We start from the raw sequence: 107,888 nt of genomic DNA, 5'->3' as shown, positions 1-107,888 counted from the left end.
TCAATCTGAAACGCCTTTCCGGGGCAAGCCCCTGGCCCCCTGCAAGGAGAGGTATCTCCTTACGATCCTCTCTTTTCGGCGCGTCCGGCTTCATCCAGACAACTGTAATGATTATGCGGCACGCAAAACAATTCGCCCCGGATCGACTTTTTAAAACCTGAATAAATTTGCATCGCTCCGGGGCAGGGTTTTGCTCTGACGGCCGCAGAATCATCTGATTGTCTGGCGCCGCACGATCGCCGGTTCAAGCAATCCGATCAGCCGTATTCCAATCATAGGAACAGAAGCTTAATTCAACTTATTCTTACCTAAATTACAATTTCATAACTAACTATTCTCTCCGGATTTATAGCAACACCATTCGAGTTAAAACATGTATTTGCTAACTCCGCCGCTTCAATTGAGCTATCACCATCAGCCATAGAGTGAAGATACCAAAGAGCTCGAGCTAACTCATCACGACCAGCTTCCATCCGAAATGCTATGATATAAGGCTTAGTAGCTGAGTAATAGCGATCAACAATTTCCTTATAGTTCTCTCCCACTACACTTCCTGCCAGATCCTCAACTATTTCAGGACATGTTATGTAACTATGTGAAGACCCTGGAGAATAGAGTGCAACCTCTTTAAATAATACGGCATAAGGGCCTTCATCCAGAGTACTATCTTTAGATTGAATGGATGTACTAAATGGATTATTACCTTTCGGAAAAACGCCTACAGCCAAAGATTTAACTTTTGACTCAATATTATTTTTAACATAACTTTTTGAAAGGATGCCTCTCGTTTTAAAAGATTCTATGCTGTCTGTTCTTGTTCCATGAAACCAAATAGTTTCTATTTCGAGATCAGGCTCCCCGAAAACTTCACACACCTTACCATATATAAATTCATATTCTGGAATTATCCGATACAAGTATGGATCGATATTCACCAGCAACTCATATAAGTTTTTCTTGCTTGTCCCGAATATTTGACATACCGACAACCAAATTGTGTTTTCGTCAGAACAATCTAATATTTTTCCCATTGTAGCGTTGACTCTTAATATAAAAACCACTTACGTCTTTGGCATTCTCAGCGAATCTTTGAGCCCGATGCAGATCTAATAAACTCCAGCTCCGGGCTTAAACGCACAATGGTATTGAATTGTGCGCTGGTGATACTGTCCATCGCGCCGCAATCGCAGGCCCAGACCCAGGCCTGCTGGTAAACCTCATCTTCCAGCAGTGGCAGCAAGCCACGCTCGGCACGGGCCTGATCCAGCGGGTAAGGTCCACTGAACTGAAAACGGTAGGCCGCACGGGCAAAGGCCAGCGGCATATAATCGGCCCAGCATTCTGCGCTCTGTGAATTTAAGCCGGTTTTTGCCAGTAATTGCAGGCAGTGATCACGATCATTTGCTTCGGCAAGAATCGCGGCCAGCTCAATCAGGGTTGGATGAGGTAAGTCAGTCATCACGTTCTCCGTTTACTGCTGTTTATTCGGACTCTCTTATGCTCTTTTACGGCTTTTTATTTTGCCGCGCTGAGCTCACCACAGAGTGGCACTTCCATTAAACGCCGGGCTTTGCTGATTACATGACTGCGTTCTCCGGGAGCGCTTAATAATACGTGCAGCTTGGTCAGCGTTGCTTCCAGTGTCATATCAGCGGCCGATACAAAACCGGCTTCGCGCAGGGCATGCCCCCCGGCATAGCTGCCCATATCCACCCGCCCGCTTAAACACTGACTGTGATTAACCAGCACCACGCCACGCTCGCTGGTCTGTTTAAACGCTGCCATTAAGGCTGGATTTTGCGGTGCATTACCGCTGCCAAAGGTCTGCAGAATAACGCCATCCAGTGGTTGTTCCAGCAGGCGTTGCAACAGCGAAAAATCGATCCCCGGATACAGGGTCACCACCGCCACCGCCGCACTTTTCAGGGCGTTAAATTGTGGCAGTTTATTATGCAGCGGACGCAATTCCGGCAGGCCGGCTTCGATACTGATTCCGGCATGCAGCAACGCATTGCAGTTGGGTGAATCAAAGGCATCAAAGCCCTGGCTGTTTATTTTGGTCGCCCGGTTACCACGCAATAACCGGTGATGAAAAAACAGGCCCACTTCGGCACGCGGATAATGCGCGGCAATATAGAGCGCGTTGAGTAAATTATCGTGGCCGTCGGAGCGTGGCTCGCACAGCGGAATCTGTGAGCCGGTCACAATCACCGGCTTGCCCAGATCGGGCAACATAAACGACAGGGCTGAGGCGGTATAGGCCATGGTGTCGGTGCCGTGCAGCACAACAAAGCCATCGAAACGGTCGTAATGGGCAAGAATATCGGCGGCAATCTGCATCCATTGCGCCGGCGTCATATCCGATGAGTCGAGCAGCGGCTGGTATTCATGCAGCTCAAATTCCGGCATTTCGTCACGGCTGAATTCTGCCAGACTGCGGATTTTATCTTCCAGAAAGCCGGCCAGCGGCTGAAAACCACGCTCAGTACGGGCCATGCCAATAGTGCCGCCGGTGTAGGCGATGTAAATGCGTTTGCGTGCTGACGTCATACAGAACTTTTATCCGCGCTGATATGCCTGCATGATGGCACAAACATAATGAATTGAGGAATGACCATGACGTTATTACTGGCCGGACTACTGCTGTTTATCGGCGGACACTGTACCAATCTGATCGCGCCGCAATGGCGTAACGCCATGATCAGCCGTCTGGGGCTGCTGCCGTGGAAGGGTCTGTATTCCGTGGTCGCCATCGGCGGCTTTATTCTGCTGGTGATCGGTTACGGCGAAGCCCGTATGAACCCGACCTGGCTGTGGACACCACCAGTATGGACACGCCATCTGGCGGCACTGATCACTCTGCCCGCCTTTATTCTGCTGTTTGCCAGCCAGATTCCCGGCAACCGTTTGCAGGTTAAGCTCGGCCATCCGATGTATCTGGGCATCAAGCTCTGGGCCTTTGCCCATTTAATTGCCAATGGCGGTCTGCACGATCTGGTGCTGTTCGGTGCCTTCTTAACCTGGGCTATTGCCGGGTTTGCGCTATCCCGTCGCCGTGACCGTATCGCCGGGGTGAAGAAAGAGTATAAAGGAGCGGTACGCGACGTACTGACGCTGGTCGTGGGTATCGGCGCCTGGGTTGCCTTTGCCCTGTGGCTGCATGGCATGCTGATTGGCGTGAAGCCGTTCGGTTAAATAATCTTTCTCCGTTTTACTGCACATCACCTGACAGCGGTTATTGATTCTGAACAGCAGTCAGGTGCTGCATCCCCCAGCCACGTAATGCCTGTATGACCGGCTCCAGAGTCCGGCCGTACTCTGTCAGGCTGTACTCCACCCGTGGCGGCACTTCGGCATAAACTGTGCGCGAAATCAGCTGGCAAGCTTCCAGTTCCCGTAACTGCCGGGTCAGCATTCGTTGGGTAATGTCCGGCATAATCCGGCGTAATTCATTGAAACGATGTGTTCCATCCAGCAGGTGATAAAGAATTACGCCTTTCCATTTGCCACCAATCAGTTCAAGAGTCGCTTCTACCGGGCAACCGAGGTTGCAATCATAGTCTGAGTGGTTCATTTCATATCGTCCAAGGGTATACAAAAGGGTACTGAGTATCAGAAATGTGCATTCTTATGTGCGCGATTTTCATCGTCTAAGATCGCCGGACATTAACAAAGAGACACATAATGAAAACCTTAATGATCCTGGCACATTCCAATATTCAGAACTCGCTTGCCAATAAAATAATTGCTGACCAGATCGGCCAGCTGGCGGATACCGAAGTGCGTAACCTCGGCCAGCTTTATCCGGATTTTCAGATCGATATTGCTGCAGAACAGCAGGCATTACTGCAGGCCGATCTGATTATCTTCCAGTATCCGTTTCATTGGTACAGCGTACCGGGAATTTTAAAGGAATGGATGGACCGCGTATTTCTTTTTGGCTTTGCCTATGGCCCGGACAGTCAGTTGCGTGGCAAAAACTTACTGGTATCAACCACCATCGGCGGTCCACTGAACAGCTATGCAGCCGGTGGCCATAACCACTTCACCACTCAGGAGCTGCTGCGTCCGCTGGAACAAAGCGCGAACTTTACCGGCATGGTCTTCCTGCCGCCGCTGATTTCCCACGATATGGTGTATAAAACCGGTGGCGATAACAGCCGTGAAGATATTACACAAAGAGCTCATGAACATGCAGAGCAGTTGTGCAGACTGATTCAACAAAAGTCAGCCAGCTTTATGCAACAGGGCGCACCTTCTGCGGCCTGAAGCGCTGGCAAGACAGTCGCTGCCGGAATATCCTAGGGCCTGTCGACACTAAGTGAATCGGGCCTACTGAGAGCCAGTTTTTCTCAGAACAAGGAGAGAGGATTGATATTAGCGGGCTAAATGAATGACGAGCGACGAAGTTAATGGGGAAAACTGGCCTCAGCCCGAAGGGTTATGGCTAAAAATCCCTCATCCTGCGTTGCTGTTCGCTCGCTTAACCCGTTAGGCCACACTCTCAGCGCCTTGTCTGAGGAATTTTTATCCGATAACAGGCCTGTTTAATTAGTGTCGACAGGCCCTAGGGTCTGAACAGCCCCTAACACACTTATTTATTCCGGAAGCGCCGTGTCTCTTTCCCTGCAAATACCGTTCAGCAATGCCTACGCCGCTCTGCCCGAGCGTTTTTACGCACGGGTGCTGCCAACGCCGGTAAAAAATCCGGCGTTAATCCGTTTTAACAGCACTCTCGCGCAGGAATTAGGCATAGAGCTTAATACCGCCAGCTCCAGCGCCTGCTCCAGCGACAACAACAGTGACAACGAACTGGCACAGATATTTTCCGGCAATCAAATTCCCGACAACGCCGCCCCTCTGGCGATGGCTTACAGTGGCCATCAGTTTGGGCAGTTAAATCCGCAATTAGGGGATGGCCGCGCTATTCTGCTCGGCGACCTGCTCGATATTCAGGGTCTGCGCCGTGATATTCAGTTAAAAGGCAGTGGCCGCACGCCATTTTCGCGCAGCGGCGATGGCCGCTCTCCGCTGGGGCCTGTGCTGCGTGAATATATTCTGTGCGAAGCCATGCACGCATTAGGTGTACCCACAACCCGTGCACTGGCTGCGGTCAGCAGTGGCGAATGGGTGATACGCGACGGGCGCGAACCCGGAGCGGTATTTACCCGCGTCGCCGCCAGCCATATCCGTGTCGGCACCTTTCAGTATTTTGCCCTGCGCCGCGACGGCGAAGCCGTTAAACAATTAGCCGACCATGTACTGGCCCGTCATTATCCGCACATTAACAGCAACGATGACGATGCTTATCTGCAATTATTCGAAGCCATTTGCCGCAAGCAAGCCGAATTAATTGCCCAGTGGATGCAGCTCGGTTTTATTCACGGCGTTATGAATACCGACAATATGACCGTCAGTGGTGAAGCTATCGATTATGGCCCCTGCGCCTTTATGGATGCTTATCACCCGAAAACGGTATTCAGCTCCATCGACCGCCATGGCCGTTACGCTTATCAGAATCAGCCAGCCATCGGCCAGTGGAATTTAGCGCGGCTGGCAGAAACGCTGCTGCCGTTATTTAACGACGACGAGAAAGCTGCGGTCGAAAAAGCCACCGCCATTCTGCAGGATTTTGCCTTATGGCAACAACAGGCCTGGCTTGAACATATGCGCGAAAAACTGGGTTTTTCCGCACTGAAAAACAGTGATCAGGCGCTGATTGAAAACCTGCTGGCACTGCTGGCCGAAGGACGTATCGACTATACGCTGTTTTTCCGCCGTTTAAGCGACTGCAGTCAGCCAGACAGTGAACGCCAGGCGTTACTGGAACTGCTGAATCCGCCGGAATGCCGCAGCAGCGCAGCACTGGTACAGAATATTAATGACTGGCTGGACGACTGGCAGCAGCAATTAATTCAGCGTGGCGACAGCGATAGCGCCGAACAACGTATGCTGAATAAAAATCCGGCCTATATTGCGCGCAACCACCGCGTTGCCGAAGCCATTACCGCTGCTGAAAAAGGTGATTTTTCCGTCTTTGAACAACTGTTGCAGATACTGGCCGAGCCATACCGCAGCAAGGCAGAATATGCCGACTATGAACAACCGCCAAAGCCGGATGAAAAAGTGTTACGCACCTTCTGCGGCACCTGAGGAAAACTGACATGGATTTATCGGTATTTGTGAATGGCCACGCCCAAACAGCATTTCAGTTATTCATTGCTTTATCTCTGGGTGCGTTAATCGGGCTGCAACGTGGCTGGGTATCACGCGAACAGGAAGCCGGCGCACGGGTTGCCGGTATCCGTACCCATACGCTGACCGCTCTGACCGGCTGTATCAGCGTGCTGTTGTCAGAAAGTATTTCGCCCTGGTTTTTACCGGCAATGCTGCTGGTAATGGCAGCCCTGGCCATCAGCGGTTACCGTACTTATGCCGCCAATCATCAGAACGTCAGCATTACCGGTGTGGTGGGTTTATTACTGACCTTCTGTTTTGGTGCCATGGTGGCCGCTGGTCAAACCGTGATCGCAGCTATGGCGGCCGTGGTCACTACCATTATTCTCGATAACAAAAGCGAAATTCACAGTGCCCTGCGCAAATTGCGCGAAAACGAACTGGATGCCGCGCTGCAATTATTGCTGATTTCTGTGGTTATGCTGCCACTGCTGCCGGATAAAGGCTTTGGTCCCGGTGGTGTGATCAATCCCTATGAAATCTGGTGGATGGTAGTACTGATCGCCTCGATTTCTTTTGTTGGCTATTTTTCGGTACGTATTCTTGGTGAGCGCCGGGGCCTGCTGTTTACCAGTCTGTTCGCCGGTTTAAGCTCATCAACCGCACTCACACTGCATTTCTCCCGCCTTGCCCGCTCATCACCGGCCAATGCACCGTTATTAGCGGCCGGTATTCTGCTGGCCTGCGGCACCATGTTTCCGCGCATTTTACTTTACTGTCTGGTGATTAACCGTGAGCTAATCACCCTGCTCTGGCTGCCGGTATTACTGATGACCCTGTCTTTATATCTGCCCGCCATCGTGATGAATCTGCGTCATACAAAAACCGACGTCAGCCATCCGGATCTGGCCAAAAATCCGCTGGAATTAAGATCGGCTTTAATTCTGGGTGGCCTGCTGGTCATTATTTTATTACTGACCGAATGGCTGCAGCAGGAAATGGGCAGCACCGGGGTTTATCTGCTGGCGGCGATTTCCGGCATTACCGATGTTGATGCCATCAGCCTGAGTTTATCGCGCATGTCACTCGGCGACAGCCTGACCCTGACCGTCGCAGCCACCGGTATTCTGATTGCGGTCACTGTAAATAATTTATTTAAGGCAGGCCTTGCTATGGTTATCGGCAAACCGGCGCTGGGTATCCGCGTCAGCCTGGCGATGCTTTTATCTCTGATTATTGGCGCTCTGAGCCTGTGGATTGTGGCGCTCTGAGTCTTTGGCTTATGGCGCCCTGGGAGAGCAGAAGATACCGCACTGTAAAATAATGCGCCGTGATTTCTGATCCGGCGCATTCGCGATCATCATCACGCCGTATCAACCGAATAAAGCCGCAACGCCCTTGACCCTGAGGCCTCCTCTGGCATCCTGACCACCTATTGATAAGGAGCGTCTGAGCGGTTTATGCGTATTTTTCTTTTATTAATCACCTCTCTGTTTTTTATTGGCGGCTGTCAGTCTTTTACCAGCCTGCCCTTTACCAACCAGAACAACAGTGAACCTGATATTCCATCTCACCCCATGCAGGGCCAGCGTTATACGACTCCGGAATTATTTTTAATACTGGATAACGGCAGCGGCGAGCACAGCCTGCAACCCATATCAGTGCGCGCACGAACGCAGAGCCATCGGCAACCGGATATACAGGTTAGAGGAGTGATCGCCAAAGGGACTGCTCTGCAGATTCTCGGGGCCAGCGCAGACGGAGAAAAGCACAGGGTATGGCTTGGTTATCAGCAGCAGCGTTTTATGTTCACCATGGCATCAGTAACAGAAACCGATATTCAGTGGTTTGTTACCGCTGACGATTGCCAGCACTTACGCCAATGCCGTATATGGCAGAACGAAATCCAGCGTTGCATGAGCGCCCAGACCTGTAAAACCTTTCTGCAATTTGACCTGACCAATGAACAGGGACAGCACCTGCGTAATCTTCGTCCGCCCTTTCCGCCGGCCCTGCTGAGCAATACCCTGAACCCGATCCGGCAGTACAGTCAGCAACAAGGGTTGTTGTTTGAGCCAGACCCGGTTCTGGCAGAAGGTGTGCTGAACGCTGATGTAACTGCACTGGCGCATCTGTTTTTCCACCAGACAGCCTTTAATATCCGGCGCAACGGTATTTATGCTGCGGACTGATTCTCATAATCCATAAAAAAACCGGCCTGACAGGCCGGTTTCTCTTTTATCAGCAAAACACAATTACAACGGCCAGACCGCTGCACCATCAATAGCTACCGGCGTTTTATCCAGTCCTTTACAAAATTCGGCGCCGCCGGAAGCATAAAAGGTTTTGCTCATCGCCGGTAATGCCAGCGCAGCAACCTGAGCGCTGGCAGCAGAACCTGCCGGGAAGCCCCACATGGTCAGATAATCGCGCATATCCAACCCGGTGACTTTAGACAGCGCAATGTTCAGCCAGTCATTATTATTCAGGGCGCTGGCGTCACTGCGGTTAAAGTCAGCAAAACCCAGTGCCGCTTTTTTCGCTGCCCAGTTGTCATCGTTGCGCGTCGCACTCCAGAATTCGCGTTCCAGAATATGCAGACGTGGCAGCAGCATCCAGCCATCGGTTAACGTGCCCTGCGCCTGGGCAGCCATCATCATCTGAATATAAATAGCTGCACCATTGCTCCAGCCATTCAGTGCCTGTTCCTGCATATAGGCAACCGGATCAGCCTGATTACGGCTGGTCTGCAGGGTATTAAACAGACTTTCAAAAGGTAATGACTGGCACTGAGGATCTTTACCGGTATCGAGGAAATAATGATATTTGCTGTGGTAAGAATAGAAGTTAGTCGATGCATGACCTTCCCAGCCGGCAAAGCGGAATTTACCTTTTTCCAGCCCATGGCCCAGCTCATGAATATCACCATGACCGGTCGGTGAGAAGCTCCAGCCGGCATCGTAAGGATTACCGGAGCAACCCCAGCCACAGGTTGGCTGGTCGGCGTTCATGTGTTTCACGATATCGATATTCTGCACGGTAAAATTATTGGCACTGGCAAAATCATGTATCTCGGCCACTACATCAATTCCCGGCCCTTCAAATCCGGCCAGTACATGAGGCAGGTTGGAAACATAACGCTCAGTTGCCACGGCCATATCGGCCGCTGTACCGCCCCATTCATTCATGGAAGTACGCATTTTTTCCAGCTGTGAATGCACCTCAAAACCGGCGGTGGATAATTCCGCCCAGTCAAACTCACCGGCACTCAGACGGGCTTCAAAATCGGCATTATCTTCGGCGCCATTCCAGTATGGGTGCAGGCCAATATTCTCGACTTTAAAGCTGACGTTCTGATCATTGGCATCAAAGAAAATCTGCAGCGGCCCGCCATAAGGTGAGGTGAATTCAATGCTCTCGCCACTGGCCAGAGGAATCTGGGTGCTCTGCAGATATTTAGGGCGGTTATAACTATTGTTGGTGGCAAACCAGTGCGTCGATGCAGCACGCTGGGTATTCACCGCTACGCTGGTATTTACCGGGCTATTATCGAGACGGGTTACGCGCACCGTTTTTCCGGGCAACACATACACACCGGCTGCGCGGAAATAATTTTTACTCACCAGATTAATGGTTTTACTGACCGGCGTAATATGGGAAAAATCAGTGCGGCTGAAATTACCCAGATCGGCCTGTACCGGATTCAGGCTGCGATAGTTATACACCGACATGTCAGCGTAGATGGAATGCACCAGAGCAGTCGCGTCTGTTTTATCGCGGCTCATCGGAAACACAACCTGCTGACGGTAGCTGTCACCCAGCAGGGCCAGTAATTTTTCCAGGCGGTATTCATCGCCGCTGGCAGCAGCAAAAATATTACGTTTTTCCCGGTCGAAGTCCGCCATCAGATTGCGTACACGGGTAGCACCGTTCATAAAATTCTGGTTAAAACCCGTTACTGTGCTGCAATCTTCTTCATCGCACTGGTTAAAATCGAAGGTTATTGGCGCAGCCAGCGTGCTCAGCATTTGCTGGATGTCAGCAACATATTCTGGCAACTGATTAAAATACGGGCGCATATCCTGCGCATTCATATAATATTTTGACCAGTAGTTATCACCGCTGTACGTCACATGAAAATGCTCCAGCAGGGTTTTGCCCAGAGCATCCAGCCCGCCGTCATAGTGCATATACAGCACACCGGTACCACGCGCCTGCGCCGCTTTTACCGCCGCCAGAATCTGTGGATTTAATTCTGTGCTGCCACCTACCTGAGAAATCATCAGCACATCGGTATCCGCCGTTAAGCAACCTGCCAATGCCGCGCCATCACAGCTTGCAGCCGCGTTATAACTGACAGAGCTCTGGTAATGCGCATCCAGCCAGCTGCGGGTAGCGTTACGGTCGGGGAAGTAATAGCTCTGATCCATCTGCGCAATCACCACCTTTAAAGGTGTGACCGAAAAATCACTGCGCCCGGCCAGCCAGCCGATGCTGTTTTCCAGCAGCTGATCCATGTGTGCGTTTACCGAGGCCGCATCACGCTGCTGAGTACGCATCGGATTACTGCCCAGAACCAGATAACGCTGGCCCTGCTGCTCTTCGCCAACAACAGCAAAAGCGGCACTGCCTGCTGTTGAAGAATTACTGGCATTACTGATCAGCAGGCTGTCGTTATAACCAAATTGCGGACTTAGCTTGCCAGCGTCGTGGGTTACATCCCAATGCACCGCGGTCAGGCTTTTGCCATCGCTGCGCGCACTGCCATTGGCATTCAGCTGCAGCAGCTGCGCCTTAACCGGCTGATAGGCCGTACGTTGTGCATTAATAGTGGCTAATGCCGCATCACGCAGCTCAGCGGCACTGACCAGCGAAGCATCGCCTTTGCTCAAAGCCTGGGTCAGCTCCGGAGTCTGATTGCTGCTCCCGCCATCATTTTCGTTACCGGAAGGGAAGCTGCCACCGGAGCCTCCACCGCAAGCGCTCAGTAGCAGAGAAAGGGAAAGCGCCAGAGTGTGTTTGTGCCGTACCTGATTCATCATCAGCCTTTATTGTTTTATGTTGCCTGACAGGAATAATACTTTGGCATGAAATCCAATGCCGTGCGCGCTTCACAACCTGATCATATGGCCGGATAAGAGGAATCCCCGCCAGGTACTGATCCGCCGCAAATTACGCCAGCATTTTGTAATCGAATGTAGCGTTTGGTTACGGGAGTTTTCTGAGCAATATGACCTGACAGGACAACTAATGCATAAGATTCAGTAATCATGTCAAACGTGTGCTTTTCTCTCACAGAAGAAAGGTTATAGAGGAATATTCGCGCCAGACTGTCAGATGCATCAATAGCAAACCTACACCAAAGTACCAGTCCATAATTTTTCAATCAGGCCGCCTTGCTCTAACGTGTCCGGCACAATAAAAACAACCGGAACACTCTGATGAAAGTCTGGATACCTCTGATTGCCCTTGTTCTGTTAGTGGGCCTGTTACTGGGTCTGCGCCAACAGCCTGTGGCCATGATCAGCCAGGAATCCTTACCTGCCGTTGCCGACAGCGTCAGCAGCGAGCCTGTGAACGCCCCCGTGATTCAGGCTCCGCAACCTCTGCCAGCCGCCATGCAACAAGCCATGACGCAGGTCGCCGCCGCCTATCAGGTCAGCAGCCAGTATCCGTCTTATTCCATTCCGCTGGGCAGCCAGCAAACCGAGTTGCTGCAGCCAAACGCCGGCGCTCACAGCGTACGCGACCTGAATACGGTCGGCCTGCCCGGCCAGCTGAGCATTCAGTTGTCGGCCTACCGCTACCGTCAGGAAGAACCGATAGAAGCCGACATTGTGCTGTCCGGAGACGATGCGCTGTTCAGCCAGCTGAGCGGCCTGACCCTGAGCGTGCGCGATAACAACAATGCCGTGCTGCTGATGCCACAGACCGACGTACAAAACAGCCAGGCACAGAACACCCAAGCGGGGAACAACAGCAACGAACAACGCCTGCAAACCCGCTTCAGCAGCAGCGACAACTGGCCGGCCGAACTTAATCTGGTGGCGGAGCTGCAGCTGAGCGATGGCTCAACCCTGCACCAGAGCGCGCCGTTTCAGGTCTTTACCGCCGTCGCCGAAATTATCGGTACCGGCACGCCCTATGTCGACGACAACGAACTGGTAATTCCGGTCAATATTGAAAAAGCCGCCGCCGGTTACTACAAGCTCGCCGCCAGCCTGCACTATGCCGATAAAAAGCCACTGGCCTATTTACAGGGCAAAGGGCGGATAGGTAGCAGCGGTACGCTGGAACTGCGCGTACACGGCTCGCTGCTGTACAACTTAGACGGCATTCAGAATTTATGGATCGGCAATCTGCAACTGCGCAAGATGCCGGAAAAACCCGGCCCTGAGGTGCAGTGGGGCTTCAGCCGGGATGATTTTTACGCGGTTAAAAACGTCGATCCCTCGCGCTTTTCACCTATTCCTTTTCAGGATGAGCAGACCTTATCGCGTCTGCAATTTCTGCAATCGCTGGGCTCGCCCCAGTAATTAAAACCACAGGAGAGACTGAATGCTGACGATAAAAATAAAGATGGCAATCACCGCTGTATGTTTAACCGCAGCCACCTTGCTGAGCGCCCAGGCGCAGGCACAGATGGCTGGTAAAAATGTGATTCTGGTACACGGCTTACAGCCGGCCCAGCTGATGCGCGACAGCGTAACCCCACAGGAAGTTACCAGCGACGGTGCCAATTACTGGTCAGCGTTCTGGGGCCAGTATGCCGATGACCGCCTCGACTGGAGTTCGAAAAGCCGCCTTAACGCCGACACCGCACAACGTGCCTACAACAAGGTAATGCAGTGGGCGCGCACGGGTTTCTGCAATAACGGTTGTGTGCTGGCCACCCATTCCACCGGCGATCTGGTAACGCGCTATATGCTGGATCAGCAGGATGTCTGGACCGAAGCCGCTGGCCTGCAGCCGCTGAATATTCTCGCGGTGTTCGACTTTGCCGGTGCCGGCGGTGGTTCTGAACTGGCCGATCTGGCGCTGGATGTGGCGGGCAGCAGCAGCTGGCTGACCGCCCCTATCCGTGCCGCGGTTAACGCCTGGCTGGGCTTTACCGTAACCCCGGAAAAACTCGGCGTGTTGCGTGACCTGCGCCCGGCGGTTGCCCGTCAGACCGCGATGGCACCGAACAGCGTACCGCGTCTGCGTTTTGTTGGCGGTGGCAGTGAATATCTGGGTGCTACCGGTGGCTTCCTGCCGGGTACCGATGATGGCGTTGTGTCCCTGCATTCTTCCTGTGGTGGTAATGCCATTAAAGCGGTCGACAGCTGTGTGGGCTACCGCGCCCTCGACGGTGAGCAGACCAGCGTCAGCGCTCCTGACTCTCTCTGGTACAACCACTATCCGGTACTGATGGGCAGCGACACCCACCACGGCGGTACCATCGGCAATCAGAGCGGCGTGCTGCTGAGCTATGTAAACAACAACCTGAATCCGGGCGTGAATGTGTCTTTTGCTACCCAGACCACCACCAGCGGTTGGTGGCTGTGGAAGAGCACCTACAACACCGTACCGGGTTCGGATAACCAGACCATGTCGAATCTGGTATTCAACTCCGTTAACTGATGGTTTGCAGACAGGCTTTGCGGCCTGTCTGCTTTTTATTTCAGGATTTCGCTGCAGACAGCCTTCAGGCGATGATGGCCGGATCAATATTCAGCACCGACTTACCCACCACCTTCTGACTTTCCAGATGACGATGCGCAGCCTGCGCCTCGGCTAACGGAAATACCGAATCCAGCACTACCTTAAGTTTTCCCTCATCGGCCAGGCGGCCAAGTTCCTGCAGCTGCGCACCATCGGGGTGAACCCACATGCGCTGGTAATGCACACCAGCGGCCTGTGCCTGAGCTTCGTCCATTTCATCGAAGGTGGAAATCAGATGACCACCACGCTTAATCAGCGCTAAAGAACGCGGCAGTACGTCATTACCGCCGGTGGCAGCAAACACCAGATCAAAGGCTTCCTCTGCGGCTAACTGTTGCTCGAACGGCGCCTGGGTGTAATCAACAAAACGGTCAGCGCCCAGCGCCAGCACCAGATCACGTTTGCGTCCGGAGGCCGTGGCCGTCACATGGGCACCCGCGGCTTTCGCCAGCTGTACGGCAAAGCTGCCGACCCCGCCGCTGGCATTGTGAATCAGCACACGCTGACCGGCCTGCAGCTGGCCATCAACCATCATCCCCTGCCAGGCAGTAAGTCCGGCCAGAGGCAGCGCCGCCGCCTGCAGCAGAGTCAGACTGGCCGGCTTAGCAGCCAGCAGGCTGGCATCGGCCACAATGTATTCACTGTAAGTGCCCTGCAGGCTGATCGGCGTGTGTACCATCACCGCATCACCCACCTGCCAGTTCTGTACACCACTGCCCAGGGTTTCAATCACTCCGGAGGCATCCCAGCCCAGCACCAGCGGCAGCTGATGGGTATCAGTACCGGCCAGCATGCCGTTGCGGACGTGGAAATCGACCGGGTTCAGGCCTGCGGCGGCGACGCGGATCAGCACCTGACCAGCGGCCGGGGTTGGTTTGTCCAGCACAGCAGGCTGCAGGTTGGTGGCGTTTCCGTATTGGTTGATCACGATGGCTTGCATAGTCGTTCCTCATTTCTGATGTCGTTGGGCAGACACTGTTGTCTGTTTGATGAGGTCATTATGCAAAGCCACTTTCATAGCGAATAATTTATTAATAACATACGAATCATTGATATTTATGATGAATTAAAGCGCAGCACAGGACCCGCTATGGCCCGTACCGATCTTAATCTGCTGGTGATTTTTGACTGCATCATGCAGGAGCAATCTGTCTCAGCGGCGGCCCGTCAGCTGGCGATGACCCAGCCTGCGGTATCCAATGCCGTCTCACGTATGCGCCACCAGTGGCGTGATCCGTTATTTATCAAAGATGGCCGCGGTATCCGTCCGACGCCGGCCGCCGAGCGCCTGTGGGCGCAGATCCACCAGCCGCTGGAAGTCATCAGTAGCGCGCTGAATGAACAGGATTTCGACCCGGCGAGCGCCAGCGATACCCTCCGCATCGCCATGACCGACGGCACCGCCGCTTTTCTCTGGCCACGCCTGCGCGCCCGCACCGAACAGCTGGCGCCCCTGCTTAACCTGCACGCCGTGCCTTTCCGCGGTGATGGTATGACCCAGCTGCTGGAGGCCGATGCCGATCTGGTATTCGATTACTTTGCCGGCTCACACCGTCAGGTTCACCAGCAGCGGATGTTTCACAATCATTTTGTCTGTGTGATGAGCGCCAGCCATGCACTGGCACAGCAGCCGCTAACGGAAGAAGCTTTTCTGCAGGCTGAACACCTGCTGGTATCACTGTCAGGCGACGCCCGTGGTCAGGTCGATACGCAGCTGGCGGCCCGTGGTCAGAACCGGCGTATCGCCATGACCGTCAACAGCTTCGCCAGCGCCTTAATGCTGCTGCCCACGACCCAATTGCTCTGCACCCTGCCCTGGCCGGTGGTTGCCGCCACTGTACGCAGCGGCCAACTGGTGGCTAAACAACCGCCGCTGGCCATACCGCCGGTACCGATCAGTATGGCCTGGCATCAGCGTAATCATCAGCGGCCCTTACAGCGCTGGCTGCGCGCCCAGTTGCAGGAGATTGTTGATTTACATCCCGAGCAGTTTATACCGCCACAAAACTTCAGCTGAGCGGCGGCCTAATTAACGGCTGGCGGAAAACTGCACGTACAGCAGGAAACAGGCGGTCAGGATTAACAGACCGCCCATCAGACGATTAAACAGCCGTAAACGGGCTTCGCTGTTAAGCAGCTGCGCCGCCCGGTCGCCAAGCAATGACCAGCTGAACAGCGAGGCATAACACACCAGAAAATACAGCAGCAGAAAGCTCAGAAACTGCTGATATCCCTCTGGCGCTGAGAATAACGACACCCCCGACATGCAGGCCATCCAGGCTTTTGGGTTAAGCCACTGCAATAAAAAGCCCTGAATAAAGGTTGGCCGCTTCTGCTTTTCGATGCTGAGCTTTGGTGCCGCTGACGCAATCAGATAACCGAGATAAACAATGAAGGCCGCCCCGGCAAGTGCCAGATAGCGCAGAAAATCCGGGAACAGCTGTACGACCTCATACAGCCCAAGACCGATACAGAGCAACAGCAGCGTGAAGCCCAGAGTGGCACCGGAGACAAAAGAAAAGGTCTGGCGGACGCCGTAACTGGCACCGGAAGAGAGAATCACCATATTCACCGGCCCCGGTGATATCGACATCACGAACGAGAAAGATAACATCGCCAACAACAGAGACATGGTATTCCTGAATAAACCGCGAAAGAGGCGCAATATGCCTGTGCTGATCTGCGAATATCAATAATTACTTTATCAACAGTCTGTTCGCCAGATTTCCGGATCGCTGCGCGTCATCCATAAATGCTCACTTTGCCCGCTGCCAAGTCGCCGGGTTTAGCGCTAAACTCAGCTGACTAATCAGTCAGCTTTTCAGGTGTTTCATGACCTACCCCCGCGACATGATCGGTTACGGCGCCGATATCCCCAGCGTAAAGTGGCCACACAAGGCCCGTATCGCCGTGCAGTTTGTGATTAATTACGAGGAAGGCGGCGAGAACTGCATCCTCCATGGCGACAAAGCCTCAGAAGCCTTTTTATCTGAAATTGTCGGCGCTCAGGCGCTGGAAGGCGTGCGCCATATGAATATGGAATCCATCTACGAATACGGCTCCCGCGCCGGCTTCTGGCGTCTGCACCGCATGTTTACCGAGCGTGAACTGCCGGTAACCGTATTCGGTGTAGCCACCGCCATGGAGCGCAATCCGCAGGTGGTGGATGCCATGCTGAAAGCCGACTGGGAAATCGCCTCCCACGGTCTGAAGTGGATCGACTATCAATACGTGCCGGAAGAGGTTGAACGCGCCCATATCCGCGAAGCGCTGGATATTCATAAACGCCTGACCGGCAGCTTCCCGGAAGGCTGGTATACCGGCCGCATGAGCCCCAATACCCGCCGCCTCGCCTGCGAAGAGGCCGACCTGTTATACGACGCCGACAGCTACGCCGACGATCTGCCCTACTGGGTGGAAGAAGGCGGCAAGCCGCATTTAATTGTGCCCTACACACTGGATGCCAACGATATGCGCTTTGCCACCAGCCAGGGCTTTAACAGCGGTAAGCAGTTTTATCAGTATTTAAAAGACAGCTTCGACGTGCTCTACGCCGAAGGCAAAGACAGCCCGAAAATGCTCAGCATTGGTCTGCACTGCCGCTTAGCCGGTCGGCCGGGACGCGCGGCCGCACTGGCGGATTTTCTCGATTATATTCAGCGCCACGATAAGGTCTGGGTATGCCGCCGCGCGGATATTGCCCGGCACTGGAGAAAGCATCATCCGTATGGCGCTGAGGAATAAAAAGTCAGACGTCCGATATTACTTCAACGACCTCAACCCGACTGGCGCAGGGACTCCAGCTTCTGCGTCAGCGTCTGGCTGAGCGCGGCATTCAACTGCGCCAGCTCGTCCAGCAACATCTGACGAGCCTGTCGGGTGGTATCGGCTTCCTCGCCTTCGCTTGCCACAGCATCCAGCGCCTGTAACTGGCGCTGCACTTCGGCAATACGTTCCTGTAAGTCTTTAATAATACGGTCGAGCGGATGCTCTTCACTGGCCTGGGTATCACTCTGTTCGGCACGCAGCTGATTCAGCGCAGCAGCCGATAAGTGCACAGCTTCACCCTGCGCATCAGTACTGGCAGACGCGGTTTTCGCCGGTTTTTCCGCCGCAACCTGTTCGCTGCTCACGGGCTTATTGACCGAACCGGCAGCGGATATACGAATATCTGACATAGACACAACCCTAAGCATCAGGGACTGTTAACAGGCCACTACGAACAGGTAGCAGATAACAAACCACAACCGTGCTTTTTATGAAGGTAATATTAATATCGGCCGTCAACGGCAAAACTGAAGGGCGGTGACATTTCCTGACGCCTGCGCAGTAGACGCCGGTTAAACACCGCTCTACTATGCGCAGTATCTACTGATAAATCTGCTGTTTATTTATGCGCAATAACCGCCTGTTAAATATCGCCTTATTACTGCTGACCCTGTTTCAGTCGGTTGCGGCGTTGGCGGATGTGCATGAAACCTTCGAGCGTTCGGCTGCCGCTCATCTGAGCGAACACCAGCCTGCGCACCATGACGATCTGGCCAATACCCTCGCCAATGACTCCCATAGCCTGAACAGCGACAATCAGGCCCAGCACGACTGCAGCCACTGCTGTCATTGTCATGCCCACACGCCGTTATCCCTGCCGGTTAACGATGCGCTGGCGGCCGCCAACCAGACTGGCAGCCTGCACAACGATTACACCCGCACTATGATTGTACGTGCCCTCAGCCCACACCTGCGCCCTCCGATTGTTTCCTGAATAACCGCGTTTAACCGCTGCCGCGAACCAACAGTGCCGATGTTTGTACTGCCGGTGGCTTATCGTATTTTTTATTCAGGAATAACCCATGAATATTATCCCGGTAATGGCGTTTTTTATCGCCAGCACCCTGACCATACCCGCGTATGCGTCAGACAGCATAAATCCGCCCAAAGCGGTAAACAGCAGCAGTCCGGATAACGATGCTGCACGTCTCTGGCTGCAAAGCAGCATCATGCAGACACCGCAGGTAAAAGCAGCTTCCGCACAAAAAAACAGCCGCGCATTATGGAGCCAGGCCGCCACTCAGCCGCTGTATAACCCGGAATTACAAACCCGGCTGGAGCAGGAAGGCAGTAATAATAATTATGCGCTGGAAATCAGCCAGAAAATCGACTGGTGGAATCAGCGTGCAGCGCGCAGCCAGCAACAGCAATTTCTGCAACAGCAGGCGGAGCAGCAGTATCAGCAAAGCCTGCAGCAAACCACCGCCGACGCCTTGGCGGCCATTGTGCGTTACCAGAGTGCGCAGCAGCGCGATCAGTTAATGCAGCGTTTACAGCAGCAACGGCAGACGCTGACGCAACTGATTCAGCAGCGTCGCCGCCTCGGTGATTTAAGTGCACTGGATGCCGAACTGGCGCTGCTGGCGCAAAGCTCACTGTTGGCCGATATTGCCGCCAGCCAGGCGGAATTAAGCGCCGCGGCCGCGCAATTATCCAGCCTCTTACCCGACTGGCAGCAACAGCCGCAATACCTCAGTGCACTCATTCAGCAGCTGGATAACAGTGCGCAACAATTACCGGCGCAGCCATTAAATAATGCGCAGCTTAAGCAACTGGCGCTGTCGCATCCGCAGAGTGAAAGCGCACGACTGTTCTGGCTGGCCGAGCAGCAGCGCGCGCAACTGAGCCGCGACAGCCTGCGCGCCGAACCAACGATTGGCATCAGTGCCGGGCGCAGTGGCGAGGAAGATGTATTAGGGCTGGCCCTGTCTTTACCGCTCAATGTACGCAGCTCTTACCGCCAGGCCGCGGCCGCAGCCGATGGCGAAACCCTGCAGGCCGAAGCGGAGTTCTATGCCAGCCTGCAACAACAGCAGCAACAGCTGCGCGCCAGCTACAGCCGGGTTCTGGCGTACCGCCGTCAGGTTGAACAATGGCATGCGCTGATGTCCGATGGCGGCCAGCGCAGTGCGCAACTGCTGCAACAGCAATGGACCAACGGCGACCTCAGCACCAGTGCTTATATTCAGGCCTCCGCACAATGGGCCGCCAGCCTGCAGGCCGGTATTGAATTAACCGGTGATTATCGTCAGGCACAGATCCAATGGCTGAGCGACAGCCAGACTATCCGCAGTTTTAGCGCTGCCAACACCAACAGCCAGAATGCTGCCACAGGCAGCAATAGCCGGATTTCAGAGTGAGAAACATTATGCTGCCACTGTATTCAGTTAATAAATTATTTTCAGATAATCAATCAGACAACAAACCAGCCATGGCACAGCGCCTGATGCTGACGCCAATTCTGTTATTAGCCCTGGTTTTACCGCTGCCCGGTTATGCCGGTGACGGCCATGACCACGAACATGCCTCCAGCCAAAACCAAACGCTCAGCGAACCGGGCAAAGAGTATGAACATGAACAGGACGAACATAACGACAACGAAAACAGCGTGCATTTAAGCGCAGAACAGATACAGCAGGCCGGCATTATCAGCAGGATAATTCCTGCCGAAAAAACCGATATTCCGCTGCGTGCACCGGCCGAAATCCGCGCCAACGGTTACCGCAGTTTTGTTGTCTCGCCACGGGTCGATTCGGTGGTAATCACCCGCCATGTCGCACTGGGTGATCACGTACAACCCGGACAACCATTGCTGACCTTATTCAGCGAAGGTGTTGCCAGTGCCCAGGCGGAATTACGCAGCGCCCGCTCTGAATGGCAGCGGGTAAAAAATCTCGGTAAAAATGCTGCCGGGGCCGCCCGTTATAATCAAGCCGAAAATACCCTCGCCGCAGCGCGCGCACGCCTCACCGCTTATGGCCTGAATGCCGATGCAGAATTAACCCCGGCCAGCTTCGGCGAATATCAGTTAACCGCACAGACTGCGGGGCTGGTATTAAGCGATGATTTTCAGCAGGGTCAGCGTGTAACCGCCGGCAGTGCCTTAATGCAGATCACCGACGAAACCACCCTCTGGGCTGAAGCGCGTTTACCGGCAGAATCTGAGCTGCATTTAACCCGTGATACCCGCGTTATGCTTAATGTCGCCGGACTGAATATCAGCGCACAGATAAGCCATGAATCCCATACCATTGATCCGTTAACCCGCACCCGTATCGTGCGCTTAACCGTCGAAAATCCCGATCACCGTCTGCACCCCGGATTATTTGCCAGCGCCGATTTTTATACCCGCTCAGAAAATCCCATCACCCTGGTGCCAGAAACCGCACTGGTGCGTGGCAGCGATGGTGACTGGCAGATTTTTATTGAAAGCACACCCGGCGAATTCAGCGCACTGGAAGTGGAACGCGGGCGGACTATCCGGACAATCCAGACGACCGAACGCACCACCAGTAACGCAGGAGAAATCCTGATAGAAATCAGCAGCAAAGATTCTGCTGCACTTTCTGAATACTCTGTATCTCAGTACCCCATCGTCGTCGCCGGCGCTTTCTTTATTGCTTCCGAGCAAGCGAAAGGCGGCTTTGATCCGCATAATCACTAAGGGTTGGGGATAAAACTATGTTTACGTTACTGACCCGCTGGGCGGTCGCTAACCGCCTGCTGGTGCTGATTGCCATCACCAGTTTATGTATTGCTGCCGCTTTCGCTTTGCCGAAGCTGAACCTCGATGCCTTTCCCGACGTTACCAACGTGCAGGTAGCCATTAATACCGAGGCGCCGGGACTGGCCGCCGAAGAAGTGGAAAAACTCATTACCTACCCGATTGAGGCGGTAATGTACGCCCTGCCCGGCGTGGCCGAAGTGCGCTCCATTTCCAAAACCGGGCTGTCCGGAATTACCGTGGTGTTTAACGAAGGTACTGATATTTATTTTGCCCGCCAGCTGGTGTTCGAGCGCTTGCAGGCCGCGCGCGAATTTATTCCGCAGGGCGCTGGTATTCCGGAAATGGGGCCGAATACCTCCGGTCTGGGGCAGATATTCCAGTATGTACTGCAGGCCGAACCCGGCTCAGGTTACGACCTGATGCAACTGCGCAGCCTGAATGACTGGCTGGTAAAACTGCTGTTAATGCCGGTTGATGGTGTGACCGATGTGTTGTCCTTTGGTGGCGATGTGCGCCAGTATCAGGTGAATTTAAATCCTGACCGTTTGCTGGCGTTTCAGTTATCGCAGCAGGATGTGATCGATGCACTGGAAGCCAATAACCGCAATGTCGGCGGCTGGTATTTAAACCGTGGTCAGGAACAACTGGTGATCCGTGGCACCGGCTGGCTCGACAGTGGTGAACAGGGTTTAAAACAATTAGCGCAGATTCCATTGCGGGTAATTGATGGCGTCGCCGTTACCGTAGCTGATGTGGCCGAGGTCAGCTTCGGCAGTGAAATCCGTCAGGGTGCTGTCACCTTCAGCCGCAGCTATGATCAAAATAACAGCGCCCCAAATAACAGTGAGCGGAATAACGGCGGCGAGGTTGTGTCCGGTATCGTACTTAAGCGTATGGGCGCTAATACCAAAGCCACCATCGACGGTATTCACCAACGGATTGCCCTGATTAATCGGGCATTGCCCACAGGCGTCAGCTTTGAGGTTATTTACGATCAGGCCGGATTAATCGAACAGGCCGTCAGTACGGTAGTCAATGCACTGGCACTGGCCTTTGTGTTTATTCTGATTGTACTGGCGCTGTTTATGATGAATCTGCGCGCCACGGTACTGGTATTAATCTCGATTCCAATATCGGTCGCCATCGCCTTGATGCTGATGTCCTGGTATGGCTTATCGGCCAACCTGATGTCACTCGGCGGAATTGCCGTTGCCATTGGTATGCTGGTCGATGGTTCAGTGGTGATGGTGGAAAATATGTTCCGCCATCTGCAACACAACCCCGATGCCGACAAGGGCAGCATCAGCCTGCGTATTCAGGAAGCCGCTGCCGAAGTGGCGCGCCCGGTATTTTTTGCCACCGGTATTATTCTGCTGGTGTTTTTACCGCTGTTTGGTTTTGAGGGAGTTGAGGCCAAGCTGTTCCAGCCTATGGCCATTTCCATCATGCTCGCCATGCTGGTCGCCGTTCTGGTCGCCCTTATTGTTGTTCCGGCACTGGCGACCTTTATGTTCCGCACAGCGGTAACCGCCAAACCCAGCCCCTTACTGCAGCCACTGGAAAAGCTGTATCGCCACCTGCTCACTCAGGCTTTGCGTTTTCCACGCCGGGTGATGTTGCTGGCCGGAGTATTATTGCTGGCCGCCGTGATTATTGCTCCGCGCCTTGGCACCGAGTTTGTTCCGGAACTGGAAGAAGGCACCATTAACCTGCGCGTTACTCTGGCACCCTCTGCCAGCTTAGAAACCGCACTGAGTGTTGCGCCGAAACTGGAAGCCTTATTACTGCAGTTTCCGGAAGTAAATTACGCTATGAGCCGTATCGGCCGGCCGGAGTTGGGCGGCGATCCGGAGCCGGTCAGTAATATCGAAATTTATATCGGCTTAAAACCCCGCAGCGAATGGCAGTCAGCCGATAACCGTCTGGCGCTGCAGCGTTTAATGGAAGAAAAACTCGAAGTTTTCCCCGGTCTGTTATTTAACTTTTCCCAACCAATCGGCACCCGCGTCGATGAATTGCTGTCTGGTGTTCGCGCCCAGCTGGCCATAAAATTATTCGGCCCGGATCTGGACGTTCTGGCACAGCAGGGGCAGCAGATCGAAACGCTGGTAAAAACCATTGCCGGTACCCGCGATGTCGCCATGGAACAGATTGCCGGAGAGTCGCAACTGGTCATTACCCCAAAACGCGATGCCTTATCGCGCTATGGCCTGTCGGTGGATAACGTACTGACTCTGGTACGCGATGGCTTGGGTGGCACCAGTGCCGGACAGATTATTAACGGTAACGAACGTTACGATATTTATGTGCGCCTGCAGCAGGAGTTCCGCGACAACGCTGCCGCTATTGCTGATTTACGCCTGCGTTCACCCTCCGGTGCCATCGTCCGCCTCGGTGATGTTGCCACGGTGGAATTTGCCTCCGGGCCGCCACAGGTACGGCGTGATGACGTGCAGCGGCGACTGGTAATTCAGGCCAACGTAGAAGGCCGCGATATGGGCAGTGTGGTGGCCGATATCCGTAACGCCATCGACACTCAGCTGCAATTACCGCCGGGTTACGCCGTCAGTATTGGCGGCCAGTTTGAAAATCAGCAACGCGCGCAGCAACGCTTAATGATGATTGTACCGCTGTCATTAGGATTAATTGCCCTGTTGCTGTATTTCGCCTTTGGCTCGGTCGGCCAGGCGCTGCTGATTCTGCTGAATGTGCCGCTGGCGGTTATTGGCGGAATTTTCTCGCTGTGGTTATCCGGCCAGTATTTATCGGTGCCCGGCTCGGTCGGATTTATCACCCTGTTTGGCGTGGCAGTGTTAAATGGTGTGGTGATGGTCGAGAGTATTAACCAGCGCTTTGCCGCCGGACATACCTTGCAGGATGCCGTATTTAACGGTGCCCTATCACGCCTGCGTCCGGTATTAATGACCGCACTGACCTCAGCGCTGGGATTAATTCCGATGCTGATGTCAAACGGACTGGGAGCTGAAATTCAGAAGCCGCTGGCCAGTGTGATTGTCGGCGGACTGGTAACGGCGACCTTCCTGACGCTGTTTGTATTGCCGCTGTTGTATCCGTTTTTCTCGCAGTGGAAACTGCGCGAAGATTAATAACCTCTGATCCTGCATCCCGGTTTACCGGGATGCATTGCTTTATATTCTGCTTTCACCTGGCTCCCACGCTCTGCGTGGTAGCCCTTGTTGGCACAGTTGCATTCCCACGCAGAGCGTAGGAACGAGAAATTACTTTATATTCTGCTTCCGCACCTACCACTCTGAAACCGCCACTCAAAACCTGCCCGGATATTCTGATCAGAATGATTCTTATCCCGCGAGGATAATTAAACAGAATCATTAACAACTCTGACGCTGCTTTACATGAAAAGCGGCCTTTTTCAGTTTCGTTTCAGCTTGTGCCGCTATGTTGCCTCCGGTATTCAGCGGAGAACACTTTATGGAGCAGAAGAATATTCAGCCGCAGCGCTTTCTCGCTGCCCTGCTTTTATTGCCATTAGCAATCGGGGTTCAGGCGGGCGGTAACTTTCAGCAAAGCCTCGAAGCGGCCTGGCAACAGCTGCCGGAACAACAGTATCTGCCGGCAGAAAACGATATTAACAACCGGCGCCTGCCCGGCTGGCTGGCTGCAGCCCCGTCCATTGCCGTCGATTATCAGCAGGGCAATGATGCCAGCGGCAGTGCCGAAGAATGGCAAACCCGGCTGGAGCTTCCCCTCGCTCGTCCGGGCTTAATGCAGAGTCAGCGCGATTATCAGCAAGCAGCAGGCAATGAAAGCCTGGCTTATCAACAATTGCTGCGCTGGCAGCTGGCGGGAAAATTACAGACCTGGTGGTGGGACTGGCAGAGCCTCAACCTGAGTCAGCAACGAATTCAGGGCCGCCTGGCAGCAATGCAGCAACAATTGCAGTGGCTGGATTTATTAATCCGTCAGGGCGAACGTCCGGCTGCCGATCGCCTTACCCTGCAGGAGCAATATCAGCAGCTTAAAAATCAGCAGCTGCTGAACCAGCGCCAGCAACAGACCCTGCAGCAGCAGTGGCAACAGTGGACAGCGCTGACGGAATTACCTGGCGATTGGTCTTTCACTCTCCTGCCGGAACAACCGCTGGATAACCATCCGTTACTGCAGTTATTGCAGATACAAAAACAACTATCCGATGCGCAATTACGCAGCCAGCAGAAAAATACGCTCAATCCGCGTTTAAGTCTGGGCGTAAAACATCAGCAGGCGGTGAATGCTCAGCCAGCCAGCGATGCCCTGCAAGTCGGAATAAGCTTTGATTTTGGCGGCAGCAATTACAGCGAACGCCGCAACGCAGTACGCGAACTGGGTAATCGCCACAGCGAATGGCTGCGTACACGCCAACAGCTTGAGAACGAGCGCAATGTTCTGGCGACAACCCTGCCGCAGCAACAACAACGTATGAACGAATTAAAAGACATGAGCCAGCAGGCCAGCGCGCAATATCAGAGCCAGTATCAGGCTTACCAACGCGGCAGCCTGTCAGGTTTTCAGTGGTTGCAGATTCAGGCCAGCATCTGGCGCCTGCAACAACAGGCCGATGAAGCGCGGATTGAATATCTGCGCAATATCAGCCAGTGGAATCTGTTACAGGGATATTCGCTATGAACCTGTTCAGCACAACCGTTGTTAATTTTTCTGCTCAGTTACAGGAGCCCCTGTTATGAAATTCTGCTGTCTGTACATTAATCCGTTACTGGCCGTCAGTCTGTTACTGGCCAGCACTCAGACCAGCCTTGCTGAAAATATGCCCGTTACCACACAGCTGACCATCAGCAACGAGCAGCTGGACAATCTGGGAGTACGCTTTCAGACACTGGGAAAACAGGATCAGGTGGTGCTGGCATCCCTGCCGGCAATCAGTACTGTTGCTCCCGGTCAGGCGGAAAACATCAGCCTGCCCTTCGAAGGACGACTGGAAGAATGGCAAGCCACAACGGGTAATTTTATTACTGAAAAAGAACCTCTGGCATTACTGCACAGCCACGATGTACTGGATTTTTTTCAGAGCAACCAGCGTTTACAGCAACAGGCCAGCCTGTGTAATCAGCGTCTCAGTGATATGCGGGAGCGGAATAAAAGTGGCCTGACCTCTCGTCTGGATTTACAGGAACAACAACTGCAATGCCAGCAGCTGAATGATCAGAAAAAACTTAACGCACAGATTCTGAAGCATCTTCCTGCGCAATGGCAAAACGCCAGCGATGCCGATTATGCTCTGCAAGCGCCGGAAAGTGGCTGGCTGATTACCATAAAACATCAGCCCGGCGAGCATTTTATGGCCGGTGACTCCCTGGCAGAATTCTGGCCGGAAAATGCGCTGCGCTTACGCCTTTCGGTGCCTCAGCATCTGTTGCATAACCTGAGTATTGGCCAACACCTTAATATTTCTGCCACACAGCAGCAGGCGACGGTTCAGAGTATCGGCAGCGTACAGAATGCAGCCGCACAGACTGAAGTATGGCTCAAGGCAGATAATCTGATACCGGGCAGTAGTCTGATTATTGATATTCCATCAAAGGTTTCCGGCTGGCCAACAGAAGCTGCCGCCCGGGTACGCCATAACGATAAATCCTGGGTATTTATCCGCACACCTGATGGACTGAAGGTAACCGAACTGCAGCAGTTCATTGCCGGTAACCGTGGTTTATTACTGCAGGACATGGCACTGGAAAACCGTGAAATTGCCATCAGTGGTACGGCGGCGCTGAAAGCTCTCTGGCAAAGTATGGAGAGCGAATAAATGTTATCCGCATTATTACAGGGCGTATTAAAACAGCGCATTCTGATTATTGTTATCAGCGTTGCGGTTTTTCTGGCCGGACTGAATACCTTTCAGAATCTGCGTATTGATGCCTACCCGGAGATTTCTCCGACTCAGGTAAAAATTATTATTAAAGCACCGGGGCTGGCACCGGAAGAGCTTGAAACCCGCGTCACACGGAAAATCGAAGTCGAACTGCTGGGTATTCCCAACCAGAGTATTCTGCGCTCGGTGGTAAAATACGGCATCACCGATATTACCGTCGACTTTACCGGTGGCACCGATATTTACTGGGCCAGACAGCAGGTTGCCGAGCGCCTGGCGGCAATATGGCCGGATTTACCTCAGGGTATCAGCGGTGGCATTGCCGCCATGAGTACGCCACTGGGCGAATTATTTATGTTTACTCTGGACGGCCCGTTATCGCTTGCCGAAAAACGCCGTATCCTCGACTGGCAGATCAGACCGTTGCTGCGCACGGTGCCCGGTGTGGCCGATATTAATGCCCTCGGCGGCCGGGTCGAAGCCTATCAGGTGGCACCGGATACACTGGCACTGGCGCGCGCCGGAATGACATTACAGGATCTGCACAATTTTCTGCAAAGCAATAACCGTAACGACGGCGCCGGACGCATCGACAGCGGTGAAGAATCTATTATCGTTTCCAGTGGTGGCCGCATTCAGAGCCTGCAGGATCTGGAAAACCGCATTATCCGCTGGCATAACGGCAGCGCCATTCGTCTTGCCGATGTTGCCACCGTTTCGCTGTCATCCATGACCCGTTATGGCGCGGTTACCGAAGACGGAAAGGGTGAAACAGTTCAGGCCTTAGTCGTCGCACTGAAAAACGCTGACGCCCAGAAAGTAATCAGCGGTGTACGTGAAGCCCTCGATACACTGCGCCCCAGCCTGCCAGCAGAACTCAGCATTAATGTGTTTTACGACCGCAGCAACTTAATTGAACGTGCCGTTAATACCGTATCAGAAGCCTTATGGATTGCCGTTGCTTTGGTAATTATTCTGCTCGGTTTATTTATTGGTAACGTGCGGGTCGCCATGGTGGTGGCGGTTAACCTGCCGATGTCTGCCCTGATGACCTTTATTATCATGGATTACTTCGGTATGAGCGCTAACCTGATGAGTCTGGGCGGCCTGGCAATTGCCATTGGTATGCTGGTCGACGGTGCTGTTGTAGTGGTTGAAAATACGGTCACGCAATTACAGCAGGGCTCGCGCTCGTTGCCGCGTATGCATGTTATTTTCCGCGCTATTAAAGAGGTGATGGTGCCTATTATTTCCGGCACCCTGATTATTCTTCTGGTATTTTCGCCATTGGTGACCCTGCAGGGGCTGGAAGGTAAATTATTCGCGCCGGTAGCGATGACCATTATGTTTGCCATGGCCAGCAGTCTGCTGGTATCGCTGACACTGATCCCGGTGTTATGCACCCTTGCCATCAACGAAAACAAGGTAAGCACCCCAGGCTGGATCGTGCATCTGCAAAGCCGTTATGAATCCAGCCTGTCGGCTGCCTTACAGAATCCTAAACCTATTATGTTGGGACTGGCGGTTGCCATTGTACTGGCCATACTGGCTTACCTGCAGACCGGCAAAGCCTTTATGCCGGAGATGGATGAAGGCGATTTAATTGTACAGCTGGAAAAAACACCCACCATTAACTTACAGGCGTCCGCCGCCATCGACCTGAAAGTTCAGAGTGCCATGCTGGCAGCAGTCAGCGATATCGAGCGGATTATTGCCCGCAGTGGTTCCGACGATCTGGGTATGGACCCGATGGGGTTGAATGAAACCGATATGTTCCTGCAACTGAAACCACGCGATCAGTGGCAGGCAGAAAATAAAGACGCCATCAAAGACCAGATCCGCACCGTGATGGAACAGTTTCCCGGTGTTGATTACGGCTTTACCCAGCCCATTGATATGCGCGTATCAGAAATGATTTCCGGTTCCCGTGGTGACGTTGCCATTAAAGTGTTTGGCAGCGATCTGGCCGAACTGCAGCGTCTGGCCGACCAGATCGGTAATGAAATGAAAAATCTGACCGGCGTCAGCGAGGTTATGGTTTCACAGGCCGATGGTATGCACTATCTGCAGCTGGAAAATAATTACCCGCGTATTGCTCATTTTGGCTTTAACGTTGAAGACGTACAGCAAACCCTGCGCAGCTATCTGGAAGGTATTAACAGCGGCGACGTGGTCTTCAGCGACCGCCAGGTTCCGTTACTGCTGCGTCAGCCAACCCGGCTGCAGGTTGAGCAGTTACTGAATGAGCTGACGATGGCCAGCGCCGATGGTCAGGCCGTCCCCTTATCGGCACTGGTCAGCGCACGAGAGGTGCAGGGGCCGGTATTAATTAAGCGCGAGCAGGGTCAGCGATTTGCACTGGTTAACGTTAATGTCAGCGGCGTGGCCTTGAGTGATTTTGTTGCCAGCGCACAACAGCGGGTTGCGGAAAACATCAGGCTGCCGGCAGGTTATGTGTTGTCCTGGGGTGGCGAATTTGAAAATCAGCAACGGGCCAATGCCCGCCTCGGGTTAATGGTGCCGGTCGCCATTGCTCTGGTATTACTGGTGTTATTCACCACCTTTGGCCGGCTGGATGAAGCGCTGCTGATTCTCGCCAATATTCCTTTCGCATTAATCGGCGGCATTATTGCCCTGTGGTTAAGCGGTGAATATTTATCGGTTCCGGCATCGGTTGGCTTTATTGCCCTGCTGGGCGTCGCCGTGATGAATGGCGTGGTGCTGGTTGATCAGTTCCGCCATTTACTGAACCTTGGGCAACAGGGATTACAGGTAGTACGGGATGGCGCGGTGCGCCGCCTGCGTCCGGTATTAATGACCGCAACCACCGGTGCCGTTGGTCTGCTGCCATTATTATTCGCCACCGGCCCCGGCAGTGAAATTCAGAAGCCGCTGGCCATTGTGGTGATCGGCGGTTTATTTACCTCAACCCTGCTGACCCTCTATGTGCTGCCGGTGTTATACCGCCGCTTTATTCTGGAGCAGAAATAAGATGACTGATGTATTGCTGACCCTTTCTACCCGGCCACAGCAGGCAGAAGCGATTGCTGACTGGTTACTGGAACAGAACCTGCCCGGCTTTACCTCGTGGCAGGCTTTTGGTCACAGTAACCGCAACGAGCAGTTAAGCCTGAGTGAGCAGATTCAGGGAAAACAGAAACGCACAGTAATCAGCCTGCATCTGCCGCCGCAACGGGCAGATACTCTGCTGCAACAGCTGGCCGGAGCTTTCCCACAGTACGATATTCATTACTGGCTGCAGCCACTGCTGGCCTGCGGCGCATTAAACCCGTATGTCAGTACGGCAGAGTAACAGTTACCTGCAAACCTCCGCGGCCGTTATTTAACGGCCGGTTTTTTAACTGCAGCCTGCCCTGATACTGCGCCACGATATCGCTGACAATGGCCAGACCAAGACCATAGCCTTTAACCGATTCGTCCAGCCTTTCGCCCGGATTAATCAGTCCGGGAATTTTTTCTTCTGCAATTCCCGGCCCGTCATCGCTGATACAGACCAGCAGCTGCCCCTCAGCCACACGGATATCCACGTCGACAGCGGTCTGCGCCCATTTACAGGCGTTATCCAGTAAATTACCGAAGAGTTCGATGATATCTTCACGGTCGCCGGGATAACGGATTGCGGCTGCCATATGACACTGTAACTGAATATGCGGATAGAGCTTTTTCAGGGTCAGCAGCAACTGATCAAACATTTCATTCAGCTCAATTTTCGGTGCCCGGCTCATCAGCCCGGCGATACGCGCGCGCTTCATTTCGTTATCAATCTGTTGCCCCATGCGTTCGACCAGCTCCCGCGCCTCAGTCAGGTCCTGCTGTTCCGTATCGCCGTTCTGTTCCTGCATATTGCTCAGGCGGTTAGCCAGAATTGCCAGCGGGGTTTTTAATGAATGGGATAAATTGCCCGATGCCAGACGGGCACGGTTAAGCCGTTCACGGGTGCGCTCACCCAGCGCATTAATTTCATTTACCAGCCCGGTCAGCTCCTGCATATCCGGTGGTGGCAGCTGATCAATATCCTGCTGTGCCAGCTGTTTAAGCTGATTACTGATCTGACTGAAAGGCTTAAGCGTACGCATCAGCAAACGCCGCTGCCACAGGAATAGCCCCGTCAGCAGCAATGAGAATAAACCGGCAAGCCAGAAAAACGCATGCAGAAAAGCATTAATAATTGGCTGAAAATCCTCACCCACCTGCACATGCAGGTGGCGCTCACCCTGCTTCAGGGTCTGGCTCAGAACATATAAATACTGGCCCTGCTCAAACGGCTGCCAGTGCCATTGCGGCTCGCCTTCTTTCACATCGTGAATATGTTCATCGCGCAACCTGATGCCCTGCAGCGAAACCGACAGCAGTAAATCATCGTCACTGTTGATCTGAAAATAATGACCGGAAAAGGGCTGATTAAAGACCGGAGTTAAATGCTCATGCTCAATTTCGGGTACCGGGCCGGTCCAGCTCAGCTCATTCAGCAATAAATCACGGTCATGTTCGAGGCGGCTTTTAAAGTAATCCTGTGCGGCAATATTCAGTGCAATACCGGCGGCCAGCAACATAAACAACAGCACCAGCATCTGACCGCTGACCATATAGCGCAACAGACGCGCCGACAGAGACCACATCAGTTATCCCCCTGCTGTAATACATAACCCTGACCACGCAGGGTGCGGATACGCTGCTCGCCGATTTTACGCCGCAGACGGCGGATATAAACCTCCACCAGATTGTCATCTTTTTCTTCCTGCCAGCCATAGTGGCTGTCGAGCAACTGCTGTTTGGAAACCGGTTTTCCGGCTTTTTGCATTAACAGGCGCAGCATACTGAATTCGGTAGCGGTCAGCTCCTGCTCCTGCCGCTGTTCGTTCAGCATAACTTTTTGCCGCTCTTCATCCAGTGTCAGACCATAAACGGTTAAGCGTAACTGGCCATCCTGCTGCAGACGGCGGCGCATGGCTTCCAGGCGGGCCAGCAGTTCTTCTTTACGGAAGGGTTTACCCAGATAATCATCGGCACCGGCATTCAGGCCATCGACCCGCTCCTGCCAGCTGTTGCGCGCAGTCAGAATTAATACCGGCAATAAAATTCCGTGGGCGCGCCAGTGCTGCAAAACCTGTAACCCCGGCGCGCCCGGCAGACCAAGATCCAGCACGGCCAGATCAAAACGGCCGTTATGCACATCCGGATGGCTCATCGCCCAGTCGCCACGGTCAATGGCTTCAACCTGATAACCGGCCTGGGTTAAATAAAAAGCCACATCGCGGCTTAATTGCGGGTCATCTTCTACCAGTAAAACCTGTGTCATATGAGCGCCATCTGTTGCTGATACCTGCCTGCTGCTGTTTTTATCCACGGCCACGTTTATTTTCTGCCATAAGCGTCCTGCAGCCGTTCGATATCATCTTCAGCAAGATAATCTCCGGACTGCACTTCAATCATTTCCAGAAGAATATCGCCGTTATTTTCCAGCGAGTGAATATCGCCCAGCGCAATAAACGTAGATTCGTTAGCGTGCAGAACTTCGCTTGTGCGCACACCGGCGCACTCGCGGATAACCGTTGCTTCACCGCGCACCACTACCCAGTGCTCGGCGCGAAAACGGTGACGCTGCAGCGATAAACGCCCACCGGCTTTTACCCGCAGACGCTTGATTTTATAACCGTCGCCCGGATGCAGTACTTCATAACTGCCCCAGGGGCGATACACCAGCCGTGGTTCTGTTTTACCCGCGCTGGCGGCAGGTGCCAGTGAACCCACCTGTTGGGCCTGATCTTTATGCGCAATCAGCAGTGCATCGGCGGTATCCACTACTAATAAATCCTGCACACCCAATAACGCAATATCGCGTCCGCTGCTGCTGTGCAGATAATTATTGCGGCTGTGTTGAAAACGTCCGTGAGCGGCTGCGCTGTTGTGCACAACATTTCCCTGTGCATCGGCCTCGCCCAGTTCGCCCAGTTCGCTGAGAACCTGCCAGTTACCAATATCATTCCAGCCGCTGTTAACCAGTGGTGCCGCAACCACCGCCTGCGCAATCGCACTGAGCGGTTCAAGCAGAGCAATATCCACGGGTAAATGCGGGCATTGTTGCAAAGGCCTGATAGCCGGGCGGATAAAATCGAGATCCTGCTGCGCCTGTGCCATCGCTTCCTGCGTTGCAGCAAACAGCGCTGGCTGATATTCGCTCAGGCGCTGTAAAAAAGCCTGAACCTGCCAGAAAAAAATGCCGCTGTTCCATAACCAGCCTGCCTGTTGCCGGGTATTAGCCGCCAGCCATTGTGCAGCGGTGTCTGCATCGGGTTTTTCGCGGAATTCCACAACCTGCCCGCCCGCATCTTTACGTAAATAGCCAAACCCCGTTGCGGCATATTCAGGCTCAATACCAAAAATACCGGCGGCGCCCTGACTAACCTGTGCCTGCAACGACACAATCGCCTGCGCCAGTACCGCGTTATCGCTCAGCGTCTGATCAGCGGGCATCGCCAGCATCAGCGTCTGTTCACGATATTCCCTGGGCTGCTGTGAATTATGCGCCAGGTGCTGTGAATGGTGCGCCAGATGCTGCGCCGCCAGCGCCAGCGCCTGTGCGGTATTGCGCCCTTCATCTTCCAGCACAATCTGCGCACGGATATTCAGCGCCCGGCATTGTTCGGCGGCGAGAAAACGCTGCGCCTCATGGCAGACAATAATGGGCTCAACCGCTGGCTGGCCGAGCCGCTGTAACAGATCCAGCGCGCGCAGCAGGGTTTGCTGCAGCAGCGACCGTTCAGGATCGAGCAGCGGCAGAAACTGCTTGGGGCAATCACGGGTAGACAGCGGCCACAGGCGCGTGCCTGTACCACCGGCAAGAATGACAGGAATGATCATGGCGGAATCCGGGTCATCGTCTTTTGCATTCTGAAGCCGGCATTGTATGCTGCGCACCCGGTCTTTACGACCCGGAGAGCAGGAACGGCCTGTCGGCTCCTGCTATTCCTTTTATTATCGGTTCCGCTTTCTGTCATGCTGATTCAGCCACGCCTGCTTCGTTTAGGTAAAAATGCCAAAGGCCGCGACTTTGTTGTCGGCGACCTGCACGGTTGTGTGCCTGCGCTTCACGCCCAGCTGCAACGTATGGGGTTTGATAAAAATCACGACCGCCTGATCTGCACCGGCGATCTGGTCGACCGTGGGCCGCAATCACCCGAAGCACTGGCACTGCTTGATGAACCCTGGTTTTTTGCGGTCATCGGCAACCATGAGCAACTGCTGTACGAAGCCTTCCGCGAAGATAATGCCACCTCACGCGAGCTGATTTTACAGCACGGTGGTGACTGGATTCTGCAACATGACAAAAGCCTGTGGGACGACTGGTTCCGGCAGATAGAACAACTGCCGCTGGCGATTGAATTAATCAACCGCCACGATGAGCATGTCGCCGTTATTCATGCCGACTTTCCCCTCGCTGACTGGCAGGACTTCGACCAGCTGGATAATTATCTGGCTGAGCGTGCCATCTGGGCACGCGAGCCGTTTAAGCAGCAAACGGCTGGCGATATTGCCGGAATCGACTGGATTATTTACGGCCATAACGTAACCGAGCACGAGCTGCGTATCGGCAACCGTCTGTATATTGATTCCGGGGCGTTTTTACACCGCGATTTTATAATTAAAGATATTGATCAGCTCTGATCCGCTTAAGGCCAGAGCGTTTTTAACGAGAAGTGCGGTTTTAAAGAGAAGACCTTCAAAAAGAAGCGCCTTGCAGATAAGGCAACCAGGCCCTGGGATAGTCTTTATCATAAATCACCACCTCATCGCGGTGATCGCCCGTCGCGGTATTCAGCTGTAATTCAAAGGCATGCAGTAAATGATGCTCAGCTCCAAGCTGGGCATAATCGTCTGCGCTTAAATCCTGCTGAAGACGTTTTAAATAAAAGCGGCCATTATAGCTGTAGATTTTATCGCCAATAATCGGATAACCCAGATAGGCCAACTGGGCACGGATCTGATGCTTACGCCCGCTCAGCAGTTCACATTCAATCAGGCTGTAGCCATTAAAGGTTTTTAATACACGGAACCGGGTGGTTGCCAGCTTCGGGCTTTTGACTGTATCGGCTTCATCTTCTGCCACCACATGCATCTGCGAGCGGATAGCACTGTCGGTTTTTTCTGCCAGAAAGGTCTGGCACTCATAATGCTGCCAATCCCTCCCTTCCCATTTAGGAGTGCCCCAAACCAGCGCGTGGTAAACCTTGCGCTCAATTAAGCGCTCCAGTTTTTTCTTCCACTTTTTATCGGCATGGGCATAGTTGGCGAGCAGAATAATACCCGAGGTTTCGGCATCCAGGCGGTGCAATAAATGCGCGTCTTTATGCACTGTAGCCCGGCGGAACAGGCTGATCAGGGTATTAAATAAATTACGCGTAGTACGCGATACCGGCAGGGGTGCCGGTTTATGCACGGCCGTTAATTCCTGATTTTGCCAGAGTATTTTCCAGCCAGTATCAACCGCCTCTTCCTGATGATCGGGCAACAACAGGCTGATGTTATCGCCTGGCTGTAATTCAATATCGCCGTACTCAGCCACGCCATTAACACGCACAGCCCCCAGCGCCTGAGCTGCCGCCACCTGCTCCTCTGACCAGTGGTGATAGGCCAGCAGCACCGAGGCACGCAGGCTGATCGCCTGAGACTCGTGCCAGCACAGCTCAAAGCCTTTGTCGGGGGCGGTTTTACTCACCGGTGTGTCCTCGTTAATACAGGGGGTGATTAAAGCATGAAATGGCTAACCGACGCAGCGGACTGAGTAGCCGCTGCGTGGACTGAGTAGCCGCTGCGCGGGCTGGCTTTTTGGGCTGCCGCCCGGCCCGTTGACCTCTCGCTCCCACGCTCTGCGTGGTAGTGCCTGCTGCTTTGCTGGTTCTGGAAACGACTCGCTCCCACGCTCTGCGTGGTAGTGTGCTGGAGGTGGTTGTGTTCTGAGTTGTAGCCGCAGCGCGGACTGGCTTTTGGGCTGCCGCCCGGCCCTATGACCTATTTGAGGGGTCTTACCCCTCACGCCGGTCGGGCGCTTACTCCTGACCGCCATGGATGGCGGAAATGCAGATTGTGCAGGAGCACACAATCGGCCCGCTTCGCGCTTTGTGGCCCGTAACCCCTTACTCACTCGGTTTTTCTGACCACGCGCCCGTGCGACATCCCTGTCGCTGCGCGCTCGCCGGGCATCCATGCCCGGCAGATCAGAAAAATCATCGTTCGCTGCGGCGGCCCACTTGCGCATAAAAACCATAACGCCAAGCCAAACTTCAAAGCTGGCGGAGTTTTTTTTGAAAAGCCGCGTTGCGTCTGAATAAACGCGGCATTTGTGCGGTGCCAGTCAACCAGGCAGGCAATCCGGTGGAAAGCACAGTACGGCCCGGAGCCCATTCATTTAAATTATCAAACGGTATAAGGCTCCGGGCGAATTGCTGTGCGGGCCGGATTGGCCACGCAGTTGACTGAATAGCACCGGACAGCCGCCAGAGAGGATCGGAAGGAGATACCTCTCCTTGCACGGGGCGCAGGGGCTTGCCCCGCATTGGCTCAGAGGCGACTACAAAAGCCAGACCGCGTAGCGGCTAAAGCACCACCACTGTCGCCCTTTGCCACTTGTAACCATTTTTATCAATTATTGAACCCATCCCAGAACTTCAGTACTCTTCAGACCAGCAGGGAAGCCGTATCCGCACGATATAACAACACCAGAACTCAGACCGTCAGGTCGGTTTATCTGACTCAGCACCGATACCCTCCCCGCCCGAAATCCGAAAGCTTTACCCACGCGATTCCTGACCTGCGCTTATAAGGACGGGCGGCAGCGTGTCTGAAAGCAGTACAACTGCAGTCTGTGACCGGAAAGGTGTAAAGATCGCTTCAGGATAAAGGCACGCATGCGCGTTTTTCTGGAAGGGATTTCTGAATTTTGAGAGATTTCTCAGCTTGGTCAATGAGTTAAGTGGAGTTTCTCGAAAGAGTCACCCGGAATAAATGCGCACGCACACTAATATACTGTTAATTTGACAACCACTGTGCAAGGAGCCAAAGAGATATGACTAAGAAAGACCCCAGTAGTAATAAATTTGGAGCAGCCTTCACTATAAGAATACTGAGTAAGATTTCTTTCTCGACATCTTCTTTGGTCTTTTCGGTATTACTTTTTCTTTTCCACATTTTTATGTACCTCAAATGTAATAATGCAAATTGGATTGGCGCGTTTGGAGCACTATTAACCGTTCTATCAGTGCTCGCTGCTTTTCGTTACTCTGCCTTTCCTCAATTCCTAGAGGATATGAAACCTCCAGTCCGTCCCGCTCCGAATGGAGTCTGGTACGACCACGGAACAGGTGGTATGGCTAACGTCTCAAACGAGAAAGAAGCTAGAGTTAAAAACCCTGAACACTTCAGAAAGGTGAATGAGAAATATAAACCTGTAGCCTGTGCCAGTATTTTGGCAATAATAGGTACTTTGATATGGGCTTATGCTTTTCTACTACCGTCAAATTAACAAGGCCAGCCAGAAGGACGCTACGCGCCTCTACTGGTGGCGTTACGATTTTAGGAGAAATTATTGAATATCGAAGGTAGCTTTAAGAATCTGTATAAAAAAATGGATGCCACTTCTAAGACTCGATTTTATGCATCCAGACGATTAAAACTTCATGCCAAGGCCTCAACATACACAGTGGTCTTTATTTCACTGGCGCTAATCTTCGTCTCTCTACTCCAAGCATATGATCTTGGGGTAAATATTCACTCAAAATATACCAGCCTAGTCCAGGTTTTTGCAGCCATAGCTGTTCTCGTATACTCGCTATTGATCGATAAGAATGAATATGCAGCACTTTCTGAAAAAATGTATAGCTGTGCTTCAAAGCTGGGGGAGCTTAAGCAAAGAATGCATCCTTACAAAGAGTCAGGCGATGCCACCGAAGAAAAATACAATGAGTTTCAAAAAGAATATTGGAGTGTTTTAGAGCTTTATGAAACGCATTCCAGCAACGATTTTAGCGCAGACAATCTTAGGGCACGATTAGATATGCCTGAAGACTATGGAATAACTGGCAGGAAAAAAATTGAGACAATATTAGATATTTATAGAATGCATGTATTAAACTTTATTTCTTATCCATTAGCTATTATTCCACTGTTATGGTCAATTAAATGGCTTTGGTTAGGTTAATCATAAAAAGTGCATATTGGCCGCCCCTGCGGAGCTGGGACCTCCGTTCGACTGCGCTTCACTACGGCCCAAAATGCGGGCGTTATAAGGCAAAAGATAGATTGATGCTGGCGTCGAGAAACATATTTACCACCTTTCTTGGTATATCACTGCTGGTAGGGTGTGGCGATGGTTACGAAACACCAACTATTAGAACCGCAGAGATGGAAGCCCAGGCCAGGAGTAGCGTTGTTTCATATCTTGCGAAGCAGGGTTTAACGTATGATGAACTTTCTTCCTTTAAATCTTCTGTACAGCCGATGCCTGGATTCAGCTATTTGTATACTGGCAATAATCATTGCATAGAAATAATAGTTCTGTGCTATGACCAAAACTGTAGTGAGGTTCGATCGTATCCATATGATAGGCATGGAGAGAAATGTCCTCTATAACAAAGGCCTATAGACCTTGGCCCGCTACGCTCGCGTTTGTTGTGGACGTTAGAGCTCTGGATACAAAAATATCAGATCACTATATTTGCTTTATTCCTGCTGAACCTGATTTTATTCCCGGCAAGGAGTCTCAGGCAGCCGCTGCTGCACTGATTCAAAAAGCATGGAATCTGAAAAAATCTGAGATCACGCCCGAAACCGATATACACATTGCTTTCAGGGACTGTGGCGAAAACTTTGAGTCTATCCATTGTCCGCACTGCAGTGCTGAAATGGAGATTGGGCATTGGCAAGCCCTTATGGATCAAAGCTACTCAGATGAGAATGGGTTCACGATCAGCACAATACAAACTCCCTGCTGCGGAAAATCCACCACGCTGAACGATCTTTGTTATAAGTGGCCTATGGGTTTTAGTCGGTTCGTTCTGCGTACTGTCGACCCCGGATATGAGATTTCCGATCACCTGCTTATCGAGCTGGAATCCGCTATAGGCTCCAAATTGCGCGTTATTCATCAGATGTACTGAGTGCACAGAAAGAGTATCTATATAGCCTCAACAGCTCGACGATTTTTTTGTTTTACGCCCAAGTAAGACTTTGCGTTTTATATCTGACACCTGCTTTAAACCGTTCGCGACATCACAGGGTCGGTCTCTCCCTTTAACCAGCGTTATAAATTTTCATGAGTAAAATATGAATACAGTCACGTGTTACCGTCCTCTCGGAGAAAAGGAGTTAGAGCTGGTAAAAGAGAGTGGTTTTAAAAAATGGCCACCCAGATTACCAGAGCAGCCTATATTCTATCCTGTTACAAGTGAGGAATATGCTGTCGAATTGACCCAGTGGAATATTACAGACTTCGGTAAAGGATACGTTTCGAAATTCGAAGTAAAGAAGGATTTCATGGATAAATATCCCATTAAGACTGTTGGCGCTAAGCGCCACACAGAATGGTGGGTACCTGCTGAAGAACTGGAAGAGCTGAATGACAATATCGTTGGTGAAATATTAATAATCGGTGAGTATGGCAATTCATAACAATAAGCCGTTAAATTCACTGAAATCTTGGCGGTACGATATACAGCAAGATTCGGGTCGAGCATCAGAGAAAGAGCCTTTAGAGTATTTATAGCATTTCGCTATCAAATATCTTAAGAGATCGGTATGAATATTTTACAAGACAAAGTTGCACTGGTTACTGGTGCCAGCTCTGGAATTGGCCGGGCTACGGCAAAGCTGTTTGCTAAAGAAGGGGCAAAGGTTATCGTTGCCGCCAGACGACAAAAAGAGCTTGATACGCTTGTCGCTGAAATTATAAAAGAAGGCGGAAGTGCCAAGGCATTAGCAGGTGATGTACAAGATGAATCCTATGCTAAAGCATTGGTGGATCTTGCCATTAAAGAATATGGTGGTCTTGATATTGCTTTTAATAATGCAGGAACGCTGGGTGCTTCTGGCGCAACATCTGAGATTACGCTGGAAGGGTGGAATGATACTATCAACACAAATTTAACCAGTGCTTTTCTGGGTGCAAAGTATCAACTGCCAGCAATGGTAAATACAGGTGGCGGTTCCATTATATTCACTTCTTCTTTTGTGGGTTATACGATTGGTCTGCCTCAAATGTCAGCTTACTCTGCAAGCAAGGCTAGGATTATTGGCTTAACGAAGGCATTAGCATCTGAATATGGATCAGAAGGAATCAGGGTTAATGCTTTATTGCCCGGAGGCACTGATACGCCAATGGGCCGTGAATCGTCAAACACGCCAGAAGCTATAGAATTTGTAAAAAGCATACACGCATTAAAGCGTTTAGCCTCACCAGAAGAAATTGCAAAATCTGCATTATACCTTGCATCTGATGCATCCAGCTTTACAACGGGTACAGCCTTGCTAGCCGATGGTGGCGTTTCTGTTTGTAAAACATAGTTTAATTGCGGCTATAAAAATAAAGGCATGGACGCGAAAATCCGCGTCCATGCTTTAAGCGCCAGATAAATTTGAGCCTGTGCAGTCGTGACTGACAAGACTGAAACCCTACTCTGCAAGCTACCACTGTTTATAATCAATTTTCATAAAATCAGCCACCTGCTGCGCAGTTGAATCCGGCGTCAAGACTTACTAATGAATATTTACAAGGATAATTAAATGCTGGGGTTTTATCTGGTGCTTACATTGTTAGGAATTTTACTTCCCTACGGAGCGTTTATTCCCTGGTTGCTGGCTAATGGTTTAGACATTACCCTCTTATTTAGTGAAGCGGCGGCTAATCCTATCAGTCTGTTTGCCTGGCTTGATGTTTTGGTAGCGGCTGTTGCGTTATCAGGCTTTATCGTTGCAGACGGTCAGAAGCATCAGGTGCAATATCGGTATTTCGCTGTGTTGGGAACTTTGTCAGTTGGAGTCTCATTTGGTCTTCCGCTGTATCTTTACTTTAAAGAAAAGCAGTCTCTAAAGCCAAAGCCCTGACAAACACATGCTGCCTGGCTAGTATCCACGCCGTTTCAGCAGAAAGAGTAGTGCCTGTTCAAAAGGCTGTAATATCAACAAAAACCGGGAGATAGATATGTTATCTTTATTGAATATAGGTCTGGCGTTCTTTGTAATTGCGGTATCACCCGGGCCTGCAAATATATCGAATGCAACAATTGCAATGAGTCTGGGAAGAAAGATCAGTTTAATCTATGTCGCAGGGCTGTCGGTTGGTCTGGTATTCTGGGGGTTGGTTGCTGCAAGCGGCTTTGGGGTGATTCTGCAAAGCTCTGTTTATTTATTGATGACACTTAAAGTTTTTGGCGGGTTATACCTTTTATGGCTGGCTTTTTTGTCTGCTAAAGCCGCTGTTAGCCCGGATAGCCAATCAGTTCAGGCAGAAAGCAGCTCAACGTCGTATGCCGGCTGGTTTGTCAAAGGGGTCGTGCTTAATATTTCTAATCCCAAAACGGTCGTCGCGTGGATGGCAGCTCTTTCTGTCGGACTTGGGTCAAACGACAGTACGGCTTTTCTGATGTCAGGTGTGCTTGTTTGTATAGGCGTTGGTTTTGCTACCAACGCGCTGTACTCCGTAATCTTCTCTTTTAATGGCGTGATGGCGTGGTATCAGCATGCCAGTCGTTGGATTAACGGCGCGGTTTCTGGTCTGTTCGCAGTGGCCGGTGCCGGGCTGATTCGTTCAGCGTTCAGCCGGGAGAGCGCATCATAAAAGGGGTTAACCTTTTTCAGAGCGTTAAGTTTTCTCCGCTTTAGCAATCCTCCTCACCCCACCATATAATCAAACCCCGCTACTAACACCGCGTAGCGGGCGGCCTTACCGATGGCGACCAGCAGTAAAAATAATGGGAAGTTAGCACGCAATACGCCTGCAACCAGCGTCAGTAAATCACCCACTGCTGGCAGCCAGGCCAACAGCATGCTCCAGATACCGTAGCGACCAAACCAGCGTTCGGCCTGTTGCCAGCGGCTGATATTCGATTGCGATTGTTGCCTGGCTATAACCCGGTCGGCTGCATAGTAGCCAATGGCATAGTTCAGCACGCTGCCGAGGGTATTACCGGTACTGGCGACCAGCCACAATGCCAGCGGGTCCAGTTGCTGGCTGAGCAATACCAGCAGCAACCACTCAGAGCCAAGCGGTAGCAGACTGGCAGCCAGTAAGGCGAGAATAAATAAACCACCGTAGCTGTACAGCCAGGGCCATTCACTGAGTATCATCCAATCGGGCATAGGGGCTTTTGAGGGCTTAATAAAAACCGGATTAAAGCATGAACGGCCGGGGCTATACATGCTATTCAACAGTAACCCAATAAGCAGCAGCCAGACCAGCAGCGATCTGGCTCTATGCAACCGGTCCGGCGCCATCTGATCCAGCAGAAATCGGGCCGACAGAGACCAAACCAGTATGAACAGGGCATTGCAGAATAAACGCTCAGCCTTTTATGCTGACGGTCAATTAATACAACTCAAAGTGAACCAGCAATGAAAAGTACTGTAAGCATAGGAAAAATTGAAGACGTAGACATTCCCACAGACCTGCCTTATGCCGGTGCGCTGAAGCAACTGGTAAAAGATGCCACCGGAACCGGCGTTACTGTTAATATTGATTCTTTCTATACCAACGAACCGATAGAGCTTCACAACTTCGTTGACACCATCACTTATCGCTTTGTTAACGATGGCGATGGCGATGAAGAGTTTCTGGCTTATTGTGTCTGTTCCAGACCGGTGGAAATTTACCGCGAAGTAACGTTTGATGGCACGATCTGTGTTTCCAATGCAACAGACATCGAAGTATCAAATACAGCCATCAGTACAGAGAAAATTTCTGTCAGAATGAAAAAGTTTCTCAGCATCGGTTAGCACAATCTTTTATGATCCTGAAGACTAAAATCATCAGACACATGCCGTACAATTAAAAACCAATAATTGACCGTGTTTACCGATAATTAATTACAATCTGGATGTAACATGAATACAGACTATTTGCTTAACATCATTACTGCTCCGGTAGCGGATGACTACTTTCCTGAACAATTTATCGAAGAATGCAATAATTTAAAAAACATTAACTATTTTAAATACTCAATACCAGAGAGCGAGTCATTACTTCGGTTCAAACACGTTATTCCTAAGCAATGGCACCGCTGGTTTGAAACTTACATCCAATTGAATAAGGACGGTCAGTTTCCATCCCTTTGGCCCTTTACCCAGGAAGCCATTGCTTTTGATTTCAGACAACAGCTGGATGACTTCAACAGCGATACAGAACTCTTCGCTCTGGGATCAGACCCTTCAGGCGATTGGTTTGTCATGACCCAGAACAGTGGCTCAATGGTTTACCTATGCGACCAGTATGCCCACAATCTGCATGATGGCTGGAAAGATCCAAACCACTTACTGGCATGGGCATGCCGCTCGGCGTTAGCCGATGAAAACAATCTGACAAAAGAAGCCGTTCTTAATTACTGGACGACCAGAAATGAGAAGGCGGACCAGGCAACCATCGAACGTATCGCCGACAATCTGAATTAAGCACAGAGAAATATCACCGGAACAGATAACGCCCTGTTCCCACCATTAGGGCCTGTCGACACTAATTGAATAGGTCCTGCTGAGAGCTAGTTTTTCTCAGAACAAGGAGAGAGGAGTGATATTAGCGGGCTAAATGAATGACGAACGACGAAGTTAATGAGAAAAACTGGCCTCAGCCCGAAGGGTTATGGCTAAACATCCCTCATCCTGCGTTGCTGTTCGTTCGCTTAACCCGTTAGGCCACACTCTCAGCGCCTTGTTTGAGATATCTTTAGCCAATAACAGGCCTGTTTAATTAGTGTCGACAGGCCCTAAGACACTGACAGAGAATATTGTATGCAAGAGCAATGGGAAAAGATTACAGCCATCTTCAATTCGCGCGGCGGTTTTAATCTGCTTGAGTTAAACAACGGCGCAACAGCCGAAGAGATCGCCCAGCTTGAACAGCATACCGGGCTTGAATTGCCGCAGGCGTTCAGAAACTTTCTGTCTGTACACAATGGCCAGGAGCCGGGGAATGGCCGTGGTTTCTTCTTTGGTATCCGCTTGTTGTCGGTAAAGGAAATTATGCGCCAGTGGGATACCTGGGTCGCGCTTGAGAATGACGGCCTGAATGAAGATCTGGCCGATTCTATGGAGTCTTCTCCGGAGGGGGTTATCAAACCCCTCTACCTGAACAGAAAATGGCTGCCGATTACCCATGACCATGGTGGTAATCATATTGGTATCGATTTTGACCCTGATGTTAAAGGCAAGATGCATCAGATCATTTCATTCGGGCGTGATGAAGATACCAAGAAACTGAAGGCCGATTCGTTTGAAGAATTTATCGGTAAATTTATCGGCCATCTCGAAAGCGTCGACTGGGAATTAAACGCCGAGCGCTGGGATATTAAAGACAAAGAATACGACATGCATTTCCACGACTGGAATGCGTTCTGAGATGAGTGCCTGGCTGCCAGTAACCGGAGATAGTAAGCAGATGACTATGAAAAATTATCTGAGCTGTTTCGTGCTGTTATTGATCAGCGGCTATGCCAGCGCTGACAGATCGTTAAACCAGGCACAGATTGAAGCCATAAGCCCATATTTACTCAGTGCCGTTGCAGAAACGCCCTACTCAGCTGTTATCAGGCACACAGATGCAAAGGTAATAGAGGGCACGGATGGCAGCCAGCATATTTATTATGCCAAGGTTGTCGACACCATTCGCGGGGAGCACAGGGAGCGCATTCATTATGTAATGTCGGCAGAGCCTGACGAGGCGGTCAGCCTGGACGATGCAGAGGTTCTGATAACGCTTTGCATAAATAACGACGGCTATTACTGGCCGGGAACAGGCGCACAGTTCCCGGCAGATAAGCAGCTGATTCAACGGGCGAAAAACCACGTATTGAGTGCCAGCACCAATCAATCCCATTTTTCTCAGTGTGACGATTGAGTTGGCCTCCTGCGTCTGGTTGAAACCACATGATGGCAGAATATGAAAGTCCTGCGGAATATAGCCTCAATTGTTGTTATCGTCAGCCAATTAACCGGCTGTGTGGGTCTGGATATCGTCCATAGCCAGAAAACTTACTCGGGTGATCCGGCAAAGACAGAGGGTGCAACAAAGACCACCTATTATCGCAGTGAATATAAATGGGTTGGCCTATACCTGTCCTTTATCATTCCCATACCCCTGATTATTCCATACGGTAAAGAGTCACAAACCCTGTGGATTAAAAATCAGGAGCTGATTTATCAGGAAGATATAAAAACGACCACAACGGGTTATGGCTGCTCCATCTGGATGGAGTGCGGTGAGTTAATGACCTGGGGGAGTGTTTTGCTGGAGCCCGAGTCGTACCATTAATACCTGCTCCAGGCTTAAGCCTTATTTTATTCGGAATAATCGGAGCCTTATTATCAGGGCCTGACCTCAGAGTATCGATAACACAATGATCAGACTTGTACCCAAAGACAAATTTGACGATGAAGCCTGTGCCAATCTGCAGGCCGCCTCCGACGAAGATCTGCTTCCTTATATTGCTGATCTGCTTGAATGTCTGCAGGACCTTAACTGGCCTATCGCCGGGCCGGTTGCTGAGCGCTTATCGTTACTGGGCAACGAGCTGGTACAGCCGGTATCAGATATTCTGAACAGCGACGACGAGATGTGGAAATACTGGATCATTTCCCATTTTCTGTATCTGGTAAGTGATGAGGTATTTCAGGCACTGCGTTTTAAACTGAACAGTATCCGCCGGCATCCAACCGCCAGCGAAACCGCAGAAGAAGTCCAGAGTGCTGCCTGTGAACTTTTAATTTCGCGGCGTAACGCCTGACGAAACTTTATTCCTGCGGTAAAGCCATACTCCGGTGCAATTTAGGGCCTGTTAACACTAATTAAACAGGCCCCAGAAACCTGCGCCGGATAGTGCACTGATTCGTCGGACGTAACCTTTTACAGTAAATAACCACCATCAACTTCCAGCACCGCACTGCGCATCGCCAGCGACTGATCAGAGAGCAGAAACTCGATTGCACCAATCTGATCCTGCGCCGTCATCACCCGTCCCAGCACTGTATCCTTCATCGATTCAAACAGAGCATCCTGTTGCTCCGCATTCATCCCCGCCTTGCCCTGAATGGCCGTTGCAGTTACACCCGGGCGAACCGAATTAATACGGATACCCAAATCTGAAAATTCCAGATTAGCCACCCGCGCAATGGCTTCAAAAGCCGCTTTGCTGGCAGCATATACCGCCGCTTGCGGGAAGGCTTTGGTCACCACAATGCTGGATACAAACACCACACTGGAAGGGTTTTTCAGCAGCGGTTGTAACTGCTGAAGGGTAATAAAAGGGCCTTTGGTATTAATGGCGATGGTCTGGTCAAAGTCTTCTTCGCTGCTGGTTGCAATAGCCTGCGGATAAAACACACCGGCATTCAGCACTAAACCATCCAGTTGAATATTGTCTTTTTGCAGGGCTGCGGTCAGTTGTTTCAGCGCCGCGCCGTCAGCACTGTCAGCAACAAAACCGCTGCAGCCAATCGCAGCAGTTACCTGATTTACTTTGTGCTGATCACGCCCGGTAATAATCACATGATTGCCGTCGGCTGCCAGTTTCTCTGCCAGCGCCAGGCCGATGCCTGCGGTGCCACCCGTAATCAGAATTGTTTTACCATTCATATCCGTTCTCCTCGTTGTTTGTTGTACGGCAGATTAGCAACTTGTCAGGTCACCCATAAGGCATCAATATACGTACTTACTGGTTCTTATCTGGCAACAAAGTACTTTCTGCAGGCCCTCTCCGGCCATTGTTCATCAGAGGTTTTATGTCTTATCTCAATCTGCCACTGCTGCATGTTTTTCATCTGGTTGCGGAACTTGGCAGCTTTCAGGCGGCGGCCAGCGAGCTGAACCTGCCGCGCTCGTCGGTCAGTAAGAAGATTCGTCAGCTTGAGGAGTTTGTCGGCCAGCCGTTATTACAGCGCTCAACCCGGCAGCTGCAGTTAACCGATGTCGGCCGTAATTTATTGCTGGGAACCGGTGAGCTGAACAAGGTACTGAGCAATCTGAGTGGCCTGCTGGATGATATGCAGACCTCTCCGAAAGGCCGGGTAAAAATCAGTGCCAGTGTACTGATGGGTCAGGCCCGGCTGGTGCCAGTACTGAAGAAACTTCGCGGACAATTTCCCGATATTGAACTGGAATTAAATCTCGATGACCGCAATGTAGATTTGCTGGCAGAAAACGTGGACATTGCCATCCGTATTGGCCAGCTGCCCGATTCTTCTTTAATTGCGCGCAAAATTGGCGAAAAACACTGGGGCTGGTTTGCCTCGCCACAGTATCTGGCCGAACGCGGTCAGCCGGACACTCCTGCCGATCTCGCCCGGCACGATTGTCTGGTGTTCGGCTCCCTGAACTTCTGGCCTTTCCGCAACCGCGCGGGGCAGACGGAGAATATCGAAGTCAGCCCCGCCATAAAAACCAATAACAGCCGTGCTCTGGTGGATATGGCCAGCGCCGGGCTGGGCATTATTATGCTCGATCCGGAATTTATCAGAGCGGAGCGGGAAAGCGGCCGTTTAGTACCGGTACTCAGCGACTGGCAGCACCCGGAAAACAGTCCGATTAATCTGGTGTGTGTCGGTGAACGGACCAAAGCCGCCCAGGCGGTATGGCAGTTTTTGCTGGATGAATTGCAATAACAATCAGGGCCTGTCGTTAAATTATGGAAAATGCATACGGAAAACTGGCTGCCTGGGTTTATCACCTGGACAAACCCATCGGTCATTCATTTGGTGATCTGGAGTATTACCGTGAGCGTCTCGCAGGCTGCACGGGGGCGATACTGGAGCCCGCCACCGGCAATGGCCGCATATTAGTTCCTTTGCTGGAATCCGGTCTGGATATAGAAGGTTTTGATGCTTCAGAAGAGATGCTGCATTACTGCCGTCAGGAATGTCTGCAGCGGAACCTTAACCCCAGACTTACACGCCAGAAATTTCAGGATTTTACCGGCCCACGGCGCTATGAAGCCATTATTATGCCTGCCGGATCTTTCCAGTTGATTACCAACACGGCATCGGCACTGGCACTGCTGCAGCGCTGTTATGATAACCTCCTGCCCGGCGGACGTTTGATTCTGGATACAGATAACAGCAAAGAGATTATCCAGAGCAAGGGCGCTCTGCGCAGCTGGAAAGTGTCTGATAACGAACGGCTGACACTCTCCAGCTCAGATCCTGACATTAATTATGTGCAGCAAACAACGCTCACCTACCTGCGCTATGAGCACTGGCAAGATGGGCTGTTAACCCACAGCGAACTTGATCTGTTTTGCCTGCGTTGGTGGGGAATATATGAACTGACATTCGCTCTGCGGGCAGCCGGTTTTACCGACGTTATCGTATCCGGCGGCTATCAGCATGGCAGAGCAGCCGGTAACGACGATGCAATTATCAGCTTTGAAGCACGACGGCCATAATTCAGATTCTGAAACGAAAGCGCAGAAGCCTCTTTGAGACTTCTGCGCTGGCTTATTTTCTTCCCGGAGATTCAGCGCTTCAGCAAAAAATTACGCGGGCTTAAAGCGTAGTGACCATCACCGAGCAGGATATGCACAACGGATGCAACCAGCAGAAACAACGGATATTCCCAGCCTCCTCCGGCACTGGTATGTACCCAGCCATTACCGGCATGGGTCCAGGTTGCGACCAGTAATACCGGCACTAACACGGCTGATGCATAGCGGCCATAAAAGCCGGTTAAAATCATCAATCCGCCGCACAGCTCAAGCAGAAATACCGGCCATGCCATAAATGCCGGCATTCCCTGGCTGGACAGCCAGGCAGCAAAGCCCGGAATGGTAAACACATACCATTTCAGTAACGCGTGAGAAATCCACATACTGCCCAATGCCAGCCGCAATAAAGTGGCACCAGAGCTACCGAAGCGTTCATCAATAAAATTCATACTTCGGCTCCTGTGTTGGCCAGTTCCAGCGGATAACCAGCCTCTTCCCAACCCTGCTTTCCTTCGACAAATTCCCGCACATTAACGTAACCCATTTGCGCGAGAATCTGTGCCGCCATTTTTGAGTTCTGACAGCTACTGCTGGCGCAGTACACAACAATCAGCGCCTCTTTATCCGGCAGCTGTTCAGCGGCGCGTGCTCTGATTTCGTCATGGGGAATATTCAGCGCACCGGGTAAATGTCCCGCTGCAAAGTAGCGTTCGGGCAAAGCTTCAACCAGTGTCATAGGTATTCCCTGGTCGAGGTTTTGTTTTATCTGTTCAGGCTTAATGGTGTTGTTCATATGCTTTCTCCTTTGCACCTAGTTGCAATTGCAACTAAAACAACATTAAGCACAACTGGTTGCAATTGCAACAACTTGCTTCTAATATTCTCGCCATGAACAAAACACCATCACCACAAGCGATTCAGGCCTGGATACAGCTGCATCGTACCCAGCGTCAGTTACTGAGCACCGTAGAGACTGCGCTGAAGAGCCAGGACCTGCCCGCTCTGGACTGGTACGACGTTCTTCTGGAGCTGCATAAAGCCAAAGGCGATGGCCTGCGCCAGTTTGAAATTGGCGAAAAAATACTGCTGAACAAGCATAATCTGTCACGACTGATCGACCGGCTGGAAAAGAACCTGCTGGTAGAACGTCATCAGTGTTCAGAAGACGGGCGTGGCAACCGTATTAAAATCACGAGCGAAGGCAGCTGCATGGTGAAGGCGATGTGGCCGGTATACAGCCAGGCTATTCAGCAGAATTTTGCCGCTAAGCTGACGGAAGAAGAAGCGCAGACACTGTCAGAACTGCTGGCAAAAGTACTGCCCGCAGCACAATAAACAGCCGGCTGCTAATACAAGGATCAGAGAAACATGAACACGGATTTCAGAAAGACCGTACTGGGCTGTATAAAAATATGCGACAACCCTTTTGTGCGCAGTAATCCGTCATCCACCGATCTGACGCTGAGCGCAGTGGATACGCTGTGCGAAATGTATGCAGTGGATGATATTTTAGCGATTCTGCAGGCAGAGTTTGAACGACTGGAAATCGTTATTAAGGGTCGGGTCGGCAGCGGTACCGCCTATGAATTTATGCTGCTGAATCAGGATGCGCATTACAACTGCAAGGCAGCCATTGCTCATTTGCGTCAACGACAAGCAGCGGATTCATAAACTCCGCCCATAAAAAAAGCCTCCGCAGAGGCTTTTTTATTTTCCGGAAATCACTGTCAGTCGGCATTTTCCAGTGGTTTTACCCACAGCACACCAACATCCACTTTAATCACTTCTACCATGGTGCCTTTGGCAATAGGTTCAAAGCTTTTCAGTTTCCAGCGAATACCGGAATAGGCGTACTCGGTTTTCCCGGCACCATCGACATCCTCTTCCAGCATAAATGGCTGGCGGGCAAAGTCGCTTCTGATGCTGTCCTTCTGTACTTTGTTCTGCATCCGTTGCAAGGGTTTCCACAGCGCCAGAGCCAGTACCGCTGTCAGAACAGTATTACTCCACAGCGCTGCGGTTGCGGTTGCAGGCAACAGATCCAGACTCATTGCAAAACCGGTAATCAGCAGCGATGCGCCGAAAAACAGCAGAATAAAGGTAGCAAACCCGAGTACGGCCACTTCAATAATCAGTGCGGCAATACCAGCGACCATCAGCGTCTGGGGAAGATTCTGTTGCAGCAATTCCATAATTTATTCCTTTTTATTATTCAGAGAATTGATGATTGCCATCGACTGGGCCACCAGCGAGCTGGCATCTGTACCTGCATCCGGCAGCAGCACAACGGAGGATTCTTTGGCGATGGCTGCTTTGGCTTCAATCGCTTTGGTTGCCAGATCCAGCTGAATGGCTTTCTGACCTTCGGCGGTATTAGCCGCTTCACCAATTTTACGCAGCGCTTCGGCTTTTGCTTCAGCAACGGCCAGAATAGCCTGGGCCTCACCTTCGGCGTTTAATACCTGTTCGGCTTTATCGGCCTCTGCCGCCAGAACCTGAGCCTGTTTACGGCCTTCGGCAACGTTAATGGCTGCCTGACGGTCACCTTCAGATTCAAGAATCTGGGCACGCTTAACCCGTTCGGCTTTCATCTGCGCTTCCATCGATTCCATCACCGATTTAGGCGGCACAATATCTTTAATTTCGTAACGCAGTACCTGAATACCCCATGGCTCGGAGGCTTCGTTAATTGACGATACGATATTGGTGTTCAGCACACTGCGCTCTTCGAAGGTGCGGTCGAGTTCCATTTTACCCAGTTCAGAACGCATAGTAGTCTGTGCCAGCTGGGTAACCGCAAATACGTAATCGTCCACACCGTAGGTGGCTTTATACGGATCGAGCACACGGAAATAGAGCACACCGTCGACCGACAGGGTGATGTTGTCTTTGGTAATGGCTGACTGGCTTGGTACATCCACGGCCTGTTCTTTCAGGCTGCGGTCGGAGGCAACGCGGTCAACAAAAGGAATTACAAAGTTCAGACCGGCTTCTTTGGTGCCCTGATATTTGCCGAAACGTTCGACCAGCCAGGCACGGTTTTGCGGAACAAAGATGATGCTTTTTTTCAGCACCACCAGAATAAAAATCAGCGCAAAGGCTTCGACAGAAAAGAGCTTACTCAGCAGATATTCCATGAATAGTGTTTCCTTGTTGAATTAAAGGCCAGTTTAACACCAGCCTCTGGCATGGCGCAGCAGCCATTGGCCTGATTTTACAATTCCATGCATAGGCTGCGACAGGGTTCGCATAAGTGCCTGTGCATATTCCTGATAAAGAACATTCTTTGATCATATCGGCAAATGCGGTCGGATTACGGCACCTCAGCACCCGTTTGTGCCTGAAATCTGGCGTAATGTTCCCTTACCAAATACAAAACCTGCCCGCACAATGGCTGCCAGCCTGTCCCTTGTACCCATTACTCAGGAATACCCCATGCTGATGAATTTCTGGCAGACCATGCAAGACGGTTTTAAAAGTGAAGTTGGCGCGGTTTCGCTGGAGGAAATGCTGGCACGCCATACCACAGCCGAATCTCAGTTTATTGAGCTGCAGGGGATGAACGTACATTACCGTGATGTCTGTCGCTGTGCCGAACCGGAAAAAGCACCGGTGCTGATTCTGCTGCACGGTATTTTTTCGTCGCTGCATACCTGGAATGACTGGACCGATATTCTCAGCAAAGATTTCCGCGTTATCAGTATCGACAGCCCAAACTTTGGCCTTACCGGCGCACATCCACGCGGCATGTTTAAATACATCTACAGTGATTTTCTCAACGAATTTACCGACGCATTAGGTATTAAGCAGTGCTCGCTGGCCGGTAATTCTCTGGGCGGCTGGATGAGCTGGGAGTTTGCCGGCCGTTATCCGCACAAGGTTAATAAGGTTATTCTGCTCGACAGTGCCGGTTTCTTTTTTGTACCACCACCGGTATTGCTGAGTATGGGGCTGCCGTTAAGTGGCTGGATGGCGTCGATGATGCCGGTGCCGCGCAAAGCCATGTATGCCACCATCCGCACCACTTACAGCCGCAAAGAACGGCTGAGCAAAGAGGTAATGGACCGCTATTACGATTTATTTATGCGTTCCGGCAACCGGGGCGCCGGGGCGGCGGTGTTACGCTTTATCCGTAATCGCGCCGGCTTTGACACCGCTCCACTTAAGAAGGTGACGCAGCCGGTATTGATTATGTGGGGCCGCAACGATGCCTGGATTCCGCTTTCCCATGCAGAGAAATTTGCCAGGGCCCTGCCTCAGGCGCGCACCATTATTTATGATGATTGCGGCCATATGCCGATGGAAGAGTTACCGGCCGAAAGTGCCGCCGATGCGCTGGCTTTTTTAAAGCAATAAATAATGATCCGGGGCACCTCTGAGTAATTCAGAGGTACCCCGTATAACGGGAGCAACGCGTTCAGCGCCCGTTACCTTTCATAAATAAGCGCAAATTTTTCATCGCCATCGTCTGTACTTTATTCTTAAGCAGCGGCGTCCAGCCCAGTAATAAGCCCGGCAGTCCCAGCGCCTGGCGGCTCCAGCTCCAGAAGTTAAAGCGATCGTCGTGGCGGATTATTTTGCCGTCGCGAAATTCAAAGCTGGCATCGATTTTATTGTGCACCCGCCGGCCGGTCTGGCTGAAGGTGTACAGCGCCTCCCAGTGTGCAGTTATCCGGCCGTTGTCTTCTCTGACGGAAAAGCTCAGCTGCATATCTTTGCCGCGCTCGCACAGCATCTGCCACATGGCGCCGATTTCTTCTGCGCCATTCAGCCCGAAAGCTTCATCGCGGAAGGTCGCCTGCGGGTGATAGCACTGCGCCATGGTCTGATAATCCTTTTGCTGAAAGGCGCGATAGAAGCGTTCGATCAATGCTTTGTTGCCGGACTCAGTCATGTCCTGCTCCTGTTCTGATAATTAGCCTGATCATTCTGGCGCAATATCTGGCGCGTCAGAAGGTGGCACATATGACCAACATAGTAGACAATCGGGCCATAACATCCGGAGATGCCCCATGCCACGCTGCGTTATTCTCGCCCTTGATCACAGCCCCCTGTCATCCGTTTCCGGGCCGCTGGAAATTCTGCTGCTGGGCGCACGCCTGGCTGCCGCCCACGACTGGCAGATTGAGGTCGCAGCAGAAAACACAACGCAAATCCGTGGTCAGGGGGGTATCTGCCTGAGTGCCCATACCCGTCTGGCCGATGTCAGTCAGGCCGATTTACTGATCGTCGCCGCCATCGGCGATCCGCGTCTGCGCAGCGACGCCCTGCAGGCCAATACCCTGCAACAGATACACACTCTTCATCAGCGTGGCACCCGCATGGTGAGTATCTGCACCGGAGCTTTTGTGCTGGCGGCGGCGGGCATACTGGAAGGCAGACAGGCCACCAGCCACTGGGCGGTTACCGACTGGCTGCAGCAGCAGTTTCCCGCTGTTTTATGGCAGAGGAACGCCATGCTGACCCACGATGGCAATATCAGCTGCTCCGGTGGAGCCAGCGCCTATCAGGATATGAGTCTGCAACTGGTGCGCGATTATTTTGGTGAAAGTGTCGCCCTGCAGGTGGCGCGTACGGTGCTGATTGATTCCGACCGCCACAGCCAGTTGCAGTACAGCGGTTTTATGCCTGAGCGTCAGCATCAGGATGAACGTATTCTGGAAATTCAGGACTGGCTCGATCAGCATGGCTGTGAGCCTTTTAACCTCGCCGATCTGGCCGCGCAGATTCACCTCAGCGAGCGCCAGTTCAAACGCCGTTTTACCCAGGCCGTGCGGCAATCGCCGCTGGCCTATATTCAGGCTTTGCGTATGGAAAAAGCCCGGCAGGCGCTGAGCGGCAGCCGCCGTCAGGTTGAACAGATTGCACGAGCGTGTGGTTACGACGATGTGCGTTTTTTCCGCGAACTGTTCCGCCGCAGCACAGGTCTGACACCACAGGCTTACCGGCAGAAATTTGCTCGTTGGCAGCCGTAATAACACCGGTCAGAATAGAAACAATCAACACGCGAAGGATCACCATGAATAACACCACCACAGCCACAACCCTGCGCCAGCAATTTATAGAGGAAGCCAAACAACGGCTGCTGACGATGTTTAACAACAGCAAACAGCGCATTAAAGCCACCGATGCTGAGCGCTTCCGTTTGCAGGGTTTTATGCAGGCCGGTGTTTTTCTCGGATTAAGCAGCAACAGCGAGTTGAAGCAGTTAATGGAAGAGATGCACCAGCAGGTATTTTCTATGAGTATCCGCGAGCGTCGTCTGCAGCAGGAAGCCGGCCGGATAGCCGAAGGCATTGATTACAGCCTGTACGACCAGCCGACCTACAGCCGCTGAGTGCTTCGCCGCTCAGTAGTGCAACGTAACCCCTTCCTGCGGTAAATCCAGCTGGTAGTCTTCACCAGCACTGGCCTCCGCCAACACACTGATTGGCTCCAGATACAGCGCATAATTGGAATGATGAATGGGTAACAGGTGCTCAGGCTGCAGCGCCCGCGCCATATCCACCACATCAGAAGCCCCCATGCTGATCTGTCCCAGCGGGCCGGGAGTCCCTACCCGGCCAAGATGCGGAACAAGAATATCCAGCATCCCACGGCTATCAGCCAGCGTCTGCACCTGAGTCAGCACAGCACCAACCGGCATAGTGTCACCCGTCCAGTACAAACGCTTGCTCCAGCTTCCCTGAGAAAATTCCAGCCAGTAACCATTGCCTGCACCCAATAAGGTATCAATAACGGGATCTGCCGAATGGTGTGCCGCAACCGCAGTAATGCGTATATGGCCGGCACCGGCCTGATATTCCAGGCTCTGCTGCCAGGCCAGACTCTGCGCGGCCGTAAAGCCTTTCGCCTGCAGTGCGCCAAGATCATGTTCCGGAACAAGCAGCGGCAGACCTTTATCCAGCTGGCTTTGTGCCTGCTGATCAAAATGATCTTCGTGAGCATGGCTGAGCAACAGCAGATCCAGCTGGCTGAGATCGGTCTCAGGCAGCGCCGTTAAACGGGCATGTTCTTTAATGTTCGGCCCGCGCTTCAGGTCAAAGGGCTCGTTCGGATCGCCCATAATAAAGGCATGCTGACCACTGCCCAGCATGGGGTCAGTCAGCAGACGAAAGCCGTTAAATTCCAGCAGCATGGTCGGGCCGCCCAGCCAGGTAATACTGAGCTGAGGAGGAAGGCTGACCGCACCCGCTTCCGTGGTCGCGGGCTCTGCGGCCAGCAGATCATCCGAGCCCAGAAAGAGGCTCAGACACAACGCACTAAGGTAATGATGCATAACGATTTCCCCGGTTGTTTATGAGTCCGGCGGAGAATATCATCGCGTTTTATCCACATAATCAGGCTCATAATGGATAGTCTGTCCGGGATTTTGGGATAGTGAAAAACTTAGAGCACATTCAGACCTTTATTGAGGTCGCCAGCAGCGGTAGTTTTGCCGAAGCCAGCCGGCGTCTGGCGGTATCGACGTCCGCGGTCAGCGCCCGGGTTCAGGCACTGGAAAAGCACCTCGGCGTACGGCTGCTGAACCGCACCACCCGCTCCGTCGGCCTGACCGATGAAGGCCGCCTGTACTTCAGTCGCTGCAAAGAAGTTCTGGATCAACTGCTGGATCTGGAAGACAGTCTGATTCGCCCGCAGGATCTGACCGGCCGCATCAGAATCAGTGTTCCCCTTGATCTGCCCATGGCCCCGCTTGCCGCTCTGCTGCAGGCGTTCAGTGCCCGCTATCCCAAACTCAGTGTTGAGGTGCACAGTACCGATGAAACCGTCGACTTTATTAACAGCCAGGCAGACGTTGCTATTCGCGGACGGGCGCCGGGCTCACTGAGCCTGATTGCGCGTAAACTGGGCGATGTACAGCTGGGCTTTTTCTGCGCGGCCAGCCACCCCGCCCGGAACGAAACTCCTGTTAACTGGCCGCATTACCCAATCGCAGACCCGCTGAATATCCGCCCACTGTTAACCACTGACCTTAACTGGCGCGAAAGCCAGCTGCTGACCCACAACCTGACGCTGGCCAAACAGCTCTGCCAGCAGGGTCAGAATCTGGCCATACTGCCGGTTGGCTTTTGCGCAGCGGAAGTGGCCGCCGGAACCTTGCAGGCTCTGCCCGACCCGGCCGGATTGCCACTGCTGCCACTCTTTCTTGTTTATCCCGCACGTAAACACATGCCCAACCGGGTGCGCGTATTTATCGACTTTTTTCTGCAACACCAGCAGGAATATCCACTGATCTGATGCCGCTCTCTATCCTGCCCTGATTAACCCTGGACAAGCCGTATAAGACAGGGCATACAAAGTGGCTGCACGCAGAGAAGACACCTTCCGGCGACAAGAGTCTGGCCGCCGCACGGTGCCCAACAGCAACAATAAACATAACAACAGGTCGCAACGGGAGTCTTTATGCCAGTCGTCCATTTATCCGGTGGAGCCCTTCATTATTCCGAGCATGGTCAGGGAGAACCGCTGTTACTGCTGCACGCTAACCCGGGTGACAGTGAGGATTTTTCCGCCGTTATTCCTGCACTGGCTGAACATTACCGGGTGCTCGCCATCGACTGGCCCGGCTATGGCCAGTCTGATTTACCAGCCCGGCCAGGCAGCGTTGATGTGACATTTTTTTATGCCGCACTGCGCGATTTTTTAACGGCGCTGGCTCTGCCGCCGGTACTGATTATCGGCAATTCCATCGGCGGCTATGCGGCAGCACGGTTAGCCAGTGAGGAACCTGAACGGGTTCGCGGGCTGATACTCGTCTCGCCCGGTGGTTTTACCCCACACAATATCCTGACCCGCGCTTTCTGCCGTTTGCAGGGCAGCCGCCTGTCGCTGTCCCCCTCGCGCTTTGCCAGCCTGTATCTGAAACACCGCAGTGTTACCGCTCAGGCCATGTTGCAGCGTGCCAGCGGCCTGCAGGCAACGCCGGAGCGTATTACGCTGAACCGTGCCATGTGGCGCAGCTTCGCCCGTCCGGAAAGCGACCTGCGCCAGTCTGCCAGACGAATCACAGCACCGACTCTGCTGCTGTTCGGCCAATACGATCCGGCAATTCCGGCAAACAAAGACGGCAAAGCCGCCGCCCGCTCTATACCAGCAGCGCAGATGGTCACTCTGCCCTGCGGCCATGCTTCTTTTGCGGAAATTCCGGAGCAGTTTCTGGCACAGGTTCAGCTATTTCTGGCCGCGATTAAGCGCTGATGACAGCAGGCTGAGAACCTTAGCCTTTTTTCAGCTGTTTCATAAAATCCATAAAATGCGGTTTAAATTCGCTGAACAGCGGATGGTCTTTATTTTCCAGCATCACTTCACTGAAGAGTTTCAGGCCAACGGCAAAGGCTTCTTCGTAGCCCTGCAGATCACCACGGGATTTAATCCGGTCAATAATTTTGAATATATCGTCGTGATTTCCCACGTTAAAAACCAGAGCTTGCGGATAAACGGAAGGCTGCCCCTGAGCATCACTCAGGTGTTTTATCTGAATTTCGTATTGATGTTGTTTCATAATATTTCCCGCTGATTTCTTTTGCTTTGTGTGGCGTTCGTCTGTTTCTGACAGCGTTATTGTCAGCGCAAACGACCACTGCCGGTAATCACAATTAACGGAACAGTTTAGTGCAGGAAACGAGTTACCCCAGCCCGGTAATATGAAAACACAGCCTTGTCAGGCGCCGTTAATAATGTACAGCCTGGCGCTCAGCCATTGGCATGAAAGCTTGCTCCAATGCCATAAAAAACAGCATAAAAAAACGGGAGCCTGAGCTCCCGTTTGTTCTAACCCGGTTAAATTACTGACCGTTGGCCGTCGCATGCCAGCGCTGATTCGCACCGCCATGTACACCATACATAATCAGCGTCGACGAACTGCCACCGGAAACGTCCAGCACCTGATTACTGTCGATGCGTGAACGCAGCAGTTTGCCGGCATAGTTAAACTGCTGAGCCGGATTACCGGCATCGCAGTCGGCCAGCTGCAGTAAGGTATGGTCGTAAATCAGACCATCCGGCACTTCCAGACACTTGGCTCCGGCGACACCGTTAATCATCAGACCGGTAGCCGTATCAAAACGCCACAGCTGGTTGGCACTGGTATTACAGGCCTCCATCGCCACCAGCGCACCGGTATGACTGCCACCGGTTGCGCTGATGCACTGGCCGGTGGATTCGCTGCGGTATTGTGCATAACGGTTTTCCGCCGACATTAAGCGCAGCTCCCACTGCTGGTTGGCACCACCGTGGTAAGTCCACTGGCCAACGTTAGCGTCATTACCGTTACCATAAGCATCCGCCACGATATTGCTGTTGTGTTTGCTGGCCAGTTTATTGCCGCTGTAAGTCCAGCGCAGGTTGTCAGAATCCACACAATCCCAGATCACCACACCACCGTTGTTATAAGCCTGACCGCGGTTATCCAGACATTTTTCCGGATTCGCCTTGTTGCGGAACATCTGGTTGGCGGCATCGTAACGCCACTTCTGATCCTGAGAGGTCAACTGACAATCCCACAGCTGCACATTGCTGCCGTTGTTCAGATTATTGTCGTTACCGGGAATATCCATACAACGGCCACTGGCACGGTTAACGATGGAGAACCAGTTTTCATCCGAGCTGGAATACTTCGGCGAATCATTGGCAATCGCCCGCTCCCACATCTGCAGATAGGCTTCCGCCGAGTTCATCACCGACTCATAAATGCGTGAGTTGGAATGGGTGCGGATATCCTGAATATGGTCAGCCACCAGACCGTAATGAGCCAGGCCTTCGTTATTCAGGTCAAAGATGCGGTTACCGGTTTTCTGTTTATCGATCACCACACCGGCTTCGGTTTCAAACGGATAAATCAGCGGATCGGTGTCGGTGTTATCGCGCGGATAAGCCTGCGAGCCAATACCACCCATATCGGTAGCAAACGGCACACCGACCAGATAACCGGTTGGCTCAATCAGGTCAATAAACTCACCGATGCTCCAGTTCAGGCTGTTGGCGCTGCTGTTATACGGCGACATCATACCGCCGGCGCGGGCAATACGCTGGTGCACTTCGTGCGCTGAACCATCCGGTTTGCGGTGCATATGGCTGTGACCGGAAATTACACCGGAATAGTTACGCGACTCGACGATATCCATAATGGCGCGTGCGCTCTTCACCGAGGTGTGATCAATTTCGATGATCATGCCTTTATCGATCATACGCTGAATCAGGTAGGCGCCATTGTCGCTCAGACCATGCTGGTTGCAGTGACGGCGGCTTTCATCGTATTGCGGATTCAGGCCAATACCGGCAAGAATATCCTTGATCACCGGCACGGTGCCCAGCAGCGGGAAGCCACTGGTCATACGGGAGCCATCGGTTCCGGCATCACAGACTTCGGTTTCAAAGAAACGGCCACTCGACAGCCACTGGCCGACGTTAATAAAGCCATCTTCCATACGTGTACCACCGAGCTGGTTGTCAAAGCGGTGAACCGGGAACAGCGCACGCACGCCGGCGTCGTACACTTCCTGCAGCTGACGTTCGATGCTTTCTTTGCTGCAACCGTCTTTCAGACCACAGTTAAACAACTCTGACGCTTCGATGCCCATCAGCACCGCCAGCTTGCCATCGGCAATAACCTTGCGGGCTTCCTGCGGTGTTTTCACCAGACGGAAGAAGCCTTTGCCCGGCCCGCCCTGCTGCGCGTCGATATAATCCTGCATCTGCTGCAGGCGACGGATCTGCAGATGAATACTGGCCATGGTGTTGCAGTTATTCGGGTTGATCCAGCTGGCCGGGTTGACGGTTTTCTGCACATTACACAGAACCTCGTTTTCCACCAGATGGCTGACCATCATCTGCATACCACCTTTGTGCGCACGTTCGATCCACTTGTAGTAGTACTGCATATGCGACACCTGCTTACGGTTCGGCCAGAACGGGAAGTCCGGCCAGCCGCGGGTATCGTAGCGGTGGTTTACATCGTCATAACCCATCAGGTTACCGATGATATCGAGCGAGCCCCAGGGGCCATGAATATCCGAGCTGTCGCGCAGCGCGGTTTCAACACCCCAGCGGTGGAAAGGCTCGCCATGCAGGAACTTACCGCCCATAAACTCATAGGAGGTGATATGAGTGTGCGGGTCGATGGCACCACGAACCGGTGTGTTCACATCGCTTTTCGGTACCTCACCCACCGTGTTCAGCTCGGCTTCCGGGAACGGCTTACAGTCGCTCTTCGGCACCAGATTGAACTCGGTTTCCGAACCGGCATTGGTCGGGTTGAGGATATCAATCACGTACAGGCCACCATCGGCGTAATAACCGGTGCCACCGTAGTTATGGCGCAGAATTTTGGCCAGCTTAGGGCCATAAAAGCTGAAGCGGTAGGCACCGTTATCCTGGCTGTGAGCGGTGATCTTGAATTCGGCAAACTCACCGGCATAACGCCCGGCCGAAATTTCATTCGGCAAATGGGTTGCCAGATAGCGGCCGTCTTTATCCGTCAGCATATAGTGGAAAAACGATGTCGGCTTAAAGTAGAAGCTGGCTGCCGAATCCAGATCGGTCGCCTTTAGCTGCCAGCCAAGACCATTATCAATAGCACCGCCTTTGGTATAGCGGTTCATATATTTGCCGTTGGTCGGCGACTGAATGGCATAACAACCCTGGGCCAGTTCATGTACCGCCATTTCGGCATTCTGCCGCTGCTCTACCGGAGCAGGTGCAGGGGGTGGTTGCGAGAAAGCAGCAGCCTGCTGTGCGCAAAACAGCGTGCTGCCAAATAATGCTGCGCCACCGACCATGGAGGTCAGCAGCCAGCGCTGCGTATGTGCTGAGTTTTTCATTATTATGTGTCCATGCGAACCGGCCGCAGTCACACTGCGACCGAATAAAGTTCCGCGACGGCTGGCGACTGACTCCTCTCCCTGCCTGCCGTAAACGGGCCGTTTGCAGCATGGTCATGGAGTTCAGATGCAACCTATGGCAATACGGGCCGCACACTGTGCAAAACCTCGATTGCAGGAAACGATAAGACGAATTACGACGAGGGTAATCACCGTTCGGGACGGCTCAGGCACTAATAAGGACGTTATTATTTACACCATCGGTGCCTGACTTCTGACGCCAGTCAACCGGCGATATTCAGCCGCCGGGTAACGCACTGCCAACACCACTTTGGGAAGCCAGCATACCGTCCAGCAGATTGCCCGCCGGATCACGGCGCCAGTGACGCAACCAGGCAAAGCCCGGAGCAAAATCCGGCGCCGGTGCGGCGGCCAGCTTACTGGCTGAAATCGCAGGCGCCGGGCGAAGAACAGACTCACCGGACGGCACCACCAGCGCCCGTAAGCACTCACTGACATAGCGATGGGAATCGATATTATCCACCACCCACCACTCCGCCTGCAGGCGCTCATGGGTGATATCCAGCAGCACATAGCCGCGGTAATAAAAATCGACAAAGTTAAGATGTGGCAGCAAGGCCTGCAGCGAGCGGCTGGCCAGTTGCGCCTGGGTGTAGTTATCAATACCGGGCGAGGTTACCGCCGGAGTCACCAGCTCGATGCCTAACGCCTTACCCGGCTCAGCGGCAAACGGATCGTCGTGCAGTTCCATTGCCCAGCTGGAGTGAATATCACCCGTCAGCACCACCCAGTTATCCACTCCGGCGTTGCGTACCGTATCAAACAGACGCTGACGTGCCGCCGGATACCCATCCCACTGATCATAATTAAACGGCGTGTCGTTGGTGCCGAGCTGGCCGACCATCACCTGCTGCCCCAGCAGTTTCCAGCGGATGTTTTCCTGCTGTGCACTGGTCAATGTTTCTGCCAGCCAGCTTTCCTGTTCATAACCGAGCAGCGTGCGCTCTTCACGGTTGCGGTCGGCATTGTCGGCGGCCTGGGCATCACGCCCGGCCAGACGGGTATCGAGCAGGCTCAGGTCGAGCAGGTCGCCAAAACGGAAGTTACGGTAAATGCCCTGCTGGCCGGCCCGCATCTCACGGATCGGCATCCATTCCATATACGCCTGTACCGCGCCGCGCAGGCGATCCTGCCAGCGCCCTTCTTCACCCTCAGTATGGTTATCCGCACCGCCGGGCCAGGCGTTATTCGCCACTTCATGATCGTCCCAGATCACCATAAACGGATGCTGGCGGTGCACCTGCTGTAAATCGGCATCGGTTTTATAGCAGGCGTGGCGCTGACGATAATCTTCCAGCGTGATGATTTCGCGCGGCGGCTGATTGATACGGCCACTGCTCAGGCTGGCATCGAGATTAGCGTACTCATAAATGTAATCACCCAGATGCAGCACCACATCCAGATCGCTGCGCTGTGCCAGCTCTTTATACACATTGAAATAACCACGCGCGTAATTCGAGCAGGAGGTAAAAGCAATGCGCAGATGCTCCACCCGGCCCTGCGGCAGAGTACGTGTGCGGCCGATATCCGACATCTGCCCCAGGGCTTCGAACACATAGTAATAACTCTGCCCGGCCTGCAGACCATCGGCATCAATCTTAACGGTGAAATCACGGCCGGCATCGGTATAGCCAAAGCCTTCGTTAACCAGCTCGCGCAATTGCGGATCACGGGCGATGCGCCAGCGGTAAGGAATACTGTAGGTTTCGGCCAGTGCCGGAGGGGTTATGCGGGTCCAGAGAATCACCCGGTCGGTGAGCGGATCACCACTGGCAACCCCATGCTGAAACGGGAAAGCACTGGAGCGTGGTACCGCCATCAGATCATCCTGCTGCGGCAAAAATGAGTCCGCCAGACCCGTGCCTGCCAGCGCCGGGCCAGCCGCTGCAGCCATTCCCAGAGAGGCCGCAGAGCGGGACGAATTAAGCAAAAAATTCCGGCGCGTCAGGGTCATGGTGCTTTCCGCAGCAAAGACTGAACGCGGTCTATTTAATGAGCAGAGGATGACAGCGCGGTTGCGCTTTGCTGACCATATGGTTGCAGAAAAGTGGCGGATTGATGACCAGCGGATGACCGGATGATGACAGCAGAGAGTTACAGCGAATACAGAATAACAGCCGGGATCTGAAAACTATCAGATTCCGGCTGTGGTATTACAGATAAATAAGACTTAACAGGATTACGGCGTTACTGACAGGTTTTTGATGGTCACCGTAACATTACGTCCGCCGGTAGCAGAACCAGCCTTTTTCAAAGGAATATGAATAAACCCATCTTCCTCTGCAGTAAAGGTACAGGTGTAGTTACCAGGTGTCAGCGTAACCTGTTTTTCAAATACACAGTTGGTATCAGAAAACTCTGCGCCTTCAAGCAACTCATCATTGGGTAAAGCCGAAATACTGCCTGAGACTTTTAATTTCAGGCCATTCTCTACCAAAACTTTCTTATTGTTATTCGTTCCACCGCCAATAGCCAATGTAACTTCGTAAACATTATTTTTTAAGGCAAGAGGCGTCCACTGCTCGGTGACACCCTGTGAATTTACCCGTGAGACAAAAGGTTTGAATATATTACTACCCGTCAGAGTCAGACTTTTGGTAACTGTCAAACAAGTATCAAGAGGATTGTAAGAAGAGGAATCTCCTGCAGTATCGCAATGGCGATCCGCCGGACGGGCATGCCGGAGCTTGACACTGCGATCAGTCGCTTTTTTAAACTTCACACGCATAACGTATGTCCTGACTTCCTCCGTGGTCAGGACATTGCTGCTGTCCCTCGTCGTCAGCGTCTGCATTGGAAGAAATTCACACACTTTAGTGAGGCTTTCCACAAACCCGGAAGCCGTATCGATATCATCACCAGCCACGCTGTCACGGCATGAAAAACTGGCATTATTGGCTGATAACTGATCAGGCTGAAATGCAGAAGGCTGACCATTGTTTTCGAACATTACCTGAATTGTTGCGGGTGCACCGTATAAATTTGCTGAATACATTTTATCCCGAACTACCACCTGACGGTTAATCGTTTCCCAGGCAGACGGAACCAGATCCGCAACAAATTGACTGGCATTGACGACAGACGATGACAGCAATCCAATCAGTGTCATGCTTACCGCTGTTTTAAAAGGGATCGATCTGATCTTATCTGACATATTTATAATCCTTTATTAAAATCGATTACTTATCAGTGCCCCCCTGAATCATTCAGCGGCGCAGAAATAAATTCATAAAAAACGAATCCCTGACACATCATTTCAGCGCCAACACTCATCCGCTAAAACGAACTGCATGCGACATGGCGAAGCCAGCGTATTCTATTTTGAATAACATGCAATGAAATTAGTTATTGATAGCTGCTTCTGTGCTCAATAGCAGAGGTTGTATTCCATTCAGGATAAAGAACCCGGTACTTATACCTTAGGGCAGGCAGTGGATTTAATATTCATTAAAAACTTATTTGATAAATGAATACTCGATAAGCAGTCTTTCCATCCCCCGACAAAATCAATCACGTCAAATATTCAATACCAGCTTTCTTATTGCCAGACGCATCACAATAAACATCGCCGCATAAATTTGTAACATGAGCTGCTGTCGCAGAATCCGAGTAAATCGGCCAGTTCGGTGGCATTCAGCCCCTGAGCCTGCGGACTGCGTGCCAACCGCAAACGCTGCTGGTTCAGCAGTTCGGTAAAGCTGGTGTGTTCCGCTTTCAGGCGACGGAACAGCGTCGAACGGCTGAGGTGCACGGCGGCGCACACCGCCTGAATCTGACTGAATTTATGGATATCCTGCTCCAGCAGTGCCAGCACCCGCAGACTGAGCGGTGCCTTTGTTGCCGTCTGCCCGGCGCTGTTTGCCTGCGCTCCCGCTGACAATATCCCGGCCACTGGCAGCTGCTGCGCCCGCGCAGCCAGTAAATCGCGCAGATAGACATCCGCCGCCGGCAATGGATGCTGCAGCAACGCGGCATCCAGCCACAGACGGTTAACGCCGCCAGGCGCCCCGGTAAAACGTATTCCGGGGCCGAATGTCTGATAAAACAACTGGCTGTCGGCCGGCCCGGTACGGGCAAGTTCGGCTTTGCGCACCGGCAGCAGACGGCTGGCATTTTCGGTACCTGCTGCAACCTCGCCCCCAAAAACCTCACCGCCCAGAACCGCGCCCCAGGCAAGCATCGCCGCCATGCTGCGTTCAACCGCAATCTGTGGATATGGCAGCAGAAATTCAAAGCGGATTTCCACTTCATCACCGGCCGGCAACAACTGCCAGCGTTCGGCCGGGTTCAGCAGCTGAATATGATCAATAAAGGTGGTGAGTGCCTCGCCCAGCGTGGCGCAATGCGCGATCCAGCGCGCCAGTAAACCGCGGGCAGCGGGATTAACCTGCAGGCCAATCTTCAGCCCCAAAGCGTCATCGGTGCTGTTGTTGCGGGCTTCCGTCCACAGTGCACGCAACGCACTTTCGGCCTGACGCAGCTCGTGCATTTCTGCGCCTGCCGCAACCGCTTCTGCCGCGCTACTTGCTGACACCTGAGCGGGCGCCAGCACGCCACGGCGCTGCAGCTCTTGCGCCAGATCTTTTACGGCTACCGCCGAAACGGTCAGTTTATTGCGGGACATAACCACTCAACCAACAACTTAACACCCTTCTGTCAATGCACTTCATACTGCCAAGAATGCCCGAAAGCCAGGCAAAAGTACCCTGTCTGCAACCAGATTCCATAACTCTGCAACCAGCTGCCTGAGCTGCCACTCGCAAGCGGATTAGGATAAAGAGACCTACGAATAACCCAGAGCTCTGCAGGAGAATTTTATGCAGCACCGCATTCAGAACGAACGGCACTTGCGGCAACTTATTTCTGCACCACCAGCGCTGCTGGAAAAGCGCGTACAGACGCAACTCGATGCTTATTGCTTTGAGGTGATTAACCACGCCCGGGTGATGATAGTCGCCAGCGAAAGCGGTACACCGGCATTACAACCCGTAAGCCTTAGCCACTGCCAGCTGGATGTTACCGCTAACAGCGTGCGCTTCAGCCTGCCCGAAGCGGACGAGCAGCCAGACCTGCAAACGGACAAGCAAGCAGACAGGCAAGCAAATCATGGCCACAGCGGCCAGAACAGCAGCCTGTATTTTCTGATTCCGGGCGTCGGCCATGCCCTGCGGGTCAACGGTCGTCTGAGCCGGCAGTTACCACAGGGACACTGGCAACTTCAGATTAAAAGCGCCTATCTGCACTGCGCGCGCGCTGCTGTGCGCTCCGGTCTGTGGGACAACGAGACAGAACACAGCGCTGCGGTACTGACCGACAGCACCGTGCTAAGCGACCGAAAAGAGTACCTGCAGCAGGCAATGTATCTGTTGCTGAAAACCTGCGACGCCCAGGGCATCACCTCCGTTTCACCACGCGGTGACGAAACCGGTGTCATCCGTATGCTGCCCGATGGACGTTTATTTATGGCGGAGCGGCCGGGCAATAAAGTGGCGCTCAGCCTGCGCAACCTGCTGCAGAACCCGGCACTGGAGTTGCTGTTGCTGATTCCCGGCCAGCCGCAACTGCTGCATATCTGCGGCAGTGCGCAGCTGACAACCGAACCGCAGTTACTCGCCGCCTGTGCCATTGGCGATAAAGTGCCGAAGCTGGGGTTACTGATTGAGCCACAGGCCATCCGCTTTACCAGCGCCAGTGCCCTGAACGACGCCGGCGTATTTAACCCGGAGCACCGGGTAGAGGCCAAACAGCTGACGCCTTTTGCCAAAGCACTATCGGCGCATATGAGCGGCGAGGGATTAATGGGTAAGGCCACCCATCTGGTGGTCGATCAGGTGGTAAAACACGATCTGAAAAATCTGTACTGAAGGCTAAACATAATACGCAGATCAGCTGAAACAGGTGCGGTGGTACTCACCGCTCCTGTCGGCGAACGCAATTGTCAGGTTTTCACTCGCAGGTGGCTGATGATTCATAACCGAGATAATAATAACCATCCCAGGCCTGACCACCCGGCGAATGGGCACTAAACACAATACCTTCGCTTGTCATACAGTACGCCAGCGTAAAATCTGTGGGGTCGAGATCAGCGAAGCCAAGTGCAAAATTATCTGAAGGCTCGCCATCAATCCGATAAAAATAATAACCGGCGCTAAGGTTCACCTGGCGCCGATCATCGCTCAACGCATGGCAGCCATCGGCGGAATTGGTTCGGCCAGTGATAAGTACGGTGCGGTATACCGGTTTCTGATCGAAACTGACCAGTCTGATTTTTTCAGAAACCCCGATATCCGGATTTTTAATTGCCAGACAATTCCCGTGCAACCAACCAATATGCTGTTCAAGCGCGCCCTGCGGTACTGAAGCACAGCCTGCCAGCACGATATACAAACTCATCAGAACAACGGTTTTTATCGGATATGCGGACACCGGTTTCCTCCATGATGCATTTCAGGCGCGCCGGATGACGGCTCCCCCTGCCCGTTAATGGCAGGAGCACCTCACCCACGGGGCTGCTATCAATAATGTGCTCCCTTCTCAGGACCTTAGAACCGGCAAATACATGCGTGGTGAAAAGATCCATAGCCGGGAGATAGCGTTTCACCTGAAGGGTAAAACTACCAGCCCCGCATGAACAGGTTTCTTTATTGATTACCCGATTGCCGACCCGATTGCCGACCCGATTGCCGACCCGATTGCCGACCTATGGCCATAAACGCATCCTGCGACAACCTGTCGCAGCGACAAAATAACCGCCAGGGCATATTCTGACAGCCTGTGTTCGGCAGTGCGCTATGAGGGTGGCAAACTGCCGTCCGCCGGGTTTACAGGAGTGTTTGTGGTGCTGTCGTCTGATCAGAGCGGCGGCTGTCAGTCAGTAACTCCCGGCACAACTTAACGTTTCCACGCTTTGACAGGCGCAGCGTTTCCGGTCTGTACACCCCGTCCGCTGCGCCTGTTTTTTCTTATTCCCTTTTTCTTATCTTTTCCTTTTCCCTGTTTTCTCTCTGTACCCCCACTGCTTTGTCTTCCCACCACCCTGCCCCGCGGTTAGCATGACAGACTCTGAAAAAGCAGACCTGAAAAAGCCCCGTGCAGAATAGCGGGCTAATGGATACCGAATGAGCGATCAAGAAAAGAAAAACACCGGCCACAGCGCCAGCGAATGGCGCCACCTGTACTTTACCGGCATCAGCCGTGTGCCGCCGCAGGACATCAGCCTCAGCAACGAACAGATGCAGGCACTGCTCGGTATGGTGAACGCACCAGCGGCTATCTCCTGCCCGCGTGCCATTGACCCGCAGTATTTGATTAATGAAAAAGGCACCACCCCCTGGCTGGCACTCTATGCCCTGCTCGCCACCCGTGATCCGCAGGCGTTAACCGCCGTTGCCGAAGGCCAGAGCGCTATTCAGGTGCCGGCCGAATTTCTTGCCGGCACTTTTCACAGCCATGTGAACTGGCCTGCGGAAATGCTGGCGCGCTACGACCTGAATCTGGATGGTTTTTACCTGTTTGCCATTCCCTTCCTGCTGCATCGTGATGCACCGGCCGTAACCGATCTGAGTCAGTCGGCCAAATCACCGGACGGCCAGCTGGAGATTTTTAATATTCAGGAATTCCGTGATGAATTTCCGGAACAGTGCCTGCTGGAATTCGGCATGCTGGTGAAGTTTATTCAGACCAAGCGTCCGGATATTGTTGCTGCCCAGCCTTCCTGAGCGGCACCGGCAACCGTACAGGTTCTGGCTTTGGCCTGTACGGAACGGCCAGTTCCTGACAAATCACGGCCGTTTTCTCCCTCCCGGACACTGTCATAAAACAGTAAACTGGCTGCTTCTGATAACAACAAAAACAATAAGCTGTACAGAACCATGATATCCCATGAATTCAAGCCGCGTAGCTGGTCGTATTCCCTGCAGCAGATGCCTGACTCTATGCGCCAGTGGCCACTGGATAAACAGCTGACCCTGCTGTTTCCCGCCGGCATTCTGCTGTTTGCCCTGCTGTTTGGTGATATCCGCCAGTGGCTGCCCGGTGAAAATAAAGCGGCGCTTACCGGTGCCGGTATATTTTTCCTGCTGATTGTTCTTACCCGTCTGGCACTGGCACGCCATACCTTAAGCCCGCGTTATGAATGGCTGCTGCGCGAACTGTGGCCTGTACCGGCTATGCTGCTGGGTTATCTGCTGATGCGGCTGTTACGGCTGGAGCTGGCCATTGATGCCCTGGGCATTGAACTGATGGACCCGCAAATGATTGCCTTTGATACAGCACTGTTCGGTCAGCCGCTGCCGCTGCTGATTCAGCACTGGGTCAGCCCGGCCATGACCCTGCTGATGGAAAGCGCCTACCTGCACTTTTATTACGCCGTACCCATCGGCTCGTTACTGTGGCTGTTTTATTGCCGGGCAGAACACCCAGCGGCGTTTATTCATGTGCGTCAGGGAATTATTTACACCCTGGTTATTGGCTGGTTGCTGTATCTGCTGGTGCCGGTCATCGGCCCCGGTCAGTGGCTGGAAAGCGCGTTCAGTGTCAGCCTTGGTACCCAGGATGGTCTGGTCTATGACGCGGTAAACAGCTTCCGTTATGCCTACGACTGCTTTCCCAGTCTGCATACCGCCGTGCCCTGGGTAACACTGCTGGTCTGCTGGCGCTGGTATTCCTGGCCATTGCGCGTTCTGGTGTTGCTGATGACCCTGAGCATTACCCTGTCTACCCTGTATCTGCGTTACCACTACGGTGCCGACGTGCTCGGCGGCATAGCTCTGGCCGTGATCGTCGCTCAGTTGCGCCTGCCAAAAACAACAACCCGATACGGGCATTAAAAACCTGCTCTGGAGGGTCATATTCAAGACAACATTGCCAACAGAAATGACCGTTTTATCCGGATTTAGTCATCCTGATTTAGTTATCCGGATTCCATTCCGGCCAGGGTCATGACAAAACGTATAACCGTCGCGACCACGAAAAGCGCCCCGACACCGAGGGCCCAATAGATTAAGAGCCACTTCCATTGATGAAGACTTTTTTTCATCCCCTGTTCCTCCGGATTTACGTTTTACAGCAGAGATAAGCGCCCGGTAAATGCTTGCCCCGTTGCAGCCTTTTTCCAGGGCCTGTTAGGGCCTAATGATAACCATCGGTATCAACGACTTTTCCCCGGAATACCCGGTAAGACCAAAAGGTATAAATCAGAATCACAGGAACGATGAGCACAACGCCCACCAGGGTAAACCGGAGACTGGATGCCGGAGCCGCGGCCTGATAGATCGTAATACCGGGCGGAATAATGTTTGGCCAAAGGCTGACACACAGCCCCAGATAACCAAGAAACAGCATGCATACAGCACACATAAAAGCCCGGCACTCATCTTTGGAATGCGCAGCCCCCATCAGCAAAAAAGCAAAAGCAGCAGTAAGAATGGGCAAGGGTGCCAGATACACGATATTTGACAGGTTAAACCATAAATCCCGCACGCTTTCGTTAACCATCGGTGTATAGATACTGATAATAAACATACAGGTCGCTAACAGCAGCGTTAATGGCTTAATAAGTACGCGCATTTTCTTCTGCAAACCGTGCTCTGTTTTAATAACCAGCCAGGTAACTCCCAGCAACCCATAAGCAAACAGCAAACTGAAACCTGTGAACAGACTGAACAGACTCAACCAATCCAGTCCGCCACCGGCAAATTCACCATTTTCAACCTGAAAACCAAGAATCACAGCCCCCACAGCAACACCCTGAGAAAAGGTTGCCATTAAAGAACCAACAAAGAACAATTTATCCCACACCGGACGATGAGACTCTGTGGCTTTAAAACGAAACTCAAAGGCCACACCACGAAGAATCAAACCAAACAACATGAGCAGTATCGGCCCATACAAGGCAGACAAAATCACAGAATAAGCCATCGGAAAAGCCGCCAATAAGCCAGCACCACCCAGCACAAGCCAGGTCTCGTTACCATCCCACACGGGGGCAACCGAGTTCACCATAATATCCCGTTCACGCTTGTCTTTAATAAAAGGAAACAGCAAGCCAATCCCCAGATCAAAGCCATCCAGGATCACATACATCATCAGGCCAAAGCCGATAATAAAAGCCCAAATAGTCGGTAAATCAAAATGCATGACAGGGTCTCCTAAATTTCTACGCCATCTGCGGCGGATAGCGGACGAGCCGGGCGTTTATTCAGGTGCTCGTCATCCTCCAGTGAGTAGTCTTCTGCCGGCCCTTTGGCAATCAGCGCCAACATATAACGCACACCCACACCAAAGACACAGACATACACCACTACAAATGCCAGCAAAGACAGACTCATTGCAGTAACGCTATTGGGCGACCCTGCATCCACGGTGCGCTGCAAACCATATACAACCCAGGGCTGACGACCGGCTTCCGTCACAAACCAACCGGCCAGCATGGCGATCAGACCGGATGGCCCCATGGCAATACAAAAATTCAGGAACCATCTTTTCTCATAGAGTTTGCCTGTTTTACGCAGAATCAACGCAGCAAGCGCCAGCACAATCATCAACATGCCAAGCGCAACCATGATTCGGAAACTAAAAAAAACGACTGGCACATTAGGGCGATCTTGCGGGGCAACGGAAGTTAATGGCGGAATAGAACCATCCATAGAATGGGTCAGAATCAGGCTGGCCAGATTGGGGATTTCTATCGAAAAATCGTTTTGTTCTTTCTCCATATCTGGCCAGGCGAACAGAACAAGCGGCACACCTTCACCGGGCTTAGCTTCATGCCAATGAGCTTCCATTGCGGCCACTTTGATTGGCTGATGCTCTAAGGTATTCAGACCATGCAGATCACCAACCAACACTTGTAATGGCGCAGAAATAAGCAGCATCCACATCGCCATGGATAACATTTTTTTCGCTACGTTAATATGGGAGCCTTTAAGCAAATGCCACGCACCGGAAGCACCGACCAACAACGCCGTCGCCAAAAATGCAGCCAGTCCCATATGCACTAAACGGTAAGGAAAAGAGGGGTTAAATATAATTTCGAACCAGTCCAGCGGCACAACACGCCCATCAACAATGTCGTAACCCTGAGGGGTTTGCATCCAGCTGTTTGATGCCAGAATCCAGGTCATTGAGATCAGGGTGCCGATGGCAACCAGAATAGTGGAGGCAAAATGCAGCCGCTCTCCAACTTTTTTCCAGCCAAACAACATAACCCCCAGGAAGCCAGCCTCAAGGAAGAAAGCCGTCATCACTTCATAGCTGAGTAACGGGCCTGTAATCGCCCCCGCAAAGTTAGAAAACTGGCTCCAGTTGGTACCAAACTGATACGCCATAACAATGCCAGAAACCACCCCCATGGCGAAGTTAACGGCAAAGATCTTCATCCAGAACCGGCACAGAGTTATATAGACCGGCTTTCTGGTATACAGCCATAAGCCTTCTAACACAGCCAGATAACTGGCCAGACCAATCGTTATCGCGGGAAAGATAATGTGGAAAGAGACGGTGAACGCGAACTGTATCCGCGCCAGATCAACAGCACTTAAATCAATCATTGTGTCCTGCCTACCTTCTGCACGGCCAGAAAGCCGAAGCTAAAAATAACAACCGCGTTGAGTGTACGACTAAAAAAAATACAGAACAGGCACAATAAACTAATTTAGAATAGGTACAGTTTGTTGATCAAGGTGTCGCCATGAATCAGTTTAAGTACCTAGAGCTGGAACACTTGTTACGGAAAGATATACAAGCCAATCATTTCTTACCGAGTGGAAAACTTCCTTCCGTCCGGGAAATGTGCCAGAACTTAGGCTTTTCCAAAGCCACTGTATTACACGCCTTACACAGGCTCGAAGCAGAAGGCCTGATCTTTTCCAAGCCAAAATCCGGTTACTTTGTCAAAGCTGAGACACACCATGATCGGCTGCCGCCAAAACGCATTAACCCTCCGGCGGCGCCCAGAGACGTAACGGTTCCGGCTATTTTAAGAGACATCATGGCGCGCAGTGCCGCTTTTGATATTTTGCCAACCGCCGGCACTGCCAACGATGCCGGCCACCTCATCACACTGAACCGGCATTTGAGCAAAGCTTTACGCTCCAGACCGACTCAGAAAGCTCTTTATTACAATGATTCAAGCGGCGACATGCGCTTGAAAGACGCCATTGTGAGTCATTACCGCCATCGCGGTCTGAATCAGGACCCAGCACAGGTTTGCATCACCGGAGGCTGCCAGCATGCGTTATTTATTTCGCTTATGGCGACATGCTCACCGGGCGATACCGTAGCGGTGGAATCACCAGCGTTTTATGGTGTTCTGCAGATCATGGAGCAGCTGAAGCTGAAAATTATCGAGGTTGCCACAGATCCTTCAGAGGGTTTAAGCATTGAGGATTTAGCCGAAAAAATAACCGAATGGCCGATAAAAGCCTGCATAACATCCCCGAATTACGCTACCCCTACCGGGGCCTGCATGCCAGAAAAAGCCCGCCAGAAATTGATCAATCTGGCGATAGAAAAAGATTTTTGCATTATAGAGGATGACATTTACGGCGATCTTTCCTTCCCGCCGTTTACGGCCGAACCGCTAAAAAAATTCGATCCTGACGGGCGGGTTATTCTGTGCAGCTCGTTTTCAAAAAGCTTATCAAGGGATTTAAGGATTGGCTGGGTGTTTGGCGGAAAATGGCACGACAAAATCGCTCAGCTCAAACTGGTCACCCAGTTATCTTCCAGCGAATCCACTCAGCAAGGGCTTGCGACATTTTTGGAAGAGGGACATTACCGCCGCTATCTGGCTCAACAGGTTAATACGCTGAAGCAGCAACAAAGGGAACTGATGACCTTATTGAGTAACCATTGGCATGATGAAATTCGTTACACCCACGCCCAGGGCGGAATTTCTATGTGGGTGGAATTAGACGAAACCATTAACACACAAAACAGTTACAACAAGGTACTGGAGCAAGGTGTGATCATGACACCCGGCTCGCTTTTCTCAGCTTCGGGACAATATAAAAACTTTTTACGTTTAAGTTATATCCATCCCTTAACAGAAAAAAGGCAAGCCGCGGTCAAAAAGCTTTTCAGCGTGCTGCTTGGGCATTAAAGATTAAGTCTATCGACGAACCCGTTTATAAAGCGGGTTAGGTTGCGACACGCTGCTGCTGTAAGTAACGGAAAGTCCTTTGAGGCCTTTCATCGCATCGTACGGGTCTTTGCCTTCTTTAATAGCAAAGCTGTCGAAACCACACTGACGCATCAGGCTCAGCTGATCCCGCAATACATCACCAAACGCCCGTAAATCCCCCTGATAATTTAACCGCTTTCGCAGTAAATACGCCGTTGAGTAGCCACGTCCATCCTTGAAATCTTCGAAGAAAACGCCGATAAACGAGAGCTTATCAATCACGCTCTGTAATTCCATCGGATCATCATTAACACCAATCCAGACTGCTGGCGTTACCTCCTCACCCTGCTCAACACGCGCTAACCAGACTGCCATGGGGAAAACGTCATGGGGATCTGGCGTGTCATGAACGTCTTCTGCAATAACCCAATCGTCTGACTTAATAACAGCAGCATCACCAGAATGAATGCGGATAATATTCTTCATACTAAGCTCCTGCCGGGCCATAAGCGGCCAACTTAAAAGGCTCCAGCCCTATGCGCAAAAAAGTTTCATGGAAGGTTTCGTGATCATTACGATTGGCTAAATATGCATTGGTGATATTTTTTACCACTCCGGGCAACACCTCTTCACTCACCGCCGGACCAATAACCTTACCGATCTGGCTGTCTTTTCCCTGAGCCCCGCCAATGGTGATCTGGTAATAGTCTTTACCGGATTTATTCAATCCTAAAATTCCTATATTTCCGATATGGTGGTGAGCACAGGCGTTTATACAACCCGATAAGTTAATACTGATATCACCGACATCCAGTTGCTCTTCAAGGCTGTAAGCCTCAGCAACTTTCCTGGCGACAGGAAAGGAATGGGCCGTCGCCAGATTGCAGTAGCTTGCTCCGGGACAAACAATCATATCGCTGACTAAACCCACGTTAGGTAACGCCAAGCCCACCTCACATAAACTTGTCCAGACGCTGAACAGGTCTTGTTTCAGGATATCCGGCAATACCAGGTTTTGTTCATGGGCAACCCGAATCACCCCAAAGCCATATAAATCGGCCAAATCGGCAATGCGTTGCATTTGTTCTGCGGTTAGATCACCCGGCGTATTGGTGGGAAATTTGGTAGAAATTGCCACGGAGGCATAACCTTTCACCTTGTGCGGTTTCACACTGCGTGATGCCCAGGAAGCAAATTCGCTATTGCTTGTTAAGTGATGACCATATTGAAGATCAGTATCATCTAACGCTTTATAGAGCGGCGATAAAAACTGAGAAGCTACACGACTCAGCTCATCTTCAGTAAGCGTCGAAAAACTTCCGCGAATCTGTTGCCATTCGGCTTCTGCTTCTTCACGAAAAGCGCTTATGCCCAGTGAATTTACCAGAATTTTAATACGTGCCTTGTACTTGTTATCACGCCGGCCATAGCGGTTGAATACCCGCAGAACCGCTTCGATATATGACAAAACTTCCGACCAGTGCAGATTGTCTTTTACGAGCTGATTAAGAAAAGGCGTACGACCCAACCCTCCGCCAACCATAACCTGAAAGCGCAGCGTTTCTTCTTCATCACGATACAAATACAAACCGATATCGTGCATACGCACCGCTGCCCGGTCTTCCTGACTCGAGCTGACCGCAATTTTGAATTTACGGGGCAGGAACAAAAACTCGGGATTTACGGTAGCCCATTGACGAATAATCTCGGCAAAAATACGCGGGTCATATTCTTCATCGGGGGCAACGCCCGCGTAGGCTTCGGTAGTCACATTACGCACGCAGTTACCCGATGTTTGAATCGCGTGCATATCAATAGACGCCAGATGCGCCAGAATATTTGGCGTATCGGCTAATTCAATCCAGTTAAACTGAATATTCTGACGGGTGGTGAAATGCCCATAACCACGGTCAAACTTATTGGCAATTGCCGCCAGACCGCGCATCTGATCACTGGATAACGCCCCATAGGGAATAGCGACCCGCATCATATAAGCGTGTTTCTGCAAATACAGACCGTTTTGCAAACGCAGCGGCAGAAACTCTTCTTCTGTGAGTTCACCACTGATCCGGCGCGCAACCTGATCGCGAAACTCTTCTACCCGCTCGTTAACCAGCGTCCTGTCATATTCATCGTACCGATACATCCGTATCACTCTCCCCTCTGTCTGTCAGGCGGGGGAAAATATCAATCAGACAGTGTCTCTGACAGGACAAGAAAAAAGAAAAACGATAGGTACAGATGGCAGTAGCCAACCTGCAGGCTAGCGCACAGTCGATCGCAACCGCTTCGCCTGCCGGGCGATATCAATAAGGCAACGTCTCGTCACTACCGGCAAACACAGAGAAAAAAGCGCCGTCAAGCATCATCTGCAATTTGTGCATAAGTTCTTTCTGTCAACCCTGAAGTTTTGCACAGAAGCTGTGGATATTTCTGTGCATATTCTTTTGAGAACTCCCCTGAATGCAGTAAATACGCCAGCCGGTAAAAACCGTGCGTTTTTTACACAGCCAGAAAAAACTAAAAATTTCTTTATTTTTCAAGGCATGGCAAGGGTTGCAGCAGGATCACAAAAAAATCGGCACGGCAAGCACAGAAGTATCAGGCATTCTCCGCCAGGCGGATAAGACGCCCGGCGACATGGGGACAAAGCTGACATTGAATCCACAGATTCTGTGGATAACTAACTGGATAAGTTGGCGATAAGCAGGCCGGAGCCATAGTCCGTGGGGGTTGCTGAAAAGCGTTGGTTTTTTAGACGATTGCGGGCGGTACACACCACCCGTACAAAGAAAAAGGCATAAGGCTGTGCCGGGACCGGCTCAGAGACAACTCTCCTGTTATTCCTCCACCGGTAACGACGGTAAAGCCTTAACCGCCACTAACAGAGCCTGTGGCCGCGCCATGCCCAGAGCCTGCAGCAACATCGCCGCCACAGTGCTGTCATCCCCGTTTTCATAGCGGCCTTCAACAATCGCAATCATCGCGCTGATCACGCCGGAGACCAGCAGGCGGATGGCAAGATCTTCACTGCTGTAATCAAACTGTCCCTGACTGAGGCCCGTGCGCACATCATGGCGCACATAATCGCCCAGTGCCGAACGCATTCCCTCGGCATAGCGTACGATATTGATCAGGGCACTGGCCCATTCGTGGTCCTGTGCTGCACGGCGGATAAACGCACGGATACCGATTGCAACCCGCTCGGCACCATCAGCAACGCCACGGCTGATCAGCGCAACCTCATGAGACAAGGCTTCCGCCTGTGCCAGGCTGACGGCATCCAGCACCTCTTCTTTGGTACGGAAGTAGTTGTATACCGTTCCGTTGGATACCCCTGCTTCCTGCGCCAGTTCGTTCAGTGCCAGTTCCCCGGCACCTTTATGGGCGTAAATCTTCAGCGCCGCATCCAACAATTGCTGGCGTGTACGGGCTTTTTTCTTGTGACCACGGGTCAGTTTTTCATTCTCGGCAGACGAGGTCATGCGGATCGCACCAGTCTCTGAAGGGAACAGAACGCCAGTGTACCACATTGAAACCGTCTCAATATTGAGATGATGGCTACTTTCCAAGCAAGCCAAGCGTTTGCTGCAGCAGCTCCGGAGCACAGCCTGCCGGGCCGGAGCACAGAATAAAGCGATCCGGACGCACCACCGCCAGCGCCGCAGACGCCGGAGCCGATAATGACTGTGCCAGGTCTTCCAGCAGCTCGGTTGTTTCCGGACTCTGATTCTGTACCCCAACCTGCAGAAAGCCACCACCGGCAGCCTGCCAGCGCGACCGTAAAGCGGCGCTCAGCCCTGCCTGCGGGTTGGTATTGAAGCCCACCAGCAGCAACCGTTCTCCCAACACATCATCACTGAGGCGGACCTCCCCGCCACTGCGTACCCATCCCTGTCCCAGCTGGCTGCCCGGAAGCAGATGTTTCAGCCCCTGCCCGGCGCAGAATAACCCCTGACGGAAACGGTTAGCCGGCTTAATCCGTAACTCTTCCAGATGACGACGCAGCGGCGGCAGCAAGCGCGACAGGCGCATCAGACCATGCACCATAAATGCAGAGACTGCATGACGGGTCATTACCAGATGGCCCATAAAGCGGGCGAGGTTGATCATGCTCACCGCATGCGGACGCCGTTCCTGATCATAACTGTCGAGAATCTGCGGCTGCGCCTGGCCACGCAGCACCCAGGCCAGTTTCCAGCCAAGGTTCGCCACGTCACGCAAGCCGGCAACCAACCCCTGACCGACAAAAGGCGGCGTGATATGCGCAGCATCACCGACCAGAAAAACCCGGCCCTTACTGAAACGCTCGCAACAACGGGCATGAAAACAGTACACCGCCGTCCGCTCAATCTGCAGATCGCTGCTGCTGATCCAGGGAGCCATCAGCTCTGCCACTTTGTCCGGGTGCTCCATCTGCTCACGGCTTTCACCACGGCGCAGCATAAACTCCCAGCGCTCACGCCCACCGGGAGCCGGCATATGGGGAACTGATCGTCTGGGATCACAGATAAACTCAACATGGTCGATGGCCTGCTCTGCCCGCTGCCGGGCATCAACAATCAGCCAGTCTTCGCCATAGGTTGTGCCCTGAAAATCCTGACCGATCAGGCTGCGGACAAGGGAGCTGGCGCCATCGGCACCAATCAGATAACGGGCGCGGATTTCTTCCTGCCGGCCAGCGTCATCACTCACCACCACGCTGACAACATCACCCTCATCGCGCAGTGTTACCAGCTCCAGACAGCGGCGCACCGTTACCGACGGCAGAGCCGCCAGCCGTCCGGCCAGCGCCTGCTCCAGTTCCGGCTGATAAAAAGTAACCAGCTTGGGATGACCATCCAGACTGCCGCGGGTATTTGCGGTAGCAAAGCGCCCCATAACCGGACTGTGCATCTGCACCTGCGGAATCGGAATACGGGCAAACGAGTCTTCGCTCAGACCGGCCATCTGCAGAACCCGCAACGCTTCATTATCCAGTGCAATGGCTCTTGGCATCAGCAGTATGTCCGGCGCTTTATCGATCACCAGTGTATTGATGCCATAGCGCCCCAGTAAGGCTGCCAGGGTTGCTCCCACAGGGCCGCAGCCAACAATCAGAACCTCCGTTGTTTCTGCTTCTTTTCCGCCACGTTCTTTGTTCATTTTTATTCTCCGCTAACGGCATCCTGGCGACGCCAACGAATGAGATTAAAACCAATATTGAAATATGTTTCAATATTGGTTTTAATCTCATAACAAAATAACAATGATCGTTCCCAGCAACGGAGTCCGCCATGATTGAACTCTCTACCCAGCAACCCCAACGGCATCCCTCGCCCACCAGCAAAGCCTGCCGGCTGGCCTATCTTGTGTTTGAGCGGCCGGAACCAGAGAAAGCCGAACGCTTCCTGCATGACTTTGGCCTGCAAACGGCCAGCCGCAGTGAAGAAGCCATCTTTCTGCGCGCCGCCGACAATGCCCCTTTCTGCTATTGCATCCGTAAGGCAGCAAAAGCAGGGTTTGCCGGATTCGGCTTTGAAGTCGCGGATATAGCCGCCCTGCAGGCGTTGAGTGAGCTGGACGGAGCATCGGCGATTGAAGAAGCACCTTATCCCGGCGGTGGCCAGCGGGTGTGTCTGCGCGATCCTTCCGGTTTCCGGGTAGAAGCCATCTGTGGCCAGAACAGCGTCGCGCCTCTGCGGCACCGTGCGCCCCTGCAGTTCAATTTCAATAACGAACATGTGCGCGTGAATGATTGCCAGCGTCCGCCGGCCACAGCGCCGGATGTACTGCGTCTCGGCCATCTGGTTCTCGAAGTAGCCGATTTTCAGCAGACCAGCGCCTGGTACACACGCCACTTCGGCCTTATTCCGAGTGATGTTCAGGTTCTGCCCGACGGCTCACCAGCCGTGGTCTTTTTCCGTCTTGATCTGGGAGACACCCCGGCCGATCACCACACGCTGGCGATGGCACAGGGCTTTATGCCGGCATACAGTCACAGTGCTTACGAACTGGTGGATGCCGATGCGGTCGGCATGGGACAGCGCGTCATGCGCGAAAAGAAATGGCAGCACGCCTGGGGAATCGGCCGCCATATTCTCGGCAGCCAGATTTTTGATTACTGGCAAGACCCCTGGGGAGCCAAGCATGAGCATTACTGTGACGGTGATTTATTTACAGCAGAGCGGCCCATGGGCGTGCATCCTGTCAGCCGCAATGCCATGTCACAGTGGGGGCAGGTGATGCCAGTCAGTTTCACCAAGCCCAAAATCACGCTCAGCGCTATCCGTGGATTGCTCAGAAGTCTGCGTTACAGCCCGGACGTTACGATAAAAAAATTAAAAACACTCGCCAGAATCTTTGGCTGACAGGAGCCCTATTATGCCTTTAGCAATTGTCCGATTCCGTCATAACAACCAGATTCGCTGGGGCCTCAGCGCCGATAATCTTATTCATCCGCTGCCCCTGCCCTGCACCACCACCGCCGGGCTGATTGCGCTGGGTTATCAGGCTGTCGCCGATGCCTGCAATAACGCCGGCGAAGCTCTGGCAGACAACAGTGTTGAGTTGCTGTCCCCTATTACCGGAGACGCCAAGGTGCTGTGCCAGGGGGCTAATTATCGCCAGCATATGCTCGATTCCGGTGTTGATCCGGACGCCAAAGCCTTCAACATGTTTTTCACCAAATCGTCTGCGTCGATTACAGCCCCCAGCGGAGAAATTATCCGCCCGCCCCATGTGCAACTGCTGGATTATGAAGTTGAGCTGACACTGGTACTGGCCCGGGAAACCCGCCAGAGCGTGCAGGTAACCACCGATAATCTGCACGAATATATTGCCGGTATCTGCATTGGTAATGATGTGTCCGCACGCGATGTTCAGATTCCGCAAATGCAGTTTCATAAAGGCAAAAGCTACCGTACGTTTTGTCCGCTCGGGCCGGTTTTATGCCTGCTGAACCGGCAGGAAATGAAATACCTGAACGACCTGCAGCTGACCCTCAGCGTTAACGGTAAAGTCCGCCAGCACGACAACAGCGGCAACATGGTATTCCGTCCGGCAGAAACACTGACCGAGTATTCTCAGATCACCGATTTTAATCCGGGCGATGTCATTATGACCGGCACGCCCAGCGGCTGCGCTCTGGCTTTGCCTTCTGCCTTTCTGGTGCGGCTGGCAGCTCTTCTCCCGGAGCAGAAAAAGTGGGAGCTGTTTATGAAAAAGCAACGCGCAAGACCACAGTATCTGCAGGATGGCGATCTGGTCGAAGCCGTTATCCGCAGCACTGACGGCGTAATCGATCTTGGCCGGCAGCAGCACCGGGTTGTGCGGGGAGCCGCCTGATGGAAGGAATTGCAAATTACCGCGATGTACTGGCAGCAGAAGCCATGGCACCCGCGCCATTGCCCACCAGCACTTATCAGCTGCTGCACGATGCCGCCGTAAAATATGCCAGCCAACCGGCACTGTCTTTTTTTCTGCAGACCGACGACCACCATAAACCGGAAGTGTTCAGTTACCAGCAGCTGCTGGAACAGGTGCACCGTACGGCCAATATGTTCCACCATCTCGGAGCCGATAAAGATACGGTCATTGCTTACATACTGCCTAACCTGCCGGAAACGCATTTTGTTATCTGGGGCGGACAGGCCAGCGGAATCGTAGCCGCCATTAACCCGCTGCTCGAAGCGGAGGCGATGGCCGAACTGCTTAATGCTGCCAACGCCAGCATTCTGGTAACCCTGGCCCCTTTTCCGGGAACCGATCTGTGGCCAAAAGTGCAGCAAATACTGCCGCAATTGCCCGCACTTAAGCATTTGCTGCTGATCAATATGGCTGACCATATAAGCGGCCTTAAAGGTCTCGCTGCCCGCCTGCTGCAAAAAAAAGAAGCGCGTTCACAATCCGGCTGGCGCAGTCTGCGGCACGGCTTACCGGCCACACTTCAGCTGCATGATTTCAGGCGTTTATGCCAGACCCAGAACGCCACAGAACTGCTCAGCAAGCGTCGTTTTGACGGTGACGATTATTCTTCTTTTTTCTGTACCGGTGGCACCACCGGCCTGCCGAAAATTGCTATGCGCCGTCATCGCAATGAAGTGGCCAATGTGCATTCGGTTGCACAGTTTATGGGAGCCAATATCGGTCCCGGAAAAAATGTGTTCTGCGGCTTACCGCTGTTTCATGTCAATGCGGTCCTGATTACCGGGCTGTTGCCATTCTCGCGCGGCGCCCATGTGATTCTCGGCACCCCGCAAGGTTACCGTGGCGACGGTGTGGTGAAGCGCTTCTGGGAAATCGTCGCAACACACCGGATTCATTTTTTCAGCGGTGTACCAACCCTGTATGCCAGCCTGCTTGATGTACCCATCGGCAATCATGATATCCGCTCACTGGAGTATGGACTTTGTGGTGCCGCCCCTCTGCCGGTAGAAGTATTCCGCCGTTTCCAGCAATGCACCGGACTGAAAATTCTCGAGGGTTACGGACTGACAGAAGGCACCTGCGTCAGCAGCGTTAACCCGCCTGCAGGTGAACGCCGTCTGGGGTCTGTTGGCCTGCGGGTGCCCGGACAACAGATGAAAGCCGTTGCCGTAGATGAGCAAGGTGCTTACCTGCGCGATTGTTCTCCGGGGGAAAGCGGCGTGCTGGTTATTTCCGGAGCCAATGTTTTTGCCGGCTACCGTATCGACAGCCAGAATAAAGATTTGTGGCTCGACTGCCACGACACACATCGCTGGATGAATACCGGCGATCTTGGGTATCAGGATAATGAAGGGTATTTCTGGCTCACCGGACGCCGGAAAGAATTGATTATCCGTGGTGGTCATAATATCGACCCGGCCATGATCGAAGAGCCTTTACACCGTCACCCCGCTGTTCAGCTGGTTGCCGCCGTCGGCCGTCCGGATGCTCATGCCGGTGAACTGCCTGTCGCCTATGTACAGCTGAAACCGGGCGCGCGGGTCAGTACGGCTGAATTACAGCATTTTGCCGCCACGCATATTTCTGAACGGGCCGCGCAGCCGAAATATATCCGCCTGACCGACGCCATCCCCCTCACCCCGGTCGGCAAAATTTTTAAACCCGCCCTGAAAAAACTCGAAATTCACTCAGCATTAATCGAAGCTCTGGAGCAGGCCGGCATCGCCTGTGCGCAATTACTGGTGGAAGACACCAAACAAAAAGGTATGCAGCTGCTGATTTATCTTGAACAGGACAGTGACCCACAACGCCGGGCCGCTGAAAAAATACTCGGTCGTTTTCCGTTTGTATTTTCTTTTGCCCGGCAAGAAGCAACCGCCTGATACGGCGGCTGCGGCTACTCTTCAGCCGCCAGCCGCAGCCGTTCCCAGCTCTGCATAACCTGCTTACGCAGCGGCCCCCAACGATAACCGCCCAGCGCCCCGCTCTGCTGAATCACCCGGTGACAGGGAATCATAAAGGCCACCGGGTTGGCGCCAACCGCATTACCAATCGCCCGTGCCGCCGTTGGCTGCCCCAGCTGCGCCGCCAGCTGGCCATAGCTGAGCGCATGGCCGGCAGGAATGGTTAATAACGCGCGCCAGACCGCCAGCTGAAAATTGGTGCCACGCACATGCAGCGACAACGGCGCACCAGCATCACTGCGCTTGCGGGTAAACAGCGTGGCGACCAGCTGTTGTGCCGCAGCGTTATCTTCGCACCAGCCGGCCGCCGGCCATTCCGCCTGTAACGCGGCCAGTTCTTCGGCGGCACTGAGTTCCTGATGCTGATGCTGTTGCTGATGTTGCTGCTGTGAATCTGGTTCATCCGCTTCTGTTGAAATAAAAGCAGCGCGGCATAAACCACGGTGTGTTTGCGCAATAAACATCGGGCCAAAGGGCGTGTCTGCCACGCCGTAACGGATGGTCAGCCCGGCGCCGGCGCGCTGATATTCACCCGGCGTTACCGCTTCCAGCTGAACAAAATGATCGTGCAGCCGGCTGCTGCCGCTCAGCCCCAGCTCATCGGCCGCCTCCAGCAACGGCAATTGCTGACGCAGCAGGAATTTACCGCGCTCCAGCGTTAATACCTGCAGAAAACGTTTAGGGCTGGTACCCGCCCACTGACTGAACAGACGCTGAAAATGAAAAGGGCTGAGATTAACCGCCGCGGCGATATCCTCCAGCGCTGGCTGCTCACGCGCATGCTGCGTAATAAAACGGATAGCCGTTGCGATTCGTTGATAGTCAGACATAAGCAGCTCCGCGCCGGTTGGGTATTAGGGCCTGTTAACACTAAGTGAAACAGATCCAATTCACTTCATCATAAAAATCCGGGCCACAAACACAACCCGGATCTTGCGCTTAACGGATACCCGCGCGACGGATTTTTCTGACATTGATATTCATCAGATGACGCAGCAGATAACGGTACAGAATACGTTTCAGCCCACGCAGGTTAGTACCCATCGCCGCGTAAAATTCATCCGGCGTGTTGTAAACACCGTAGTCGTCGGCAATACCTTCCTTCTGAATATAGGTATTGCCGCCCTGCCAGTCGTTCTGTGGTTTTTGCAGACAAGGCGTGGCAATGCCATAACCACTGAAGGCTTCACACTCGCTGGCAAAGGCTTTCTGCACCTGCTGCAAATACGGCTGGTCGATAATATAACCCTCTATTTCCAGCCAGCGGCCATCGTAATAGATTTCGACCCAGCTGTGCAGAATACGCGCGGGTGCAAAAGCGAACATCCACAGCGGAATTGCGCCCTTCTGCAGCTCGTTATAAATGGTAAAACCGTGGAAACGGGCAGGAATACCCAGCGCCCGCAACAGCGCCATCAGCAGCGTGCCTTTGGTATTGCACTGGCCGTAACCATCACTCAGTACTTCACTCGCGCTGAGGCTGTCATCGGCGTTGTAGCCAAAGCGGATATCGTCGCGCACAAAACGATAAACCTCTGCAATCTGCTGGCGGGTATCCAGCTGGCGCCAGCCCCGTTGCTGAATCAGCTGCTGAATGGCCGGATGCCGGTAATCCAGCATGCGGGTTGTGGCCAGATAGCTATCTGCTGTGTTTGTTGTGTTGTCAGCCATGGTGTACCTCCTGTTTTTTTACCAGACTACCGCCGGTACAGGCTGATAACTTGAATAAACTGGCTAACTTGCTCGTGTGATTTATGGTGGTAATTAATGGTGGTGATTAATTGCGGGCCAGCTGCACCGCCTCACGCACCGATAACCCAAAATGACGACGGAAAGTCCGGCTCAGATGAGCACTGTCGGCAAAGCCCGCATCCTGCGCTGCATTGGTCGCACTCTTCCCCTGATGTAACGCCTGCACCGCACAGAGCAGGCGGCGCCATAGCAGATAGGGCCGCCAGGGCATGTGCATCTGCTCACGGAACAGATGCAGAAAACGGCTCTCCGACAACGCCAGTCCGGCGGCAATATCCCGCGCACGCCATTGCGAAGGTTTTATGCAGCCGCCGTTAAAACACTGATCCAGTTGCTGCTGCAGTCGCAGCAGGCGGCTGTCGGTTATTTGCAGATTAAATGCCTGTTTATCCAGCCCCAGCAAATGGCTTAACGCCGCCAGTAACTCTGTGCTGTCAGCCGCAGATGCAAGGCCAGGAAGAGATACCAACAGCTGGCCGTTCATGTGTTGCAAAGCATGCTTACCGGCGACAGACAGAGGCTCCAGCAAAATAATCCAGCACTGTTCAGCGGCCAGATCGTGCTCCGCTTGCGGTGCAATCAGCAATGGGCCAGTGCCTTTTTCAGTGTTCAGTTGCCAGTGCCCCTGCGTGCCGGGCCACACTAGTTGCAGAGCCGCATGCTGGTGCTTATCGGCGAGTATATGCGGGCTGTAAAAGGCCAGAATGCCGGGTTTAATAATCAGCACGGGAATTGTTTACCGCATTGATTAAATCATTAAACGCCATATAAACGCAGCGCTTCGGCGATGGCGGTATGATCAGGCGTAATATCCAGCGCCCCCAGCTCCGATAAGGGCTGCCAGAATACGGCTTCAGCCTCGTGGGCCTGAATATTGCCGTGCCATTCGGTAATTAAATAATAATGCAGCAGCTGCAGTTCGTCGGTGGGGTGCAACAGCGAACAGACGTAGCGGGCATTCAGCGGCCGGATGCCCAGCTCTTCATCCAGCTCGCGCAACAGGGTGTCGTGCTGATGTTCACCCTCTTCCATATGCCCGCCCGGCACCATCACCAGACCCGGATCGATTTCTTTATCGTCGCGGCGTTTTTCCAACAAGACACAACCATCGCGCAGCAGAATAAAAGACACACAGGGCGCAAAGGGCTGAGGAGTAATAGCAGCGGACATGGCGATATCCTGAAGATTAAATGGTGCATTGTTATAACCAGCCTGCGCTCCGGGTACAAGCTCCGCATCACAAGCCGGACAGAGCGCCTGTCCGTTTTATCGGGGCAAGATCAGGTGCGACAAGCCGCCGCAGGGGAAGGCCGGGAACTTTCTGCTATCGTCGCGCAAATTTTCAGATATGGAATGCTGTAATGGCTCAGCCGACGTCAATCGCTCCTGCCCGCCTGCTGGCAACCACACCCCTGCCCCTGTTATTTCCCCTGCTGGTATTTCCCCTGCTGGCTGCGGGCAATCATGCCTGTGCCGCAGATACCGAGCTGGAACCACAGATCAGCCGCGCCAGTGGTATGCCACAAAATGTCAGCACCCCGCTGCGTGAAATAACCCGCGAGCAATTACAGAGCATCAACTTTATTAATACCGAAGATGCCGTACGCGATCAGCCCGGTATTATCGTACGTAAACGCTACATCGGTGATCCGAATGCCACCCTCGGCATGCGCGGCAGCAATATGTTCCAGACCACCCGTTCGCTGGTTTTTGCTGATGGTATGCCACTGCATTATCACCTGCAGACACGCTACAGCGGTGCACCGCGCTGGTCGGTTGTTGCACCGGCCGAAATCCAGCAGGTGGATATTCTGTACGGCCCTTTTGCAGCGGAATATTCCGGCAACGCCATGGGCGGGGTTGTTAATATTCAGACCCGTCTGCCCGACGAGCGGGAAATCAGCATTGAAGGCAGCAGCTTTGTGCAGGACTACGACCGCATCGGCCGTAAACAACAATTATCCGGCCAGCGTCTATACACCAGCTGGGGCGAGCGTTTTGGTAACCTGCAGTTACTGGCTGGTTTTCAGCGTTTGCAAAATGATGGTCAGCCACAAAGCTTTTATTACAGCGCCGAAAAACCAACCACCGGCAGCGCAGCCAGTGGCGGAATTCAGGGGCGGGACAGTAAAGGCAACCCGGTGCTGTATTACGGCGATGCCGGTATCGCCGATACCCTGACTGATTTATATAAAATCCGCGCACGCTACAATTTGCCCGACGGCGAAGTCCGCGCCAGCCTGGTATATGAGCAACGGCAGAATAATAATACCAATGCCCGCAGCCTGATACGTGACGCCGGCGGTAATACCGTTTACAGCGGCAATATCAGTCAGGATGGTCATAACTACAGCCTCAGTGGCAGCAGTTTCCGCCACAGCCGGCAAGACCGCCATTCGCTGCTCAGTGCGCTGGGCGTGACTCTGCCAATAGCGGGCAGCTGGTATTGGCAGGCGGATATCAGCCAGTTTGATATTTTAAAAGACGAGCAGATACGCTCGGCCCGAAACCCGGCTGATCCTGCCTGGGATCGCAGTGGTGATATTCAGAATTTCCGCGATACCGGCTGGCAGACGGCGGATATTAAAAGCGGCACACAGAGACTGTTTGGCCGCCGCGATATGAACCTGTTGCTCGGTTATCACTATGGTGATTATCAGCTTGAACTGGAAAAAGGCGCTTACGATTATGCCTCCGGACAAAGTGCCGGGCAGACACCGTTATCGGGTGGTGAAACCCGGATACAGGCAATTTTTGCCGACTATGGCTGGCAATTTACCAATACACTGGATCTGACACTGGGCCTGCGCCATGAGCGCTGGCAGGGGCTGAACGGCTTTAAAGGCAATGACGAAAATCCGGACCGCAACGAAAGCGCCGTTTCACCCAAATTTTCTCTTGGCTGGCAACTGGCTCCGCTGTGGCACAGCCGTTATTCCCTGGCCCGTGCGGTACGCTTTCCTATCGTCGAAGAGCTGTACGAAAATGCCAGCAACGATGATGTACAACAAATTGCCAATGCCAGTCTGAAGCCCGAAATCGGTATCCACCATAACCTCAATATTCAGTTCGATGATGGCCGGCAAAGCCTGCAGATTAATCTGTTTTACGAAAAAATCCGCGACACTATTTTTAACCAGAGCGGCATTTATGCCGATGCTTTCGGTAATCCGCTGACCATCAGTTCGTTTCTGAATATCGACAGCGTATCAACCCGCGGAGCCGATATCAGCCTGCAGCGCCGCGCGCTGTTTATGCCGCAGCTCGATGTGCGTTTTAATGCCACCGCCCTGCGTTCCCGTATTGATAAAAACGACGGCGTGGCTGACAGCGAAGGCAAAGATATGCCACGTATTCCGCGCTGGAGTCAGAATCTGACTCTGACCTGGCATCAGAGTACAGCACTGGATTTCAGCACCAGTGTGCGCCATATCAGCGACAGCTATAACGAACTGGATAACAGCGACCACCAGCAGCGCGTATTCGGTGCGATTGATGCGTACACCTTTATCGATGCCAGGATGCGTTACCAGTTTAACCGCCATGCTCAGCTGTCGGTTGGTGCCGATAATATTACTGACCGGGTAGCCTACGTTCATCACCCTTATCCGTCACGCACATTCTATCTGGAGGGCGGTTACCGCTTCTGATGATGAACCATAATCTCTACCGGAAAATCTGGCGCTGGCATTTTTATGCCGGATTATTTGTACTGCCCTTTATGCTCATTCTGGCCCTGAGCGGGATTGCCATGTTGCTGCAACCACAGCTGGAACAATGGCAGTTTGGCGATTATTTAACCGTTAGCCCCAGCGCTCAGAAGCTATCTGCCGACGACCAATACCAGGCCGTAAAAACAGCCTTTCCGGACGCAGCGATTGAACAGTACCTGCCGGCCAGAACACCGCACAGCAGTGCACGTTTTCATATCCGTGAAGGTAACAGCAGCCGTATTGTTTTTGTTGATCCTTACCGGGCCAGCATCATTGGCAGTATGGCGTTAGCGGATACCTGGTATGCCATTGCCGATGATATTCATGGCACCCTGCTGGCCGGATGGTTTGGTGATGCTTTGCTCGAAGCCTCTGCAGGCCTGTGTATTTTTTTATTAATATCCGGGCTCTACCTGCACTGGCCACGCAGCCGTAAAAGTTCTTTATGGCATATTCCGCTACAACTGAATAATAAACGCTCACGCTGGCGCCAGCTGCATGGCGCGCTGGGATTATGGCTGAGTCTGCTACTGGTATTTTTTGCCTTAAGCGGCCTGGCCTGGAGCGGCGTATGGGGGCAAAAAATCGTACAACCCTGGGGCAGTTTTCCCGCAGAAAAATCGGCCCGGTTCTGGCAGCCGGAGAAAAATTCAGCAGTTAATCCTCATGCCGGGCACCACAGTTCCATGGCGGATACCGCGACGTTAAACAGTGGAAATCTGAATGAAATATCCTGGAGTGCCGAGCAATTGCCGATCCCGATAGCAGAACCTGCCGCCGCGCATCCGCTTACAGCGCAACAGATTATAAATATCGGCAAACAGCTTCTGCCCGGTTATTTCCGCATCAGTTTTCCGCGTGGCGAACAAGGCGTATACACCCTGATTGCCTCAACCAGCAGCGGTGATATTACCGATCCCATGCAGGACAGAACGGTGCATATCAACCCCGCGGATGGTCGGGTGTTAGCCGATATTGGCTGGGATAATTACAACCTGCTGGCAAAAAGCATGGCCGCCGGAATTGCCCTGCATAAAGGTCAGGCAGGGCTGTGGAATCTGTGGCTCAACATTATCGCCTGCCTGTTATTAATGTTGCTGGCACTGGCTGGTCTGGTGTTGTGGTGGAAGCGCCGCTCGCCAAGTAAAGGCAGCCTGTTACGCCCGCCGGCTGCGGATAAAACATTAAACCCATTATGGCTGTTGCTGCTGATCAGCTTTGCGCTACTGTTCCCGTTAAGCGGTCTGGCATTGCTGGGCTTTGCCTTACTGGACTTTGCGCTGCCAGACAGATTAACAGGCAACTTAACGACGGCAACACAGCTGAACAGCTAAACATCTGATCCTGACTCAGGCACAGACTCAGACCCGGGCTCAGGCCATAGCGATGGCCTGAGCTACCGTTGCCGGTGTGGTTAATAACGCGGTATCGAACACGCCCTGCCGCCGTGCCGGATCAAGCAGATTCCAGCCAAAGGCGTGCAGGTCATCTTCGTTCGGTTCAATACGGATAACCCGTTTACCGGCGGCACGCAGCATGGCTTCTTCACGGTCTACTATGCGTGTCATCCCCTTGCGGGCGTAACGCTCAACGGCATTAAAAAGACTGCCGGCTTTACCCGGCCAGCGTGATGCCATCGGTGCGATAATAATGACTTCATCGATTTCTTCGTTAACCAGTAAATCCGCCGACGCCGGTGACATAATGCCGCCATCCAGATAGGTATTCCCCTGAATATTCACCGGCGGACAACAACCCGGCACCGCATAGGATGCACACACCGCACGCGATAATAGTACCTGAGTAAAATCATCGGCCTGACTGCCAATGGCACGGCGCTCGGCGGTTTTTGCATCCACTGCCATCAGCCAGAGTTTTTTCTCGGTTTGCTGTCCGGTCTGTAGTGCTTGTGGCCAGAGATCACCAGCCGATGCCGACTGAATAAGACGTACAAAGCCCGACATATCGGTACGGCCGCGGGGCAAAATGCCGCAGAGTCCGGTTAGTAAACTGACTTCGCGGTTTAAGGCTTTTTTAAATAATGCCGGGCCACTGAATTTCCATTGTGGCCAGGGCGGTAATTTACCGCCGGAGTCGGTGGCATGATTCCAGTAACAACCATGCTGTGGCTCATTATTTTGCGCGGCGACTAAGCGCTCCAGACTGACACCACTGGCAAGCAGTGCAGCCAGCACTGCGCCCACCGAAGTGCCCATCAGAATATCGGCATCGGCCGGATTCCAGTTCAGCTGTTTGCTCACCGCCTGCAAAGCAGCAATGCTCCAGGCACCGCCGGCAACGGCACCACAACCCAACACCAGCGCCCGTTTTGGCTGACTCATACGCTGGCCTCCGTGGCTTTTTTCCGCCGTGCTGTTGTTTTTTTCGTACTGCTGGCTGTTAAGTTCTGAGCCGCCCAATCAACCTTTGCCAGACCAACATAAGACGCCATATCAAAGCGGCTTAACAGCTGGCGCATACGGTAAGTACTCCAGGGAAAACCGATACTGTTTTTACCATTCTGATCAAGGTAATAACTGGAGCAGCCACCGGTATTCCAGACCGTTCCCTGCAGTTCCTGCTGCACCCGTTGATTATAACCCTGCTGCACCTCAGCTTTTACTTCCAGCGTCTGCAGCTGATTTCGCTGCATGGTTTTTATTGCGCCCATAATGTAATTAATTTGCGCTTCGATCACGATAAAGGCAGAGTTATGACCAATCGCCAGATTAGGACCAAGAATTAAAAAGAAATTCGGAAAATTATGAATACAGGTGCCACGGTAAGCCTCCGGGCTGCCCTGCCAGACATCATCCAGCGAGCGGCCATCGCGACCGTGCACATGGCGGGCAATAGGCACATCGGACACATGAAAACCGGTACCCAGAATAATCACATCCACTTCGGCTTCGCTGCCATCCTGACCCACCACCGTATTACCACGGATTTCTTTAACACCGGTAGCCAGCACCTCAACATTGCTTTTCGCCACCGCCGGATAATAATTATTCGACAGCAATACGCGCTTACAGCCCATGGTGTAATCCGGGGTTAATTTGCGGCGTAATTCCGGGTCTTTAATCTTGCGGTTAATGTGCGCGGTGGCGATTTTTTGCATCCACTTTAATAACAGCGGTTTGCGGAAACCAACGCCAAAGGCTTCAAAGCCGGTGTAAATGAGTTTACGCCAGCTGTTCAGGGTTAACGGCAAACGGAAAAATGCACGCTCAATGGCCGGAATACGGTGATCGGGTTTGGGCAGAATCCACTGTGGCGTGCGCTGGAAAATACTCAGCTTGCCAACTTTGGGCTGTATTTCCGGCACAAACTGAATGGCCGAGGCACCGGTACCGATCACCGCCACCCGCTTGCCGTTTAAATCACAGTCGTGATTCCAGCGCGAGGAATGAAACACCTCACCGTTAAATTCCTTAAGGCCCGGCAGCTTCGGCATAATGGGCTCATGCAGATAACCCACCGCCGAAATGACTTTGTTGGCCGTCAGCTCGGTTTTAACATCGCCCTCTGCAGTTTTAATTAACCACTGCTGTGATTCTTCCTGCCAGAAACTGTCTTCCACCGCAATGCCATAACGGATGAAAGGTGTGATACCAAAACGCTCTGCTGTGCTGCGCACATAACTGAGAATTTCCGCCTGCGGTGCAAAGGCACGGCTCCAGTCCGGCTTTTGCGCAAACGAATACGAGTACAGCGCCGAGGGTACATCGCAGGCACAACCCGGATAGGTATTGTCGCGCCAGCAACCACCCAGATCCGGGTATTTTTCCAGAATCAGAAAATCGCTGAAGCCCTGTTCCAGCAGTTTAATTGCAGCGCCAATACCACTGACGCCGGCACCGATGATGATGGTATCCCAGTGTATTTTTTTCATTGTTATTGTTCCCGGCTCAAAGCTGATTACCCATTCCGTTTTAGTGCAGACTACCCAAAGCGGAATAGCTCGTCAATTTTGATAGGGACGCCCAGGCCGTCAGGCAATAGCAGCCACACTTCGCGCCAGAGCCGCGCCGTCTCTGGTCTGGCGGATAATAGCCGCCTGCCTGCGGGTGGATTTGTGTCAGCTCCTTTGTTCTTTGCCACGGTATATTGTCCGCAAAGCACAGGTGCCCACCGTAAAACCCAGCCCTGCTTTGCGCTCCTGCCCCTGTTTAATAGCTCCGCTGCGGCAGAAACTGGCATTTTTGCCATAAAGACTGCGCCATAAGGCTATTAACCCCGGTCTGTTTTGAATCCATACTGCCACTTCAAAAATAATAACGACGCCAGGGCAACTCTGACTATGCCGATCCGCAAAGAATACCGTTACGACAATGGTGAGCATTCCGTTACCGGCACCCGTGTCGGTCGTTTTAATCTGGGGATTAATACCACCTTTATTGTCTATCGTATTGGCGACACGCTGATTGATACCGGCCCGTCCAACCAGTGGCGTGAAGTAAAGCAGGTACTGGAGCGCAGCCAGCAACACACGCCGCTGCGCCAGCTGTTAATTACCCATCACCATGAAGATCACAGCGGTAACGCCCGCCGTATCAGTCAGCTGACCGGTGTTCTGCCTTATGCGCCGGTTCAGGGGCAGGAAAAACTGGCGCGCGGTTATCGCACCCCGTTGTTACAAAAAGTCATCTGGGGCAGCCCCCGGCCGGTAGCAACCCAGGCTTTGCATAACAACCTGACGCTGAGCGATGGCAGCCCGGTTATTCCTGTGCATACTCCCGGCCACGCCAAAGATTTAACCTGCCTGTTTATGCCAGCGCAGAAATACTTATTCAGCGGCGATATGTATATTTCCAAATCACTGAAATATCTGCGCAGCGATGAGCATCTGGGCGATCTGATTCACAGTCTGGATAAACTGCTGGCGCTGGATTTCAGCGTCTTATTCTGTCCACACCGTGGCATTGTTGAAGATGGCAAAGCCGCATTGCAGGAAAAACGCGACAACCTTTACCGGCTGTGTGAGCAGGCGCAGCAATTGCAGCAACAGGGGCTGAAAGAAGAGGATATTGTTGTCCGCATACTGGGGCCGGAAGATTTTCTGGCCAAAGCATCGCGTTACAACATCTCTAAAAGTAATCTTATCCGGCAGGCGCTGATCTATCCGCTGTAATCGCTCCATATAACAAATCATTGTGATCTGTTACAAAAAATCCTTCCCCATATACTCTTTCGGCGGCTGACAGGATTGCAGCCCGCCGTTGATTTCGTTATAAATTGCGGCCCAATCAGACAAGGACGTATCCGGATGAATCCATCTGTTTCTTCTGCCAACAGCAATGCTGGCGAAACCCGCACCCTGCCGGTTATTTTTTCCGGTAAAAAAGGTGAATACCTGAAACTCTGGCTGGTGAATATGCTGCTCAGCATTCTCACTCTGGGCATTTACAGTGCCTGGGCCAAAGTCCGCAATACCCAATACCTGTATGGTCACACTCAGGTTGAAGGTCATCGTTTACAGTATCTGGCCACTCCACTGCAGATTCTGCGCGGCCGTATTATTGCGGTAATTCTTTTTGGTTTATATGTGATTGTTTCCAGCCTGCATCCGGTTGCCAACCTGGTATTAATGCTGCTGTTACTGATTGCATTGCCATGGCTGCTGATTCAGGGGCTGCGTTTTACCCTGCGCATGACCGCCTACCGTAATGTGCGTTTTTCTTTTGATGCCAACTACGGCGGCATATTACTGCACTTTATTCTGCTGCCTGTTCTCGGCGCTCTGACCTTTGGTCTGGCTATGCCGTGGGTAATTCAGCGTCTGCAAAAATATATTCATGACTCCATCAGCTTTGGCGGTCATAACTTCAGCCTGAATTCTTCGGCCGGTTACTACTACAAAGCCGTTCTGGTCTGCATTGGTCTGTCTGTTCTGTATTTTATTGCTCTGGCCCTTCTGGGTGGTGGCGTATTTGCCGCTCTGGCTGCTGAAAACCCTGCGGCACTGGGCGGCTTGGTCATTATCGCAATCAGCTATTTCATGTTTGGTTATGTAATTGGTGCGGTGTATCAGAGCATGATCCGCAACCATGTAATGAACAACCTGAGCATTGATGGCGTGGTGTCTTTTAATTCCAGTGTAGAAGTGAAGCCTTATATCTGGCTGATGCTGTCCAACTCACTGCTGCTGATCTTTACTCTGGGTCTGGCCTATCCGGTAACCCAGATCCGTAAAAATAAGTTTCTGGCGGATGCCACACTGGTTAATCTGCAACCAGCCGCAGATCATCTGGTAAATACGGTTGATGATAAATACTCCGCCTTTGGCGAAGAAGCCGCCGGTCTGTTTGACGCGGATCTGTCACTGACCTGATTAATCAGTAAACCCAAAGGGAGAAGCCCGCATGGCAACCGATAGCTCACCCATTGCGGGCACCTTCCAGCTGGCCGGTCGTGCAGAAGCACACCCGGCCATTGCCCGTATTAATGATAATGGCAGCGTACAGATTATCGCCGCCAATGATCAGCGCCCACTGCATTACAGTAACGCTCAGGATATGCAGTATGGCGATATTATTCCTGGCCTGCCGGCCGAATTAATCTTTGCCGACGGCGCCCGCTTTATTCCCACCGATGCATCCTATCGCTGGCCGGGTTTATCCAGTGCCAAACGTTTACCGGCCTGGCTTGAAACCCACTGGGTAGCCGTACTGGCCGCAATTATTCTGGTTCCGGGTTTTATCTGGCTGATGGTACACAAGGTGATTCCTTCCGCCGCCAGTGCCAGCGTGCAGTATTTACCCGAATTTGTTGCCACCGAACTGGGTGAACAAACCCTGGACCTGCTTGACCGGTTTTATATGGAACCCACTCAGGTCAGCAACGAACAACAGGAAAAGATCACCGCCGACTGGCATGCCATTCTGCAGCGACTGGAACTGCCAGAGGATCAATTCCGCTTATATTTCCGTGCCAGCAATATCGGCGCCAATGCCTTTGCCCTGCCCGACGGCAGCGTGATTCTGACCGACGGAATTGTTGAGCTGATGCAGGATCACCCGGAGCAGCTCAATGCGGTTCTGCTGCACGAGATTGGTCATGTTGAACATAAGCACAGCTTGAAAACACTGGCACAGGCCACGGCGACCACCATGATGTTTGCCATGATGTTCGGCGATATCGACGGTGCCGGAGAAATGATTATTGGTGCCGGCACCAGCCTGCTGCAAAGCGCATTTTCGCGCGATATGGAACGTGAAGCCGATGCTTATGCCTACACCCAATTGCATAAAATCGGTCATTCGCCGGTGGATTTTGCCAATGCTATGCGCGCACTGATGAAATCCCACGGTGCCAGCGATGAACAACTGCAGGGCAATGGGAACGGTGAAGACAATGGTAAGGAATTACTGGAATATCTGAGCTCACACCCGGATACATTAGAGCGGATTAAAGCTGCTGAAGAGTGGCAGCCAGAAACAAAATAATGCTCTGATTGCGGTGAAGAAAAAAGCGATACCGGTAAACAGGTATCGCTCTCTTGCTGCTTATTGCGCTCTCTTGCTGCTTATTGCGCTCTCTCTGTTTATTGCGCGGCAATGACGGCCATGGTCAGACGTGAAATACAGCTCAGTTTGCCTTCGGCGTTATTAATACGGATTTCCCAGACCTGAGAGCTGCGGCCTTTGTGTACCAGTCTGGCGATACCGGTTAATTCACCGGAGCGCACGCCACGCAGATGGTTGGCATTAATTTCCTGCCCCACCGCATATTCCTTACTGTTATCCAGACACAGATTCGCTGCCATGCTGCCCAGAGTTTCGGCAAATAATACGTTGGCGCCACCGTGTACCAGCCCAACCGGCTGAAAGGTGCGCTCATCGGCAGGCATAGTACCGGCAACATAATCATCACCGACTTCGGTAATAACAATGCCCAGATTACTACAGGCGGTATTTTCCATCTGGCGGTTCATATCCGCGATGTCGGGGGTGGCAAACCAGATACTGCTCATCAAAACCTCTGCTTCTGTGTGTTTGTTGTATTTCTGCAGATAAGTTTTTTATCAGAAAGCCCGGGGCCATGCACCCCGACTTTAGCGGCTATTGAAGAACAATCTGTATCAGGCCTGCATCCAGCCCATATTTTGCTGCGCATAACGCTGCGCCAGCGGCATATCCAGCGCATAAGCTTCGGCCAGTAACTGCGCATCCGCCAGCAACTCCACCGCGCCGCAGGCCAGTACTTCACCATGGCGTAAGATCAGCACCCGGTCAGCCCAGCAAGCCGCCAGGCTGATGTCGTGCATCACCGCCAGTACGGCAACACCCTGCCCGGCAAATTCACCAACACGCTGCATAATGCTGTGCTGATGGGCCGGATCGAGAGCCGAGGTGCATTCGTCGAGCAATAAATAACGCGGTAATTCGCGGCCATCGGCATTTTTTTCCGCCCGCCAGATCTGCGCCAGTACCCGTGCCAGCTGCACCCGTTGCTGTTCACCGCCGGATAACCCGGAATAATTGCGCCGGCGCAGATGCCAGACATCAGCACACTGCATGGCCGCCCGCTGCAGCGCGGTGCTGTGCAGTTCGTCACCGTGGGGAGCACGCCCCAGAGCCACGACCTGATCAACACGGAACGGAAATGCCAGCTCCACTTTTTGTGGCATCACCGCCATCTGCCGCGCACGTTCAGCACCGCTCCAGAATTTAAGCGATAAATGATCCAGAATAATATCGCCCTGATAATTGCTGAATTCACCACATATGCACTTCAGCAGCGTCGATTTACCGGCCCCGTTAGCACCCAGTACCGCCAGTTTTTCTCCATAACCCAGATGCAGATTAATATCGTTCAGAAGCGTTTTTGATGATCGGCCTGCAGAGCTTCCCAGATTCACACTCAGGTGTTTAACATTCAGCATTATCTGCTCCTGTTGCTGACAGCTCCCCGTTCAGCCACGGTTGTGTTTTACCTGCTGCAACAGCAGGCTTAAAAATACCGGTCCACCAATCACCGCCATAACCAGCCCCACAGGTAAATCAGCCGGTGCCAGCCAGGTACGGGCAATCATATCGGCAATCAATAACAACGAAGCGCCCAATAACACAGAGGCCGGTAATAACACACGGTGATCCGGCCCGATTAACAGACGCAATAAATGCGGCACCACCAGACCGATAAAACCAATCATGCCGGCCACCGCAACACCGGCACCAACCATTAACGCGGCTACCGCAATTAACCAAAGCTTGGCCTGTTGCACGCGATAACCAAGATGGGTTGCTACCGCTTCGCCCAGTAATAATGCATTTAATAACCGCGCAAAGCGCGGCAGAAAACATAAAGGCAAAATAATACAGACACTGAGGGCCGCAATTTCCGGCCAGCGACCGTGAGCCAGACTCCCCATTGACCAGAACGTCATAGAACGCAATGCCTGATCGTCGGCCATGTAGGTAAGAATGCCGGTTAATGCTCCGGTTAATACGTTAATGGCCACGCCTGCCAATAGCAGCGTTGCTACCTGCGTCTGACCATTACGGGTACCTAAACGGTAAATCACCAGAGTAACTGCCAGACCGCCGAGAAATGCAGCAATCGGTAAGGCCAGAGGCCCCATAACCACGACCCAGAACGCCAGCAGAGAATCTTTTAAAACAATAACGGCAACCGCCGCCAGTGCCGCGCCACTGGCAACACCGATTAATCCGGGGTCGGCCAGCGGATTACGGAAAACTCCCTGAGTAACCGCTCCGGCCGCCGCCAGACCCGCACCGATAAGCACCGCCAGAAGAGTGCGCGGCAGGCGTAATTCACGCACCACCCAGTCGCTCTGCCCCTGAATGTCGGCAAAGGTGATGGCATTCCATAACGACTGCAGCACCTGGGCATTGGTTAATTCTACCGGGCCGGTACGCAGCGATAATAAAATCAGCAAAACCAGTAACCCGGCGGCGGTAAAAATTAACAGCGCCTGACGCAACGCCGCAGACTGCAACAGGGCCAGGCGTGGCCCTTGCAAACGTATTGCCGCGCCGGGCATCAGGGTTGCTCCGCAGAAGACAGCGTCTGCATTTCAGGCGGATAAAGCAGCGTCACTAATTGCTCTAAAGCGCTACCAATACGCGGCCCAAAACCCAGCACCAATGAAGTATCCAGGGTATGAATACGTTGCTGACGGAAGGCCGGCGTCATCGCCAGCTGTGTATTTAATGCCGCACTCTGCGCCTGCGATGTATCCGCCGCGGCTTCTGTGTTGGCAATAAGTACAACCTCTGGTCCGGCCTGCAATACCGCTTCAGCGCTGACGGGTTTATAGCCGTTGTAAGCCATAACGTTGCGCGCATTTAACAGTGCCAGCATGGCATCGGCCTGGGTTTTACTGCCTGCCGCCATTAACCCGCGATTACCGGCACCGAGAATAAATAACGCAGCAGGCGCTGCTGCATCTGCAGGAATACTCGCCAGTGCTGCATCGGCCTGCTGTTTAATACTGCCCGCCAGTGCGCGTCCTGCGTCCGGTTTATTAAGTGCGTCAGCCACAGCCTGTATTTTATTCAGCACACCGTCGACGGAGTAATGATTACGGACACGTACAATCTTCACACCCGCCTGTTGCAGTTGTTCAAACACGCTGTCAGGTCCGGCATCGGTGCTGGCTAATACCAGTGTTGGCGACAGCGCCAGAATGCCTTCCGCCGATAACTGCCGCATATATCCCACGTCCGGCAGTTCTGTTGCCGCCTGAGGGTAACGACTGGTGGTATCAACCGCAACCAAAGCATCCTGCGCATTCAGCGCGTAAATAATTTCCGTCAGCGAGCCATCAATACTGACCACCCGCTCGGCAGAAAGCACAATGGAACTGAACAAGGCAAACGAGAACAGTCCTGCTGAAAATACCGCTATTCTGCGGATTTGAATAAAATAACGCATGGTTATTCTCCGCCGGCCACGGACTGAACAGCATCTGCATCAACAGCAGAATTAACAGCCAGTGCATGCTTTGCCAGCAGTTTATTTAACAACTCGCGCCAGCCTTCAAGCTCCGGCTTGCCGGGCTTGCGCTCACCAAATAACAAAGCAACCTGTTTGCCTTCGGCATCAAACATTTCCAGGGCACTGACAACGCCATCGGTTGTGGGTTTACGCACCAGCCAGACCTGATCCAGTAATTGAGTATTGGCATGCAGATTAAAATCAGGATCGAGGACGTTAAACCATGGACCGGTACGCAGCAGGGTTTTAACCGGGCCGGTATGAATCTGCACCATGCCTTCACTGCCGACAAACACCATAATCGGCAGCTCACTGGCTGCGGCCTGCAGCAGCGCATCTTCAAAGGCCTGCTTATCCAGCTGCTGGGCATAATCGGCACCGATAGCACGGTATGCCGGAATGCGTTCCAGCTGATGTTTTTTCAGCATCGCCTGAAAATGATGTACATCTTTCAGTTCACTCCAGTCTTTACGCAGCTGCTGTACATTGAGCTGTGCCGGCGCCTGCAATAATGCGTTATCCTTTTCTGCCTGATCACCTTCCGGCAGGTTTCTTTCCAATACAATAAATGCGCTTTGCTCTGCCGCACGATAACGCTCAACCAGAGCACGGAAGGCCTGCATATCTGTATGAGTGTTGGCATAAATTTTATGCACAGCCTCACCCTGAGCGTTAAAGAACTGCAGGCTTTCACGCATACTGTTACCCGCACCCTCCTGTACCGCAAAGCCATAAACAAAACGGCTGAAGAAAATACGCAGGTCAATCACGCCCAGCGCCAGCCCCATATTGCCGTGAATACTCAGGTCTTTATATTGGCCGGTTTTTTCGTGCACCATAGCGTCATTACGGGTCAGCGCCATAACAGAGCCAAGGCTTTCTACTTCGGTGAACAGTTTTTTAAAATCGCTGTTGAGACGGGTAACGCCATTACCTACCCTGGTCGCCAGCAATTCCGCTTCGCTGACTCCCAGCTGCTCTGCGGCATTGCGGATACGCAGTTTTTCATTTTCATCACGCAGTGCCTGCCAGCGCCGGGCAAGGTCAGAAAAAAACTGAACAATATCTGCGGCTGTGCTGCTGGCCGATACCGAATTAATAGTTGCTGTTGTCATAATATGTCTCCGGCAGAGTTACTGGATGATTTTCTTAAAGCGGATTTCCGGGCTGCCAGAGCCGCCCAGGCTGTAGTAGTTACTGATCTGTACAGCGAACTTTTCGCTGTTCTCAGTATTGCTGTCAGCATCGACGATATAAGTACGGAAATTTGGCCAGAGTTTATGAGCGCCACTCAGGTTGTAAGCGTACCAGCTGGACTCGCTGAAAATACTGCTGGAAGTGTCGGCACTGTAATGAGCGGCAATACTGGTGCTGTCGACCATGGTGGCACTGGTGTAGGCCGCCAGTTCAGCAGCGGCGATTGCACCAAAGGCGGCGCCGTTACCGTCGCCATAAACACCACCGTTACTCCATAAATTAATTGCCCGTGCGGCAAGGTTTATTTCATAACGCAGATCCCAGTTGGCGCTGCTGCAATCTGCTGCAGCCTGAGCATCAAAATCCAGACAGAGTTCGGTGGCTCCGTCTGCAACAGCGGCGGTCAGTGTTTTTTCACCACCGGCAAACTGTGTGGTATCTGTTGCCTGAGTTTCATAACGCACAGTGATTTCGCTGTAGCTCACCGCATCAAGGACGAACTTGCTGTAGGTGGTGCCATCGGCATGGCGCAATAACCAGCCATTAGCGCTGTTGGCGCTAATCTGATGGTTGGCCGGGTTATAGATATACCAATCCTGAATGGCCGGAACATAGCTGTCGGCTTTAAACGTCAGGTCAGCCAGATTATATTCCGCACTTAATGCCTGAGCCTGAATATCCGCATCGGCATTGGTAAATACCGAAGCAACGGCATTACCTTCTGCATCGTAAAAACCATCCGGAGTCGCTGCGAGCGCGCCCTTGCCGTTACCACTGCCGGAAACACCACCATTAATTTTTACTTCGGTACGACGCAGAGCAATATGCCAGTCGGTTGAAGTGGCCGCCTGTTCCGCCGTTAAAGTTACCAGCTCGCCACTGCTAAGATTAACGTACTGCCAGTCGGTATAGCTGGCGGCATTAATTTTCAGGCTGGAAAAGCTGTTGCTATCCGTATTGCCATTACTGCTGTCACCATCATCACCGCCACAACCGCTCAGCAATAAAGCACTGCCCGTCGCCAGTGGCAGCATGAGACGTTTAAATGATATTAATCCTGATGGTTTCATATTCTTTTCCTTGGTTAGGGGTGGTTAAAACTGATAAGAGAGACCGGCATAAGGCATACGGCCAAATACCGGGCGGCGGTCATAGGCATCTGCACTGTCGCGTACGGTATCGAACAGATTATTCACACCGCCGTAGACACTGGTGCGGGCGTTTAAAAGCCAGTTGCCTTTAATATCCCAGCGGCTGTATGCCGGGCTGACATTCAGCTGGCTGCTGCCACTGTCTGCTTCACTGATACTGCTGACGTGCTCACCCTGATATTCACCGCTCAGCGTTAATTGCAAACGATGGCTGATATCCCACAGCCACAGAGCTTTAGCGTGATGACGGGCACGGTTAATTAATGGCGTATCCAGATCCAGATCGCGGGCATCGAGATAGCCAAATGACAGACGCTGCTGCAGCCCCGGCAGTAATTGCCATTGCAGGCTGAGGTCATAGCCACGGGTCAGGGCATTAGCAAAATTGGCGTAACGATAAATAGCCACACGGCCGCCATCTTCACTTTCGCCGGAATCCTGCGCCTCGATTAAATCCTGAATGCGGTTATTAAACAGCGCCAGCTCGGCATGGAAGTGCTCGTTATCGGTCAGGGAAAATGACATCTGTAAACTGCGGGATTTTTCCGGGGTTAAATCTTCGCTCCCCAGAACTTTGTAGCCGTTTACACTGTGGTCAAAAATAAAATAGCGGTTTTTTAAATTCGGTACGCGGTAACCCAACCCGGCGGATTGCCGCCACTGAAGTTGCAGGTTATGCCACTGAAATATTTGTCTGACACTGATTGTTGGTGAGAAAAATCTTCCGAAATCACTATCGTTCTGCCAGCGACCTCCAGTGGAAATATCGCCGTTAACACCCAGAGGAATAATCAGCTGGGTGAAAAATTCGCGGCTGTTACGCTGTGCATAGGGCACTTCATTGGTGCTGACATAATAGGTTCCGTCCGGGCGCTGACTGACCTGATCATTTTCTCCAAGGCCTTCATCGGTCAGTTTAATTTCGTTTTTATCCTGCTCCATGGACTCACGAAAACCTTCGACACCGGCCACCATTTCTGCGCCATACCCCAGTGCCGAATCCAGGCTGTACTGCCATTGCAAAGCGGCTTTCTGCTGCTGGTATTGGGTGTCACGCCACAGATTACCGGCCGGGATCGCGCTGTCGTTGTTCAGCTGATCCGACTGGTCATCCTGCATTTCATGCAAAGCCTGCAACTGCCACTGGCCAATACGGCTCTGCCATTCGCCCTGCAGCGCCAGACGATTACGCTGTAATAATTCGTGCTTAACACCATCGCTGCCGCTGCTGCCGGCGCGACGGGTTTCACTGTCTTCCTCAAAACGCTCGGCATTTAATCGCCACTGACTATCACCAAAATGCCGTGCCAGCATGGCGCTGAGATTACTTTTCGAGCCGCTGAAACCATCGCTGCTCCAGCTGTCGGGGTTCAGGTCGTAGCCGGAGGAATAACGCTGATCAAGACCCAGACGCAGCTCACTCTGCCCCAGCCGTTGCGTTACGCTGGCATTCAGATGCTGCTCACCGGATACCTTGCTGTCGTCCAGCTGGCGCGAGCCATAGGTGCCCGAATCCAGAGAAGCATGACCACTTAAGCGCCGCTCTGAATTCTGGTTTTTACGGGTAATAACATTGATAACGCCGCCCATCGCCGCGCTGCCATACAGGGCCGAAGCCGCGCCGGGCACAACTTCAATATGATCGATATCCAGCATCGCCAGCTGCGAAGTATCCACCGTCGAACCCGTACTGGCGGACACCGGCAGACCATCGACCAGAATTAATACGCGGTCGCCATTAAAGCCCTGCAGATAGACTTCTTCGCCGCTCTTGCCGTGAATCTCACGTAATTGCACACCGGGCAGAATACGCAGGGCATCGCGCAGATCACGGCTGTGCAGACGCTGAATGGTGGCCTGATCGAGAATCTGGGTACGCACCGGCGTATCGGCCAGCGGCCGTTCGCTGCGGCTGGCCGATACCACCACATCGCTGAGATTAAATACCGCACCACCCTGCGCTCCGCTGGCATGAGCCGCAGACATAGCCAGCAACAGGCAGCCACAGAATGCATAGCGCCACCACCGCAGATGGCAAAAAACCGGTTCTGCTCCGGCGACCAGACAGCGTGTCATACAAACACCAATTGAGAATCATTATCTTTTAGATAATAAACACAAATGATATTTATTCGCAACAATGCGAAGTGCAAAGTTATGCCAGCTCACACCGGAGCCACGGTTTTGCTATGCTCTGCCGGTCGACAGGAGATCATAAATGACTGAAAACAAAGGGACTGCGCTGCTGCGCTGGCTGCAGCACAGGGCTGAGCAGGACCGCGCCAATCTGCGCTTATTTGTACTGGGAGCCGCGGTGTTCTTTGCCGGGCTGGGGATTATGCTGATGGCACAAAAGTATCTTCTGCCTTCACTGGTACAGGAAATTATCAGTCTTGCAGGCCTGATATTGGCAGCAGTGGGTGCTCTGTGTGCCGCTCTCGGTTATATTGCGCTGAGCATTCTGCGCATCATAAGGCTGACCCGGAAAAATGACTGAACACTTCCCCGATATTGAAATTTACATCATGAAAGCTGACCCTGCGGCGGTACGCCAGTGGCTGCAGGATGCGCTGCAACAGCCTCTGCAGACGCTGAAAGAGAACGCCGGCAGCCACCACTGGCAGGTGCAGGTGAAAGACAACAGCATGGATATTTTTCTCAACGAAAATGCCGAGAAAAATTTTGCCAGCCTGTGGTTTAAACAGAACCTGACGCCATGGGCAACCGACCTCGACTGTGGCCGCGCTGCTCACGCAGCACTGAGCAGCGAAGTACGCTGCTCTGACAGTGGCTGGCAGGAAGAACATGATGGCGATGAGCCAGGCTGGATTAAATTAATCCGCGGCGAAGAAAAACCCTTCGACTGGGTGTAAAAACCCGCTTTATTGCAGATATTGCTGCGCTTCAACATTGCCCAGATCGACGGATTTCTGGGCATAAAAGCGCATTTTTTCTTTGTCTTTCATATGATAATAAGTCCCGGCAATCTCCAGCAGAGCCTTACTGTCATTCGGTTTTAATTCAATATACTGCAACCAGTATCTGGCGATCTGGGCAAAATCTTTATTCTTCCGGATCAGGGCATAATCCAGCTGGTAATAGTTGTCGAAATCTTCAGGATCCAACTCAATAGCCTTTTTAAGATCAATCTCGGCATTGCGCCAGTCTCCCTGATGACCATAATAAAGTGCGCGGTAGTAATACACTTCATCATTATCCGGGGCTAACTGCAGTGCTTGTTCATAGGCCGCAACCTGTGCACCGGGTAACATCTCTGAGCGTTTTTGATAGGTCTGTCGCGCCAGACTCAATGCAATATCTTTACGCAGGCTCTGATATTTTTCGTTCTCCGGATTCAGCAGGCAGGCCTGACGTATTGCTTTACCGGCAGCACTGTATTCCTCTCGTTTATATTCACTCCAGGCCAGTTGCTGGTAATAGCTGCTTTCATAAGGATACAGAGTGATTGCCCGCTGATGCGCCTGTGCCGCCGCGGAATATTCTTTTTTGTCGTACAGCGTCCGGCCCTTACCATCGAGCGCTTCATCGTTGTCACCCAGCTGCAGCGCTGTATCATAATATTTCAGCGAATCGTTATAATGATTCGCGATGCGTGAATCTTTGCCCGCTTCCTGCAGTATAAATCCGGGAATCTGCGCCAGCAGTGAATTGTTGTTTACCTCTGAGACTGCCGCTTCAGCGATAGCCTTCATGTTCTCATAGGAGCCACCCCAACGTGGAGCCTGAGTGATAATAAAATTACGATAAAGCGTATAGCTGGCCGGTTGTAACTCAATGCCCTGTAAAAAAGCCTGCTGGCTACCCTCGTTATTGCCTAATAATTTTTCTGTCCAGATTAATAACGCATAGGCCGGCAACATATCGGCCTTACGCTGAATAACCCGCTGTAAATCAGCACGGGCCAGTTCTGCATAGGATGTCATACCCTGAATCTGCTGATCACTGGTTTCGGAGCTGACGTTACCGCCACGACTGGCCCAGGCCATCGCGTAATAATAATTTGCCCTTGCCATATAGGGTTGCACATTAACCGGGCTGCTGTTCACCCAGTCATTCAGTTGCTGGAGATAATTTTCGCGGATTACCCGGAAAGCAGCATAGGCGGCAACTTCACTGCGCTCACTGCGAATATCTTTTTCACGCAAACGGCTCAGAGCCTGAAGACGCAGATTCAGGCTGGTGTAATTCTTTTCGGCCAGCATCTGGCGTAAGGAAACGATGAACTGAATGGCATCAGAAGAAGATGAAGAAACAAACTGCGCAGCTGCGCTATCAGGAGCAGTCGACAAATGACTGTTACGCTTCTGAGCTCCGGGATTAACGGTTTCGACCTTAGCAGGCGTTTGACTGGTTGCCGGAGGCTTGTCGCTGAAATGCACCTGACCTTTATCGTCGGTCCATTTATAAACCTGAGCCTGCGCGCTGGCGACCCATAATGAAAACAGCAGTAACGACAGCGTTATGCGCATATAACCCTCCTTGTTATCCTTCATCCATTATCGTGAAGAGTAACAGTTTGAGGGTTACATGTAACCGCTGCCTGCAGATGAATCAGGGCCAGATAGACCAGGGTCTGTTAACACCAATTAAACAGGCCCGAATTAAACAGGCCCGAATTAAACAGGCCCGAATTAAACAGTCTGAGGAATAAGCAGGCGTACCGGGCTGTCTTCCATCTGCAGATGCAGCGGCAGCTCGGCCAGCGAATCGCCATCGGCCTGCA

General features: G+C 52.5%; 103 protein-coding genes (1 of these 103 running past the window's edge). 55 read left to right on the top strand and 48 right to left on the bottom strand.

Annotated features, from left to right (window positions below; translation table 11 throughout):
* Positions 1-308 precede the first annotated feature (308 nt).
* From LGT44_RS17105 to ansA, 3 genes are all read right to left on the bottom strand, one after another.
* Positions 309-935, bottom strand: a complete 627-nt coding sequence (locus LGT44_RS17105) for a hypothetical protein (protein WP_230331896.1) — start codon at positions 933-935, stop codon at positions 309-311.
* Between the two features lie 143 nt (positions 936-1,078).
* Positions 1,079-1,459 (bottom strand): hypothetical protein, encoded by a 381-nt coding sequence (locus LGT44_RS17100; RefSeq protein WP_230331895.1) that lies wholly within the window; start codon positions 1,457-1,459, stop codon positions 1,079-1,081.
* 56 nt (positions 1,460-1,515) lie between these two features.
* On the bottom strand, positions 1,516-2,550 hold the full coding sequence (gene ansA / locus LGT44_RS17095; protein ID WP_230331894.1) for an asparaginase: 1,035 nt from the start codon (positions 2,548-2,550) through the stop codon (positions 1,516-1,518).
* Between the two features lie 66 nt (positions 2,551-2,616).
* Here ansA and LGT44_RS17090 point away from each other — a divergent pair, with 66 nt between their 5' ends.
* Complete coding sequence (locus tag LGT44_RS17090) at positions 2,617-3,195, top strand: NnrU family protein (RefSeq protein WP_230331893.1); 579 nt, start codon at positions 2,617-2,619, stop codon at positions 3,193-3,195.
* Between the two features lie 40 nt (positions 3,196-3,235).
* Here LGT44_RS17090 and LGT44_RS17085 read toward each other — a convergent pair whose 3' ends face one another.
* Complete coding sequence (locus LGT44_RS17085; protein WP_230331892.1) at positions 3,236-3,574, bottom strand: winged helix-turn-helix transcriptional regulator; 339 nt, start codon at positions 3,572-3,574, stop codon at positions 3,236-3,238.
* A 110-nt stretch (positions 3,575-3,684) separates the two neighbouring features.
* Between LGT44_RS17085 and LGT44_RS17080 the strand changes: the two genes are divergently transcribed.
* From LGT44_RS17080 to LGT44_RS17065, 4 genes are all read left to right on the top strand, one after another.
* Positions 3,685-4,269 carry an NAD(P)H-dependent oxidoreductase gene (locus LGT44_RS17080; protein ID WP_230331891.1) on the top strand — a complete coding sequence of 195 codons (585 nt, stop codon included), beginning with the start codon at positions 3,685-3,687 and terminating at the stop codon, positions 4,267-4,269.
* Between the two features lie 345 nt (positions 4,270-4,614).
* A complete protein-coding gene (locus tag LGT44_RS17075; protein WP_230332115.1) occupies positions 4,615-6,153 on the top strand; it encodes a protein adenylyltransferase SelO in 1,539 nt (512 codons plus the stop codon).
* Between the two features lie 11 nt (positions 6,154-6,164).
* Complete coding sequence (locus tag LGT44_RS17070) at positions 6,165-7,448, top strand: MgtC/SapB family protein (protein WP_230332114.1); 1,284 nt, start codon at positions 6,165-6,167, stop codon at positions 7,446-7,448.
* 189 nt (positions 7,449-7,637) lie between these two features.
* On the top strand, positions 7,638-8,369 hold the full coding sequence (locus LGT44_RS17065) for a hypothetical protein (protein WP_230332113.1): 732 nt from the start codon (positions 7,638-7,640) through the stop codon (positions 8,367-8,369).
* Between the two features lie 63 nt (positions 8,370-8,432).
* Here the strand turns inward: LGT44_RS17065 and LGT44_RS17060 are convergent, their stop codons facing one another.
* A complete protein-coding gene (locus tag LGT44_RS17060; RefSeq protein WP_230333654.1) occupies positions 8,433-11,219 on the bottom strand; it encodes an ImpA family metalloprotease in 2,787 nt (928 codons plus the stop codon).
* A gap of 399 nt (positions 11,220-11,618) precedes the next feature.
* Between LGT44_RS17060 and LGT44_RS17055 the strand changes: the two genes are divergently transcribed.
* Positions 11,619-12,713 carry a hypothetical protein gene (locus LGT44_RS17055; RefSeq protein WP_230332111.1) on the top strand — a complete coding sequence of 365 codons (1,095 nt, stop codon included), beginning with the start codon at positions 11,619-11,621 and terminating at the stop codon, positions 12,711-12,713.
* A gap of 22 nt (positions 12,714-12,735) precedes the next feature.
* The gene (locus LGT44_RS17050; RefSeq protein ID WP_230332110.1) at positions 12,736-13,800 is read left to right on the top strand and encodes a hypothetical protein; all 1,065 of its coding nucleotides are present in this window, start codon (positions 12,736-12,738) and stop codon (positions 13,798-13,800) included.
* 64 nt (positions 13,801-13,864) lie between these two features.
* Here LGT44_RS17050 and LGT44_RS17045 read toward each other — a convergent pair whose 3' ends face one another.
* The gene (locus tag LGT44_RS17045; RefSeq protein ID WP_230332109.1) at positions 13,865-14,821 is read right to left on the bottom strand and encodes an NADP-dependent oxidoreductase; all 957 of its coding nucleotides are present in this window, start codon (positions 14,819-14,821) and stop codon (positions 13,865-13,867) included.
* Between the two features lie 150 nt (positions 14,822-14,971).
* On the opposite strand from LGT44_RS17045, the gene LGT44_RS17040 reads away from it, so the two are divergent.
* The gene (locus LGT44_RS17040; protein WP_230332108.1) at positions 14,972-15,898 is read left to right on the top strand and encodes a LysR family transcriptional regulator; all 927 of its coding nucleotides are present in this window, start codon (positions 14,972-14,974) and stop codon (positions 15,896-15,898) included.
* Positions 15,899-15,910: 12 nt separating this feature from the next.
* Here the strand turns inward: LGT44_RS17040 and LGT44_RS17035 are convergent, their stop codons facing one another.
* Positions 15,911-16,513, bottom strand: a complete 603-nt coding sequence (locus tag LGT44_RS17035) for a LysE family translocator (protein WP_230332107.1) — start codon at positions 16,511-16,513, stop codon at positions 15,911-15,913.
* A 200-nt stretch (positions 16,514-16,713) separates the two neighbouring features.
* Between LGT44_RS17035 and puuE the strand changes: the two genes are divergently transcribed.
* A complete protein-coding gene (gene puuE / locus LGT44_RS17030) occupies positions 16,714-17,625 on the top strand; it encodes an allantoinase PuuE (protein ID WP_145466578.1) in 912 nt (303 codons plus the stop codon).
* Positions 17,626-17,657: 32 nt separating this feature from the next.
* Here the strand turns inward: puuE and LGT44_RS17025 are convergent, their stop codons facing one another.
* Positions 17,658-18,059 (bottom strand): hypothetical protein, encoded by a 402-nt coding sequence (locus LGT44_RS17025; protein WP_225692919.1) that lies wholly within the window; start codon positions 18,057-18,059, stop codon positions 17,658-17,660.
* Positions 18,060-18,274: 215 nt separating this feature from the next.
* On the opposite strand from LGT44_RS17025, the gene LGT44_RS17020 reads away from it, so the two are divergent.
* From LGT44_RS17020 to LGT44_RS16985, 8 genes are all read left to right on the top strand, one after another.
* Positions 18,275-18,643 carry a hypothetical protein gene (locus LGT44_RS17020; protein ID WP_230332106.1) on the top strand — a complete coding sequence of 123 codons (369 nt, stop codon included), beginning with the start codon at positions 18,275-18,277 and terminating at the stop codon, positions 18,641-18,643.
* Positions 18,644-18,731: 88 nt separating this feature from the next.
* A complete protein-coding gene (locus LGT44_RS17015) occupies positions 18,732-20,069 on the top strand; it encodes a TolC family protein (RefSeq protein WP_230332105.1) in 1,338 nt (445 codons plus the stop codon).
* Entirely contained in the window at positions 20,066-21,373 is a 1,308-nt protein-coding gene (locus tag LGT44_RS17010; protein WP_230332104.1) for an efflux RND transporter periplasmic adaptor subunit, read from the top strand. The genes LGT44_RS17015 and LGT44_RS17010 overlap by 4 nt, the downstream gene beginning before the upstream one ends.
* Before the next feature lie 17 nt (positions 21,374-21,390).
* Entirely contained in the window at positions 21,391-24,543 is a 3,153-nt protein-coding gene (locus LGT44_RS17005; RefSeq protein ID WP_230332103.1) for an efflux RND transporter permease subunit, read from the top strand.
* 343 nt (positions 24,544-24,886) lie between these two features.
* Positions 24,887-26,080, top strand: coding sequence for a hypothetical protein (locus LGT44_RS17000; protein ID WP_230332102.1), 1,194 nt, complete (start codon positions 24,887-24,889; stop codon positions 26,078-26,080).
* 55 nt (positions 26,081-26,135) lie between these two features.
* Entirely contained in the window at positions 26,136-27,215 is a 1,080-nt protein-coding gene (locus LGT44_RS16995) for an HlyD family efflux transporter periplasmic adaptor subunit (RefSeq protein WP_230332101.1), read from the top strand.
* Complete coding sequence (locus LGT44_RS16990; protein ID WP_230332100.1) at positions 27,216-30,272, top strand: efflux RND transporter permease subunit; 3,057 nt, start codon at positions 27,216-27,218, stop codon at positions 30,270-30,272.
* Between the two features lies 1 nt (position 30,273).
* A complete protein-coding gene (locus tag LGT44_RS16985; RefSeq protein WP_230332099.1) occupies positions 30,274-30,594 on the top strand; it encodes a DUF3240 family protein in 321 nt (106 codons plus the stop codon).
* On the opposite strand, the gene LGT44_RS16980 is transcribed toward LGT44_RS16985, so the two are convergent.
* The 3 genes from LGT44_RS16980 to LGT44_RS16970 are packed head-to-tail and all read right to left on the bottom strand — an operon-like array spanning position 30,578 to position 34,163.
* A complete protein-coding gene (locus tag LGT44_RS16980) occupies positions 30,578-31,921 on the bottom strand; it encodes a sensor histidine kinase (RefSeq protein ID WP_230332098.1) in 1,344 nt (447 codons plus the stop codon). The two genes, LGT44_RS16985 and LGT44_RS16980, sit on opposite strands and share 17 nt — an antisense overlap.
* Positions 31,921-32,601 (bottom strand): response regulator transcription factor, encoded by a 681-nt coding sequence (locus LGT44_RS16975; protein WP_225692909.1) that lies wholly within the window; start codon positions 32,599-32,601, stop codon positions 31,921-31,923. Before LGT44_RS16975 ends, LGT44_RS16980 begins: the two co-directional genes overlap by 1 nt.
* A 56-nt stretch (positions 32,602-32,657) precedes the next feature.
* Complete coding sequence (locus LGT44_RS16970; RefSeq protein WP_230332097.1) at positions 32,658-34,163, bottom strand: mannose-1-phosphate guanylyltransferase/mannose-6-phosphate isomerase; 1,506 nt, start codon at positions 34,161-34,163, stop codon at positions 32,658-32,660.
* Between the two features lie 135 nt (positions 34,164-34,298).
* Between LGT44_RS16970 and LGT44_RS16965 the strand changes: the two genes are divergently transcribed.
* Positions 34,299-34,967: a metallophosphoesterase gene (locus tag LGT44_RS16965; protein WP_230332096.1), complete on the top strand. Its 669-nt coding sequence runs from the start codon at positions 34,299-34,301 to the stop codon at positions 34,965-34,967.
* 55 nt (positions 34,968-35,022) lie between these two features.
* Here LGT44_RS16965 and LGT44_RS16960 read toward each other — a convergent pair whose 3' ends face one another.
* Entirely contained in the window at positions 35,023-36,018 is a 996-nt protein-coding gene (locus tag LGT44_RS16960; RefSeq protein WP_230332095.1) for an RluA family pseudouridine synthase, read from the bottom strand.
* A 1,347-nt stretch (positions 36,019-37,365) separates the two neighbouring features.
* Here LGT44_RS16960 and LGT44_RS16955 point away from each other — a divergent pair.
* The 7 genes from LGT44_RS16955 to LGT44_RS16925 all read left to right on the top strand — a co-directional run bounded on the left by LGT44_RS16955 (position 37,366) and on the right by LGT44_RS16925 (position 42,129).
* Positions 37,366-37,821, top strand: coding sequence for a hypothetical protein (locus LGT44_RS16955; protein ID WP_230330750.1), 456 nt, complete (start codon positions 37,366-37,368; stop codon positions 37,819-37,821).
* Positions 37,822-37,884: 63 nt separating this feature from the next.
* Entirely contained in the window at positions 37,885-38,496 is a 612-nt protein-coding gene (locus LGT44_RS16950) for an SLATT domain-containing protein (protein WP_230330751.1), read from the top strand.
* Positions 38,497-38,914: 418 nt separating this feature from the next.
* On the top strand, positions 38,915-39,454 hold the full coding sequence (locus LGT44_RS16945) for a hypothetical protein (protein ID WP_230330752.1): 540 nt from the start codon (positions 38,915-38,917) through the stop codon (positions 39,452-39,454).
* 166 nt (positions 39,455-39,620) lie between these two features.
* Positions 39,621-39,965 (top strand): hypothetical protein, encoded by a 345-nt coding sequence (locus LGT44_RS16940; protein ID WP_230330753.1) that lies wholly within the window; start codon positions 39,621-39,623, stop codon positions 39,963-39,965.
* A 126-nt stretch (positions 39,966-40,091) separates the two neighbouring features.
* Positions 40,092-40,856, top strand: a complete 765-nt coding sequence (locus tag LGT44_RS16935) for an SDR family oxidoreductase (RefSeq protein ID WP_230330754.1) — start codon at positions 40,092-40,094, stop codon at positions 40,854-40,856.
* 219 nt (positions 40,857-41,075) lie between these two features.
* Complete coding sequence (locus tag LGT44_RS16930; protein ID WP_230330755.1) at positions 41,076-41,396, top strand: DUF2834 domain-containing protein; 321 nt, start codon at positions 41,076-41,078, stop codon at positions 41,394-41,396.
* A gap of 97 nt (positions 41,397-41,493) precedes the next feature.
* Positions 41,494-42,129, top strand: coding sequence for a LysE family translocator (locus tag LGT44_RS16925; RefSeq protein ID WP_230330756.1), 636 nt, complete (start codon positions 41,494-41,496; stop codon positions 42,127-42,129).
* 53 nt (positions 42,130-42,182) lie between these two features.
* Here LGT44_RS16925 and LGT44_RS16920 read toward each other — a convergent pair whose 3' ends face one another.
* The gene (locus LGT44_RS16920; protein WP_230330757.1) at positions 42,183-42,650 is read right to left on the bottom strand and encodes a YqaA family protein; all 468 of its coding nucleotides are present in this window, start codon (positions 42,648-42,650) and stop codon (positions 42,183-42,185) included.
* A 252-nt stretch (positions 42,651-42,902) separates the two neighbouring features.
* On the opposite strand from LGT44_RS16920, the gene LGT44_RS16915 reads away from it, so the two are divergent.
* From LGT44_RS16915 to LGT44_RS16890, 6 genes are all read left to right on the top strand, one after another.
* Positions 42,903-43,283, top strand: coding sequence for a hypothetical protein (locus LGT44_RS16915; protein WP_230330758.1), 381 nt, complete (start codon positions 42,903-42,905; stop codon positions 43,281-43,283).
* 108 nt (positions 43,284-43,391) lie between these two features.
* Positions 43,392-43,955 (top strand): hypothetical protein, encoded by a 564-nt coding sequence (locus LGT44_RS16910; protein WP_230330759.1) that lies wholly within the window; start codon positions 43,392-43,394, stop codon positions 43,953-43,955.
* 336 nt (positions 43,956-44,291) lie between these two features.
* Complete coding sequence (locus LGT44_RS16905; RefSeq protein ID WP_230332452.1) at positions 44,292-44,897, top strand: SMI1/KNR4 family protein; 606 nt, start codon at positions 44,292-44,294, stop codon at positions 44,895-44,897.
* A gap of 46 nt (positions 44,898-44,943) precedes the next feature.
* The gene (locus tag LGT44_RS16900) at positions 44,944-45,396 is read left to right on the top strand and encodes a hypothetical protein (RefSeq protein WP_230332451.1); all 453 of its coding nucleotides are present in this window, start codon (positions 44,944-44,946) and stop codon (positions 45,394-45,396) included.
* 42 nt (positions 45,397-45,438) lie between these two features.
* Positions 45,439-45,810 carry a hypothetical protein gene (locus LGT44_RS16895; protein WP_230332450.1) on the top strand — a complete coding sequence of 124 codons (372 nt, stop codon included), beginning with the start codon at positions 45,439-45,441 and terminating at the stop codon, positions 45,808-45,810.
* 85 nt (positions 45,811-45,895) lie between these two features.
* Positions 45,896-46,282, top strand: a complete 387-nt coding sequence (locus tag LGT44_RS16890) for a DUF5071 domain-containing protein (protein WP_230332449.1) — start codon at positions 45,896-45,898, stop codon at positions 46,280-46,282.
* Positions 46,283-46,401: 119 nt separating this feature from the next.
* On the opposite strand, the gene LGT44_RS16885 is transcribed toward LGT44_RS16890, so the two are convergent.
* A complete protein-coding gene (locus LGT44_RS16885) occupies positions 46,402-47,130 on the bottom strand; it encodes an SDR family oxidoreductase (protein WP_230332448.1) in 729 nt (242 codons plus the stop codon).
* Positions 47,131-47,276: 146 nt separating this feature from the next.
* Here LGT44_RS16885 and LGT44_RS16880 point away from each other — a divergent pair, with 146 nt between their 5' ends.
* Complete coding sequence (locus tag LGT44_RS16880; RefSeq protein ID WP_230332447.1) at positions 47,277-48,155, top strand: LysR family transcriptional regulator; 879 nt, start codon at positions 47,277-47,279, stop codon at positions 48,153-48,155.
* A 23-nt stretch (positions 48,156-48,178) separates the two neighbouring features.
* Positions 48,179-48,934: a class I SAM-dependent methyltransferase gene (locus LGT44_RS16875; RefSeq protein WP_230332446.1), complete on the top strand. Its 756-nt coding sequence runs from the start codon at positions 48,179-48,181 to the stop codon at positions 48,932-48,934.
* A gap of 71 nt (positions 48,935-49,005) precedes the next feature.
* Here the strand turns inward: LGT44_RS16875 and LGT44_RS16870 are convergent, their stop codons facing one another.
* Positions 49,006-49,422, bottom strand: a complete 417-nt coding sequence (locus LGT44_RS16870) for a DoxX family protein (RefSeq protein ID WP_230332445.1) — start codon at positions 49,420-49,422, stop codon at positions 49,006-49,008.
* Positions 49,419-49,766 carry a rhodanese-like domain-containing protein gene (locus LGT44_RS16865; RefSeq protein ID WP_230332444.1) on the bottom strand — a complete coding sequence of 116 codons (348 nt, stop codon included), beginning with the start codon at positions 49,764-49,766 and terminating at the stop codon, positions 49,419-49,421. The genes LGT44_RS16870 and LGT44_RS16865 overlap by 4 nt, the downstream gene beginning before the upstream one ends.
* 59 nt (positions 49,767-49,825) lie before the next feature.
* Between LGT44_RS16865 and LGT44_RS16860 the strand changes: the two genes are divergently transcribed.
* Positions 49,826-50,308: a MarR family winged helix-turn-helix transcriptional regulator gene (locus LGT44_RS16860; protein WP_230332443.1), complete on the top strand. Its 483-nt coding sequence runs from the start codon at positions 49,826-49,828 to the stop codon at positions 50,306-50,308.
* Positions 50,309-50,341: 33 nt separating this feature from the next.
* Positions 50,342-50,644, top strand: coding sequence for a hypothetical protein (locus tag LGT44_RS16855; protein WP_230332442.1), 303 nt, complete (start codon positions 50,342-50,344; stop codon positions 50,642-50,644).
* A 56-nt stretch (positions 50,645-50,700) separates the two neighbouring features.
* On the opposite strand, the gene LGT44_RS16850 is transcribed toward LGT44_RS16855, so the two are convergent.
* Together LGT44_RS16850 and LGT44_RS16845 are read right to left on the bottom strand one after the other, a co-directional pair.
* On the bottom strand, positions 50,701-51,165 hold the full coding sequence (locus LGT44_RS16850; RefSeq protein ID WP_225692887.1) for an NfeD family protein: 465 nt from the start codon (positions 51,163-51,165) through the stop codon (positions 50,701-50,703).
* Positions 51,166-51,168: 3 nt separating this feature from the next.
* Entirely contained in the window at positions 51,169-52,110 is a 942-nt protein-coding gene (locus tag LGT44_RS16845) for an SPFH domain-containing protein (RefSeq protein WP_145466611.1), read from the bottom strand.
* A gap of 298 nt (positions 52,111-52,408) precedes the next feature.
* Between LGT44_RS16845 and LGT44_RS16840 the strand changes: the two genes are divergently transcribed.
* Positions 52,409-53,329, top strand: a complete 921-nt coding sequence (locus tag LGT44_RS16840; protein WP_225692886.1) for an alpha/beta fold hydrolase — start codon at positions 52,409-52,411, stop codon at positions 53,327-53,329.
* A 61-nt stretch (positions 53,330-53,390) separates the two neighbouring features.
* Here LGT44_RS16840 and LGT44_RS16835 read toward each other — a convergent pair whose 3' ends face one another.
* Positions 53,391-53,867: a nuclear transport factor 2 family protein gene (locus tag LGT44_RS16835; RefSeq protein ID WP_230332441.1), complete on the bottom strand. Its 477-nt coding sequence runs from the start codon at positions 53,865-53,867 to the stop codon at positions 53,391-53,393.
* 118 nt (positions 53,868-53,985) lie between these two features.
* Here LGT44_RS16835 and LGT44_RS16830 point away from each other — a divergent pair, with 118 nt between their 5' ends.
* Together LGT44_RS16830 and LGT44_RS16825 are read left to right on the top strand one after the other, a co-directional pair.
* Positions 53,986-54,948 (top strand): GlxA family transcriptional regulator, encoded by a 963-nt coding sequence (locus tag LGT44_RS16830; RefSeq protein ID WP_145466614.1) that lies wholly within the window; start codon positions 53,986-53,988, stop codon positions 54,946-54,948.
* 44 nt (positions 54,949-54,992) lie between these two features.
* A complete protein-coding gene (locus LGT44_RS16825; protein WP_145466615.1) occupies positions 54,993-55,310 on the top strand; it encodes a hypothetical protein in 318 nt (105 codons plus the stop codon).
* Between the two features lie 12 nt (positions 55,311-55,322).
* Here LGT44_RS16825 and LGT44_RS16820 read toward each other — a convergent pair whose 3' ends face one another.
* The gene (locus LGT44_RS16820; RefSeq protein WP_230332440.1) at positions 55,323-56,252 is read right to left on the bottom strand and encodes an MBL fold metallo-hydrolase; all 930 of its coding nucleotides are present in this window, start codon (positions 56,250-56,252) and stop codon (positions 55,323-55,325) included.
* 101 nt (positions 56,253-56,353) lie between these two features.
* On the opposite strand from LGT44_RS16820, the gene LGT44_RS16815 reads away from it, so the two are divergent.
* Both LGT44_RS16815 and LGT44_RS16810 read left to right on the top strand, forming a co-directional pair.
* On the top strand, positions 56,354-57,214 hold the full coding sequence (locus LGT44_RS16815) for a LysR family transcriptional regulator (protein WP_230332439.1): 861 nt from the start codon (positions 56,354-56,356) through the stop codon (positions 57,212-57,214).
* Positions 57,215-57,379: 165 nt separating this feature from the next.
* Complete coding sequence (locus LGT44_RS16810; protein WP_230332438.1) at positions 57,380-58,174, top strand: alpha/beta fold hydrolase; 795 nt, start codon at positions 57,380-57,382, stop codon at positions 58,172-58,174.
* Positions 58,175-58,193: 19 nt separating this feature from the next.
* On the opposite strand, the gene LGT44_RS16805 is transcribed toward LGT44_RS16810, so the two are convergent.
* The 5 genes from LGT44_RS16805 to LGT44_RS16785 all read right to left on the bottom strand — a co-directional run bounded on the left by LGT44_RS16805 (position 58,194) and on the right by LGT44_RS16785 (position 66,499).
* On the bottom strand, positions 58,194-58,478 hold the full coding sequence (locus LGT44_RS16805; protein ID WP_230332437.1) for a DUF3861 domain-containing protein: 285 nt from the start codon (positions 58,476-58,478) through the stop codon (positions 58,194-58,196).
* A 283-nt stretch (positions 58,479-58,761) separates the two neighbouring features.
* Positions 58,762-61,794 (bottom strand): ricin-type beta-trefoil lectin domain protein, encoded by a 3,033-nt coding sequence (locus LGT44_RS16800; RefSeq protein WP_230332436.1) that lies wholly within the window; start codon positions 61,792-61,794, stop codon positions 58,762-58,764.
* 298 nt (positions 61,795-62,092) lie between these two features.
* Positions 62,093-63,829 carry an alkaline phosphatase D family protein gene (locus LGT44_RS16795; RefSeq protein WP_230332435.1) on the bottom strand — a complete coding sequence of 579 codons (1,737 nt, stop codon included), beginning with the start codon at positions 63,827-63,829 and terminating at the stop codon, positions 62,093-62,095.
* Between the two features lie 225 nt (positions 63,830-64,054).
* Positions 64,055-65,029 (bottom strand): hypothetical protein, encoded by a 975-nt coding sequence (locus tag LGT44_RS16790; RefSeq protein WP_230332434.1) that lies wholly within the window; start codon positions 65,027-65,029, stop codon positions 64,055-64,057.
* A gap of 399 nt (positions 65,030-65,428) precedes the next feature.
* Positions 65,429-66,499, bottom strand: coding sequence for an AraC family transcriptional regulator (locus tag LGT44_RS16785; protein WP_230332433.1), 1,071 nt, complete (start codon positions 66,497-66,499; stop codon positions 65,429-65,431).
* Positions 66,500-66,692: 193 nt separating this feature from the next.
* On the opposite strand from LGT44_RS16785, the gene LGT44_RS16780 reads away from it, so the two are divergent.
* Entirely contained in the window at positions 66,693-67,739 is a 1,047-nt protein-coding gene (locus tag LGT44_RS16780; RefSeq protein ID WP_230332432.1) for a PNPOx family protein, read from the top strand.
* 82 nt (positions 67,740-67,821) lie between these two features.
* Here LGT44_RS16780 and LGT44_RS16775 read toward each other — a convergent pair whose 3' ends face one another.
* Positions 67,822-68,262: a hypothetical protein gene (locus LGT44_RS16775; protein WP_230332431.1), complete on the bottom strand. Its 441-nt coding sequence runs from the start codon at positions 68,260-68,262 to the stop codon at positions 67,822-67,824.
* A 731-nt stretch (positions 68,263-68,993) separates the two neighbouring features.
* On the opposite strand from LGT44_RS16775, the gene LGT44_RS16770 reads away from it, so the two are divergent.
* Positions 68,994-69,593: a hypothetical protein gene (locus tag LGT44_RS16770; RefSeq protein ID WP_230332430.1), complete on the top strand. Its 600-nt coding sequence runs from the start codon at positions 68,994-68,996 to the stop codon at positions 69,591-69,593.
* A 153-nt stretch (positions 69,594-69,746) separates the two neighbouring features.
* A complete protein-coding gene (locus tag LGT44_RS16765; protein WP_230332429.1) occupies positions 69,747-70,703 on the top strand; it encodes a phosphatase PAP2 family protein in 957 nt (318 codons plus the stop codon).
* An 83-nt stretch (positions 70,704-70,786) separates the two neighbouring features.
* Here LGT44_RS16765 and LGT44_RS20285 read toward each other — a convergent pair whose 3' ends face one another.
* The 3 genes from LGT44_RS20285 to LGT44_RS16755 form a co-directional block, all read right to left on the bottom strand.
* Positions 70,787-70,912, bottom strand: coding sequence for a DUF2474 family protein (locus tag LGT44_RS20285; protein ID WP_408033935.1), 126 nt, complete (start codon positions 70,910-70,912; stop codon positions 70,787-70,789).
* Positions 70,913-71,004: 92 nt separating this feature from the next.
* On the bottom strand, positions 71,005-72,012 hold the full coding sequence (cydB, locus tag LGT44_RS16760; RefSeq protein ID WP_230332428.1) for a cytochrome d ubiquinol oxidase subunit II: 1,008 nt from the start codon (positions 72,010-72,012) through the stop codon (positions 71,005-71,007).
* Positions 72,013-72,023: 11 nt separating this feature from the next.
* Positions 72,024-73,424 carry a cytochrome ubiquinol oxidase subunit I gene (locus LGT44_RS16755; RefSeq protein WP_230332427.1) on the bottom strand — a complete coding sequence of 467 codons (1,401 nt, stop codon included), beginning with the start codon at positions 73,422-73,424 and terminating at the stop codon, positions 72,024-72,026.
* Between the two features lie 140 nt (positions 73,425-73,564).
* On the opposite strand from LGT44_RS16755, the gene LGT44_RS16750 reads away from it, so the two are divergent.
* Positions 73,565-74,977, top strand: coding sequence for an aminotransferase-like domain-containing protein (locus LGT44_RS16750; RefSeq protein WP_230332426.1), 1,413 nt, complete (start codon positions 73,565-73,567; stop codon positions 74,975-74,977).
* Between the two features lie 9 nt (positions 74,978-74,986).
* On the opposite strand, the gene LGT44_RS16745 is transcribed toward LGT44_RS16750, so the two are convergent.
* Both LGT44_RS16745 and LGT44_RS16740 read right to left on the bottom strand, forming a co-directional pair.
* A complete protein-coding gene (locus tag LGT44_RS16745) occupies positions 74,987-75,484 on the bottom strand; it encodes a DUF934 domain-containing protein (RefSeq protein ID WP_230332425.1) in 498 nt (165 codons plus the stop codon).
* A gap of 1 nt (position 75,485) precedes the next feature.
* Positions 75,486-77,144 carry a nitrite/sulfite reductase gene (locus tag LGT44_RS16740; protein WP_230332424.1) on the bottom strand — a complete coding sequence of 553 codons (1,659 nt, stop codon included), beginning with the start codon at positions 77,142-77,144 and terminating at the stop codon, positions 75,486-75,488.
* Between the two features lie 347 nt (positions 77,145-77,491).
* Between LGT44_RS16740 and LGT44_RS16735 the strand changes: the two genes are divergently transcribed.
* Positions 77,492-77,704 carry a hypothetical protein gene (locus tag LGT44_RS16735; RefSeq protein ID WP_230332423.1) on the top strand — a complete coding sequence of 71 codons (213 nt, stop codon included), beginning with the start codon at positions 77,492-77,494 and terminating at the stop codon, positions 77,702-77,704.
* A gap of 134 nt (positions 77,705-77,838) precedes the next feature.
* Here LGT44_RS16735 and LGT44_RS16730 read toward each other — a convergent pair whose 3' ends face one another.
* Together LGT44_RS16730 and LGT44_RS16725 are read right to left on the bottom strand one after the other, a co-directional pair.
* Positions 77,839-78,483 carry a TetR/AcrR family transcriptional regulator gene (locus LGT44_RS16730; RefSeq protein ID WP_225692866.1) on the bottom strand — a complete coding sequence of 215 codons (645 nt, stop codon included), beginning with the start codon at positions 78,481-78,483 and terminating at the stop codon, positions 77,839-77,841.
* Positions 78,484-78,559: 76 nt separating this feature from the next.
* Positions 78,560-80,143 (bottom strand): bifunctional 3-(3-hydroxy-phenyl)propionate/3-hydroxycinnamic acid hydroxylase, encoded by a 1,584-nt coding sequence (locus tag LGT44_RS16725; RefSeq protein WP_230332422.1) that lies wholly within the window; start codon positions 80,141-80,143, stop codon positions 78,560-78,562.
* A gap of 131 nt (positions 80,144-80,274) precedes the next feature.
* Here LGT44_RS16725 and LGT44_RS16720 point away from each other — a divergent pair, with 131 nt between their 5' ends.
* Genes LGT44_RS16720 through LGT44_RS16710 form a run of 3 tightly spaced genes read left to right on the top strand, consistent with a single transcriptional unit; the run spans position 80,275 to position 84,288 of the window.
* On the top strand, positions 80,275-81,348 hold the full coding sequence (locus tag LGT44_RS16720) for a VOC family protein (protein WP_222428446.1): 1,074 nt from the start codon (positions 80,275-80,277) through the stop codon (positions 81,346-81,348).
* A gap of 13 nt (positions 81,349-81,361) precedes the next feature.
* Positions 81,362-82,324 (top strand): fumarylacetoacetate hydrolase family protein, encoded by a 963-nt coding sequence (locus tag LGT44_RS16715; RefSeq protein ID WP_225692863.1) that lies wholly within the window; start codon positions 81,362-81,364, stop codon positions 82,322-82,324.
* Positions 82,324-84,288 carry an acyl-CoA synthetase gene (locus tag LGT44_RS16710; protein WP_230332421.1) on the top strand — a complete coding sequence of 655 codons (1,965 nt, stop codon included), beginning with the start codon at positions 82,324-82,326 and terminating at the stop codon, positions 84,286-84,288. The genes LGT44_RS16715 and LGT44_RS16710 overlap by 1 nt, the downstream gene beginning before the upstream one ends.
* Before the next feature lie 14 nt (positions 84,289-84,302).
* Here LGT44_RS16710 and LGT44_RS16705 read toward each other — a convergent pair whose 3' ends face one another.
* The 4 genes from LGT44_RS16705 to LGT44_RS16690 form a co-directional block, all read right to left on the bottom strand.
* Positions 84,303-85,199, bottom strand: coding sequence for a methylated-DNA--[protein]-cysteine S-methyltransferase (locus tag LGT44_RS16705; RefSeq protein ID WP_230332420.1), 897 nt, complete (start codon positions 85,197-85,199; stop codon positions 84,303-84,305).
* Between the two features lie 109 nt (positions 85,200-85,308).
* A complete protein-coding gene (locus tag LGT44_RS16700) occupies positions 85,309-86,040 on the bottom strand; it encodes a transglutaminase-like domain-containing protein (protein ID WP_230332419.1) in 732 nt (243 codons plus the stop codon).
* Between the two features lie 106 nt (positions 86,041-86,146).
* Positions 86,147-86,848, bottom strand: coding sequence for an AraC family transcriptional regulator (locus LGT44_RS16695; RefSeq protein ID WP_230332418.1), 702 nt, complete (start codon positions 86,846-86,848; stop codon positions 86,147-86,149).
* A gap of 29 nt (positions 86,849-86,877) precedes the next feature.
* A complete protein-coding gene (locus tag LGT44_RS16690) occupies positions 86,878-87,291 on the bottom strand; it encodes an NUDIX hydrolase (RefSeq protein ID WP_230332417.1) in 414 nt (137 codons plus the stop codon).
* 191 nt (positions 87,292-87,482) lie between these two features.
* Between LGT44_RS16690 and LGT44_RS16685 the strand changes: the two genes are divergently transcribed.
* Together LGT44_RS16685 and LGT44_RS16680 are read left to right on the top strand one after the other, a co-directional pair.
* Entirely contained in the window at positions 87,483-89,771 is a 2,289-nt protein-coding gene (locus tag LGT44_RS16685; protein WP_230332416.1) for a TonB-dependent receptor, read from the top strand.
* Positions 89,771-91,168 carry a PepSY-associated TM helix domain-containing protein gene (locus LGT44_RS16680; protein WP_230332415.1) on the top strand — a complete coding sequence of 466 codons (1,398 nt, stop codon included), beginning with the start codon at positions 89,771-89,773 and terminating at the stop codon, positions 91,166-91,168. Before LGT44_RS16685 ends, LGT44_RS16680 begins: the two co-directional genes overlap by 1 nt.
* Before the next feature lie 39 nt (positions 91,169-91,207).
* Here LGT44_RS16680 and LGT44_RS16675 read toward each other — a convergent pair whose 3' ends face one another.
* Together LGT44_RS16675 and LGT44_RS16670 are read right to left on the bottom strand one after the other, a co-directional pair.
* Positions 91,208-92,176 carry a patatin-like phospholipase family protein gene (locus LGT44_RS16675; RefSeq protein ID WP_230332414.1) on the bottom strand — a complete coding sequence of 323 codons (969 nt, stop codon included), beginning with the start codon at positions 92,174-92,176 and terminating at the stop codon, positions 91,208-91,210.
* The gene (locus LGT44_RS16670; RefSeq protein WP_230332413.1) at positions 92,173-93,726 is read right to left on the bottom strand and encodes a flavin-containing monooxygenase; all 1,554 of its coding nucleotides are present in this window, start codon (positions 93,724-93,726) and stop codon (positions 92,173-92,175) included. Before LGT44_RS16670 ends, LGT44_RS16675 begins: the two co-directional genes overlap by 4 nt.
* A 408-nt stretch (positions 93,727-94,134) precedes the next feature.
* Here LGT44_RS16670 and LGT44_RS16665 point away from each other — a divergent pair, with 408 nt between their 5' ends.
* From LGT44_RS16665 to LGT44_RS16655, 3 genes are all read left to right on the top strand, one after another.
* Positions 94,135-94,965, top strand: coding sequence for an MBL fold metallo-hydrolase (locus LGT44_RS16665; protein WP_145466650.1), 831 nt, complete (start codon positions 94,135-94,137; stop codon positions 94,963-94,965).
* A gap of 135 nt (positions 94,966-95,100) precedes the next feature.
* On the top strand, positions 95,101-96,165 hold the full coding sequence (locus LGT44_RS16660) for a YjgN family protein (RefSeq protein WP_230332412.1): 1,065 nt from the start codon (positions 95,101-95,103) through the stop codon (positions 96,163-96,165).
* Positions 96,166-96,196: 31 nt separating this feature from the next.
* Positions 96,197-97,279, top strand: a complete 1,083-nt coding sequence (locus LGT44_RS16655; RefSeq protein WP_230332411.1) for a M48 family metallopeptidase — start codon at positions 96,197-96,199, stop codon at positions 97,277-97,279.
* Positions 97,280-97,377: 98 nt separating this feature from the next.
* Here LGT44_RS16655 and LGT44_RS16650 read toward each other — a convergent pair whose 3' ends face one another.
* The 7 genes from LGT44_RS16650 to LGT44_RS16620 form a co-directional block, all read right to left on the bottom strand.
* Positions 97,378-97,806: a hotdog fold thioesterase gene (locus tag LGT44_RS16650; RefSeq protein WP_145466653.1), complete on the bottom strand. Its 429-nt coding sequence runs from the start codon at positions 97,804-97,806 to the stop codon at positions 97,378-97,380.
* Between the two features lie 108 nt (positions 97,807-97,914).
* Positions 97,915-98,718 (bottom strand): heme ABC transporter ATP-binding protein, encoded by an 804-nt coding sequence (locus LGT44_RS16645; RefSeq protein WP_230332410.1) that lies wholly within the window; start codon positions 98,716-98,718, stop codon positions 97,915-97,917.
* Between the two features lie 30 nt (positions 98,719-98,748).
* Entirely contained in the window at positions 98,749-99,819 is a 1,071-nt protein-coding gene (locus LGT44_RS16640) for a FecCD family ABC transporter permease (protein WP_230332409.1), read from the bottom strand.
* Between the two features lie 20 nt (positions 99,820-99,839).
* A complete protein-coding gene (locus tag LGT44_RS16635) occupies positions 99,840-100,733 on the bottom strand; it encodes a heme/hemin ABC transporter substrate-binding protein (RefSeq protein WP_230332408.1) in 894 nt (297 codons plus the stop codon).
* A 2-nt stretch (positions 100,734-100,735) separates the two neighbouring features.
* On the bottom strand, positions 100,736-101,911 hold the full coding sequence (locus LGT44_RS16630) for a hemin-degrading factor (RefSeq protein ID WP_230332407.1): 1,176 nt from the start codon (positions 101,909-101,911) through the stop codon (positions 100,736-100,738).
* Positions 101,912-101,929: 18 nt separating this feature from the next.
* Complete coding sequence (locus LGT44_RS16625) at positions 101,930-103,063, bottom strand: HmuY family protein (protein ID WP_230332406.1); 1,134 nt, start codon at positions 103,061-103,063, stop codon at positions 101,930-101,932.
* Positions 103,064-103,087: 24 nt separating this feature from the next.
* Complete coding sequence (locus LGT44_RS16620) at positions 103,088-105,220, bottom strand: TonB-dependent receptor plug domain-containing protein (protein WP_230332405.1); 2,133 nt, start codon at positions 105,218-105,220, stop codon at positions 103,088-103,090.
* A gap of 142 nt (positions 105,221-105,362) precedes the next feature.
* On the opposite strand from LGT44_RS16620, the gene LGT44_RS16615 reads away from it, so the two are divergent.
* Both LGT44_RS16615 and LGT44_RS16610 read left to right on the top strand, forming a co-directional pair.
* On the top strand, positions 105,363-105,641 hold the full coding sequence (locus tag LGT44_RS16615) for a hypothetical protein (protein ID WP_230332404.1): 279 nt from the start codon (positions 105,363-105,365) through the stop codon (positions 105,639-105,641).
* Complete coding sequence (locus tag LGT44_RS16610) at positions 105,634-106,017, top strand: hypothetical protein (protein ID WP_145466661.1); 384 nt, start codon at positions 105,634-105,636, stop codon at positions 106,015-106,017. Before LGT44_RS16615 ends, LGT44_RS16610 begins: the two co-directional genes overlap by 8 nt.
* Positions 106,018-106,026: 9 nt before the next feature.
* Here LGT44_RS16610 and LGT44_RS16605 read toward each other — a convergent pair whose 3' ends face one another.
* Together LGT44_RS16605 and LGT44_RS16600 are read right to left on the bottom strand one after the other, a co-directional pair.
* Entirely contained in the window at positions 106,027-107,634 is a 1,608-nt protein-coding gene (locus LGT44_RS16605; protein ID WP_230332403.1) for a DUF4124 domain-containing protein, read from the bottom strand.
* A 162-nt stretch (positions 107,635-107,796) separates the two neighbouring features.
* On the bottom strand, positions 107,797-107,888 hold the final stretch of the coding sequence (locus LGT44_RS16600; protein WP_225692843.1) for a diacylglycerol/lipid kinase family protein. Its footprint extends 808 nt past the window's final position; only the last 92 of its 900 coding nucleotides appear in the window; the start codon falls outside the window, past its right edge; the stop codon is at positions 107,797-107,799.

This window comes from Thalassolituus alkanivorans, from assembly GCF_020447205.1.
Lineage (GTDB): Bacteria > Pseudomonadota > Gammaproteobacteria > Pseudomonadales > Oceanobacteraceae > Venatoribacter > Venatoribacter alkanivorans.
Note: the sequence above shows the minus strand (reverse complement) of the source record. Positions and strands in the feature narration are given on the sequence as shown.

Coding starts and splice junctions, on each gene's coding strand:
- LGT44_RS17100 (WP_230331895.1), bottom strand. CDS start 1,459: ATGACTGACTTACCTCATCCAACCCTGATTGAGCTGGCCGCGATTCTT.
- ansA (WP_230331894.1), bottom strand. CDS start 2,550: ATGACGTCAGCACGCAAACGCATTTACATCGCCTACACCGGCGGCACT.
- LGT44_RS17090 (WP_230331893.1), top strand. CDS start 2,617: ATGACGTTATTACTGGCCGGACTACTGCTGTTTATCGGCGGACACTGT.
- LGT44_RS17085 (WP_230331892.1), bottom strand. CDS start 3,574: ATGAACCACTCAGACTATGATTGCAACCTCGGTTGCCCGGTAGAAGCG.
- LGT44_RS17080 (WP_230331891.1), top strand. CDS start 3,685: ATGAAAACCTTAATGATCCTGGCACATTCCAATATTCAGAACTCGCTT.
- LGT44_RS17070 (WP_230332114.1), top strand. CDS start 6,165: ATGGATTTATCGGTATTTGTGAATGGCCACGCCCAAACAGCATTTCAG.
- LGT44_RS17065 (WP_230332113.1), top strand. CDS start 7,638: ATGCGTATTTTTCTTTTATTAATCACCTCTCTGTTTTTTATTGGCGGC.
- LGT44_RS17060 (WP_230333654.1), bottom strand. CDS start 11,219: ATGATGAATCAGGTACGGCACAAACACACTCTGGCGCTTTCCCTTTCT.
- LGT44_RS17055 (WP_230332111.1), top strand. CDS start 11,619: ATGAAAGTCTGGATACCTCTGATTGCCCTTGTTCTGTTAGTGGGCCTG.
- LGT44_RS17050 (WP_230332110.1), top strand. CDS start 12,736: ATGCTGACGATAAAAATAAAGATGGCAATCACCGCTGTATGTTTAACC.
- LGT44_RS17045 (WP_230332109.1), bottom strand. CDS start 14,821: ATGCAAGCCATCGTGATCAACCAATACGGAAACGCCACCAACCTGCAG.
- LGT44_RS17040 (WP_230332108.1), top strand. CDS start 14,972: ATGGCCCGTACCGATCTTAATCTGCTGGTGATTTTTGACTGCATCATG.
- LGT44_RS17035 (WP_230332107.1), bottom strand. CDS start 16,513: ATGTCTCTGTTGTTGGCGATGTTATCTTTCTCGTTCGTGATGTCGATA.
- puuE (WP_145466578.1), top strand. CDS start 16,714: ATGACCTACCCCCGCGACATGATCGGTTACGGCGCCGATATCCCCAGC.
- LGT44_RS17025 (WP_225692919.1), bottom strand. CDS start 18,059: ATGTCAGATATTCGTATATCCGCTGCCGGTTCGGTCAATAAGCCCGTG.
- LGT44_RS17020 (WP_230332106.1), top strand. CDS start 18,275: ATGCGCAATAACCGCCTGTTAAATATCGCCTTATTACTGCTGACCCTG.
- LGT44_RS17015 (WP_230332105.1), top strand. CDS start 18,732: ATGAATATTATCCCGGTAATGGCGTTTTTTATCGCCAGCACCCTGACC.
- LGT44_RS17005 (WP_230332103.1), top strand. CDS start 21,391: ATGTTTACGTTACTGACCCGCTGGGCGGTCGCTAACCGCCTGCTGGTG.
- LGT44_RS17000 (WP_230332102.1), top strand. CDS start 24,887: ATGGAGCAGAAGAATATTCAGCCGCAGCGCTTTCTCGCTGCCCTGCTT.
- LGT44_RS16995 (WP_230332101.1), top strand. CDS start 26,136: ATGAAATTCTGCTGTCTGTACATTAATCCGTTACTGGCCGTCAGTCTG.
- LGT44_RS16990 (WP_230332100.1), top strand. CDS start 27,216: ATGTTATCCGCATTATTACAGGGCGTATTAAAACAGCGCATTCTGATT.
- LGT44_RS16985 (WP_230332099.1), top strand. CDS start 30,274: ATGACTGATGTATTGCTGACCCTTTCTACCCGGCCACAGCAGGCAGAA.
- LGT44_RS16980 (WP_230332098.1), bottom strand. CDS start 31,921: ATGTGGTCTCTGTCGGCGCGTCTGTTGCGCTATATGGTCAGCGGTCAG.
- LGT44_RS16975 (WP_225692909.1), bottom strand. CDS start 32,601: ATGACACAGGTTTTACTGGTAGAAGATGACCCGCAATTAAGCCGCGAT.
- LGT44_RS16970 (WP_230332097.1), bottom strand. CDS start 34,163: ATGATCATTCCTGTCATTCTTGCCGGTGGTACAGGCACGCGCCTGTGG.
- LGT44_RS16965 (WP_230332096.1), top strand. CDS start 34,299: ATGCTGATTCAGCCACGCCTGCTTCGTTTAGGTAAAAATGCCAAAGGC.
- LGT44_RS16955 (WP_230330750.1), top strand. CDS start 37,366: ATGACTAAGAAAGACCCCAGTAGTAATAAATTTGGAGCAGCCTTCACT.
- LGT44_RS16945 (WP_230330752.1), top strand. CDS start 38,915: ATGTCCTCTATAACAAAGGCCTATAGACCTTGGCCCGCTACGCTCGCG.
- LGT44_RS16940 (WP_230330753.1), top strand. CDS start 39,621: ATGAATACAGTCACGTGTTACCGTCCTCTCGGAGAAAAGGAGTTAGAG.
- LGT44_RS16935 (WP_230330754.1), top strand. CDS start 40,092: ATGAATATTTTACAAGACAAAGTTGCACTGGTTACTGGTGCCAGCTCT.
- LGT44_RS16930 (WP_230330755.1), top strand. CDS start 41,076: ATGCTGGGGTTTTATCTGGTGCTTACATTGTTAGGAATTTTACTTCCC.
- LGT44_RS16925 (WP_230330756.1), top strand. CDS start 41,494: ATGTTATCTTTATTGAATATAGGTCTGGCGTTCTTTGTAATTGCGGTA.
- LGT44_RS16920 (WP_230330757.1), bottom strand. CDS start 42,650: ATGCCCGATTGGATGATACTCAGTGAATGGCCCTGGCTGTACAGCTAC.
- LGT44_RS16915 (WP_230330758.1), top strand. CDS start 42,903: ATGAAAAGTACTGTAAGCATAGGAAAAATTGAAGACGTAGACATTCCC.
- LGT44_RS16910 (WP_230330759.1), top strand. CDS start 43,392: ATGAATACAGACTATTTGCTTAACATCATTACTGCTCCGGTAGCGGAT.
- LGT44_RS16905 (WP_230332452.1), top strand. CDS start 44,292: ATGCAAGAGCAATGGGAAAAGATTACAGCCATCTTCAATTCGCGCGGC.
- LGT44_RS16900 (WP_230332451.1), top strand. CDS start 44,944: ATGAAAAATTATCTGAGCTGTTTCGTGCTGTTATTGATCAGCGGCTAT.
- LGT44_RS16895 (WP_230332450.1), top strand. CDS start 45,439: ATGAAAGTCCTGCGGAATATAGCCTCAATTGTTGTTATCGTCAGCCAA.
- LGT44_RS16890 (WP_230332449.1), top strand. CDS start 45,896: ATGATCAGACTTGTACCCAAAGACAAATTTGACGATGAAGCCTGTGCC.
- LGT44_RS16885 (WP_230332448.1), bottom strand. CDS start 47,130: ATGAATGGTAAAACAATTCTGATTACGGGTGGCACCGCAGGCATCGGC.
- LGT44_RS16880 (WP_230332447.1), top strand. CDS start 47,277: ATGTCTTATCTCAATCTGCCACTGCTGCATGTTTTTCATCTGGTTGCG.
- LGT44_RS16875 (WP_230332446.1), top strand. CDS start 48,179: ATGGAAAATGCATACGGAAAACTGGCTGCCTGGGTTTATCACCTGGAC.
- LGT44_RS16870 (WP_230332445.1), bottom strand. CDS start 49,422: ATGAATTTTATTGATGAACGCTTCGGTAGCTCTGGTGCCACTTTATTG.
- LGT44_RS16865 (WP_230332444.1), bottom strand. CDS start 49,766: ATGAACAACACCATTAAGCCTGAACAGATAAAACAAAACCTCGACCAG.
- LGT44_RS16855 (WP_230332442.1), top strand. CDS start 50,342: ATGAACACGGATTTCAGAAAGACCGTACTGGGCTGTATAAAAATATGC.
- LGT44_RS16850 (WP_225692887.1), bottom strand. CDS start 51,165: ATGGAATTGCTGCAACAGAATCTTCCCCAGACGCTGATGGTCGCTGGT.
- LGT44_RS16845 (WP_145466611.1), bottom strand. CDS start 52,110: ATGGAATATCTGCTGAGTAAGCTCTTTTCTGTCGAAGCCTTTGCGCTG.
- LGT44_RS16840 (WP_225692886.1), top strand. CDS start 52,409: ATGCTGATGAATTTCTGGCAGACCATGCAAGACGGTTTTAAAAGTGAA.
- LGT44_RS16835 (WP_230332441.1), bottom strand. CDS start 53,867: ATGACTGAGTCCGGCAACAAAGCATTGATCGAACGCTTCTATCGCGCC.
- LGT44_RS16830 (WP_145466614.1), top strand. CDS start 53,986: ATGCCACGCTGCGTTATTCTCGCCCTTGATCACAGCCCCCTGTCATCC.
- LGT44_RS16825 (WP_145466615.1), top strand. CDS start 54,993: ATGAATAACACCACCACAGCCACAACCCTGCGCCAGCAATTTATAGAG.
- LGT44_RS16820 (WP_230332440.1), bottom strand. CDS start 56,252: ATGCATCATTACCTTAGTGCGTTGTGTCTGAGCCTCTTTCTGGGCTCG.
- LGT44_RS16810 (WP_230332438.1), top strand. CDS start 57,380: ATGCCAGTCGTCCATTTATCCGGTGGAGCCCTTCATTATTCCGAGCAT.
- LGT44_RS16805 (WP_230332437.1), bottom strand. CDS start 58,478: ATGAAACAACATCAATACGAAATTCAGATAAAACACCTGAGTGATGCT.
- LGT44_RS16800 (WP_230332436.1), bottom strand. CDS start 61,794: ATGAAAAACTCAGCACATACGCAGCGCTGGCTGCTGACCTCCATGGTC.
- LGT44_RS16795 (WP_230332435.1), bottom strand. CDS start 63,829: ATGACCCTGACGCGCCGGAATTTTTTGCTTAATTCGTCCCGCTCTGCG.
- LGT44_RS16790 (WP_230332434.1), bottom strand. CDS start 65,029: ATGTCAGATAAGATCAGATCGATCCCTTTTAAAACAGCGGTAAGCATG.
- LGT44_RS16785 (WP_230332433.1), bottom strand. CDS start 66,499: ATGTCCCGCAATAAACTGACCGTTTCGGCGGTAGCCGTAAAAGATCTG.
- LGT44_RS16780 (WP_230332432.1), top strand. CDS start 66,693: ATGCAGCACCGCATTCAGAACGAACGGCACTTGCGGCAACTTATTTCT.
- LGT44_RS16770 (WP_230332430.1), top strand. CDS start 68,994: ATGAGCGATCAAGAAAAGAAAAACACCGGCCACAGCGCCAGCGAATGG.
- LGT44_RS16765 (WP_230332429.1), top strand. CDS start 69,747: ATGATATCCCATGAATTCAAGCCGCGTAGCTGGTCGTATTCCCTGCAG.
- LGT44_RS20285 (WP_408033935.1), bottom strand. CDS start 70,912: ATGAAAAAAAGTCTTCATCAATGGAAGTGGCTCTTAATCTATTGGGCC.
- cydB (WP_230332428.1), bottom strand. CDS start 72,012: ATGCATTTTGATTTACCGACTATTTGGGCTTTTATTATCGGCTTTGGC.
- LGT44_RS16755 (WP_230332427.1), bottom strand. CDS start 73,424: ATGATTGATTTAAGTGCTGTTGATCTGGCGCGGATACAGTTCGCGTTC.
- LGT44_RS16750 (WP_230332426.1), top strand. CDS start 73,565: ATGAATCAGTTTAAGTACCTAGAGCTGGAACACTTGTTACGGAAAGAT.
- LGT44_RS16745 (WP_230332425.1), bottom strand. CDS start 75,484: ATGAAGAATATTATCCGCATTCATTCTGGTGATGCTGCTGTTATTAAG.
- LGT44_RS16740 (WP_230332424.1), bottom strand. CDS start 77,144: ATGTATCGGTACGATGAATATGACAGGACGCTGGTTAACGAGCGGGTA.
- LGT44_RS16730 (WP_225692866.1), bottom strand. CDS start 78,483: ATGACCTCGTCTGCCGAGAATGAAAAACTGACCCGTGGTCACAAGAAA.
- LGT44_RS16725 (WP_230332422.1), bottom strand. CDS start 80,143: ATGAACAAAGAACGTGGCGGAAAAGAAGCAGAAACAACGGAGGTTCTG.
- LGT44_RS16720 (WP_222428446.1), top strand. CDS start 80,275: ATGATTGAACTCTCTACCCAGCAACCCCAACGGCATCCCTCGCCCACC.
- LGT44_RS16715 (WP_225692863.1), top strand. CDS start 81,362: ATGCCTTTAGCAATTGTCCGATTCCGTCATAACAACCAGATTCGCTGG.
- LGT44_RS16710 (WP_230332421.1), top strand. CDS start 82,324: ATGGAAGGAATTGCAAATTACCGCGATGTACTGGCAGCAGAAGCCATG.
- LGT44_RS16705 (WP_230332420.1), bottom strand. CDS start 85,199: ATGTCTGACTATCAACGAATCGCAACGGCTATCCGTTTTATTACGCAG.
- LGT44_RS16700 (WP_230332419.1), bottom strand. CDS start 86,040: ATGGCTGACAACACAACAAACACAGCAGATAGCTATCTGGCCACAACC.
- LGT44_RS16690 (WP_230332417.1), bottom strand. CDS start 87,291: ATGTCCGCTGCTATTACTCCTCAGCCCTTTGCGCCCTGTGTGTCTTTT.
- LGT44_RS16685 (WP_230332416.1), top strand. CDS start 87,483: ATGGCTCAGCCGACGTCAATCGCTCCTGCCCGCCTGCTGGCAACCACA.
- LGT44_RS16680 (WP_230332415.1), top strand. CDS start 89,771: ATGATGAACCATAATCTCTACCGGAAAATCTGGCGCTGGCATTTTTAT.
- LGT44_RS16675 (WP_230332414.1), bottom strand. CDS start 92,176: ATGAGTCAGCCAAAACGGGCGCTGGTGTTGGGTTGTGGTGCCGTTGCC.
- LGT44_RS16670 (WP_230332413.1), bottom strand. CDS start 93,726: ATGAAAAAAATACACTGGGATACCATCATCATCGGTGCCGGCGTCAGT.
- LGT44_RS16665 (WP_145466650.1), top strand. CDS start 94,135: ATGCCGATCCGCAAAGAATACCGTTACGACAATGGTGAGCATTCCGTT.
- LGT44_RS16660 (WP_230332412.1), top strand. CDS start 95,101: ATGAATCCATCTGTTTCTTCTGCCAACAGCAATGCTGGCGAAACCCGC.
- LGT44_RS16655 (WP_230332411.1), top strand. CDS start 96,197: ATGGCAACCGATAGCTCACCCATTGCGGGCACCTTCCAGCTGGCCGGT.
- LGT44_RS16650 (WP_145466653.1), bottom strand. CDS start 97,806: ATGAGCAGTATCTGGTTTGCCACCCCCGACATCGCGGATATGAACCGC.
- LGT44_RS16645 (WP_230332410.1), bottom strand. CDS start 98,718: ATGCTGAATGTTAAACACCTGAGTGTGAATCTGGGAAGCTCTGCAGGC.
- LGT44_RS16635 (WP_230332408.1), bottom strand. CDS start 100,733: ATGCGTTATTTTATTCAAATCCGCAGAATAGCGGTATTTTCAGCAGGA.
- LGT44_RS16630 (WP_230332407.1), bottom strand. CDS start 101,911: ATGACAACAGCAACTATTAATTCGGTATCGGCCAGCAGCACAGCCGCA.
- LGT44_RS16625 (WP_230332406.1), bottom strand. CDS start 103,063: ATGAAACCATCAGGATTAATATCATTTAAACGTCTCATGCTGCCACTG.
- LGT44_RS16620 (WP_230332405.1), bottom strand. CDS start 105,220: ATGACACGCTGTCTGGTCGCCGGAGCAGAACCGGTTTTTTGCCATCTG.
- LGT44_RS16615 (WP_230332404.1), top strand. CDS start 105,363: ATGACTGAAAACAAAGGGACTGCGCTGCTGCGCTGGCTGCAGCACAGG.
- LGT44_RS16610 (WP_145466661.1), top strand. CDS start 105,634: ATGACTGAACACTTCCCCGATATTGAAATTTACATCATGAAAGCTGAC.
- LGT44_RS16605 (WP_230332403.1), bottom strand. CDS start 107,634: ATGCGCATAACGCTGTCGTTACTGCTGTTTTCATTATGGGTCGCCAGC.